The following is a 96,061-nucleotide window of genomic DNA, read 5'->3' as shown; positions in this document are numbered from 1 at the left end:
GGGTCATCGATCTTGGGTGGGTCATTGACCGGGTTGATGCCGATGTCGATGGTGGCCGTTGCGGTGCCACCTTTGCCATCAGACACCGTCACGGTGAAGGTGTCGCTGCCGTTGTAGTCCTTGGCAGGTGTGTAGGTCCAGCTGCCGTCCGCATTGACCGTCACGGTGCCGTGCGCCGGGTCCGAGCCCTTGGCGTAGGTCAGCGCATCACCATCCGGATCAGTCGCCTTGACCTGCCCAGAGACAGGCTTGTCCTCGTCCGTCGTCAGGCTGTAGTGGCCGGTCTCGGGCTTGTAGTTGGGGTTGTCGCTCGGCTCGTCAACGAATGGCGCGCGGTTGCCCACCTCCGTTGCGTTGACCACATTGGCCACGGTGGCGAAGGGCGTGCCCGCATCGCGATCGGGCGTGCTGTAGGCAAACTCTTGCGGGGACACGGTCTCGATCACGCGGTCAACACGCAGCCCCAGCGACATCGAGCCACCGCCGCCGCCAGTCAGGCCCGCAGCGGTTGCCGCATCTTCATCACCACGGTCAACGGCGTTGATCGCCTCGTCCACGGCCTTGTTGTCGTCCACATGGCCCGGCTTGTCGTGGGCCTGCTTCTTCGTCCCAGCAGCCTTGCCATGGGCATCCGCGAGCGCCAGTTGCATGTCTCGCGGCATCCAGGCCTGGCCATCCGCATCGGTGATCTGCAGCTGTGCATTGGCCTCAGCCAGGATCACATCGCCGGGCTGGATGGCATCACCTTCCTGCAGCGGGCGGGCATCGGCCTGGCCTGCTGGAATGACGTTCGCACGCCCTTGAAGACTGGTGACAACCCCGCCGGGAACTTGCGCGGATTTGGACATGGCAAAACCTCTCGAAACGTAACAAACGCCTTTGCAGCGAGGATAGCGACGAGGCCTTCCTCAGGGGTGATCGGGTGGATCGCGGGGCGTGAACAATTCCGGCATTGCGCCGAATAAATCGACGCTTTAGCGCAGCCGCATTCAGGGTCAAGCCCAGATGGGGTCTGTTTGCCACCAAGTGAAACGGGCCAGAACTGTCCAACAATGTCTTGTCGGCAGGTCTGGCCCGCTGTGAAGGACATGCGTCACGAAAGGACGCCTGTATGCCGCTTTTAAGGCATCTTGGGGTCAGCGTTCGCGCAGGGCGTAAGCGTGTGCCTTGAGTACCGGCTTGAGCAGGTAAGACAGCACGGTCTTCTTGCCTGTCAGCACATCCACTTCAGCCGTCATGCCCGGGATGATGGGCATCTTGTCGTTGAAGTTGGGCTGCTTGGTGCGCACCCGCACCACGTAGAAAGTGTTGGTGCCTTTTTCGTCGGTCACGGTGTCGGGGCTGATGTTCTCGACCACGGCATCGAGCCCGCCATAGATGGAGAAGTCATAGGCTGTGAACTTCACGGTGGCCGCTTGCCCGGGGTGGATGAAGGCGATGTCGCGCGGCTGGACCTTGGCCTCCAGCACCAGTGCATCGTCCAGTGGCACGATCTCCAGGATGTCCTTGCCCGGGGTGACCACACCGCCCACCGTGTTGGCCAGCAGGCGCTGGACACGGCCCCGAACGGGTGATTTCACTTGCGACTTGTCGACCTTGTCGGCCAGGGCCACTGCGCCCTCATTGAGCGCATTCAAGCGGCCCAGCACCTCGGACAGGTCCTTGCGGATCTCGTTGCGGAAGGACAGGTCGGTTTCCTGGATCTTGCGTGTGGCTTCCGCAATGGCCGCCTTGGCACGTGATGCCTGGGCGCTGGCCTGCTCCTTGTCGCCACGCGCGCGGGTGACATCGCGCTCCAGTCGCAGCACATCCACTTCAGAGACGGCGCCCGTTGCCAGCAGGGGTTTGGTCTTGCTCAGCTCTTGTTGAGACAGCTCCAGGCTGCGCTTGGCCGAGTCGCGTTTGGCCTCGGCCTCGCTCAGCTCCTGCTGACGCTGCGCCAGTTGCTGCTCGCTGATGGACACCAGTGCCGACAGCTCGGAGCGCTTGGCATCGTAGAGCTGACGCTCTTCGTCCACGATGCGCTGCTCTTCCGCATTGCCATCTTGCGCCTCGGGCGGTTTGAAGCTGTGGCCTTCTGCCAGGGCCTTCAGGCGTGCCAGCTTGGCCTTCAAGGCGAACACCTGGGCCGCACTTTCACGCACACCCGATGTGGCTCGGGTCTCGTCGATCTTGAGCAGCATCTGGCCGGCCTCGACCACCTGGCCTTCCTTGACCAGGATCTCGGAGACCACGCCGCCGTCCAGCGACTGGATCACCTGCAACTGCCTGGAGGGGATCACCTTGGCTTCGCCCTTGGTGACCTCGTCGATCTTGGCCAGCGAGGCCCAGACCAGCAGCACGCCCACCAGCAGCAGGGCGCTGCGCACCAGGGTCTGGGCGCGGTAGGTCTGCTCGGTGCTCATCACGGCCTGGGCATCCAGCTCGAAGCCGCGCATGCCTGCGCTCGATGCGGTCTCGGGCGTCACGCGTGGGCCGGCTACTTTGTCGAGCACCCGGTCCGTGAGGGGCGCCAGCCGCCGCCGAATGGCTTCGAGCACCTTGACCAGTTTTTGTCCAGCGTTCAGCAAGGCGTTCATGTGCTTCTCCTTGCTCACGAGGCACGCGAGATGCGGCCTGCAGACAGCGCCTGCATGATGCGTTCGCGCGGGCCATCGGCCACGATCTTGCCCTGGTCGACCACGATCACGCGGTCCACAAACGAGAGCATCGAGGTACGGTGCGTGACCAGCACCACCGTCTTGCCCTCCGAGAAGGCCTGCATGCGCTGCGTCACCAGGGCCTCGGTCGAGAAGTCCATGGCGCTGGTGGGTTCGTCCAGCAAGAGGATGGGCGCGTTGTGCAGCACCGCACGCGCAATGCCCACGCTCTGGCGCTGGCCGCCCGAGAGCAGCTCGCCACGCTCGCCCACCTGCATGTCATAGCCTTGCGGGTGGCGTTGCACGAACTCGCTCAGGCCGGCGGTGTCGCTGGCCGCCACGATGGCGTCGTCCTGCGCGTGCGGCATCCCGAAGGTGATGTTGTCGCGCAGCGAGCCGTAGAACAGCGTCACGTCCTGCGAGACATGGGCCAGGTTGCGGCGCACATCGGCCGGGTCCAGCTGGCGCATGTCGATGCCATCGAGCAGCACGGCGCCTTGCGTGGGCTGGTACAGGCCCAGGATCAGCTTTTGCAGCGTGGTCTTGCCCGAACCCACCTTGCCGATCAGGGCCACCTTCTCGCCAGGGTTGACCTTGAAGCTGATGTCGTCGAGCGCCGAGTCCTGGCGGCCCGGGTAGGCGAAAGACACGTGGCGGAATTCGATCTCACCCTTGAGGTCCTTGCGGTGGATGAAGTTGGTGCCGGCAGGGCGCTCCACCGGTTGGTCCATGATCTTGTTGAGCGACTCCATGGCCGTGCGGGCGCCCTGGTACTGCATCAGCAGGCCCACGATCTGCCCAGCGGGGGCCAGCGCGCGGCCGGCCAGCATGGTCGAGGCGATCAGGCCGCCCATGGTCAACTGCTTGTCGGTGATCAGGTAGACGCCGATCAGGATGATGCTGACCGACACCAATTGCTGCAGCGTGGCCGTGGTGTACATGGCCGAGGACGACAGCCCGCGCATGCGCACATTCAGCGTCGACAGGAACTGGTTGGCCCGCTCCCAGCGTGCCTGGATCAGGTTCTCGGCACCTTGCGACTTGATCGTCTCGATGCCGGTCAGGCTCTCCACCAGCGTGGCGTTGCGCTGCGCCGAGGCCTGGTAGGTGCTTTGCGACAGCTCGTGCAGGCGGTGCTGCAGCACATAGCCCGACACCACGATGGCCGTGAACACGGTCAGCACCGGCAGGATCAACCAGGGCGAGATCCAGGCCATCACGATCACGAACAGCAGGGCAAAGGGCAGGTCGATCAGCGCCGTGACCGTGCTGGAGGCGATGAAGTCCCGCACCTGCTCGAAGCCGCGCAGATTGGCCGCAAACGAGCCCACCGACTGAGGTCGGTTCTCCAGGCGCATGCCCAGCACCCGCTCCATCAGGGAGGCCGAGATCTGCACGTCGATGCGCGCGCTGGCCTCGTCCACGAAATGGCTGCGCAACAGGCGCATGAACAGGTCGCCCGCGAACACCAGCGTCACGCCGATGGCCAGCACCCACATGGTCTCGGTGGCGTGGTTGGGCACGACGCGGTCGTACACATTCATCGAGAAGATGGGGAAGGCCAGGGCGAACAGGTTGATCAGCAAGGCCGCCCACAGCACGTCACGGTAAACGAAGCGTTGCGCCAGCACCGGGCCCCAGAACCAGTGGCCGGACTTGGTGGCGCGCATCTCGGGCGTGCGCTCGTCGAACTTGAAATGCGGCCTGGCAAACAGGACGATGCCGGTGTAGCGGGCCTGCAGTTCGTCCGTGCTCAGGGTGATGGCGCCCTGGCCGCTGTCGGGCAGCAGGATGCGCCATTTGGCCGTTGAGGCTGATGCGCCCGATGAACCCGGCTCGCGCCCCAGCAGCACACAGGCCTGTTCCCCCTTGAGGATCAGGATGGCGGGCAGTGTCAGCGCGTCAATGCGATCCAGCGACAGCCTTTGCACCTTGGTGGCCAGGCCGGCTCGGCCCGCGGCACGCTCGGCCAGACTCAGTGGCAGGGCGCCTTTGTCCAGAGGCAGCCCGGCGGACAGCGAGGCGCGTGAGGCGGGCAAGCCATGCAGGCGGCAGACCTCCACCAGGCAGTCCAGCAAAGGATCGGGCGTCAGGAGGTCTTCGCGAAGGCGAGGCTGCGCCGAAGCATCGGGTGCGGTGGTGTCCAGCGTGGCAGTCATGCGTGAAGTCGTGAGGTCCTATCCCGCACGAGACAGCAGTGTCAGCGCGGCTTGATCAGCGGATATCGGCACAATGCACCGCAAATTGACCCTCGGTGCGATCGGCGAAGAAGCGCTCGAGGGTCATGCGGACGGTGCGAAAAGCCAGGTCGTCCCAGGGGATTTCGTGCTGGTGGAACAGCTGCGCTTCCATGGTTTCGGGGCCCGGCGCGAAATCGGTGTCCAGCAGGCGGGCGCGGTAGAAGAGGTGAACCTGGCCGGCCGTGACCACATTGATGATGCAGTACAGGCCTTGCATTTCGATGCGGGCGCCGGCTTCTTCGTCGGTTTCGCGGGCGGCGCCTTCTTCGGTTGTTTCACCCAGCTCCATGAAGCCGGCGGGCAGCGTCCAGTAGCCCTTGCGGGGCTCGATATTGCGTTTGCACAGCAGCACCTGCTCGCCCCAGACGGGCAAGGTCCCCACCACGTTCAGCGGGTTGACGTAGTGGATGTGGCCACAGGATGGGCAGACGGCGCGCTCACGGTTGTCGTCCTCGGGCACCTTGTGCTCGACGGGTGTTCCGCATACCTGGCAGTGCTCGATTCGGCGTGAAAACAGCATGCCCGCAGTTTAGGGCATCAAGATGGCGAAACCGCGTCCTGTGGCCGGCAATTCACAGGCAATGGCCCGCATTCGCGGTCAATGCGGTGTGTTCTGCGCCGCCGTTCGTTTTCAGCGGCGCTTGGGGCCGGCGGGCAGGGTGGTGACCCAGGGCGCGAAGCTTTCCAGCACCTGCAGGGGGTGGCCCCGGTGCCAGAAAACGGAGCGGCGCGTCCAGATGGGCGCCGGATCTTTGGGCGTGGGCGCCAGATGGGCCCATTGCCGCGCCAGGCGCCGCCGCTGCGGTGACTGTGTCGATAGGGCCTGGGCGATCAGCGGGTCGCGCCGCACCTGGCTGTGCTCGAACAGCAATTCGGCCAGGGGGCGGGTACCCAGCCCCTTGATGGCGCGCCAGGGGCCTTTGACGGCACCCAGCGGGGTGCTGCTGCGTGCCCAGACGGCCGCGCGGCCATTGACGCGCAGCACAACCTCGCGGACATGCCCCTCGCGACAGCGCAGCGCCTCACGCTCCTGCGGCCACAGGGTGCGGCGCCCCTGGCTGAGCACCTGCACACTGACCTGCCCGTGCAGGCGCAGGCGCGCCGTCAGCGAGCCCGGTGCGCTCAGCCAGCGACGCAGGTTGGGCGGCACGGCACCGCGCCGGCCGCCGCGCGAGCGGGCGAGGGCAGAGGCAGATCGGGGTACGGCAGGCAGGCGAGGTAGCATCGGGGCGGGATCATAGCGGGCCAGGCGGGCAGTGACCTGGCCGGGCCGCATTTGCACATCATCGCGCATGACATCACACACCTTGCCGCCAGGCTGGCTGGACATCGACTTGGGCACAGCCTTGCAAGGCCGCGTTGGCGCGCTGATGAGCGCCCGGGCAGGCGGTATCAGCGTGGGGCCGTATGCGCAGTGCAATCTGGGCGACCACGTCCAGGACGACCCCCAAGCCGTGGCGCACAACCGCGGCGTGTTTGCGCAAGCCCTGCAGGCGCAACCCGTGTGGTTGACACAGGTGCACGGCAACCGCGTCGTCAGGCTGACACACGACGCTGACTTTTTCGGCCCACAAGGCCAGATCGCCCAGCCCGAGGCTGACGGCGCCCTGACCACCGAGCCCGGCCTGGCTTGCACGGTGATGGTGGCCGATTGCCTGCCCGTGCTGCTGGCGGCGCCCGAGGGGCGTGGCGTGGCCGCGCTGCATGCCGGCTGGCGGGGGCTGGCTGGTGCCGGGGGCATGAACGGGCAAGGCATCGTGCACACGGGCGTGCGGGCGCTGTGCGAAGCCGCATCCTGTGAGCCGGCCGATCTGCGGGCCTGGCTGGGCCCATGCATTGGCCCCGCTCATTTTGAAGTCGGCGCCGACGTCCTGGCAGGCTTTGGCCTGGATCCGCAGGCCGCGCAGGGGCACCCTCGTTTCACGCCGCGCGCCCCTGTCAACCCTGCCGCGCTGCCTGCACCCAAATGGCTGGCTGATCTGCCGGGGCTCGCGCGCGACACGCTGAAGCAACTGAAAGTGAGCCAGGTCAGCGGCGGCAGCTGGTGCACCGTGTCCGACGCCTCAAGGTTCTTTTCTTTCAGGCGGACGCGCGTCACCGGCAGGCAGGCTGCCAGCATCTGGCTGCGTTGAGCCACCCGTGTCGCCAGCGCCCGGCTGTTGCTGCGCTTGCTCGGCCATGTACCGCGCATGGGCCTGCGCCTCGGCCGCGCGCAGGGCTTTACGACGAGCTGGCGTGCCTATCAGGTAGAGCACCAGGGCCAGCGGCGCCAGGCCGTAAAAGACAAAGGTGATCACGGCGCCCAGCACTGTGCCTTGCGGGTTCGTGGCCTCGGCCAGCGACATCATCAAGGTCACATACAACCAGGCAATGGCAACAATCCACATCCAACGTCATCCGGTTAGTGAAAGCCCCGCAGACACAGCAGGCCGTTGAACTCAACATGGTTGATGAGGATCATTCCCGGCCTGGGGCAGGCGTCTATTCTGGAACAGGTCTTGCTCAAAGCCCCTCGAACAAGACGGGTTGATGACCGTTGGGCCGATGTTGAAAAGAAACTAAAAGTCATTGGCCCGATATGTCAATGGAAAAAAACCGAGGTCAGAATACGGCAACATGACGGAGGCATCATTTTTTCGGATGCCCCCTCGATTCCAAGTAGGAGACATATGGCTGTTCCTCAACGGTCACGCTCGCAGCGCCATGCGGCTGCGCAAGACGTGACGCAGCGTGATGCTGCCGTGCAAGCCAAGCCGGCGGTCAAAACCAAGCGCCCAGCAGCCAAGAAGGCCGCTGCCCCGACCAGGAAGACAGCGACGCGCAAAGCCGCATCGCCAGCCAGCGCGGCTCACAGTGCGACGCAAAGCGGGGCTCAAGCCCATGCCGCGAGCCAGCCGTCAGGCAAGCCGCAGGCCGATGCGGCCAACGGTTCCGCCAAGGCCGCCAACGGCTCTCCCTTCACGACGCCGTTCGGTGCACCATTTGCCGGGCAGTTCGCCGAGCATTTCAAGGCGCCGTTCGACCAGGCTGCCGCCGCCATGGCCGCGCTCAAGATCCCGGGCATGGAGCAGCTTGATCTCAAGCGCATGCCCGACATGGCCGCTGATGCCATGAAGCAGTGGATGAGCGGCGCAGCCGTGGGCGGCGCGGCACCTGTCATGCCTGAGGGCCTGACGGTGCTCAAGCCCATGCAGCAGGCTGCGGAGGCGATGGGCCAGAGCCTGGGTGCCAGCCTGTCGACCATGGCCGGGCTGACAGTCCCCGCCGAAGCGCTCAAGGACATCCAGCATGAATACATGCAGCAGGCCACGGCCTTGTGGAACCTGGCGCTGGAAAAACCGGATCAGATCAAGGCCTCCGACCGCCGTTTCGATGCACCGGAGTGGGGCAGCAGCCCTGCCAACGCCTTCATGGCATCGATGTACCTGCTCAACGCCCGCACGCTGCAGCGCCTGGCAGACCAACTGCAAGGCGACACCAAAGCGCGCCAGCGTGTGCGTTTTGCCGTGCAGCAATGGGCCGATGCCGCCGCACCCAGCAACTTCCTGGCGTTCAACCCGGAAGCCTTGAAGAAGGCGGTCGAGACCAAGGGCGAGAGCCTGCAGCAAGGCCTGCAGCACCTGCTCAACGACCTGCGTCAAGGCCACATGTCCCAGACGGACGAGCGCGTGTTCGAGGTGGGCAAGAATGTGGCCACCACGGCCGGCACCGTCGTGTTCGAGAACGCGTTCTTCCAGCTCATCGAGTACGCGCCATTGACGCCCAAGGTCCACGAGGTGCCTTTCCTCTTCGTGCCCCCTTGCATCAACAAGTACTACATCCTGGACCTGCAGCCGGACAACTCCGTGGTGCGCTACCTGTTGTCGCAGGGCCACCGCGTGTTCATGATCAGCTGGGTCAACCCCGACGACAGCCTGGCCAAGGCCACCTGGGACGACTACGTCGAACAGGGTGTGATGAAGGCCATCGACGTCACCCGGGAGATCTCGGGCGCAGAGAAGGCCAATATGCTGGGCTTCTGCGTGGGCGGCACGATGCTGGCCTGCGCACTGGCCACGCTGGCCGCGCAGGGCAAGAAGCCCGCAGCCAGCCTGACCTTGCTCACGTCCTTCCTGGATTTCTCCGACACCGGCATCATGGACGTCTTCGTGGACGAGGCCATGGTGCGCATGCGCGAGATGACCATGGGGCCGCAAAGCCCGCAAGGCGGCGGGATGATGAAGGGCACCGACCTGGCCGCGACCTTCTCCTTCCTGCGTCCCAACGACCTGGTCTGGAACTACGTGGTGGGCAACTACCTCAAGGGTGAAATGCCGCCGGCATTTGACCTGCTCTACTGGAACAGCGACAGTACCAATCTGCCTGGGCCGTTCTACACCTGGTACCTGCGCAACACCTATCTGGAAAACAAGTTGCGCCAGCCGGGTGCGGTGGAAGTCTGTGGCGTGCCGCTGGACCTGCGCCGTCTGGACATGCCCACTTTCATCTACGGTTCTCGCGAAGACCATATCGTGCCCTGGGGCGGCGCGTATGCGTCTACCCAGATCGTGCAAGGCCCCAAGACCTTCGTGCTGGGCGCGTCCGGTCACATCGCTGGTGTGATCAACCCGCCCGAGAAAAAGAAGCGCAGCCACTGGACCTCAGGTTCGCTGGCACGCGGCTTGCCAGCAACGGCCAAGGAGTGGATGGACACCGCACAGGAAAACCCCGGCAGTTGGTGGCCTGTGTGGGCCGAGTGGTTGGGCAAACAGGCTGGCGACATGGTGCCGGCGCCCAAGCAGGCGGGCAGCAAGCGCCATCCACCCATCGAGGCCGCGCCAGGCCGTTACGTCCTGCGCAAAGCTTGATTTTGGCGCCCGCCGTCTTGTGCGGGTTTGGATCCTGAGCTCTCAAGGAGATAAGCATGTCTGACATCGTCATCGTCGCAGCAGCCAGAACCGCCGTCGGCAAGTTCGGCGGTAGCTTGGCCAAGACCCCGGCATCGGAACTCGGCGCCGTGGTCATTCAGGATCTGCTCAAACGCACAGGCCTGGCGGGCGACCAGATCAGCGAAGTCATCCTGGGGCAGGTGCTGCAGGCGGGCTGCGGCCAGAACCCGGCGCGCCAGGCCGTGATCAAGTCGGGCCTGCCCAACGTCATCCCGGCCATGACCATCAACAAGGTCTGCGGCTCCGGCCTCAAGGCCGTGATGCTGGCCGCGCAGGCCATCCGCGACGGCGACGCCGAGATCGTGATTGCCGGTGGCCAGGAAAACATGAGCATGTCGCCGCACGTGGTGCCCAATTCGCGCGAAGGCATGCGCATGGGCAACTGGCAGATGATCGACACCATGATCAACGATGGCCTGTGGGACGTCTACAACCAGTACCACATGGGCATCACCGCCGAGAACGTGGCCAAGCAATACGGCATCTCGCGCGAGGCTCAGGATGCGCTGGCCCTGGCTTCGCAGCAAAAGGCCTCGGCCGCGTCCGACTCCGGCCGCTTCAAGGACGAGATCGTGCCGGTGCTGATCCCCCAGAAGAAGGGCGACCCGCTGGTGTTCGACACCGACGAGTTCATCAACCGCAAGAGCAACGCGGAAGCGCTGGCTGGCCTGCGCCCCGCTTTTGACAAGGCCGGCTCGGTCACGGCTGGCAATGCCTCCGGTATCAATGATGGCGCTGCCGCCGTCATGGTCATGAGCGCCAAGAAGGCCGACCAACTGGGGCTGAAGGTGTTGGGGCGCATCGCGTCTTACGCCAGCGCTGGCCTGGATCCGGCCTACATGGGCATGGGCCCGGTGCCTGCTTCTCGCCGTGCGCTGGAGCGTGCAGGCTGGAAGCCTGCCGATCTGGACCTGCTGGAAATCAACGAGGCCTTTGCGGCCCAGGCCTGCGCCGTCCACAAGGAAATGGGCTGGGACACCAGCAAGGTCAATGTGAACGGTGGGGCCATCGCCATTGGCCACCCCATTGGTGCTTCAGGTTGCCGCGTGCTGGTGACCCTGCTGCACGAAATGCAAAAGCGTGAAGCCCGCAAGGGCATCGCATCCCTGTGTATCGGTGGCGGTATGGGCGTGGCCCTGACCATCGAGCGCTGATCCCCGACTGACTGAGTCTTTATTCATCCCAAAGAGGAGAACTTCATGAGCCAAAAAGTAGCGTACGTGACCGGTGGCATGGGTGGTATTGGTACCTCCATTTGCCAACGCCTGCACAAGGACGGGTACAAGGTGATCGCCGGTTGCGGTCCCAGCCGTGATCACGTCAAGTGGCTCGATGAGCAAAAGGCGCTGGGCTACACCTTCTACGCGTCGGTGGGCAACGTGGCCGATTGGGACTCGACCGTTGAAGCCTTCAAGAAGACCAAGGCCGAGCATGGCCCGATCGACATCCTGGTGAACAACGCCGGCATCACGCGTGACGGCATGTTCCGCAAGATGACCAAGGCCGATTGGGACGCGGTGATGGACACCAACCTCAACAGCCTGTTCAACGTGACCAAGCAGGTCATCGACGACATGGTTGAGCGTGGCTGGGGCCGCATCGTCAACATCAGCTCGGTGAACGGTGAGAAGGGCCAGTTCGGCCAGACCAACTACTCGGCTGCCAAGGCTGGCATGCACGGTTTCACCATGGCCCTGGCCCAGGAAGTGGCCAACAAGGGCGTGACCGTGAACACCGTGTCGCCAGGCTACATCGGCACAGACATGGTGCGCTCGATCCGCCAGGACGTGCTGGACAAGATCGTGGCCACCATCCCTGTCAAGCGCCTGGGCACGCCCGAGGAAATCGCCTCGATGGTGTCGTGGGTGTCCAGTGATGAAGCCGGTTTCGCCACGGGCGCCGACTTCTCGGTCAACGGTGGCCTGCACATGGGCTGATGCACCTGCTCGGCCCTGGTTTGGCCAGGGTTGAGTTTGGGCGTGCGATCCATGAAAAAACCCCGCTGAGCAGCAATGCCAGCGGGGTTTTTTTGTGGCTCAGGCCGCGGCTTCTTGCTCCAGCACCAGGCGATCCAGGGCGGCGCAGACTTCCGCGAAGCGGCCGGCAATCACGGTACGGCGCGCATCGGCCGGGTCCGTGCAGATGCGCACGCGCCGTTCAGCCAATGCAGACGGTGCCGATGCCCGCAGCGGGATGACCATGGCCGAGGTGCCGTTGCCGGGTTGGCGCGAAGGCGTGCCCCATGGCGTGATGGGCCTGGCCTTGACGGGGCGGGCGGCCGGCGCGCTGGCCGGACGGGTGCCGTCCGATGGCGGATTGGTGCCTGCCGAGCCAGGGGTGGCGTTGCGGATGAAGAATGCACGGGCCAGGTGATGAATCATGATGAACTCCGGTTGACAGCAGATGAAGTTCGGCAGGATTCGACAAAGGTCCACCAGACGGGATCGCACCACCGGCCAGGTGATGCCAATGCCCGCCACCCGTCTGGTGGGGTGAAAGCTAGTTGAGCAACTGGTTGCGGATCAGGCCAACGGCCAGACCTTCCAGCTCGAAGTCTTCCTGATCGGGCGAGACGACGATGGGTTGGAAGTCCGGGTTCTCAGGCAAAAGCTGGATGCCTTGCGCCGTGCGCTGGAAACGCTTGACGGTGACCTCGTCACCTAGTCTGGCCACGACGATCTGGCCATTGCGGGCGTCGCGCGTGCGGGCCACGGCCAGCAGATCACCGTCGAGGATGCCGGCGTCTTTCATGCTCATGCCTTTGACGCGTAGCAGGTAATCAGGACGACGGGCAAACAGGCCGGGCTCGACCGAGTAGGTTTGCTCGACGTGCTCTTGTGCCAGGATGGGGTTGCCCGCGGCCACGCGGCCAACCAGCGGCAACACCAGTTGCTCCAGGCCGGGCAGGGGGAGGTTGAAAGGCAAAACATGGCTGGCAGCGCCGGACGACTCGCCGCCACGCTTGCGGGTTTCGTTGACGGTGCGCAGGGTGCCTGCCTTGAGGCGGATGCCGCGCGACGTGCCGCCAACCAGTTCGATCACGCCTTTGCGTGCCAGCGCCTGCAGATGCTCTTCGGCAGCGTTGGCCGAGCGGAAGCCCAGCTCACTGGCGATTTCAGCCCGGGTGGGGGGCGCCCCCGTGCGGGCGATCGCGCGCTGGATCAACTCGAAGATTTCTTGCTGGCGCGGCGTGAGTTTGGGTTTATCGTTCGACATCGCAGTGGCTGACGCTGTTTGAATCGTTGGCTGTCATTTTATACAGGACTGTTGGTTTGTCCAGTACTTTTGTGCAAGCACTTGGGGTGGCATGCAGGACCTTGTGAAAAGCGTTGTGATTCTGGGAACGGGCGGGACCATCGCCGGCACCGGCCATGACCCGGATCGGAGCTGGCAATACCGCGCAGCACAGTTGTCGGTGTCGCAACTGGTCGACGCGGTGCCCGAACTGAAGGGGGTGCCGCTGGAAGCGCTGCAGGTGGCGCAGATCGACAGCAAGGACATGAGTTGGGCTGTCTGGCGGGCGCTTGGTCAGGCGCTCCAGACCCAACTGGCCCGCGAGGATGTGGCCGGCGTGGTGATCACGCACGGTACCGATACGCTGGAAGAAACCGCCTACCTGCTGCATTGCCTGGTGGATGGCCGCAAACCGGTGGTGCTGACCGCCGCGATGCGCCCTGCCACGGCACCGGATGCCGACGGACCCGCCAATCTGCGGGACGCCGTTCGTGTGGTCCAGGAGGCCGCGCGCCGTGGGCTGGGTGGTGTGGTGGCGGTGCTGCATGGCCGCATCTGGGCGGGCTCGCAAGTGCGCAAGGCGCACTCCAGTGCTCTGGATGCCTTTGATGGGGGTGGCCGCCCGCCGCTGGCGCTGCTGGATGAGACGGGCGCATGGCGCGAGGCCATCACACCCTGGCCGCTCAGTGGCAAGGCCGGTTGGCAAGCCTTGCGCGCAGAGCCCCCTCGTGTGGAGATCATTCACAGCCATGCCGATGCCGACGGCTGGATGGTGCAAGCGGTGCTGGCGCACGCCAGGCAGCATGGCCCCTTGAAGGGTCTTGTGCTGGCCGGTACCGGCCACGGCACTTTGCATCAAGGGCTGGAGGCCGCCGTGACACAGGCTGTCGCGCAGGGGGTGACCGTCTGGCGCAGTTCGCGCGTGGCCCGCGGGGGCGTCAGCAGTCGTGAGGGGGATGTGTTGGCGGCATGCGGTGAGTTGACACCGTCTCAGGCCCGGGTGGCCCTCATGCTCTATTTATTGGGTGTATGAGCGAGCACAAGGGCGGCAAATAAGTTGGGAATGCAAGCACGAGCCTTGGCTGTGGTGACCAGCAAGCCAGGTCTAGCTTCCTCCCGCCGGGTTCAGGTGTGCCCTGCGCCCGGTTCGAGGTGAATTGTGCTGGCCTAATGTGAAAGCGCTGTGACAGCTCAGGGCTTGATCCGGATCACCACCGCTTCGGTGCCGGTCTTGAACGCTTGCTCGACGCCGGGTGTGGCCTCGCCCATGGCCGGCGTCCAGACGCGGACGCGGTGCTCGCCAGGCGGGAGGTCGATACTGACGCTGCCATTGGCATCGCTCACGCCGAAGTAGGGCGTGTCCACCACGTGGATATAGCCCAGCATCCGGTCATGGATGTTGCAGCCCAGTGTGGCTGTGCCGGGTTTGTCGAAGACCACCGGTGCAGCCGGGGTGCCGGCGTACAGCTTGATCTCGAAGGTCTTGGTGGGCGAGAACGAATAAACGTGGTGTCGCACCGTGTCGAAATTCGGGAAGTTCACCAAGCTGCCTGTCTGGATGACGCGCAACTTGGGCACGAAGGCCTTGTCCTTCTGGGCCATGTCGGCCACCGTGCCGGGCGCTGCCTGGGCGCGCGTCCCTTTGACAAACACCGATACCGCGGCGCCCACCACGGCTTGGCCGCTGTCAGTCTGGAGCTGGATCTGTTGTGGGACTGCCCACGCACCCAGGGATGCCAGGGTGGCAAGCGGGCCAAGGCATGCCTGCTTGAAGCTCAGACCAACCGGTTGACGGCAGACGTGCATGGCGAACTCCCGGTTCAATACTTGACGATGTCCCGGCGGGTGGGGGCCAGCCTGCGCAGCAGTTCATTCTTGGCACCCTCAGAGGCGCCGGCGCGGTCCAGCTCTTCGCGCATGACCGCCACCATGATGTCGAACTCGGCGCCCGAGATATTGGATTTGGCATGCGAGTTGGCCATGGTCTCACCTTCGTACACGCAAGGGCCATCCGCCACCTTGCAGACATAGGCGGCCACGCTCTTTTTGAGATAAGGCATCTTGATGCCGTCGAACGAGCGCTTGGTGCGTGGGTCGGTGGACACCCGCTCCAGCGTGCGATCGGTCACGGCTTCGATCTTGGCGACGCCGCCGAGTTGCTGGTACAGCGGTGCCTGGGCGCCCGTGGTGCTGCAGGCCATCAAGGCGGCCAGGGCCCAGCTCAAGGTGATGCCACCTGCGGCCATCTGGATGTGTCGACGTTGCTCGGCGCTCAGGTCGCGCCAGCTTGCAAACGGACTCTTCAGGGGCATGACAGATCCAGTACTGATTGAGGTATTGCTGAAAAATCCCGCATACAGGGAGCTTGCGCTCATATCTTGACGCATCCGGACGATATCCATCTCCGTATTTGGCCGAGTAGTCGCGGTTAAAAAAACACCTCTGAAAGCCCTTCATGAAGTCCAATTCCCCCCTTTCCCCGATGTCGCGCGTGCAAGCCAGGCGCCTGTCAGACAAAGGGCTGTGGTGGCGGCTGGGCTGGCTGGGGCTGGCTGCAGCCGCTGCTTTCATGGCGCCCAAGGCCCATGCCGGCGACAGGCTGCTGGGCACCTGGGGTGTCAGCGAGGTGGACGGCGCAGGTGGCGGCGGTTTGACGCCCTGGGCCACCATCACCGGCACGGGCAGCAGCAACCAGGTGGGCGGCTCGGCATTCGCCACCCACTTGAAGACCCAGGGCGGCTATGACCTGAAGATTGGCGGCGCGGCCGTGGGCATCAAGGACAGCGTCGAGTTGTCCATGGCCCGTTGGTCCTTCAAGCTGGGTGACGTGGTGCCGGGCAAGTCCGTCGAGATGGACGTGCTGGGCGCCAAGTTCAAGGTGACCGGGGACGCGGTGTACGACCAGGACAAGGCCATGCCGCAGATTGCTGTGGGCGCGCAGTTCAAGCAGGTGGACGATGGCGCCCTGGTCAAGTCCCTGGGCGCGACCAGCACCAGCGACATCGACGTGTACGCCACGGCCACCAAGTTGTGGCTGGGCGGCCTGGCTGGGCGCAATGTGCTGGCATCGGGCACGGCCCGCCTGACGCGGGCCAACCAGTTCGGGCTGCTCGGCTTCGGTGGCCCAGGTCACGACAAGCACAAGCTGCAACTGGAAGGCAGTCTCGGGGTGATGCTGCGTGATGACCTGGTGCTGGGCGCTGAGTACCGCATGAAGCCCAACAACCTGGAGGCCGGTGGCGCCGCCTTGCGCGAGGACGACGCCTGGGACCTGTTCCTGGCCTGGTTTCCCTGCCGTGGCGGCAGCCTGACCCTGGCCTGGGTCAACCTGGGCAACATCGTGAGCAAGGATAACCAGCAGGGCCTCTACCTGTCGGCTCAGGCCTCGTTCTGATGCCACTGGCCAAGGGGGCTTGTTCAGCGGCCGCCGGTCACATCCAGGATGGCGCCCGCTGTGTAGCTGGCCTGGTCTGACAGCAGCCAGACAATGGCCTCGGCCACCTCATCAGGTCGCGCCGCGCGCCCCATGGGCAGGCTGGGCCCCAGGCGGGTTGCACGGTCCGGCTCACCGCCGGTGGCGTGGATGCCCGTGTCGGTGATGCCCGGGCGCACAGCCACTACCCGCACCCCCTCGGGTGCGAGCTCTTTGGACAGCCCATTGGTCAGCACATCGATGGCGCCCTTGCTGGTGGCGTAGTCCACGTACAGGTTCGGTGAGCCGGTGCGCACGGCACTGCTCGACACATTCACGATGACGCCGCCCTGGCCGCCCAGACGGGTCGACATGCGTTTGACCGCTTCGCGCGCGCACAACATGGGCCCCAGCACATTGACGTTCAACATGCGTTGCATGCGGGCCGCGGACATGTCTGCCAAAGAGGCGGTTTTGTCCACGATACCGGCGTTGTTGACCAGGCCCGTCAAGGGCGGCAGAGATTTGTCTGCAATGGCAAACAGATTCAGTACCTGGGCCTCATCGGCGACGTCGGCTTGGGCGATGATGGCAAGTGGTGCGCCCAGTTGCAAGCATTCATCTGCCACGGCTTGGGCCGCGTCGGCCTGGTGGGCGTAATGGATCAGCAGGGCGTGGCCCTGGCGCGCCAGCAGCCGTGCAGTGGCCGCGCCGATGCCCTGGCTGGCGCCTGTGATGAGGGTGACCGGTTTCATGTCATGACTTTACATTCCTTTAACCGCGCGGAAGTCCGTCCTACACACACCGCAAGGACACTGGTGAAATGAACACGATGAACAAGAAGAAGTGGTTGTCCGGCTGGCGGCTGGCAAGCGGTGTGGTGATCCTGGCCGCGGCTGGCTGGGGCATCAAGCATTACTTTTTCACGCCACCTGCTGCCCCGCCGGTGATCACGGCCAAGGTCGGCTATGATGACATCGAGGACACGGTGCTGGCCAGCGGCACCATCCAGGCGCAAAAGGAAGTGAGCGTGGGGGCGCAGGTCTCCGGTCAGATCAAGCGCCTGTACGTGGACCTGGGTGACAAGGTCAAGAAGGGGCAGCTTGTGGCCGAGATCGACTCGACCACGCAGACCAACACCCTGCGCAATGCCGAGGCCCAGGTGGCCTTGCTGACGGCCCAGCGCCGCGCCAAGGTGGCCTTGCAGAAGCAGGCCGAGTTGACCTTCAAGCGCAAGCAGGAGCTGGTCAGGCTGGATGCGGGCTCCAAGGCTGATCTGGAAGATGCGGAAGCCGCTCTGGCCACCACCACGGCCGATATCGGCGCGCTGGACGCGCAGATCAAGCAGGCCAATATCTCGGTGGACACGGCCAAGGTCAACCTGGGCTACACACGCATCCTCGCGCCGATTGATGGCGTGGTGATCGCCGTGATCGCCGAAGAAGGGCGCACCGTGAACGCGATCCAGTCGGCGCCATCCATCATCAAACTGGCCAAGCTGGACCAGGTGCAGATCAAGGCGCAGATCTCCGAAGCCGATGTGGTGCGCGTCAAGCCCGGCATGCCAGCCTACTTCACGATCCTGGGCGAGCCGCTGCATCGTTATGAGGCCAAGTTGCATGGCGTGGAGCCGGTGCCGGAGTCGGACCAGACCGATGCCAAGGTGACGGCGTCCACCTCGACCACGACGGCCATCTACTACAACGGCCTGTTCGATGTGCCCAATGTGGACGGCAAGCTGCGTGTGCTGATGACGGCGCAGGTGTTCATCGTGCTGAGCAAGGCGGACCATGCCCTGGTGATCCCGGCTTCGGCCCTGGGCAAGCGTGATCGCAAGACCAAGACCTATGCGGTGAGCGTGCTGGAGGGGCCGGAAGGTGCCCAGAAGGTGAGCACCCGCCAGGTGAAGATCGGCCTGAACAACCGTGTGCAGGCGCAGGTGCTGGAGGGCCTCAAGGAGGGCGATCTGGTGGTGGTGGGCGAAGCCACTGGCGGCGGCTCGACCACGGGCATGCGTCGTGCACCGGGCATGTTCTGATCACCATGACGGATCCCAACAAGTCATCCGCAACGCCCGCGCCCACCGGGCCGGCGCTGCTGGAAGTGGAGAACCTGTGGCGCGAGTACCCCTCGGGCGATGGCTCGGTGGCGGTGCTCAAGGGCATCAGCCTGCGCATCAAGGCGGGCGAGATGGTGGCCATCATCGGGGCATCGGGCTCGGGCAAGTCCACCTTGATGAACATCCTGGGTTGCCTGGACCGGCCCACGCGCGGCAGCTACAAGGTGGCGGGCCAGCCCACGGCCGAGCTGGCGCCCGATGAGTTGGCGCGGCTGCGGCGTGAACACTTCGGCTTCATCTTCCAGCGCTATCACCTCATGGGTGACCTGACGGCGGCGGGCAATGTCGAGATCCCGGCCATTTACGCGGGCCATGGCCCGGCCGAGCGGCATGCGCGTGCGGCGGCCTTGCTGGGGCGCCTGGGCCTGGCCGAACGTGTGCGCAATCGCCCGGGGCAGTTGTCGGGTGGGCAGCAGCAGCGGGTCAGCATCGCGCGTGCGCTGATGAACGGCGGTGACGTCATCCTGGCCGACGAACCCACAGGCGCTCTGGACAGCGTCAGTGGTGAAGAGGTCATGCGCATCCTGCAGGAGCTGCATGCCGACGGGCACACCGTCATCATCGTGACCCACGACCCCAAGGTGGCGCAGCACGCGCAGCGCATCATCGAGGTGGCCGACGGTGAAATCGTGTCGGACAAGCAGCAGGACGGCGACCGCCCCGTGCAGTCGGCCAAGCGCGAGGAAGGGGCCCCGCCTCCGCACCCCTGGCGTGCGAACTGGGATCGCTTCACCGAGGCCTTCACCATGGCCTTGCGTGCGATGGCCGGGCACCGCTTGCGGACCTTGCTGACCATGCTGGGCATCATCATCGGCATTGCCTCGGTGGTGTCGATGGTGGCCCTGGGCGAGGGCTCCAGGCAACGTGTGCTCAAGGACATTTCGGCCATGGGCACGAACACGATCGACATCTTCCCGGGCAAGAACTTCGGGGACAGGCAGGCAGGCCGCATCCGCACCCTGGTGCCGGCCGATGCCGATGCCTTGTCGCAGCTGAACTACGTGGACAGCGTGACACCCACTGTCAGCACCAGTGTGACTTTGCGGCGCGGCAACATCGAGTCCACGGCCAACATCACGGGGGTGGGGGAGGACTTCTTTCGCGTCAAGGGCTACACCATGGCGCAAGGCCAGGCCTTCGATGCAGACAGCGTGCGCCGCCAGACTCAAGAGGCGGTGATCGACCCGAATACGCAGAAGGCGCTGTTCCCCAATGGCGAGAACCCCGTGGGGCAGGTGATCTTCCTGGGTTCGGTGCCGGTACGCATCGTGGGGGTGACCTCGCCCCAGGAAAGCGGCTTCATGATCTCGGACAACCTCAACGTCTGGGTGCCCTACACCACGGCGATGCGGCGCCTGCTGGGTGTGCGCTGGTTGCGCAACATCACGGTGCGCATCAGCGACGAGGTGCCGTCCGCTGCGGCCGAGCAGGGCATCACCAAGCTGATCACGCAGCGGCATGGCTCGCAGGACTTCTTCGTGCGCAACAGCGACAGCATCCGCCAGACCATCGAGAGCACCACACAGACCATGACGCTGTTGATCTCGTCGATCGCGGTGATCTCGCTGATCGTGGGGGGCATCGGGGTGATGAACATCATGCTGGTGTCGGTGACCGAGCGTACGCAAGAGATCGGTGTGCGCATGGCGGTGGGCGCCAGGCAGAGCGACATCCTGCGCCAGTTCCTGATCGAGGCGGTGCTGGTCTGCCTGCTGGGTGGCATCTTGGGGATCGCGCTGGCGCTGGGCATTGGCCTGGTCTTTGACAAGGTCGGTGGTGGCAGCTTCAGCATGGTCTATTCGATGACCTCGATCGTGGCGGCCTTCGGGGTGTCGTCCCTGATTGGTGTGGTGTTCGGCTTCCTGCCCGCGCGCAACGCGGCCCGGCTGGACCCGGTGGACGCCTTGTCGCGTCAGTGAGTGAGCGGGCGATGAACACCTTGAGAAAGCACAGTGTGAGCAAATTGAACAAATCGCGTGGGTGGCCACATGGATGGCGGCATGGCTGGCAGAGGGGGGCTGTTACCCTGGCCGTCGCCATGCTGAGTGCCTGCGCCTCGACCAGTGATTACCAGCGGCCGCAGGTGAAGGTGCCCGATGGGTGGCAGCAGGGTACGGTCACCCCACAGTCCACCCTGACGCCTTGGTGGCAGGGCCTGAATGACCCGACGCTGACGCAGCTGATTCAGGATGCGCTGGCCCGCAACAACAACCTGGCACAGGCGGCCATCAAGGTGCGCCGCGCGCAACTGGTGGCAGGGCAGGCGGCCAGCGACCAGTTGCCCTCGGTCAAGGTGAGCGGCAGCAGCACGGCCTCACGCCAGCTTGACGGCGGCCCGACCACGCGCTTGAGTGCTGTCACCGCGGCGGCGAGCTGGGAGGTCGACCTGTGGGGGCGCCTGGCTGCCTTGCGCAATGCGGCCGACTGGGAGGCCGAAGCCACCGAGCAGGATCGGCAAGCTGCAGCCATGTCGCTGGTGGGGACGGTGGCCAATCTGTACTGGCAGGTGGCCTACCTGAACCAGCGCGTGGAGGCCAGCCAGCAGAGCATCGACTATGCGCGCCAGACGCTCCAGCTGGTCGATGCACAGTACAAGGCCGGCGCGACGTCTGGCCTGGAGGTGGCGCAGGCCACGCAGGCCCTGGCTGCGCAGGAGGCCAGCCACACCCAATGGCTGCTGCAGCGCGTGCAGGCCCGCAATGCCTTGGCCATCTTGTTTGACGGCCCGCCCGAGGTGGCCTTGAAGGAGTCGCTGCGCTTGCCTGACGGGGCATTGCCTCAGGTACAGGCTGGCGCGCCCGCTTCACTGCTGACACGCCGGCCGGATCTGCGGGCGGCCGAGTTGCGCCTGCGCAAGTCGCTGGCCACGGTGGACGCCACACGCAGCAGCTTCTATCCCACTTTGAGCCTGACGGGCAGTGTGGGCGGCAGCAGCGAGGCCTTGTCCCGTGTGTTGAGTGACCCGGTTGGCACGCTGGGTGCCGGGCTGGTGTTGCCATTCGTCCAGTGGCGGGACATGCAGCGTAGCGTGGCCATCTCGCAGGCCGATTACGAGGTGGCGGTGCTGGGCTATCGTCAGAGCTGGTACCAGGCCCTGGCCGATGTCGAGAACGCCTTGTCGGCCCGTGTGCAGTATGAGGACCAGGGCAGCAGCCTGGCCATGGCCGTCAAGGCCGCGCAGGATGGCGAGCGCTTGAGCGAGGCCCGCTACCGTGCCGGCTCGGTGCCACTGAAAACCTGGCTGGATGCGCAGGAAACCCGTCGTCAGGCCGAGAACAACCTGGCCGCCAACCGGCTCAACCGCCTGGGGGCGCTGGTGACGCTGTATCAGTCTGCCGGTGGTGCGATCGAGGCAACGAAGCCTTGAGGCATCGCTTCAAAGCTCGATGGGCCGGTTCGTGCGGGCTTCGATGACCCGCACGGCATCGGCTCCGGGCTGCATCTGCATGTTCAGCTGAGCGGCAAAACGCGTGGGCTTGTGCAGCTCTGCCAGTTCAAAGCCCGCGTTGCGCAACTGGGTCTCGGCCTGAACCTCGTTGTCGAAGTGCAGGAAGACGCGGCCTTTCACAAAGGTCGACAGCAAGGCCTTGAAGGCCTGAACACCGGCGCCCTTGTTGGCGTTGTGCAGGTGGATGTCTGACAGGTACAGCCCTTCAGGGAAGCGCGCGAGCACGAGGCCAAAGCGGGACCACATGGCCGCCACGGTGGGGGTGTCGAAGTAATTGACCAGGCCCTCGGTGATGATGGCGGTGCCTTTGGTCTTGTCCAGGGTATCGGCCAGTGCCGACAGGGACTGCGGCCCCGCGTCGGCCAGGGCATCCAGGGCCTGCACCTCATGGCCCGCGCTCAAGAGGCCGGCGCTTTGCAGCAAGTCGCGTTTGCGCGCGGCCATGTCAGGCAGGTCGGCTTCGATATAGCGCAGCTTGCCGCCGTGCTGTTGCTTGAAGCGCCAGCCGCGTGGCGACAGGCCCGCCGCCACTTCGATGACCTGGCTGACGCGGCCCTGTGCGATGGCCTGGTTGAGCAGGTGGTCGATCAGGCGGTGGCGGGCCAGCAGGAAGGCCTGCAAGGTCGGGGCGCCGGTCAGCGTGGCCAGGCCATGCAGGGGGCGCAAGGCCGAGTACATCGCCCTGCCTTGTGGTGTGACCAGCGCCGGGTGCGACAGGCCGTGCGCAAACCAGGTGTAGCCCGTGTAGTGGGCGGTGGGGCTGATGCTGGCAGAGTCTCGGGCCATGGTGCTGCGCTGGGTGGGGTTCAGGGTTATGCGGCCCGCTGGTCGGTGTCGACCGCGCTGCGCTCAGGCAGGGTGTAGGGCCAGATGAAGCCGTTGCGCTTGCAACCTTCAATGGTCAGCAGGCGCATCAGGCGGCGCGACAGGCGCTTGATGTGGAACATCGGCCGGGCAGTGGGGCCCACCAGCACGATGTCTTCGCCGCGTTGCACCGCCTGCACGATGCGGGTGCCCACGATGGCAGGGTGCGCGCCTTCGCTGCGGTAGTAGCCCTCCAGCTTGTCCAGTTGTTCGCTGGGGATCACGGGGGATACGGCCTTGCGGTTGCGGATGATGGGCGTGTTGATGACACCCGGGCATACCGCGGTCACGCCGATGCCTGTGCCGTCCAGCTCGATGGACAAGTTGTCATTGAGCCCCATCACCGCGTGCTTGGTGGCGGAGTAGGCGCTCAGGTTCGGGCTGGGGGTGATGCCGGCCGCCGAGGCCACGTTCACCACATGGCGTGCGCCGCCGGCCTTTTTCATGGCAGGCAGGAAGTAGTAGCAGCCGTGCACCACGCCCATCAGGTTGACGTCCAGCAGGCGGCGCCAGGCTTGCATCGGGGTGTGGAGGAAGGGGCCCATATAGCCCGTGCCCGCATTGTTGACCAGCACGTGCGGCGCGCCGACTTTGTCCTGCACCTCCTGGGCCAGTGCACGCATGGCTGCTTCGTTGGCCACGTCGACAATGGCCAGGTGGTGGCGCACACCCAGCCCGATCAGCGCTTTGCTCAAGTCATCCAGGCCGGCCTGGTTGAGGTCCGTGGCGTAGATGTTGGCGCCCCGACGGGCAAAGGCCAGGGCGGTTTCGTAGCCGATGCCGGACGCGGCACCGGTGACAACAACCCATTTGTCGCGCAGATTGGGAATGGCCATGTCGCATCATCCTGTCGTGGCGGTGGATCAGGAGTGTGACCGGAAATGTTGTCAGATCAGACTGCGCGCTTTCCCTGAGCACCTGAGGGTAAAGGGCGGCCGTTGTATGCTCGCCGCCATGATCACCGTCCACCACCTTGAAACATCCCGTTCGCAGCGCGTGCTGTGGTTGCTTGAAGAACTGGGCGTGCCCTATGAGCTCAAAATCTACAAGCGCAACCCGGTCACGCGCCTGGCGCCACCCGAGCTGAAGAAGATCCACCCGCTGGGCAAGTCCCCCGTGATCACCGATGGTGATTTGGTGGTGGCCGAGTCCGCGGCGATCCTGGAGTACCTGGTCGAGCGTTATGGTGCGCAGGCGCAGGGCGAGGCGGCCCACTTGACCACACAGCCCGGCACGCCCGAGCACCTGCAGCTGCGCTTCTGGATGCACTTTGCCGAAGGCTCGTTGATGAACTGGCTGGTGATGAAGCTGGTGTTCATGACCATCCCGACGCAGCCCATGCCCTTCTTTGTGCGCCCGATTGCGCGCGAGATCTGCAAGAAGGTGCAAAGGCAACTGATCGACCCGAACCTGCAGACCTCCACGGCCTTCATTGAAGACCATCTGGGCAAGCACCCGTGGTTCGCCGGCGATCGCATCACGCTGGCTGATTTCCAGATGAGCTTTGCCGTGTCGGCCTTGATGTCGCGCGCGGACGATGCCAAGCGTTGCCCGAATCTGCAGGCTTACCTCAAGCGCATGGAAGCGCGCCCGGCCTACCAGCGTGCGCTGGCCAAGGGCGGGCCGGTGGTGATGGGCTGATCAGCCTGCCTGGCGGCCCGAACTGGCCAGTTGCAGCACTTGCAGGTAGCTGGGTGGCTCGGGCACATCGGTGCGTTCACGCAGCCAGGCATGCATCTGCGGCAGGCGGTGGTAGGGCACGGAAGCCATCAGGTGGTGCTCCATGTGGAAGTTCACGTTGACCGGTGCCACGGTCATGCGGGCCAGCCAGCCTGCACGGGTGGTGCGCGTGTTGCGGAACATGTCGGGTGAACGGTCCAGGCAGCCATGCTCGGCAATCGAGCGGATGCGGATGAACAGCGGCAGGCAGATCAGGAAGGCCAGCACCCAGGCCCAGTACAGCCAGGCATGGCCCGTGGCCGCCAGGATGCCCCACAGCACGCCGTTGGTGATCAGCATGGGCCCCATGTTGCGCAGGGTGGTGGTGATGCGCTCGGGCAAGGTCCGGCCTTGCTGCGGCAGGCGCTCCACCTGGTTGGCCACGGTCCACTTGAACACGCCCATGTCCATCATGATCAGGCCGAAGACCAGCTTGACGCCGGTCAGGCCCGTGATGTCGCGCAGCATCTTGCGCATCAGCGATTGGCGCGTGACGGGGTAGTCCTCGTGCAGCGAGATGTCCGGGTCCTGGTGGGTGCCGGTCTTGGTGTGGTGGCCCAGGTGGTGCACTTTGTACTTGGGCAGGTTCTGCCAGATGGGGCGGGCGCACAGCCAGTCGGTCAGCACGTCATTGGCCCAGCGGCTTTTGAACAGCGTACCGTGTGAGCCCTCATGCTGGAGGATGGCCAGTGCCAGCTGGCGTCCACCCAGCACGGCCATCACGAAAACAAAGGTCAAGGCATTGGGCCAGTGCGCCAGGGCGGCAAAGGCCAGGGCGATCACGCCCCAGGTCGAGCCCACGGCCCAGGCGCCCCACAGGTCGGAGCGGGCGGTCAGCACGTTCATCTGCTCACGCGTGAACAGGTCTTTCAGCCGGCGCTTGGTGACGGCGGGCAGGTCGGTGGGGGTGGCCGTGAACTCGGGCTGGCTGGCGGGCGAACTGGGCATGGTCTGCTGGCGGCTCAATGTGGCGAATCGAGGTGTGGATCGAGGTGTGAATCAATGGGCGGTGGGCCGGCGGCCCTTCATGGCGCTGTCTGCAGTGGCCTTGCCGGTGCCAGCCTGAGGCGGCTCGCGACTGGCCAGCGCGGCAGGCAGGCGCTCGCGCCAGATGCGGTGGCCAGCCTGATCAAACGCCAGCACGGTGGCGGTGAAAGCGCGGCGCTCGGCGGCATCTACCAGGGGCTCGGGCAAGAGCGGGTCGAACACGAGTTGCCGGATGGCCTCGTTGCCCAGCAGATAGCATTCGCGCGCGGCCACTTCAGGCTCCAGCTCGTCGGCATGGGCCATCCAGTCTTGCAGCTTCTGGCGGGTCTGGCGGTAAGCGCTGTTGAGGGCTTCGCCTTGCCACAGGGTGCGGGCGCGCGCGTCCAGCTCGGGCGGCAGGTCGGTGGCGGCAAACACGGGCGCATCCGGCTCCAGGCCCAGTTTGCGCAGCCGTTCGCGCACGACCGGGGCGTGGCCGATGAGGTTGTCAGGCCGCACGTGCAGGGTGTCGTTCAGCTCCTTGAAGCCCAGCAATGCCAGGGCGCGTTGCCGGGTGCGCAGGGCGGTGCGGTCACTGCGGCCCAGGTGGCCTGTGCTGACCATGATCCAGGCGCCATGCCAGTCGCAGACCCGTGATTCGCTGCTGCGCCAGCTGGACAATTCTTCGGCCAGGTGGGCGGCCTGCGGCCCCAGGCGGTAGGCGCCGCGCCCGGCCGAGGCGATCAGGCCTGCGGCCCCCAGGCGAACCAGGGCCACCCGCACGCTGTTTTCGCGGATGCCAAAGAGTGCGCACGAACCCACGGCATCAGCCGCAGTCAGGGGCGTGCCATCGTTGGCCAGCAGCAGGTTGAGGATCAGGTTCTTGGGGTTGGGGGGCATGATTCATTACAATTTCTTGTAAAAAATCATATCCGTTGAAATGTTTCTCTGTCAACCGTAGATTGCCTGATCTTGTAACTATGGGATGGCGCCAATGGCCCGGGCCTGTGCGAGCGCGCCAGACCGGTTCTTGCTACCCAGCTTGCCGTAGATGTTGTGCAGGTGCCATTTCAGCGTGCCTTCGCTGATGAAGATGGCCTCGGCGATTTCCTTGTTGCTCAAGCCTGAAGCCAGCCTTTGCAGGATGGCCAGCTCCCGCCGTGTCAGCCCATGAGAGGCCATGCCATCGGGTTGATCGGGGTTGTCAGCACAGGCTGGCCTCATCAGCTTTTGCCACAAGGCCTGGGTTTGCGGTGCGTGCCCATCGGGCTTCCAGGCGTTCAACAGGGGGCGCAGGGCGGTTTCATCGTCTTTGAAGACGCGCACATGCTCGTGGGCGGCGGCGAGTTCCAGTGCCTGGCTCAGCGCTTGCCGTGCTTCGGTTTTGTGGTGGTCCGCTTGTGCGGCCATGGCCTGGATGATCAGCAACTCGATTTGCTGGTGGATCAGGCCGCGTTGTGCACAGCGGGCAATCGGCTTGACCAGATCCTGCATGACCTGGGCCGGTTTGACTGGCAGCAGCAAGCGCGCGGCCACCCTTTGGGCGCGGTCTGCCTGGATGCCACCCAGGAGGTCCTGATAGGGGTTGTCAGCTTGTTCGCTCACTTCATGCGGAAAGCTGTCCAGCCCTTGTGAGCGGGCCAGGGTGCGGGCTTCCGTGTGCCGGCCCGCGCGGGTCAGCTGCACGCAGGTCTCGGCCACGAGCGACAGGAGCACGCGGGGCAGGCCGCGGCGCAAGGCCAGGGTGCGCCCTTCATGCAGCACGTTCAGGCCACCTTCCACATCGTGTTGCGCAAAGCGCAGCCGTGCGCGTGTGAGCCAGCCCACGATCAGGATGTCTGCACCGCCGTATTGCGCAAGGCTGTCGAGCGAGTGGTCCATGTGGCGCTGGGCGCTGCCCAGGTCATCGGCTTCGTAATCGAGTGCGGCCAGCAGCACGTGGTGCACGCTGGCATGGGTGCGGTGGCCACCCAGGTGCTGGTCGATGACTTGCAGGCCCCGCAGGCAGGCGCTTCTGGCCTGCAGGTAGTGGCCGCGCTTGAGCTGCAGCACGGCCTCCAGCGAGGCGTTCCAGGCCAGGCCATACCAGGCGTGATCCTGCTCCAGCCAGTGGCGGGCCACCTGCGCCATCTGCAGGCCTTCATCCAGCTCGCCGGTGGTCTTGTAGCCAAAGCACAGCACGTTGCCGACGATGCCGCGTTGCAAGGCCGGGGCATGGGGCCAGCGGGCGAGCCACTCCTTGGCGGCATGACGGGCGGGGTGGCCTTGATCGGTCAGGCCCAGTGAGAGCACGCGCTGAAAGGCCATGGCGCAGTCGATCTGGTCGATGGTGCGCAGGTCGGGCTGTGGGCTTTGTGCCAGCCGTTGGCGGATGGCCTGAAGGGCGCGCAACTGCGTGGCCACTTCGGGCTTTTGCGGGAAGAAGGACAGGGCGAAGGCGTAGTCGATGCGGATCTGCGGGAAGCGGTCCAGCCACTCGGCGGGGATGCTGTTCATCCACTGCAGGGCCAGTTGCAACTCGCCCCGCTTTTGCGCGATGTCCTGCATGCAGCTGGCCAGCCAGGGGGTGGCCAGCTCCCAGGCCTGGGCCTCCAGCGCGTAACTCATGGCCTCTTCGGTGGCGCCTGTGCGCCAGCTCCACTGCGCGGCTTTGATCAGAACCTCGCGGGCGTCTTGCGGGGCCTGGGCCAGGAAATGGGCTTTGAAGCAGGCGCGGGGCAGTTCGTGGAGCCGGCAGCTGAGGCCACTGCCATCGGTGGGGATGAGGAAGGCGCGGATGCCTTGCAGGTGCGTCAGCAGATGGCCGCTGTCATGCTGGGCTGATACCTCGCGCGCCAGTTCGGTGTCGAAGCGCGTGAGCATGGACAGGCTCATGACCAGCTTGCGCCAGGTGGGCGCCTGATGCTGGAGCAGGTGCTCGCACAGATAGGGGATGGCCTGCTGGTCGCTGTTGATGAATTGTTCGATCAGCCTGGAAACTTGATTCGCATCAGAAACGTGGCCCTTCAAGACCACGCAGGCCAACTCCAGCGCCGTGGGGTTGCCGTCCGTGCGATGCAGCAGCAGGTGGAGGTCTTCCTCACTCAGGTGCACGTGCTGGTCGCACAGGCTTCGGGCCTCTTGTTCCGTGAACTGCAGTTGCCGGTGGTCCACTTCGTGCAGCAGGCCACGCACGCGCAGTGAGCCCAGCCGCCAGGGTAGTTCGTCGCGCGAGCCCAGCGTGATCTGGATGTGGCTGGGTGCGTAGTGCAGCAGCCAGTCCACGATGTCCAGCACGGTTTCTTCATGCAGGACGTGGACGTCGTCGAGCATCAACATCAAACGTTGTGGCGAGCTGGCCAGATCGACGGAGAGGGATTCGGTCACGCTGCGAAATTGCGAAGCGAGCGTGTCCGACAGGTGGGCCAGTGTGGCGTCACCCGCGTGGATGCCGCTGCGTTGCAGTGCCGCAATGAGATGGCGCAGGAAGCGGGCAGGGTCGTTGTCGCTGTCGTCCAGCGTGAGCCAGGCGCAGGCGCAAGCCTTCTGGCGCAACTCCGTCATCCATTGCGCCATGAGTGTGGTCTTGCCATGACCAGCCGGCGCCACCACGCTGACCACGGTGCATGGGCCTTGCCGGACGGATTCAGGCAAAGCCAGACGAGGGCGCGCCATGGGCGTGCTGGCACCCAGCAGCGGTCGCAGCCGGCCATCGGGAATGGCGTGCGTACTGGTGGGATGCGGCGGCGACAAGGTGTCGTTCATCTCGTTCAAAACCTAACTTTTGCTAGGGGCCAAACCAGGGCGGCTCTTGCCAGACTCGATACCAGACAAAAGACCTGGGCTATTTAGGAGACAGCATGAACAAGAACGCGCGCAGACACCTTGATCCAATCGGCATTTGAAGGAGTCAGTCGTGATTTACCGCAGCTTTGCAATGGGTTCTTTGGTGTCCGCCCTGACCATCTCGGCCGCATGGGGCACCTGGACGGCGTTCAAACCCACGGGTGCCGCCGATGACGTGATCAAGGCCAATGGCCGCATCGAGGTGGCGCGCATCGAGATCGCCACCAAGTTCCCGGGCCGCGTGCTGGAAGTGCCGGTGCAGGAAGGCGACATGGTCAAGTCGGGCGACGTGATCGCCAAGATGGACACCAGCGATCTGGAGGCCCAACTGGTGGGGGTGCAGGCCATGCGCCAGCGCGCCGTGCAGGCCATGGCGCGTGCACAGGGTGAAACGCAGGTGCACCGCATCCAGGCCAATGTGGCCCAGATGGAGTTCAGCAACGCCATGGACCTGCGCAAGCAGGTGCTGGTGTCGGACTCGGAAGTCAAGCGTCGGCAGGCTCAGCGTGATGGTGAGCAGACTGGCGTGAACATTGCCACTGCGGCTGTCGGCGAAGCGTCGGCGGCGCGGGACGAGGCGGATGCAGGTATCAAGCGCCTGAAGATCGCCATCGCAGACCACACCTTGCGCGCACCGGTCGCCGGTCGCATCGAGTACCGTGTGGTTGAGCCCAGCTCGGTCATACCTGCCGGGGGCCGCGTGGCAACTCTTTTGGACACGGCCCATGTGCACATGACCATCTTCCTGCCCACCAAGGTGGCCGGGCAGTTGCGCGTGGGTGACGAGGCCCGCATCGTGCTGGATGCCGCGCCCCAGATGCCGCTGCCCGCCAAGGTCTCCTTCGTGGCGGCCGAGGCCCAGTTCACACCCAAGCATGTGGAGACCCCCAGCGAGCGCGAGAAGCTGACCTACCGCGTCAAGCTCAGCCTGGCTGAAGACGTGGCCGTGGCCAATGCAGGCCTGCTCAAGGCAGGGCTCACGGGCAATGGCTTTGTGCGCGTACGCAGCCCTGAGAACAGCTGGCCGCAACAACCCTCATCACCTGGATTGCCTGGCTCCTTCCCCAACTGATCGGGGAAGCACATGGAACACGCCGTCGTCATCGAAGGCCTGTCGCATCGCTATGGCGCGCAACAGGCACTGGACAACATCGACCTGACCTTGCCCGCCGGGCGCACCATTGGCCTGGTGGGGCCGGACGGGGTGGGCAAGTCCACCTTGCTCAGCCTGATCTCGGGCATCAAGAAAACCCAGACCGGGCGCATGCAGGTGCTGGGTGGCGACATCAAGGACCGCGCCTTCCGGCAAGCGCTGGCGCCGCGGGTGGCCTTCATGCCCCAAGGGCTGGGGCGCAATCTGTACCGCTCGCTGTCCGTCTACGACAACATCGACTTTTCGGCGCGCCTGTTCGGTGTGCCTGCAGCCGAGCGCGACGCCCGCATCCGCTCGCTGATGCAGGCCACGGGCCTGGGCCCTTTCCCTGATCGTCCCGCGGGCAAGCTGTCTGGCGGCATGAAGCAGAAGGTCTCGCTGTGCTGCGCCCTGGTTCACAACCCGGACCTGTTGGTGCTGGACGAGCCCACCACCGGCGTGGACCCCCTGTCGCGCCGCCAGTTCTGGGCGCTGGTGGAAAGCCTGCGCACCCTGCGCCCGCAGATGAGCGTGCTGGTGGCCACCGCCTACATGGAAGAGGCCGAGCGCTTTGAACACCTGGTGGCCATGGACGAGGGCAGGGTGCTGGTGTGCGCGCCCACCGTCGAGGTACTGGAAGAGACCCGGTCGGCCTCGCTGGAAGAGGCCTATGTGAAGCTCTCCCGCAAGGGGGATGCCACGCCCCTGGTGATCCCGCCCCTGCCGCATCACGACGGGCCGCCAGCGATGGAGGCCGAGGGCCTGACCCGCCGCTTTGGCGACTTCGTGGCTGCACGCGATGTGAGCTTTTGCATCCCGCGTGGCGAAATCTTTGGCTTCCTGGGCTCCAACGGTTGCGGCAAGACCACGACCATGAAGATGCTCACCGGCTTGCTGGACATCACCGAGGGCTCGGCCAAGATGCTGGGCGAACCGGTGGACGCCAGCGACCTGAGCACACGCCTGCACATCGGCTACATGTCGCAGTTGTTCTCGCTGTACGAAGAGCTGTCGGTGCGCCAGAACCTGGAGCTGCATGCGCGGCTCTACCGCATGGACCCGGCCGTGGCCAAGGAAGCCATCGAGCATTCGCTGGACACCTTCGAGTTGCGCGAGCACGCGTCGACCTTGCCGTCGAGCCTGTCCCTGGGCATACGCCAGCGCCTGCAACTGGCCGCGGCCTGCCTGCACAAGCCCGAGGTGCTGATCCTGGACGAGCCCACCTCAGGCGTGGACCCGGCTGCACGCGACATGTTCTGGCGCCACATGGTGCGCATGTCGCGCGAGGAGGGCGTCACGCTCTTCGTGTCCACCCACTTCATGAACGAGGCCCAGCGCTGTGACCGCATCTCGCTGATGCACCATGGCCGCGTGCTGGCCGTGGGCTCACCCACCGAGCTGTGCGAGCGCCAGGGTTGCGAGACCCTGGAGCAAGCCTTCATCGACTACCTGGAAGCCGACAGCGAGGCCGAGCACATGGACCCGATCCGTGCGCAAGAGGAGCCCAGTGCCGACGCCCCGCCTCCGATCGTGGTGGACCACACCCACGCCGTGAACTGGCGGACATGGTTGTCGCGCATGTGGGCCTATGCGCGCCGCGAAGCCATGGAGTTGCGCCACGACACCATCCGCCTGTCGTTTGCCTTGCTGGGCCCGCTGATCGTGCTGTGCGCCGGCACCTGGGGCATGAGCTTCGACGTGGACCGCATCCGCTTTTCGGTGCTGGACCGCGATCAGACCACGGACAGCCGCCGCCTGGTCGAGCACTTTGCGGGCTCATCCTTCTTTGCGCCGCAATCGGAGTTGAGCGAGCCCAGCCAGATCGACTCGGAGATGCGCTCGTCCCGATGCTGGATGGTGATCGACATTCCGCCCGGCTTTGGCCGTGACTTGATTGGCGGTCGCCAACCCGAGGTGGCCTTCTTCGTGGACGGTGCGACGCTGGTGCGGGCCGCCAACATCGCCAACGGTGCCCGGGCTGTGGCCATGGAGCATGCACTGGCCTTCGCCCGCTCGGTACCAGGGGTGGAGCTGGGCGAGTTGCCGGTGCGCATCGAGCCGCGCATGTCCTACAACCAAGGCTTCCTGAGCAAGTACGCCTTTGCGCCCAGCATGCTGATGCTGGCCCTGACGCTGATCCCGTCCATGTTGACCGCGCTGGGTGTGGTCCGCGAAAAGGAGATGGGCACCATCGTCAACCTGTATGCCTCGCCCGGTGCGATCGGCGAGTTCCTGGTTGGCAAGCAGTTGCCCTATGTGGCGCTGACCATGTTGAGCTACACCGTGCTGCTGCCGGTGCTGGTCTGGATCCTGGGCATCCCCATCACCGGCAACGTGCTGGCCTTGAGTCTGGGCGCCTTGACCTATGCCTTTGCCGTGACCGGTCTGGGCTTGCTGATCTCGGCTTTCGTGCAGACCCAGGTGGCCGCGCAGTTCCTCACCGCCATCCTGTGCGTGGTGCTGACCACCAACTTCGCCGGCCTGCTGACCCCCATCTCGACCCTGGTCGGGGGCAACTACCTGATCGCCGTGGGCTTCCCCGCATCGTGGTTCCAGCGGGTCAGCCTGGGTGTGATGACCAAGGGCTGGGGCCTGCAATGGGCCCAGCTGGGGCCGGCATGCATGGCCATGATGGGTTTTGCCGTGGTCTACCTGATGCTGGCCAGGTTGTTCGTCAGCAAGCAGGAGGCCTGAATCATGATCTGGTTGATCAATGTGCTGCACCTGAGCATCAAGGAGTTGCGTTGCGCCCTGCGTGACCGGACCATGATGGGCGCCATCCTGGTGTCCTTCACGGTGGCGGTCTATGTGGTGGCCACCGGCGCCAAGAGCGACGTGAGCAACGTCGACATCGGCATCGTGGACGCAGACCGCACCGGCTTGTCCATGCGCTTGCGCGATGCCTTGCGCCCACCCATGTTCAAACCCCCGGTCGAGATGAGCGCCGAAGAGGCCCAGGTGGCGATGGACGAAGGCCGGCTGATGTTCGTGCTCTACATCCCCGAGCACTTCGAGGCTGACGTGCAGGGCATGCGCTCGCCCAGCGTGCAGGTGGCTGTGGACGCCACGGCCATGGCGCAAGGGGGCCTGGGCATGGCCTATGTGAGCGAGATCATCCTGCGTGAAACGCTGGACTACCTGCGCGTCAAGAACTTCGACTCCATGCTGCCCACACGCTCGGTGGTGCACGTGATGTTCAACCCCAACAGCACCACGAGCTGGTTCACCTCGATCATGCAGGTCATCAACAACGTGACGGTGCTGTCGGTGGTGTTGGTGGGTGCGGCCGTGATCCGCGAACGTGAGCGCGGCACCATCGAGCATTTGCTCGTCATGCCGGTGCGGCCCAGCGAAATCGCCGTGGCCAAGATCGTGGCCAATGGCTTCCTGATCCTGTTGGCGGTGGGCATGTCCATGCTGCTGATCGTGCAGGGCATCCTGAAAGTGCCGGTCAGTGGTTCGCTGACCTTGTTCCTGACAGGCACCGGGCTCTACCTGTTCTCCTTGACCGCGCTGGGCATCCTGCTGGCCACGGTGGCCTCGTCCATGCCGCAGTTCGGCCTGTTGTCGGTGCCCGTGTTCGTGATCATGTACCTGCTCTCGGGCTCGGGCACGCCCAGCGAGAGCATGCCCGTCTGGCTGCAGAACGTGATGCTGCTGTCGCCATCGACCCATTACGTGCGCCTGGCCCAGGGCATCCTGTACCGCGCAGCCGGCGTGGACATCGTCTGGCCGCAGATGCTGGCGGTGGCCGGTATCGGCGGGGCTTTTCTGGTGCTGGCCTTGCTGCGCTTTCGGGCCATGCTGGCCCGCCAGGGCTGAGCGGTCACCTGTGTTGGACTCATGGAGTTTGTTGTGAGTACGCCTTCCAAGTCTTCCTCTGTTCTCCCTCTGCGCCTGCTGGTGGCGGCCATGTCCGTGGCCCTGCTGCCTGCCTGCACAACCGTCCGGGTTGACATGCCCGAGTTGCAGACCACCTTGCCTGGCCAGATGGACGCCGCGGCGCCACGCGCCCCTGGCACCCCCATGGCCGACCTGGCCAACTGGTGGCAAACACTGGACGACCCGGTGCTGACCGGCTTCATCGACGAGGGGTTGAAGAACAACACGGACGTGCGTGTGGCCCTGGCCCGGGTCAAGGAGGCACGCGCCTACCTGGGCGTGGCCGAGTCCACCTACTACCCGACCGTGGAAGCCTCGGCGGGGGCAGGGCGCAGTCGCCAGAACACGCCGGTGCCCATCCAGAACCAGATCACCATGCCCGCGAACCTGCCCATCCCCATGCCGCAGGTGGACACGCAGCCCTCCATGTCACTGGGCAACACGCATGGCTTCGGGCTCAACGCCGTGTGGGAGGTGGACATCTTCGGTGCCAGGCACAGCGATGCCGAGATGGTGCGCCAGCTGATGTTCGGGGCGCAGGAGCAACAGCATGGTGCCCAGTTGCTCGTGGCCTCCGACATCGCCAGCCGCTATTTCGAGGCGCGAGGTGCCGAGCGTCGCCTGATCCTGCTGCAGCAGGGGGTGACCGTCGCGCGCCGCTTGCACCAGTATGCCGAGGGACGATTCAAGGCCGGGCAGACAACGGCCTCCGAAGTAGACCGCGCCGCCTTGCAGGTGGACTACACCGAGTCACAGATCGAGCCGCTCAAGGCCTTGCTGCAAAGCCACATCAGGCGCATTGCCGTGCTGATGGGCCGTGCCCCCCAGACCTTGACGGCCCTGCCGCCGCAACCGGCAAGCTTCCATTTGCCGACCGCACTGCCGGAGGTGATGCCCAGCGATGTGCTGGAGCGCCGCCCCGATGTGCGTGGCGCGGCCCGCAAGGTGCGCTCGCAGGCTGCCAAGCTGGGGTCGGCCAAGGCTGAGTTGTTTCCCAAGTTCTACATTGGCTTTGGTGGCCTGGCCGGGCGCATGCACCCGGACTCGATGGAGGGCAACAACTTCAGCGTGCAGTCGCTGGGCATCGGCATGCGCCTGCCCTTGCTGGAGGGGGGGCGCATCCGCGCCAACATCGCGGCCAACCAGGCGCAACTGGAGGGCGTGGCCGCGCAGTATGAACAAGCCGTGCTCACCGCGCTGGAAGATGTGGAAAACGCCTTCACCGCCAAGAGGGCGTTTGACGCGCGTTACGACAAGCTGAGCAATTCCGCGCGGTTGGCCCGCAAGGTGGCCGAGCACAAGCAGGCGCTGTTCGTATCGGGCACAGAACTGCTGCAACCCGCTCTGGAGGCCGAAGCCACGGCCTTGCAACGGGAGGATGAAACCATCCAGGGCGACATCTCGCGTGCGCTGTACACCGTGCTGCTCTACAAGGCGCTGGGGGGCGGGTGGTCCACACAGCGTGACAACTGGCCTTTGCCTGCCGTCACCAGCCCGAAGGTGGCCACCGCCTCGCCGCCACTCCCCGCAGGCCTGGATGGCCTGTAAGGCTCGGCCCTTGATCAGGGCTTGGGATGCGCCGTGTGCCCGCTGTCCAGGAACTTGTCAAAGAAGATCTGGCTGGCGGGCATGCCGCCTTGCGTGAAGACCTCCACGCAAGCGTCGATCATCGGGGGCGGGCCGCACATATAGGCCTGGTAGTCCGGCAGGCGCTCGCCCAGCAAGGTCTTGAGGTGGTCGGTGATCAGGCCTTTGCGACCTGTCCACGTACTGCTCGCCGCCTCGTTGGACAAGATGGGCTCGAACACAAAACGGCCTGTCCACTCACGGCGGATCTGGTCGATGGCGTCCAGCCCATACAGATCCTGCTCGGTGCGGGCGCCAAACAGCAAGACAAGGGGGCGGGTGCCCTGTTTGTCCTTGATGGCTTGCTCCAGCAAAGCCTTGACGGGCGCCAGGCCGCTGCCACCGGCAATGCAGACCAGGGGGCTGGCACCCGGACGCAGGCAGAAGTCGCCATAAGGGCCACGCAGTTGAAGCAGTTGCCCATGCTCGGCCTTGGCGAACAGCCACTCGGTGAAAGCACCATGGGCGACTTTGCGGATGAAGAAGTCCACCGCATGGGGGCGCGCCGGGTCATGGGCCGTGGCAAACGAGTAGCTGCGGCCCTGCCCAGCGGCCGATTCGGCTGCGTCGGGAATGACGATCTCGGCATATTGCCCGGCCGTGTAGCTCAAGGGCTGCTCGGCCTCCATCTGCACATGCAGGATGTCGTGCGTCAGGGGCTTGAGGGCCGTGATGCGCGCCGAGGTTTCCACGATCGGGTGGTTGACCTGCCCCTGCCGCAGGGCCACTTCAATGACCACGTCCGACCTGGGCAGGCTCTGGCAGGCCAGGATGTAGTTCTGCTTGAGCTCTTGGGCAGACAGCAGGTAGCTTTTGTCCGTCAGCTCCTTGACCTTGCCTGATACCAGGCGGCACTTGCATTCGCCGCAACCGCCCACCCGGCAGTTGTAGGGCAAGGCGATGCCCTGGTTCAAGGCAGCCAGCAACAGGCTCTCCTTGGCCTGCGCGGTCACGGTCAGCTCGGGGGAGTTGATCTGCAGCTTGAATTCGGAGGGGCTGCTGCCAAACAGGCGGCTAAACAGGCTGGGAGGCACGATGAGGGTCCTGTCAAGACAATGACCGCAAGCCCCAAGGGCCTGCGGTCGGGGTGTGCGCCGAATGAATCCGGCGCACGTTTACTTCACTGGGCGTGTCCGCTCATCAAGCCAGCTTGGCGTTGATGATCTTCAGGCCTGCCATGCCGCTCTCACGGCTGGCTTGCTGTGCCAGCTTGCGTTCGGCGGGGGTGGCCTGTTTTTCATCCCATTCATTCAGAGCGGGGGTCATCAGGCTTTTGAACAGGGGCGGCACCAGCGCGATCAACAGCATGCCCAGGTAACCTGCAGGCAGCATGGGCGCGTTGGGGTAGGCGTGCAGCGTCCAGTAGGGGGCTTCACCTTCGGCATGGTGGTGCGAGTGGCGCGCCAGGCTGTAGAGCACATTGGTGCTGCCCCAGTGGTTGGAGTTCCACGAGTGGCGGGGCTTCACGGGCTCACCGGGCACGCGCACCAGGCCATAGTGCTCGAAGTAGTTGGTGATCTCCAGGTACTGCTTGCCGACAAACGCCAGCACCGCCCAGAAAGCCAGGCCAGGCAGGCCCGCGATGTAATACGCCGCCACGAACAAGGCGATGTTCTCGATGTTGCCGCGCAGGAAGGGGCTGGCAAACGGGTTCCAGACCGATTTGCCCAGCTTGGCCAGGCGCGCCTTTTCAAGCTGGTAGGCATGCACATAGCTCTGGATGGTCGAGCGCACGGTGAACTTGTAGAAGCTCTCACCGCGGCGTGCCGTGGCGGGGTCGGCCGGCGTGGCCACACGCACGTGGTGACCGTAAACGTGCTCGATGGCGAACGTGGTGTCGCACGTGAAGGCGAGCATCCAGCGGCCCATGAAGAGATCGAACTTGCCGGAGCGGTGGGTCAGCTCATGGCCGGTCACGGTGCCGCCCACGGCGTTCATCAGGCCCACCCCCAGGATGCAGCCGGCCCACATGCCCCAGTGGTCGGTCCTGGCCCGCGCGGCAAACAGGTCCATGCCCAGGTTTTGCTGCACCCAGGCACCCAAGCCGAGCATGTCACCGGAGCCGAACATCCACAGCACCATGAAGTTCAGCACGGCCAGCAGCGGCAGGATCGTATAGAGCGGCAGGTTCAGCAAAAACGCGTTCTGGTACTTGGGGGGCTCGGACAGGTCATGCGGCATGAACATGTCGGCCGACAAGAACACCGTCAGCACAAAGGCCCATGGCGCCCACATCCACCAGCCGCCATGCGCCACCATCCACATCATCAACACCGACAACGCCGGCATCAGCCAGCCCTTCACATATTTGGACATCGCAGGTCTCCTGGAAAACATTTGTCTGACAACGCCACAAGCCTGAACTGCGGGGCCTTTGGCTGCTGTGACTGGTCTCGTCCTGAATGCACACCGGGTGAGCCAGCCATGGACGCGACTGTAGGGAGATCAAGAAAACAGACCCTGATCTGAGTAGGGTGAGGTTCAGATGCGGTGAATCGCGATGGTGATGTGGCGGATCTCGAATACGATCCAGATCAAAAGAAATCCAGGGCGACACCTTTGTCGTGCGCCCAACCTCGATTGGCTTCAGACCATGCAACCGTCCTCGACTCCCAGGCTTGCCGTGGCCATCCCGGCTCACAACGAAGCGAAGTTCATCCAGCGCTGTCTCGACAGCATCCAGGCGTCTGCCGCCCTGGCATCGGTGCCGGTGGAGGTGGTCGTGGCGCTCAACCGCTGCACGGACCGGACCCAGGCGATGGCCGAAGCCATGGGGGCGCGCTGCGTGGTCAATGACACCCGGTGCATCGCCGCGGTGCGCAATGCGGCCGTGCGGGGCACGACGGCGCCCGCCGTGGTCACGCTCGATGCCGATAGCTGGATGGCCCCCGGTACGGTGTCGGCCATCCTGCGGCACGTGCACGACCCTCGCTATATCGGGGGTGGTACCTATATGTGGCCCGAACGCATGTCGCTGGGGATCTTCTTCAGCATGCTGGTGGTGGTGCCCTACGTGCTCAAGCGGGGGGTGTCGGCGGGGATGTTCTGGTTTCGTCGCGAAGACTTCGAGGCCGTTGGTGGCTTCGACGAAGCACTGATCAGCGTGGAGGACATCGACTTTGCCCTGCGTCTGCAGGCCCACGGGAGGCTTCAGGGAAAACGCTATGGCACGATCCGCCGCCACGGCATCACCACGTCCTGTCGCAAATTCGATACTTTTGGCGACTGGTACCTGTGGCACAACCCGCAATTGGTCAAGGAAATCTTCGAAGGCACCAACCGCCGGGCGGCAGATCACTTCTATTACGACGTGCGCCGTTGACCAAGGTCAATGGATTGTGGTGCGCAGACATCGTTAAGCTACGTATGGTTAGGGATGGACGCAAGATTTTGATTTGTAAAAATGCCTGACACACAGACGTGGCACGGCTGACCTGGTTCGAATGGGTTGGTTGGGGTTGCCCTCAACGTCACTCGGACCAACAAAATCATTCACTCTGGGAATAGTCATGAAGCCATTTGCTCCAGCACTCAGCCGCACATCGCGTCTGTATGCTTCCATCGGTCTGGTATCCATCGTGGGGCTGGGTCTGTCGGTGCAGTCGTCCGCCCAGGCCGCTGTCGTTTACCTTCCGTCCTGTTTCTCCTGCACACTGGATAGCACCCCTCCTGCGGGGGATGAGTGGGTGATCCAGGGGGCTTTTGTGCGTGTGGGCCTGGATGGCCTCAGCAGCCAGGGCGTGTTGACCAACAATGCAAGCTACTTCAGCAATGCCTACACCTTCGAGTCCTACGCGCGCCTGACGAACAACAAGTCGTTCACCAACACCGGGTCGCTTCACATCGTGGGTGTGAGCGCCGCGGTGTCGCTGGACAACGTGGGCAGCCTGACCAACAACGGCAAGATCAGGGCCGATGCGGTTGTGAACAACATGGCCGGAGCCAGGCTGACCAACAATGGGTCGTTCGAAGGGTATTCGGCACCCTTCAACAACAGCGGTAGCCTGATCAACAATGGCAGCTTCCGGCTGGTCTCCTCCACCTTGAACAACAACGTGGGGGCCACCCTTGACAACCGGGCTGATTTCCAGACCCTGGCCAACGCGACCATCAACAACAAGGGCACCTTGCGAAACCGCAGTGGCGCCACGCTCGGCACCTCTGGCGTCTTCAACACAGGCACCATCATCAATGAGTCCGGGGCGTCGATCAAGGCGGGCTACGGTTTCAACAATGCCGCTGGCAGCACGCTGATCAACCGCGGCACCATCACGGCCGTTGACAGCGTGTTCACCTTGGCGCAGGGCAGCAGCTACGACTTCACGGGCGGCACCTTCGTCAACAGCAGCGCGCAAGGGCGTCTGGTACTGAACCGGGACTTCGCTTTCGGCGAAGCCAAGGCCGGTGTGGTCAAGCTGGAGTACGGCAGCACCTTGCGCAACTACGCGCAACTGAAGGTGATCGCCGGCTACACCCAGGCTAACGACGGGTTCATCAGCAACTACGCTGGCGGTGTCCTGGATGTCAAGGGCACGCTCAACAGCGTGGGCTTGCAGAACATGGGCACGGTGACCAACTCCGGCGTGCTGGATGTTCGCGAATTCCTCTCCAACAGCGTGACCTTGACCAATACGGGCGTCTTGCGTGCTTCCACGGGCCAGGTGATCAACCTCAATGGCGCCACCTTGACCAACAAGGGTACGGTCGACGTGACCGCCAGCGGCATGCTGCAAAACGAAGGCACCGTGCTCAACCAGGGCAAGATCACCGTGGCGGGTACCTTCGTCAACAACGGCCTGGTGCAGGGCACCGGCAGCTTGCATCAAAGTGCTGGCCAGGTGGTCACCAATGGCAGCATGACAGTGGGCACCGCCTCCATCCAGGGGGGGCAACTGGCTGTGCAGACGGGCGGCTCGCTCAACGCGGCCCGCGTGACCATCGGTGCCAGTGGCGACCTGCTGGCGCAGGCCGGTACGGTGGCCATCAGCAGCAAGCTGACGGTGCAAGGGCACTACGGCAGTGAAGGCGCGAGCAACACCTTCAAGGACTTCGTGGTGGGCAGCACAGGCTGGGTCACGGCAGGTGCCGACACCTTCAACGTGTCGGGTAACTTTCTCAACGGCAGCTTGCAAGCGAACGCCTGGCACACCGATGAAGCCACCCTCCGCCTGGAAGGCAGCGGCACGCAGCAACTGGCACTGGCCGGTGCAGATCTGGGCGCAAGCCGCAGCGCCTACCAGAACAACTTTGCGTGGTCTGAACTGGTGCTGGGTTCCGCCAGCCAGTATGTGCTGACCGATGGCAATGGCGTCAGCGGTGGCGCCCTGTACGTGGGCCATATCCAGCTGGAAGGCGGCCTGTCTCAGCTGGCCTCGATCAACAGCCCCTTCAATGTCTACTATGACCCGACCGTGGCAGGCAACGCCTACCTTGGCGGCCAGACCTATGCCTTCGGCACGGGTGGTGGGCATCTGATTGCCGTTTCGGCACCTGTGCTGCCGCAGGCCACGGCCATGAGCATCGCCGGCGGCCCGACCGCCGTGCCCGAGCCCTCGGCCGTGCTGCTGACGGTCAGCGGTGCGATGGTGCTGCTGTGGCGCCGCAAGGTGAAATCCACCAAGGCTTGATGGCTTGTTGCCCTGAATGGGGTACGGTCGCACCAAGGGGCTTTCGAGCCCCTTTTCTTTTGCCTGGGCCCATCGTCCAGGGTGAGGCGGCCTCAGCTTGCCGTGCGGCGTGCCACCATCGCCGCGCTGATGCCGCCAATCTGGGTGGCGGTCAGGCGTGCCGCAAAAGGGTAGACCAGGTCTTCCTCGCGCTGGGCATGGGCCTGGTAGCGGTGGGCAAAGGCCTCGACGGTATCGGGTGCCGGGTGGGGCTGGCCCTCTGCCGTGGCCCTGAGCCAGGCCTGCAGGCTCTGCCAGAGGACGGCCAACTCGGTGTGCTCAGCTTCCAGTTGCGCCACGTGCTGATCCAGCTCACCGATGGCCAGTTGCCGCAATGCGGGAAACAGGTCCACCTCTTCGTCATCGTGGTGCAGCGGTGCGGCGATGTTGAAGTAACGCAGGATGGACTGCGCAGCCTCCTGGGCCTGCTTGTCCGGGCCCTTGGCGGCCAGGTGATCGCGCAGCCTGAGCGCCAGGCCGGCGAAGCGCCGCACCTTGTCGTGGCAGGCCATCAGCAACTCGATGGGGTCATCGATGCTGGGGGCAACGGGTTGAAGTGTCGGGCGCATGCCGTATTGTGATCACGACTGCAGCCTTGTGGTGATATCGCCAGGGACTAATCCTTCAGGTCGATAGGCAACCAGCGCCCGCCTGACTACAGTGCAGGCAAATTGCCCGTTTTCCCGTGGCAATGAGGCTGTGCAACATGAGCTCCCGCCTGATTGATTCCTTCCAGCGCCGCATTGATTACCTGCGCGTGTCCGTGACAGACCGCTGTGACCTGCGCTGTACCTACTGCATGCCCAAGGGCTTCAAAGGCTTCGAGGAGCCCGAGCACTGGCTGCGGCATGACGAAATGACCCGTCTGGTGGGCCTGTTCGTGGCCCAGGGCGTCAGCAAAGTGCGCCTGACGGGCGGCGAGCCTTTGCTGCGCCGCGGTGTGGCAGACCTGGCACGTGGCCTGACGGCGCTGCCGGGGCTCAAAGACCTGTCCGTGTCCAGCAATGGCACGCAACTGGCTCGCCATGCGCGCCCGCTGCTGGAGGCTGGCGTGCAGCGCCTGAACATCAGCCTCGACTCGCTGGATCGCGACTGCTTTGCGCGCATCACCGGGCGCGATTGCCTGGCGGACGTGCTGGATGGCCTGCGCGCCGCCCGCGCCGCCGGTTTCGATCCGATCAAGCTCAATATGGTCGTGCAGGCCGATGTGAACCTGGACGAAGTCCGGCGCATGGTGGCGTTTGCCATCGAGCAGGGCTTCGTGCTGCGCCTGATCGAGCCCATGCCCGTGGGCGAAACCGGGCAGGCGAGCAAGGGCGTGGACCTGTCCAGCCTGGGTGAGGACCTGGCCCGTGAGCACGGCCTGTTGCCACAGGTGCTGGGGCAGGGCGCAGGGCCTGCACGCTACTGGTGCACCAGCGATGGTGGCATGAGCCTGGGGGTGATCACGCCCATGTCCCGGCATTTTTGCGCGTCGTGCAACCGCGTTCGCCTGGGCGTGGACGGTACGCTGTACCTGTGCCTGGGGCAAAACGACCGGGTGCCACTGGGGCAGATGCTGCGTGCCGGCGCCAGCGACACCGAGCTGACCCAGGCCATCCTGGCTGGCATTGCCGCCAAACCCGAGCGGCACGAGTTCAACGAGCGCCCTCAGCAAATCGTGCGTTTCATGTCCCAGACGGGCGGATAGGCCCATGTGGCGGCCTGGCTTGATCAGGTTTTGCCCGGCGAGGGACAATGGGGTCCTTGAATCCGGGCATGGGCCTTGATGGAGCACAGGTGGCAGCCTCTTCGGACGACATTCAGCAACAGACAGACGGCGCAGACGCAGCAAGCAGTGACGCCCTGGATGCGCTTGGCAGCATGGGCGCGCGCATGGTCAGAAAGGGCTTGGCATCCAAGCTGCTGGCCATTGGCGGCGTCTTTCTGGTGCTGGCCCTGGCCTCCATCGGCCTGACGCTGTGGGTGACCTGGCAACTGGAGGGGGGCGCCGCGGCGGTGAACGAAGCCGGCCGCATGCGCATGCGCAGCTACCAGCTTGCCTTGAGCCTGCAGCACCCCACGGTCGAGCGTGCCGAGTTCCTGCACGACGTCCAGAAACGGCTCCAGGATTTCGAGGACAGCCTGACCCTGTTGCGCACCGGTGACCCGGGGCGCCCTTTGACCGTGCCTTGGGATGACGACACCCTGGCCGGCTTCAAAGGGGTGAACGAGGACTGGGCGGTGCTGCGGGCTCAGGCCCTGGAGATTGGGCGCGGTGCGCCGATTTCAGCCTCGCTGCGGGGCAATGTGGATGACTTCGTGGGGCGCATCGATGCCTTCGTGTCGGCCATCGAGCGGCACATTGCGCGCTGGACAGCCCTGTTGCACACCTTCCAGCTGGCCATGATGGCGCTGGCCGTGCTGAGCGCGCTGGCCATGCTGTATGCCGGCCATGTCGTGATCCTGGAGCCCATCGCGCGCCTGCAGCAGGGTTTGCGTCGCATCGAGCAAGGTGACTTTGCGACGCGTGTCACGGTTGAAACCGAGGACGAGCTGGGCGCTTTGGCGTCGGGCTTCAACAGCATGGCCGAGAACCTGCAGTCCCTCTATGACAACCTGGAGTTCAAGGTCAAGGAAAAGACGGCTGGCCTGGAGATCAAGCAGGCGCGGCTCAGCGCACTGTACGAAGTGGCCGCCTTCGTGGCCAAGGCCGACAAGCTGGAAATCCTGGCCCAGGGCTTCGCGCAGCAGATGCGCCGCATTGCCCATGCCGATGCGGTCGCCATCCGCTGGTCGGACGAGGCCAACGAGCGCTACGTGTTGCTGGCCAGCGACTGCCTGCCCAAGATCATGGCCGAGGATGAGCAATGCGTGCTCTCGGGCGATTGCCTGTGTGGCGCCCGGGTCGAGGCCGGCGGCTTGCCCGGCATCCGCGTGATCCCGATCCAGGACGCTGCGCGTGCGCTGACCAAGGCCTCGGCTGCCCAAACGGTCAAGGACCACTGTGAAAAGGCGGGCTACACCACGCTGGTCACCGTGCCTCTGGGGCTGCATCAGCGTGTGCTGGGCGAAGTCGAGCTCTTCTTCCGGGGCGACCCGCATTTCAGCGAAGAGGAGCGGGGCCTGTTCGAGGCCCTGGCCAGCCACCTGGCCGGTGCCATGGAAAGCCTGCGCGCAGCGGCGCTGGACCGCGAATCTGCCGTGGCGGCAGAGCGTCAGATGCTGGCCCAGGAGCTGCACGATTCCATTGCCCAGTCCCTGGCCTTCCTCAAGATCCAGATGCAGTTGCTGCGTGACGCCATGATGCGTGGCGATGACAAGGGCATCGAGGCCAGCATGAACGAGCTGGATGCCGGCGTGCGCGAGAGCTACAGCGATGTGCGTGAGTTGTTGTTGCACTTCCGCGTGCGCACGCATGCCGAAGACATCGAGCCCGCCCTGCGCGAGACCTTGTCCAAGTTCGAGCTCCAGTCCGGCTTGCGCGGCCACCTGACCTTGCACAGCCAGGGCCTGCCTTTGCCGCCCGATGTGCAGATCCAGGTGCTGCACATCGTGCAGGAGTGCTTGTCCAATGTGCGCAAGCACGCCCAGGCCACCCAGGTCTGGGTCGATGTGCAGACCCAGCCTGCGTGGTGCGTGTCCGTGTCCGACAATGGCTGTGGCTTCGATGTCGAGTCCGGCCCGCCTGACGATACTCACGTGGGCCTGCGCATCATGCGTGAACGCGCGCAACGCATTGGCGCCACTTTGACCTTCCAGTCGGCCCCGGACGGGACCCGCGTCGAGTTGCGCCTGCCCAAACTGTCAGCCAGCCCGAGCCACAGCCCCGCCAGCGCCGACACCTCCATGGACCTTGCTTCCACATGAATGACAACGTGACTGTTCGCCTGCTGGTGGTCGATGACCACAATCTTTTCCGCCGTGGCCTGATTGCCTTGCTGTCCCGTGACAGCCGCGTCAGCGTGATAGCCGAAGCGCGCGATGCGGGCGAGGCGCTGAAGATGGCGCAACTGCACCGCCCCGACGTCATCTTGCTGGACAACCACCTGCCCGGGGTGCACGGCGTGGATGCCTTGCCGCAGTTGTACGCGGCCGTGCCGCAGGTGCGGATCGTGATGCTGACCGTCAGCGAGGATGCTGATGACCTGGCGCAGGCCTTGTCTCGGGGTGCAGCAGGCTACCTGCTCAAGACCATCGAGGGCGACGCCCTGGTCGACGCGATCCTGCGTGTGCGGGCAGGGGAGTCCGTGGTGTCACCCGAGATGACCACCAAGCTGATTGCAGCCTACAGGCAGGCGCTCAGCTCGCCTGCGGATGGCGCTGTGCCGTCCGGCTCGACGGCCAACAACGACGTGACCGAGGCAGAGCCCACGGCAACGCGTGCGGATGCCCGTGGTGAAGAGCTGGCGGCCGGCATGTCCCGCCTGTCCCCGCGCGAGCGTGACATCCTGCGCGAAATTGCCCGCGGCGCCAGCAACAAGGAAATCGCCCGCACGCTGGACATCGCCGAGACCACGGTCAAGATCCACGTGCAGCACATCCTGCGCAAGCTCAACCTGACTTCGCGCGTGCAGGCGGCGGTGTTCGCCACCAGCCAGTCCAGGGACTGAGTCGGCAGGAAGACTGATCCAGATCAAGCTCCGGAGTGGGTACTACTCCCAACGGATGATGTCCATGTCCTAGAGAAGGATGTTCAGACAGGGCTGATTTTTTGACACTGCGAGGCATTGGAAAGGAGTTTCCCATGTCTACGCGAGGCAAAGCCTTATCTGTTCTGGGCGTCAGCACACTGGCCTTCACGGTGTGCTTCATGGTCTGGATGATGTTCGGGGTCATCGGTATCCCGATCAAGAAGTCGCTCGGTTTGAGCGCCACCCAATTCGGTCTGCTGACCGCGACGCCGGTGCTGACCGGCTCGCTGGTGCGCGTGCCCCTGGGGGTGTGGACCGACCGCTTCGGTGGCCGCATCGTGTTGTTCGTCACGATGTTGCTGTGTGTGCTGCCCATCTACCTGATGAGCTACGCCACGCAGTACTGGCACTTCCTGGTGCTGGGCCTGTTCGTGGGCTTGGCCGGTGGCTCCTTCTCGGTGGGCACCCCGTATGTGGCCCGCTGGTTCCCCAAGAATCAGCAAGGTTTCGCCATGGGGGTGTTCGGCGCGGGTAACTCCGGCGCGGCGGTCAACAAGTTCGTGGCGCCCGCCCTGGTGGTGGCCTTCGGCTGGACCATGGTGCCTCAGGTGTACGCCGCCGTGATGCTGGGCACCGCCCTGATCTTCTGGTTCGGCAGCCACTCTGACCCGGCTCACCTGGTGCAGTCCAAGGCCAGCTTCACCGAGCAGTTCAAGCAACTCAAGGACCCCCGCGTGCTCAAGTACTGCCAGTACTACAGCATCGTGTTCGGTGGCTATGTGGGCCTGAGCCTGTGGATGGTGCAGTACTACGTGGGCGAGTACGGCCTGGACATCCGCGTGGCCGCCTTGCTGGCAGCCTGCTTCTCGCTGCCTGGCGGCGTGTTGCGCGCGATCGGTGGTTACCTGTCTGACAAGCACGGCGCACACAAGGTCACCTGGTGGGTGCTGTGGGCCAGCTGGATCTGCCTGTTCATCCTGAGCTACCCGCAGACCGACTTCTCCATCAACACCGTCAACGGCGTGAAGACCTTCCACCTCGGTTTGAACGTCTATGCCTTCACGGCCCTGATGTTCGCCCTGGGCATCGCGTTCGCCTTCGGCAAGGCCAGCGTCTTCAAGTACATCAGCGATGACTACCCCACCAACATCGGTGCCATCTCCGGCATCGTGGGGCTGGCCGGCGGCATGGGCGGCTTCATCCTGCCCATCATCTTCGGCTTCCTGCTGGACCTGACCGGTGTCCGCTCCAGCGCCTTCATGTTCCTCTACGGCGTGGTCTGGGTCTCCTTGATCTGGATGTACCGCACCGAAGTCCGCTCTCGTGACGTGCTGGGTGGTGAACCCCAGGGCGCCCTCGTTGGCAGCCGCGCCTGAATCACCGCATCACCTTGAACAAGGACAACATCATGGCAAGCACAACTGTGTCGTCAGGGCCGGCCAAGCCGGGTAGCACCCTGACCATCTGGACCCCGGAGGACAAGTCCTTCTGGGAGGCCGAGGGGCAGGCGATCGCCAAGCTCAATCTGTGGATCTCGGTGCCCGCACTGTTCCTGGCCTTTGCGGTCTGGCAACTGTGGAGCGTGGCGGCCGTCAACCTGCCGCTGCTGGGCTTCAAGTACACGACCAACCAGCTGTTCTGGCTCGCATCGGCGCCCGCGCTGTCGGGCGCGACGCTGCGCATCTTCTACTCCTTCATGGTGCCGGTCTTCGGTGGCCGTCGCTGGACGGCCATCTCGACCGCTTCCTTGCTGATCCCGGCCATCGGTATCGGCATGGCCATTCAGGATCCGAGCACGCCGTATCCCACCATGCTGATCCTGGCGCTGCTGTGCGGCCTGGGTGGCGGCAACTTCAGCTCCTCGATGTCCAACATCAGCTTCTTCTTCCCGAAGGAGCGCAAGGGCTCGGCCTTGGGCGTGAACGCTGGCCTGGGCAACCTTGGCGTGTCGGTGGTGCAGTTCCTCAGCCCCATCATCATCTCCGTGGGTGTGTTTGGTGTGTTCGGTGGCGAATCGCAGCAGATCATCAACAAGGCCGGCGCCCACGTTGAAATCTGGGCGCAGAACGCCGCCTTCGTGTGGGTGCCCTGGATCGTCATCGCTACCTTGGCAGCCTGGTTCTTCATGAACGACATCGCGGACGCCAAGGCCTCGTTTGCCACGCAAGCTGCCATCTTCCGCAACAAGCACAACTGGCTGATGTGCATCCTGTACCTGGGTACCTTCGGCTCCTTCATCGGTTATGCCGCTGGTTTCCCGCTGCTGATCAAGTCTCAGTTCAAGGACGTGAACCCCCTGGCCTACGCCTGGATCGGCCCCCTGGTTGGTGCGCTGATTCGCCCTGTGGGTGGCTGGCTGGCTGACAAGCTGGGTGGTGCCCGCGTGACCTACTGGAACTTCATCGTCATGGCCTGCGCCGTGGTGGGTGTGTTGTTCTTCCTGCCCAAGGGCAGCCACAGCGCCTTCGCCCTGCCTTGGGGCCCCGAGGCAGGCAACTTCACCGGCTTCTTCCTGATGTTCCTGGTGTTGTTCCTGACCACCGGCATCGGCAACGGTTCGACCTTCCGCATGATCCCCGTGATCTTCATGAACCTCAAGACCAAGGGTGTGGCCCGCAATGACGAAGCCGGCATGAACGCCGCCATCAAGGAAGCCAACACCGAAGCCGCCGCCGTGCTGGGCTTCACCGGCGCCTTTGCTGCCTACGGTGGCTTCTTCATCCCCAAGAGCTATGGCACCTCGATCGCCGCCACCGGTGGCCCCGAAGCCGCCCTGTTGACCTTCATCGTCTTCTATCTGCTGTGCATCGTGACCACCTGGTGGTTCTACGCCCGTGAGCACGCCGAACAACCTTGCTGATGTCTTGTTGCCTGATCGGCATCTGGAGTAAGAAAAAATGAGTCACTTTCTGGACAAACTGACCTTCTTCGCACAGCCCAAGGAGGGCTTTGCAGACGGTCACGGTGTCACCACGGGCGAAGACCGTACGTGGGAAGACGCTTACCGCAACCGCTGGCAGCACGACAAGATCGTGCGCTCCACCCACGGTGTGAACTGCACGGGCTCCTGCTCGTGGAAGGTTTACGTCAAGGGCGGTATCGTGACCTGGGAAACCCAGCAAACCGATTACCCGCGGACCCGCGACGACCTGCCCAACCACGAGCCCCGCGGTTGCGCACGTGGCGCCAGTTACTCCTGGTACCTGTACAGCGCCAACCGCGTCAAGCACCCCATGGTGCGCGGTGAGCTGCTCAAGCACTGGCGCTCGGCCCGCACCGTGGCCAAGTCGCCTGTGGATGCCTGGGCTGCGCTGATGAGCAACCCTGACACCCGTCGCAGCTGGCAGAAGGAGCGTGGCCTGGGTGGCTTTGTTCGCTCCACCTGGGACGAGGTCAACGAGATCGTGGCAGCCTCCAACGTCTACACGATCAAGCAATACGGCCCTGACCGCATCATCGGTTTCTCGCCGATCCCGGCCATGTCCATGATCAGCTATGCAGCGGGCAGCCGCTACCTGAGCCTGATCGGCGGTGTGTGCATGTCCTTCTACGACTGGTACTGCGATTTGCCGCCTGCCAGCCCGCAGATCTGGGGCGAGCAGACCGACGTGCCTGAATCGGCCGACTGGTACAACTCCACCTTCATCATGGCCTGGGGCTCGAACGTGCCTCAGACCCGTACCCCGGACGCCCACTTCTTCACCGAGGTACGCTACAAGGGCGCCAAGACGGTCGCCGTCACGCCCGACTACTCGGAAGTGGCCAAGCTGGCCGACATCTGGATGCACCCCAAGCAGGGCACCGATGCCGCCGTGGCCATGGCCATGGGCCACGTGATCCTCAAGGAGTTCTACTTCGGCGAAGGCGAGAAGCGCCGCAGCGCCTACTTCGACGACTACGCACGCCGCTACACCGACCTGCCCATGCTGGTCATGCTCGAAGAGCAGGACACCCCGGCAGGCAAGGCCCTGGTACCGGGCCGCTATCTGCGCGCCAGCGACATGACCGGCGACCTGGCCACCGGCACCAATCCAGAATGGAAGACGCTGGCCTACGACGCACAAGGCGCCATCGTGCAGCCCAATGGCTCGATCGGCTTCCGTTGGGGTGCCGATGGCCGCGCCGACCAAGGCAAGTGGAACCTGGAAAACAAGGAAGCCGTGGGCGACCGTCAGGTCGACCTGAAGCTGTCGGTGCTGGAAGACGCGACCAAGGCGGAAGTGCTGCCTGCCGACGTCAACAAGGTGGCCTTCCCGTACTTCGGTGGCATCGAAACCCCGAACTTCCAGCACAACAAGCAAAGCGACATCCTGTTGCGCAACGTGCCCATGAAGCGCGTGACGATTCAGGACAAGGGCCAGGCACGTGAAGTGTGGGTGGCCACCGTGTTCGACCTGCAAGTGGCCAGCTATGGCGTCCACCGCGGCCTGAAGGACGCGCAGGGCACGCTGGTGGACGACGGCGCCAAGTCGTACGACGACAACGTGCCTTACACCCCCGCCTGGCAAGAGCAGATCACCGGGTCGCCTCGCGAGCAGGTGCTCACTGTGGCCCGCCAGTTCGCCGACAACGCCGACAAGACCAAGGGCAAGTCCATGGTCATCATCGGCGCGGCCATGAACCACTGGTACCACTGCGACATGAACTACCGCGGCATCATCAACATGCTGATGATGTGCGGCTGTATCGGCCAATCGGGTGGCGGCTGGGCGCACTATGTGGGCCAGGAAAAGCTGCGCCCGCAAACCGGCTGGACGGCGCTGGCCTTCGCGCTGGACTGGTCGCGCCCCCCGCGTCAACAGAACTCCACCAGCTTCTTCTATGCGCACACCGACCAGTGGCGCTATGAAAAGCTGGGCGTGGGCGAAGTGCTCTCGCCCCTGGCCGACAAGGCCAAGTACGGCGGCAGCATGATCGACTACAACGTGCGCGCCGAGCGCATGGGCTGGTTGCCTTCTGCGCCGCAGCTTGAAACCAACCCGCTCAAGGTGGTCCAGGATGCGCAAGCCAAGGGCATGGATGCCAAGGACTACGTCGTCAGCGCGCTGAAGGATGGCTCGCTCAAGCTGTCGTGCAACGACCCGGACAATCCTGTCAACTGGCCACGCAATATGTTCGTGTGGCGCTCCAACATCCTGGGCTCATCGGGCAAGGGGCATGAGTATTTCCTCAAGCACCTGCTGGGCACCACCAATGGTGTGCAAGGCAAGGACCTTGGTAGCCAAGACGCGAAGCCTCAAGAGGTCAAGTGGCACGATCAGGCGCCGGAAGGCAAGCTGGACCTGCTGGTCACGCTGGACTTCCGCATGAGCACCACCTGTCTGTACTCGGACATCGTGCTGCCCACGGCCACCTGGTACGAGAAGAACGACCTCAACACCTCCGACATGCACCCCTTCATCCATCCGCTGTCCGCAGCGGTGGACCCGGCCTGGGAAGCGCGTTCCGACTGGGAGATCTACAAGGGCTTTGCCCAGAAGTTTTCCGAAGTCTGCGTGGGCCATCTCGGCACGGAGAAGGAAGTCGTCATGAACCCGATCATGCACGACACGGCCGCCGAAATGGCGCAGCCCTTCGGTGTGCAGGATTGGCAGCGTGGCGAGATCGACCTGATCCCCGGCAAGACGGCGCCTCAGATCTTCGTGGTCGAGCGGGACTACCCCAACACCTACAAGCGCTTCACCTCCCTGGGCCCGCTGATGAACAAGCTGGGCAATGGCGGCAAGGGCATCGGTTGGGATACCAAGGACGAAGTCAAGGCCCTGGGCGAGCTCAATGGCCTGGTGCGGGAAGAGGGCGTCAGCCAAGGCATGCCCAAGATCGTGTCGGACATCGACGCCACCGAAGTGGTGCTGATGCTGGCCCCCGAGACCAACGGCCATGTGGCGGTCAAGGCCTGGGAGGCCCTGTCCAAGCAAACTGGCCGTGAGCATGCTCACCTGGCCTTGCACCGCGAAGACGAGAAGATCCGCTATCGCGACATCCAGGCGCAGCCGCGCAAGATCATCTCTTCGCCGACCTGGTCTGGCCTGGAAAGCGAGAAGGTCTCGTACAACGCCGGCTACACCAACGTGCATGAGCTGATTCCATGGCGCACCCTGACCGGTCGTCAGCAGTTCTACATGGATCACCCATGGATGATTGCGTTCGGCGAAGGCTTCGTGTCCTATCGCCCCCCCGTGGACTTGAAGACCCTGGACGACGTCCACAACCTCAAGCCCAACGGCAACAAGGAAATCGCACTGAACTTCATCACGCCGCACCAGAAGTGGGGCATTCACTCGACCTACACGGACAACCTGTTGATGCTCACGCTCAACCGCGGTGGCCCCGTGATCTGGCTGAGCGAGGATGACGCGAAGAAGGCCGGCATCGTCGACAACGACTGGGTCGAGCTGTTCAACACCAACGGGGCGATCGCTGCCCGTGCGGTGGTGAGCCAGCGCGTCAACCCCGGCATGGTCCTGATGTACCACGCTCAGGAAAAGATCATCAACACGCCGGGTTCGGAGATCACTGGCACACGCGGTGGCATCCACAACTCGGTGACCCGTGTGGTGCTCAAGCCCACACACATGATCGGTGGGTACGCGCAGTTCAGCTACGGCTTCAACTACTACGGCACGATCGGCACCAACCGCGATGAATTCGTGGTGGTGCGCAAGATGAACAAGGTCGACTGGCTGGACGGTGAAGAGACCGCCGGCAACAGCTCGCAAGGAGTGCATGCATGACCCCCCAAGCTCACATTCGTTCGCTCCCCCCCGTGGGGGCTGTTGCCTCCTTTGAGGCGGCTCTGCAGGAGGCAGCATGAAAATCCGTGCACAAATCGGCATGGTCCTGAACCTGGACAAGTGCATTGGTTGCCACACCTGCTCGGTAACCTGCAAGAACGTCTGGACCAGCCGCCCCGGCGTCGAGTACGCCTGGTTCAACAACGTCGAAACCAAGCCTGGTATTGGTTATCCCAAGGAATGGGAGAACCAGGACAAGTGGAATGGTGGGTGGGTCCGCAAGGGCAATGGCAAGATCGAGCCGCGCCAAGGCGGCAAGCTCAGTCTGCTGATGAAGATCTTCGCCAACCCGAACCTGCCGCAGATCGACGACTACTACGAACCCTTCACCTTCGACTACGATCACCTGCAATCGGCGCCGAAGTCCAAGGCACCGCCCACGGCCCGCCCGCGCAGCCTGATCACCGGCAAGCGCATGGAGAAGATCGAGTGGGGCCCCAACTGGGAGGAAATCCTGGGTGGCGAGTTCAGCAAGCGCAGCAAGGACAAGAACTTCGACGATATCCAGAAGGATATCTACGGCCAGTTCGAGAACACCTTCATGATGTACTTGCCTCGCCTGTGCGAGCACTGCCTGAACCCCGCTTGCGTAGCCTCTTGCCCATCGGGCTCGATCTACAAGCGTGAAGAAGACGGCATCGTGCTGATCGACCAGGACAAGTGCCGCGGCTGGCGCATGTGCGTGTCGGGCTGCCCCTACAAGAAGATCTACTACAACTGGCAGTCCGGCAAGGCCGAGAAGTGCATCTTCTGCTACCCGCGCCTTGAAGCGGGCCAGCCGACGGTGTGCTCCGAGACCTGTGTGGGCCGCATCCGTTATCTGGGCGTGCTGCTGTATGACGCTGATCAGATCCAGGCTGCCGCCAGCGTGGAGCATGACCGCGATCTGTACCAGGCTCAACTGGATCTGTTCCTGGATCCCAACGACCCCAAGGTGATCGAGCAGGCCCGCAAGGACGGCATCCCTGAAGCCTGGCTGGTTGCCGCCCGCAACAGCCCGGTCTACAAGATGGCTGTGGACTGGAAGGTCGCGCTGCCATTGCACCCCGAGTACCGCACGCTGCCCATGGTCTGGTACGTGCCGCCGCTGTCGCCCATTCAAGCTGCCGCCAATACCGGCAACCTGGGCATCAATGGCGAGATCCCGGACGTCAACCAGTTGCGCATCCCGGTCAAGTACCTGGCCAACCTGCTGACTGCCGGCGACACCATGCCCGTGACCCGCGCGCTGGAGCGCATGCTGGCCATGCGCGGCTATATGCGTGGCAAGCATGTGGACGGCGTCGAGAACAAGCGCGTGCTGGATCAGGTTGGCCTGGACAAGCACACGGTGGAAGACATGTACCACGTGATGGCGATTGCCAACTACGAAGACCGCTTCGTGATCCCGTCGGCACACCGCGAGTACGCGGAAAACACCTTTGACATGAAGGGCGGCTGCGGCTTCACCTTCGGCAACGGGTGTTCGGATGGCGCCACCGATGGCAGCCTGTTTGGCGCGAAGAAGAAGCGCACCATTCCCATCAAGTCGGAGATCTGAGCATGAGCGCCATCACCAAATGGAAGGCTGGCGTCACGCCGGTCTACAGCCTGCGGGCCCTGGCCCGTCTGCTGAGCTATCCGGATGCCGCGTTGCGTGACTCGGTGCCGGATCTGCAGCAAGTGCTTGTCGGCGAGGCAGCGGTCAATGATGGCCGTTTGCGCGGCTTGAGCATGCTGCTGGGGTCCCTGGTTGATCAGGACGTCATGGAAGTGGAAGAAGCCTATGTCGAGCTGTTCGACCGTGGTCGTGCCACTTCGCTGCACTTGTTCGAGCATGTGCACGGCGATTCCCGTGATCGCGGCCCAGCCATGATCGATCTGGTCAAGACTTACGAGCAGGCCGGCATGCTGCTGGACCCCGACAAGGTCGGCGGCGAGTTGCCCGACTATCTGCCCGTGGTGCTGGAGTTCATCTCCACCTTGCCGGCTGCGCAGATGCGCGACTTCATCGGCGAAATCGCCCACATCCTCAATGCTGTTCACACGGCGCTGATCAAGCGCAGGAGCTTGTATGCGCATGTGCTGGCAGCGGTGCTGGAGATCGGTCAGCAAGCGGTCGAGACCGTGGCCTTGCCCGAGGAAGAAGACATGGACGCCAGCTGGGCCGAGCCCGAGGCCTTTGCAGGTTGCAGCTCCAAAGGCCAGCAAAGCCCGGACCAGCCCCAACCCATCCAGATCGTGCGCCGTAGCGCATCGACCACCCAACGAGGAGCATCAGCATGAGCCTCTCTCATCAATTCATTTTTGGCATCTATCCTTATATTTGTGGCGCGCTCTTCCTGCTCGGTAGCCTGATCAGATTTGACCGCGACCAGTACACCTGGCGCAGCGAGTCCAGCCAGATGCTGGCCACCGGTACCCTGAGGGCCGGCTCCAACCTGTTCCACCTGGGTATCATCGGCCTGTTCTTTGGCCACTTCTTCGGCATGCTGACGCCGCCCGAGATCATCCATGCCCTGGGCGTGACGGCCTCGCAAAAGCAGATGCTGGCCGTGGTGGCCGGTGGCACGCTGGGCAGCATCGGCTTGATCGGCTTGTTGCTGCTGATCCACCGCCGCCTGAGCAACGAGCGCGTGCGCGCCACCTCGCGTGGCCGTGACTTCCTCGTGCTGTTCTGGATCCTGGCAACCTTGATGCTCGGCCTGTCTACCGTGCCCCTGTCTCTTGAGCACAGTGATGGCGGCACCATGCTCAAGCTGATGGCCTGGGCTCAGCATCTGGTGACCTTCCGCGGTGATGCGCCGAGCTTCATCACCGATGTGTCCATGGTCTTCAAGGTGCACATGTTCATGGGCATGAGCCTGTTTGCCATCTTCCCCTTCACCCGCCTGGTGCATGTGTGGAGTGGTTTTGCCTCGGTGGGCTACCTGGTCCGCCCATGGCAGGTGGTGCGCAGCCGCAAGATCGGCCTGTAAGGAGACACGCATGCAAGTTGCTGAACTCACCATGCCCGCGGCCTTGCGCGTGGGCGACGTGGTCCTGGCGGATGCGTCCGAGTTGCTGACCGACACCGATCGCCGCCAGCGCGCCAGCCTGGAGCTGCTGCGTCAGGCCGCGATCGAAGCGGGTTTGCTGGCCGAGGACGACCCGGCTCCAGAAGCGGGCGTCATCAGCGAAGCCGCTGCCGAAGCCATCGACCAGTACCTGCTGCAACAGCTGCGCGTGCCTGAGCCTGATGAGGCGGCCTGCCGCCGTCACCACGCTGCGCACGCCGCGCAGTACGCCATCGGCGAGCGCGTGCAGGCCCGCCACATTCTGTTCGCCGTGACACCCGGTGTGGATGTGCAGGCCTTGCGCCTGCGCGCCGAGCAGGCCTTGCTGGAAGTGCGCGCCGATCCCAACCGCTTTGGCGAGACGGCCCGCCAGTTGTCCAACTGCCCCAGCAGCGCACAAGGTGGCGATCTGGGTTGGCTCAACGCGCAGGACTGCGCGCCGGAGTTCGCCAAGGAGCTCTTCGGCCAGACCGAGGGCACGGCCAATGTGGGCGTCCTGCCTCGCCTGGTGCACAGCCGCTTTGGCCTGCATGTGGTGGAAGTGCTGGCGCGAGACCCAGGTCAGGCCCAAGCCTATGAGGCCGTGAGCGAAGCCGTGGCGCAATCCCTTCGTCAACAAGCCTGGATCACGGCCTTGCGCCAGACCATGCGCGTGCTGGCCTCGCGCTGGGAAGTGCAGGGTGTCGACCTGGACGCAGCGGACTCCCCACTGGTACAGTAAACGTCCATGGATGACCACTTATTGGAGCGCCTGCGGCGCTTCCATAACGACTACTTCCCGGACTACAAGGACCAGTTCCAGCACCTGGTGGAACAAGGCCAGCACCCGACGATCCTGTTTGTCGGCTGCTCCGACTCCCGACTCGTGCCCTATATGTTGACGGGCACCGGGCCCGGCGAGTTGTTCATCGTGCGCAATGTGGGGGCCCTGGTGCCGCCCTACAACGGCCTGCATGGCCTGCACGGCACGGCCGCCGCCATCGAGTACGCGGTGCTCAATCTGCACGTGAGCCACATCATCGTGTGCGGCCATTCCCATTGCGGTGCCGTGAAGGCGCTGTATGAAGAGATCTCGCCCGAGGCCAAGAACCTGCAGGCCTGGCTGGACCTGGCCCGTGAGGCGGCCTTGCCGGTACAGGTGTCTGAAGAGGCTTTGCGCCGCACCGAGCAGCGCTCCGTCGTGCTGCAACTGGAGCGTCTGATGGACTACCCCATGGTGCGCCAGCGCGTCGAGCAACGCCAGATCTCGCTGCACGGTTGGCACTATGTGATCGAAGAGGGCGAGGTCTACGTTTTCGACGTCAAGTCTGGCCGCTTTGTGCCGGCCTCGCATGCGGAGCACAGTGGAACGGGGCCGTACCACGACGTCGATCCAGACAATGGGTCCATCTTCAATGAGGTCGATGCCTCCTGGTATCCAGGAGGTCGCACCTGACAAATGGTTTTGTCAGGTCGCCTCATCCAGCCCCGCAGCGATGCCGTCGACGCGGGGCTTTTTTGTTGCCCGAACGCACCGCATCGTCCGAAAGAACGATGCCAATTACCCCAGTAGATCTGTTGGGCATATTTGCGCCTCATCAAATCCATGCTTGGCGCGGGTGCTCAGAATGAACTCAGGTTCATGCGATCAAGAGGAGCAACATGATGGGTTCGCGCAGACTGAATGTGGTGTCCTACCTGGGCAGTCAGCCCTTGTTCAAGGACATGTCCGCGCCAGAGTTGGCGCGCATTGCCGCGGCTTCGACCGTCAGGCGTTTGTCGCGGGGGGAGGCGTTGTTTCATGCCGGGCAGTCCTGCGAGGGGCTGTATCTGGTCATCGACGGCTTGATCAAGCTGTTTGCCAAGGTACCCAGTGGCCACGAAAAGGTGATGGAGGTCATCGGGGCGGGGGGCTGTGTGTCGGAGTCGCTGATGTTCAGCGATGGTGCCCACAGCGTAAATGCCAGCGTGCTGTTCGATGCTCAGTTGCTGGTGGTGCCCAAGGACGTGCTGGTGCACGAGATCGAGCACAACGCGGGTCTGGCCATGCGCATGCTCACGGGCTTGTCGCGTCGCATGAATGGCCTGGTCAAGGACATCGAGGCGGTGACCTTGCATTCCGGGGTCAAGCGGGTTGTGGACTACCTGCTGCATTCGCCCGTGGTGGGCGAGGCGCACAACACCGAGCAGGATGTGACCGTTTCGCTACCGGCCAGCAAGGGCACGATTGCGTCCTTGTTGTCGGTCACGCCGGAGCACTTCTCGCGCATCCTGCACGACCTGCAGGCCAACGGCCTGATCTCGGTCGAGCGTCGGCACATCCACATCCTGGATGCGCAGCGCCTGGCCAGCTACGCCTGAGGCATCGGTCTGAAGAACGATGCGGGGTATCTGGCTGTGGTCAAAGCCCCGTTTCTTGAACCGCTTCAAGGAAAACAAGCTTTGGCGGCCCTAGGCTCAAGCGGTCCCTTGACAAGAAGGAGAATGGTATGACCCAGGGCAAGCAGGGCGGCTTCACCAAGCAAGCCGCCCGCAATATCTTCTACGGTGGCACCGTATTTTTTGTGCTGCTGTTTGCGGCCATTGTGTTCGACTCGGAGCGCAAGATACCGCAGCGATCCAACGCGCAGAACATCAGCGAATCGGTCGTGCGTGGCAAACACATCTGGGAAACGCGCAACTGCATCGGTTGCCACACCTTGCTTGGCGAGGGGGCGTACTTCGCACCTGAGTTGGGCAATGTCTACAAGCGCCGTGGCCCTGAATTCATCAAGGCCTGGATCAAGGGGCAGCCTACCGGTGCGCCCGGCCGCCGGCAGATGCCGCAGTTCAACCTCAATGACCAACAACTCGATGACATGGTTGAGTTCCTCAAGTGGACCAGCGAAGTCAATACCGAGAAGTGGCCCCCCAACATCGAAGGTTGACCGACGCGGAGCAACATCATGATCAAGACACTCAAGTACCAATCGCAGTCGGTCGCGACCTATTACTTCGCGGCCGCCTTGCTGCTGTTCGTGGGGCAGATCGTTTTCGGTCTGGCCATGGGCCTGCAATACATCATCGGGGACTTCCTGTTCCCGGCCATTCCCTTCAACGTGGCCCGCATGGTCCACACCAACCTGCTGATCGTGTGGCTGCTGTTCGGCTTCATGGGCTCGGCCTATTACCTGGTGCCGGAAGAAGCTGAAACCGAGCTCTACAGCCCCAAGCTGGCGCTGATCCTGTTCTGGGTCTTCCTGGTGGCCGGGGCGCTGACCGTCCTGGGTTACCTGATGGTGCCTTACGCCAAGCTGGCGGAAATGACGGGCAATGACCTGCTCAACACCATGGGGCGAGAGTTCCTGGAGCAGCCCTTGCCGACCAAGGTGGGCATCGTGGTGGTGGCCCTGGGCTTCCTGTTCAACATCACCATGACCCTGCTCAAGGGGCGCAAGACCAGCATCTCGCTGGTGCTGCACCTGGGGCTGTGGGGCCTGGCCATCATGTTCCTGTTCAGCTTCGTCAATCCGCACAACCTGGTGCGCGACAAGATGTACTGGTGGTTCGTGGTGCACCTGTGGGTGGAGGGCGTGTGGGAGCTGATCCTGGGCGCGTTGCTGGCCTTCGTGCTGATCAAGACCACCGGTGTGGACCGCGAAGTGATCGACAAGTGGCTGTATGTGATCATCGCCTTCGCGCTGATGACCGGCATCCTGGGTACAGGCCACCACTTCTACTTCATCGGCCTGCCTGGCTACTGGCAGTGGATTGGTTCGGTCTTCTCGGCCATGGAGCCCATTCCCTTCTTCATGATGACGGTGTTTGCCTTCAACATGGTGCAGCGCCGCAGGCGTGAGCACCCCAACCAGGCCGCTGTGCTCTGGGCGGTGGGCACCTCGGTGATGGGCTTTCTGGGGGCGGGGCTGTGGGGCTTCATCCACACGCTGTCGGCCGTGAACTTCTATACCCATGGCACGCAGATCACGGCAGCCCACGGCCACCTGGCCTTCTACGGCGCTTATGTGCTGGTGGTCATCACCATGATCAGCTACACCATGCCGACATTGCGTGGCCGCGTGGCCAACAGCGCCCGTGCCCAGAGCGTCGAGATGTGGTCCTTTTGGATCATGACCATCAGCATGGGTGTCATGGTGCTGGCGCTGACCGGTGCCGGCATCCTGCAGGTCTGGCTGCAGCGCATGGCCGCCAACCCGACCCCCTTCATGGCCACCCAGGAACAATTGAATTTCTTCTACTGGGTTCGTCTGGGTGGTGGTGTGGGCTTCCTGCTCGGCCTGATCACTTACCTGTCGAGCTTCTTCATCGGTGGTGAAGAGCCAGTGGTGGCGTCCGGTGGCGGCGATGCCCGCGCCGTGCCGGCTCAACGTGCCTGAAAAGGCCAACCCGTCTGCTTCCAGAGATCAGCATGGACATGCTCAGTGCCAGGCAACTGGCGGGCGCACCCGGTGGTGTGCCCCACTACATCCCTCAGGCGCAGGAATGCGCGCTGTTCGAGCACGCCTGGCGCTGCCAGCTGCCTTTGCTGATCAAGGGGCCGACGGGTTGTGGCAAAACCCGTTTTGTTGAACACATGGCTGCCCGTCTGGGGCGGCCACTCATTACCGTGTCCTGCCATGATGACCTGAGTGCGGCCGATCTCGTCGGCCGGCACCTGATCGGGCAGGGCAATACCGTCTGGCAGGATGGCCCTTTGGCGCGTGCTGTGCGCGAAGGCGCGATCTGCTATCTGGACGAAGTGGTCGAGGCCCGCAAGGACACGACCGTGGTCATGCACCCGCTGGCCGATGACCGGCGCGTGCTGCCCATCGAGCGGACAGGCGAGTTGCTGATCGCCCCGCCTGAATTCATGCTGGTGGTGTCCTACAACCCCGGCTACCAGAACCTGCTCAAGGCGCTCAAGCCCAGCACGCGTCAGCGCTTCGTGGCCTTGTCGTTCGGCTACCCGCAAAGCGCGGTCGAGCAGGACATCGTGCGCAGCGAATCAGGCGTCAATGCCGATGTGGCCGCGGGCCTGGTCAGGCTGGCGCAAGCCCTGCGGCGTGTGACGGACCATGATCTGGAAGAAACCGCGAGCACGCGTCTGCTGGTCATGGCCGCTCGCCTGATCTCCGCAGGCATGGACGTCGACATGGCCTGCCGCGCAGCCGTGGTTGACGCACTGACCGATGACACCGATACCGCGGCAGCCCTGATGGAGATTGTCCGTGGCGTCTTTGACAGCCCCTGAGCTGCAAAGCCGGCGGCTGCGCTGGCAGGTGGGCTTCTTTGTCTTTTTTCTGCTGGCCCCGGTGCTCAACCTGTTCCGGTTTGACCTGACACAGACCCAGTTGTGGGTGCTGGGCTTCAAGTGGTCACTGGGCATTGACGCACTGATGAGGGGTGAGATCTCGGCCACGCAAGCGGGGCTCAGCCTGTTGTGGCGCGGCCTCTTGCCCATTGCGCTGGTCGTGGGGGTGTTTTTCACCGTGGCGTGGCGCTACGGGCGCCTGTATTGCGGCTGGTTGTGCCCGCACTTTTCTGCGGTGGAGCTGCTCAACAAGGCGCTGCACCGCGCGATCGGCAAGTTCAGCCTGTGGGACAAGCATGTGACCCGACGGCGCAACAGCGTGGGCGCGTTCATCCAGCCCCGCAAGGCCTGGTGGCCTGTGTTTCTCGCCCTCAGCCTGGCGCTGGGCTTCACCTGGGCGATCACCTTGCTGAGCTACCTCTTGCCGCCGCTGCGGATCTGGTCGCATCTGCTGCATGGTGGGTTGACACCGGGCGAGGCCCGCTTTCTGTGGATCGGTACCGTGGTCTTCACGGCCGAGTTCGTGTTGGCCCGGCACTTGTTCTGCCGGTTCGGCTGCGCGGTGGGCCTGTTCCAGAGCCTGGTCTGGATGGCCAACCCCAAAGGCATGGTGGTGTCCTTCCGGCGCGAACGGGCGCGCGAGTGCCGAAGCTGCGACGCGCCGCTGGGCTCGGCCTGCGACAACGCCTGTCCCATGCGCCTGCACCCGCGTGACATCAAGCGCATGATGTTTTCGTGCGTGCAGTGCGGCCAATGCCTGAGCCAGTGTGATCGCTCCCAAGGTGCTCAGGATCGCAGCCCGGTGCTGAATTGGGCCGTGGGGGTGGATGCGGTGCGCGAAACCTTGAGGCAGAGGAAGGCCGAACAGGCCGAACAGGCTGCACAGGTCAAACAGGCCAGCAAGGAGGTGTGCTGATGGAAGAGTGGGTTGGTCAATGGTGGCACTGCATCGTCACGCGGCTGGCAGACCGCCAGTATCCGCAGGCCGCCGTGCGCCTGGAGGACATGAGCGGGCAACTGGCTGTGGTCTTTCGGGCCATGGGCGGCTTGCCGCAATGGCGCCTGGCTTCGGCCTCTGAGCGACGGCACGCTGGGCCGCGTGGCCTGATGCAGAAGATCGCCGGCAATGGCGAGCGTTTTGCAACGCCCACGCTGGATGCCGAGACCCTGGCCCTGCCGCCGGTTCTGGCCATCTTCGAGCAGACTGAGCTCAATCGGGCGCTGTACCTGTGGCTGGCAGGGCAAGGCGCCATGCGTTTGCAGCTGGCGGCGTGTGAAGCGCCCTGTGAAGAGCCAGTCAGCACAAGTTGGATCCAGGGCAATCTGCAGGCCACCTCCGCGCTGTTGGCCCAGTATCCTGGCTGGCGGGCGCGCTATCACCGCCTGGTCGAGCAGCACCTGGCACAACGCCCCAACCCTGATGGCCTGAAGGGGCGCCAGGCCGTTTGCGAGCGTGCTGTGCAATCGGCGCTCAGGCAGTCTATCGGGCAGACGCTTGTCAGTGAGGGCACCAGCAACGCCCCTGTGGACGCCGCCCCCGCCGTGCGCTCAGAGGAAGTCGCACCCGTCTGCCTGTGGGTGGATGTGTCGCTGGCGCAGGCGGCCATGCAGGCGCGCGCTCGCGAGGAGCAGGCCAGAGACGGCCAGGGCGAGCAAGCGCCCAAGCCCACCGATGGGACCCGGCGGCGCGCCAAGCAGACGACCGAGTCTCATGAACGTCATGCCTTGATGATGTTCTTTCGCGCGGAGTCCTTGCTGTCGTGGACGGAGTTCGTGCGCGTCAACCGCCAGACCGATGACGACCCTGTTGAAGACGCCAAACAAATTGCCAATGACATGGACACCTTGTCCGTGGCGCCTGGCGGGCAGACGCTGGCCTCGCGTGTGCGTTTCGATCTGGACTTGCCCAGCGCTGCGGCGGATGACCAGGTGATCGCCCAAGGCATCCTGTTGCCTGAGTGGGACCACCGCAAGGCCAGCCTTCTGCCGGACCATTGCGCCGTGCAATTGCTCATGCCCACGGTGGTAGAGCCCTGGCAAGTGCCTGCGAGCCTGCGCACCACAGCTTCACGTATGCGCCGGCGGCTGGAGAGCCTGCGTGCCATGCCACGTTGGCAGGGCGGGCACACCAGCGGCGAGCGGCTGGACATGGATGCCTGGGTGCGCTGGCAGGCCGAGTCTCGTTCAGATGGGGGCGACTTGGCCACCTTGAGCGAGCCTCGCGTGTTCGCCCGCCCACAGCGCAGCGAGCGCAGCCTGGCCACCTTGTTGCTGGCCGACCTGTCCTTGTCCACCGATGCGTGGGCGTCGCAGGATGCACGCGTCATCGACGTGATCCGTGATGCGCTCTATGTGTTCGGGCAGGCCATGGAAGGGCTGGGCGACCCGTTCGAGATGCTGGGCTTCAGTTCGGTCAAGCGCCACAACGTGCGGGTGCATGCGCTCAAGCGTTTCAACGAGCCCTGGGGGCAGGCCACGCGTGACAGGGTGGGGGCCATCAAGCCTGGTTACTACACCCGCATGGGCGCGGCGGTTCGCTTCGCCACCAGGCAACTGTCCCTGAGGACCGAAAAGCAAAGGCTGTTGCTGCTGCTCACGGACGGCAAGCCCAACGACCTGGACCACTACGAAGGCCGCTTTGGCCTGGAGGACACCCGCCATGCCGTGCAGGCGGCGCGGGCGGCAGGGCTGCATCCGTTCTGCATCACCATTGATGAGCAGGCGGCCGACTACTTGCCCTATCTCTTTGGTCAGCAGGGCTATGCGTTGGTCCACAAGCCTCAGGAGCTGATCGCGCGACTCACGCAGATCGTGGGTCAGTTGTCCAGGTAGGCTGTGCAATCACCTACAACGCCGCCCACCACGCGGTCTTGCCGGCTGCGTGGCAGGAGGTACTCGCGCAATTTGCGGTCCGATCGACGGATGTGCAGGGACAGCCAGTCCCGCAGCAGCGATGAGAGTTGGGCCGCCGTGGCGATGCTGCCCATCTCGTAGCGGCTTTGCAATGCCGCCAGATCGGCCATGAACTGGCGGTGAAGCTGCTGGTGGCCGGCCAGATGCGGGAAGTGAACAGAGGCCATGACCTGCTCCTCCCGCTGGAAGTGCTCCTGGGTGTAGGCCGTCAGGGCCTGGAGCAGGCGGCCAACGACCTCCTGCCCGCAGCCTTGGCTGGTGGCCGTGTGCAAGGTGTTGACCAGCTCGATCAGATGCCGGTGATCCTGGTCGATCAGACCTTGGTCGATCACGAGGTCATCGGCCCATTCGAAATACGCCATCTTGGCTCCTCATGCTGCTTGAAGCAGTCGGGCATCTTCCAGTTTGAAGACGTTCACGGACTCAACCAGTGACCTGGCCTGATGTTCCAGGGACTGGGCTGCTGCTGCAGCCTGCTCGACCAAGGCGGCATTGCCTTGCGTGACCTGGTCCATCTGCCCCATGGCCTGGCTGATCTGGCTGATGCCGGCGGACTGATCCTGCGCGGCCTCGGTGAGGTCACCCATGATGTCGGCCACGCGGCGCACGCTGACCACGATCTCGTCCATGGTGCTGCCGGCCTGCTCGACCAGGCGGCAACCTTGCTGCACATTGCCCACCGATGTCTCGATCAGGGACTTGATCTCCTTGGCGGCCTCTGCCGAGCGGCCCGCCAGGCTGCGGACCTCGGATGCCACCACGGCGAATCCGCGCCCTTGTTCGCCGGCCCTTGCGGCCTCGACCGCGGCATTGAGCGCCAGGATGTTGGTCTGGAAGGCAATGCCATCGATCAGGCCAATGATGTCGGCAATCTTGCTGGACGAGTCGTTGATGGCCTCCATGGTGTGCACGACCTGTGACACGACCCCACCGCCCTTGAGCGCCACATCGGCCGCCGACGAGGCAATCTGGTTGGCGTAGCGCCCGCTTTCCATATTTTGCTGCACGGTGGCGGTGAGTTGCTCCAGCGAGGCGGCAATCTCCTGCAGCGAGCTGGCTTGCTCTTCAGTGCGTTGGGACAGGTCCAGGTTGCCGCTGGCGATCTCGCTGGTGGCCGTGGAGATGGTGTCGGAGCCCTGGCGCACGTGGCTGACGATCTGGGTGAGGCTGCCGTTCATGTCCTGCAAGGCGCGCAGCAAGTGGGCCAGCTCATCGTGCCCTTGCACGTCGACATGTGAGCTCAGGTCGCCGGCCGCCACGCGCTGTGCGAGGTCAACGGCCTGGTTCAAAGGCCGCGTGATGGAGCGCGAGATCACCTTGGCCGCGACCACGCCTGCCAATACGCCCAACACGGCCAGCGTGTACATCAGGGTCTGCGCCTGTTGAATACGGGCCTGGGCCTCGGCATTGCCATCGGTGACGATCTTTTTTTGCAATTCGCTCAGCGCGGCGATGGGGGCCTGCAAATCATCAATGGCCGCCAGCGTTTCAGTGTTCATCACCGCGGTAGCCTGATCGCGCTGGCCATCGGCCACCAGCTTGCGTACCTTCGTGAACGAAGCCACGAAGTGCTGGCGCTTGCCTTTGATGTCCGCCAGCAGGGCGCGGCCTTCGGACAGGTAGACCAGGTGGTCCAGGGTGGCCATGGCCTCATCGATCAGGCGCTTGTTCTGGTCAATCGACCGGTTGATCTTGCTGATCTGAGCTGCATCGTCCGTGATGAGCAAGGCCATGGTCAGCCTCGCGTTGGTACGCGTGGTGGCATTGATCAAGTTGGCTGCTTCCGCCTTGCGCCAGTCCTGCTCGATGATGCGTTCGTTGATGCGGCTGATGCCGTTGAACTGATGTGCGGCAATCAGGGTTGCCAGGGCCAGCATGGCCAGCAGAAGGCCAAAACCAAGGGCAAGTCGCTGCCCGATGCTCAAAGAAACGCGTTTCACTTGTGTGCCTCGTTGGATCATGTTCTGCGGGGCGAGCCCCTGATGCGCGCCGTGTTGGTGCGCCATGGCAGGCATGATCGGTGCGATGGCTGACCCCAATGAGGGTAGGGGCAGGGCGTACGTCACACTTGAGGCGAGGCCTGGCCTTGAACTTGATCTGCCTCAACTTGCCGTTCGCCCGCGCAACGGCATGAGCCGCTGCCGCCGCAGCCACCACCCGTTGGCGCGTCGTTCGCTTGTGCATGCAATTCGTTCATCGATTGGGCCTGTGCTTTCACCTGCTGGAGCAGGGCCTCGGCCTGCGCCTTGTCGAAGTCGGCGTGGTAGGCTTTGTTCACCCCTTGCTGACCCAGCTGCAGGTGCACCGTGGCCTTGACCTGGTGCTGTGCCAGCGAGGCCTTCACGCAACTCAGCGCACAGCCGTCAATCGCCAGGATCGGCCTGCCCTGCTGCACGGCGTCTTGCAGCTTGCGCACCAGGCTGGGCACACGGCCACCGATACCGGCAATGCAGGACATCTCGGCATCGCCCTCTCTGTCCAGCCTGACCGCCAGATGGTTGGCCAACTGGGCCGCGCTGGAGCAGCCGGAGCAGGCGTAGACCAGGGTGAGGTGCGCGGTGTCTCGGGGCATGGAGAACTCCTTCAGGGGTGGCGTTGGCGCCAGGACCACGCGGCGCTGACCACGGTCAAGGCAAAGACCGCGATGGCCACGGCATTGAGCGTGCTGCCCATGGCCAGCCAGGTTGCATTGTTGTGGCCGGCCAGAAGACGCCAAAGGACAGAGACATGCAGCAGCGCCAGAGGCAGGTAAAAGCGTGCATCGAAGTGCAGCTTGACGCGTGCCACGGCAGGCAGGATGACCGGCGCGTGCCCCATCACCATGCTGACGATGAAGCCCAGGCCGAGCGCATGCAGGGCCGCGTCGCGTGTGGCCAGCCCCATGCTCATGCCCACCCAGCACAGGCCGGATACGCCCAGCCAGATGTAGCCCGGCAGCAGGCAGGCGGCCATGTAGCGGCTCAGCCCCTCCGTCTTGATCGTGTGGCGGGCGATGTCAAAGCTGATCAGCCAGCCTGACAAGGCCACCAGCCCCATGCCCCACAACAACAGGGCGACATGGTCTTGCCATTCGGCCAGGATGATGCCGGCCAGCAGCAATGCCAGGCACACGCCCAGCAAAGGGCGTGACCAGGCACGCACCCGCATCAGGCGGGTCATCTCCAGCCGTTCGGCGGCGATGGTCAGCACCAGAAAGCCCAGCCACGCCAGCAGCGTGTCGTTGGCCAGGCCATGGTGGGCGAAGCGCACATTGCCCAGCAGCCAGATCAGGGCCGACACCAGCAGCAGCCAGGTGTGGAGCGCACCCTGCCTGCCTACGATGAACACATTGACCAGCACGAACACCACGCCGGCCAGCATCATCAGCAGCACGCCCAGTGAAGCCTGCCCTGACATCAGGCAGATACCGCCCAGTGCCGAAGCCAGTGGCGCCAGGAAGGCCCACGGCGCATGCAGCGCCACAGCGCGTTCAATGCCGATGACTGTGCCCAGAAAGCCACAGACCATCAAGGCAGCGTGCAGGCTGGCCGCGGGCAGCACCCAGTTCGCTGGCAGCCACCCGATGACGGGCACGCCGGCCCGCATCAAACCCCCAGCGATGCCGGTGAGCAGGCTGAAAGCCACCAGCGCGATCATGGCGGGGCGAGCCCAGGTCAACATGGAACTGCTGCGCATCCGGCCCTCACCAGTGCATGATGCGTCGTGCGTTGGCGCTCATGCGCTCGGGCGTCCAGGGGGGCTCCCACACCAGTTCAACCTCGATGGCTGTCTCCATGGGCAGGATCTGCTCCAGCTCGGCTTGCACCTCGTCGATCAGCATGTCGGTCACGGGGCAGGCGGCCGAGGTCATGGTCATGCGCACATGCACCTTTGCCTGTGTCACGTCCACGCCATAGATCAGCCCGACATCCACGATGGACAGGGACACCTCGGGGTCAACCACGTGGCGCAAGGCCTTGGTGATGGACTCGCGCCAGATGTCCTCGCCGGTGAATGGGATGTTGCTGCTGTCAGTCATGAAGAAACCCGTTGTGCGCGCCAGGCAGTCATGTTAAAAAATAAAAAAAGCCTTTTGGTCGAGTTAGTCAGGGCGGTTGCGGTGTGTCAAGTGGTTTTTCCTTGGCGTCATTCGATGGGCCTACTCCTTTCGAACTAGGGCGCCACAAGCCCGTATCGGTCGACTGGTGGACTTTGCGCTAGCGCAAATCCACGGAGGCTGCGTGTTTCCAGAATTCCCGCCAATCGTTGATCAAGCAGGAGTCCATTACATGCATCCCACGAGTCTGGACATCCCCAGTTATCTGTCTGTCTTGCCTTTGTTCCATGAGATGCGCCCTGCGGAGTTGGGGCGCATTGCCGAGTCGGCCGTGCTCAGGCGTTGCGAGCGCGGCGACGAGATCTTCCGCGTCGGTGAGGTCTGCGACGGTTTTCACGTGGTGATGGGCGGGCAGGTCAAGCTGTATGCCTTGTCACCCAGTGGTCATGAAAAAGTCATCGAGATCATCAGCCCGGGCAACTCGTTTGCCGAGGCGCTGATGTTCACGGGCAAGCCCTACATCGTGAACGCCCAGTCCTTGTGTGACAGCCTGATCCTGACGGTCAAGAAGCAGGCGGTGATGGACGAGATCGCGCACGATACGCGGTTTGCCTTGCGCATGCTGGCCGGTATCTCCAGGCGTCTGCATGGCCTGGTGCAGGATGTCGAGTCGGCCGCTTTGCACTCTGGCATCCAGCGGGTGATCGGCTACCTGCTGCGCGACCAATGCCTGGAAGACGTGCTGCCCGGGCAGACCACGACCGTGTCCTTGCCCGTGAGCAAGGCGACAATCGCTTCGCTGCTGTCATTGACCCCCGAGTATTTCTCGCGCGTGTTGCGCGAGTTGGAAGACGGTGGCTACATCACCATTGACCGCCGTGACATCCGCATCCTGGATGTGCAGGGCTTGTCGCGCTATCACCTTCAGTAAATACCTCCCGTAACTCACCTGCAGTCAACAAAGGCAGCACATGAACACCCCAAGACGGCCGGACCTGGTTTGCCCGGCCGGCTCCCTGCGTGCATTGCAAATGGCGGTGGACGCCGGCGCCGATGCGGTCTACATGGGCCTGAAAGATGCGACCAATGCCCGCAACTTCGCGGGCTTGAACTTCGACCTGAGCCAGGCCAGGCAAGGCGTGCGTTATGCACGCGACCGAGGCCGGCAGGTGCTGATGGCGCTGAACACCTACGCGCAGGCCGACAATCCCCAACGCTGGTTCGACGCGGTGGACATGGCCGCCGACATGGGCGTGCATGCCGTGATCCTGGCGGACCCGGCGGTGATGGCCTACAGCCAGCGGCGCCACCCCGCCTTGCGCCTGCACCTGTCTGTGCAAGCCTCGGCCACCAACTATGAGGCCATCGGCTTTTACCGCGAACGCTATGGCATCCAGCGGGCTGTGTTACCGCGTGTGCTGACCATGTCGCAAGTGGCCCATGTCATCCGCCACACCGATGTCGAGATCGAGGTCTTCGGCTTTGGCAGCCTGTGCGTGATGGTGGAGGGGCGTTGTGCGCTGTCGTCTTACGCCACGGGGCAGGCACCCAATACCGCCGGTGTGTGCTCGCCGCCATCGGCCGTGAGGTGGGATGCGGAAGGTGACAAGGTCAATGCCCGCTTGGGCGGCATCCTGATCGACCAGTTCGCAGCCGATGAGCCGCGTGGCTACCCCACGCTCTGCAAGGGCCGCTTTGATGTCGATGGCGATGTGGACTATGCGCTGGAGGAGCCCACTAGCCTCAACACGCTGGCCATCCTGCCCGAGCTGGCGAAGGCGGGCGTGTCGGCCATCAAGATCGAAGGGCGCCAGCGCAGTGCGGCTTATGTCGAGCAGGTGACCCGCACCTGGCGGCAGGCCATTGACGCCTGCATGGCCCAGCCTGATCGTTTCAGCGTGCAACCCGCCTGGACCAGCGCCCTGGGGCGCCTGGCCGAAGGGCAGCAACACACCTTGGGCGCCTATTCACGCCCCTGGCAATAAGGGGCTTGCCCCGATAAGGACAGCGATGTTCGATTTGAGCGTGGGGCCGGTGCAGTACTACTGGCCCAGGCAGACCCTGACCGACTTCTATGCGGATGTGGCGGACTCACCCGCCCGCACGGTGTGCCTGGGTGAGGTGGTGTGTTCGCGCCGCCATGAGTTGAAGCCCGAAGACTGGCTGGACCTGGCGCGAGACCTCAAGCAGGCTGGCAAAGAGGTCGTCATCGGCACACAAGCCTTGCTGGAAACCGAGGCCGAGTTGCGCAGCCTGCGCCGCTGGGTGGAGCAGGCCGACTTCATGCTGGAGGCCAATGATGCGGCCGCCGTGCGCATGCTGGCCGGCCACACGCCCTGGGTCATCGGGCTGCACGTGAACATCTACAGCGCGCCCGCCCTGGCCGAGTACCTTTCCCTGGGCGCAACGCGCTGGGTGCCCCCGGTGGAGCTGTCGCTGCCCGCCGTGGGTCAGGTCAACGCGGGTGGGGCCTCGGTGCAGACGGAGGTGTTTGCGTTCGGGCGCATGCCGCTGGCCTTGTCGGCACGCTGCTTCACGGCCCGGCACCACCATTTGCAAAAGGACGCCTGCGCCTTCCGTTGCCTGGAGGACCCGGATGGCCTGACGCTGCGCACCCGCGAGGGGCAGCCCTTCCTGGCGCTCAACGGCATCCAGACGCAGTCGGGCTCGGTGCATTGCCTCTTGGGGCACAAGCAGGCCTTGCTGGACGCCGGTGTCGGGCGTTTGCGCCTGTCGCCCACATCGCAGGATTTTGGCGAGGTCTTGCGGCAGTTCGATGCCGTGATGAACCACGATGCATCGGCCGACGAGGCCATTGCCAGCTTGCAAGCCTTGCGCCTGCCTGGGCCCTTGTCGAATGGTTTTGCCCAGCCTCGGCGCGCGGGCATGGATTGGGTCACCTCATGAAGCACACGCCTTTGCCCGTTCCCACCTGGCTGCGCAGCATGGTGAGCCAGTTGCCCGTGTGGCCCCCGTCCATGGTGGCGGCGCAGGCCCTCAACCGCTTGTGGTGGCCCATGGTCGATGGCGAAACCCGTCAGGCCCTGTCCGGCCGTGTGGTGGTTCTGCAGGTGGATGACCTGGGCTTGAGCTTTCGCCTGATGGCTCAGCCGCAGGGGCTGGCGCCCGCGCCAGGTGGCCAGCCTGCGACCTTGACGTTGCGGGCGAGTGCGCCGGTCTACTGGCGTTTGCTTCAAGGGCAGGACGACCCTGACACCTTGTTCTTTGACCGGCTTATGGTCATGGAGGGGGACACCGAGTTCGGCTTGCTGCTGAAGAACACGCTGGATGCGGTGGGGCCGCCCCGCTGGCCGTTCGGGCGTACCACGACGGCTCAAGCCGGGGCAGCCCATGCCCGACGCTAAGCCGGCCTGGCACTTCTCGACCTTGCTGGCCGCACCGCATCGCCTGAGCTTTTTCACGGCGGCCTGCGTGATGGCGGCTGCGGCCTTGTGGTGGTGGGCAGAGATCATGGCCCGCGCGGGTGCGTGGCCATCTCCGGCCACGGCGTTGCCTCCCACCTTCGTGCATGCCGTGGTGATGAGCCTGGGCTTCCTGCCCTTGTTCTTCTCGGGCTTTTTGTTCACGGCTGGCCCGAAGTGGCTGCAGATGCCCGATGTGCCGGCCCGGGCCATCTTGCCTGCGGTGGCGACCACAGGTGCGGGCTGGGTGCTGGTGCTGTGTGGGGCGCATTTGCACCATTTGCTGTCGGCCTTGGGGGGCTTGCTGGCCACCTGTGGCTGGGCCATGCTGGCCGGGCGCTTCATCGGGCTGCTGCGGCGCAGTCGGGCGCGGGACAAGCTGCATGCCAGCCTGATTGCGGTGGCCAGTGCCTTGGGCGTGCTGGCCATGTTGTCCGCGGCTGCCGGCCTGGCTTTGAACGATTACCGCGTCATCCACCTGGCCGCGCAGTTGGGCCTGTGGCTGTTCATCGTGCCGGTGTACGTGAGCGTGGCCCACCGCATGATCCCGTTTTTCACGGCCTCGGCCTTGCCCATCCTGGATGCCTGGCGTCCCAACTGGCTGTTGTGGACCTTGTTGAGCTTCGTGGGGCTGCAAGGGCTGTGGGTGGTGACCGATGCCTTGGGTTGGCAGGGCGTGATCCTGTCGAGCTTGCGGGCCTTCAGCTCTGTTGCCGGCGGCTTGCTGGTGCTGGGCCTGGCGGTGCGCTGGGGCCTGGTGCAAAGCCTGCGCATCCGCTTGCTGGCCATGTTGCACATCGGCTTCGTCTGGCTGGGCCTGACCCTGTGCCTGGACGCGGTCGCGCAGCTCATGGGTGACGGGCTGTGGAACCTCTTGCCCCTGCACGCCTTGACCATGGGTTTCCTGGGCAGCATCTTGCTGGCCATGGCCACGCGGGTCAGTTGTGGCCACAGCGGCCGCACGCTCACGGCAGACAACCTGGCCTGGGGCCTCTTCTGGGGCTTGCAGGTGGCCGTGGTCTTGCGCCTGTCGGCCATCGTGTGGCCCGCGCAATCCGGCTGGTTGCTGCTGGGGGGCGCCACGGCCTGGCTGGTCGTGATGGGCGGCTGGGCTTTGCGCTATGGGCGTTGGTATGGCCTGCCCAGGGTGGATGGCAGGCCAGGCTGATCCGAGTTGGAATCAGTTCAGGTTGACCGCATCGCCATCGCGGTTGAAGGGGATGAAACTGCCCAGCTGGCCAGCCTTGATGGCCTCGACCATGCCTTGCAGATGGGGCTCGACGTCCTTGCTGCTGGGGGCCTTGGGGCCGATGCCTGCCGCGCCAGCGACAAACACGATCACCCATTGCGGGCTGAACTGGGCCGCTTCCTGAACCAGCGCGGCAAAGCTGCCGATCTCTTCAGGCGTCTTGTCGACGCAGGTGGTAGGGGCCAGCTCGCCGCCGTGGCCAGCCGCAAAGGCCGCGCGTTGCTCGGGCGAGGCGTTGTCCGGCAGGGTGGCCTCGGCAAACACCAGCAGCAAGCGCTGGGCGTCGGGTTGCTGGCGGGCGGCCTGGAGCAAGTCGTCAAAGGTGGAGATCTGCATGGTGTGAAAGCCAGGTAAGAGGCGGCCAGTCTATCGAAGTTCGAGCGTCAATCCGGCGTCGCGCAGGCGTTGCATCAGCTGTGCGCTGGGTGGTGCCCATGTGGCGGTCAGATCGGCGTGCTGGGTGTGGGCGGGGCGGAATTGCTGGATCACCCAATGCTGGATGCCCAGGTGCACGAGCGAGTCTGCCAATGCCACGAGCTGGTCGTCACTGTGCAGATCGGGGTGGTAGGTGGTGCGGATTTCCAGGCCCAGGTTCTGGCGCTTGACGGCCTGCAGCACCGATTGCAGGCTGCGCCACGCGGGCAGGCCGCTGCGCGGCATGTCGGTAACGGCCTCGTAGTCGGCGAAGTTGGCCTTGATGTCAAAGCCGACCCAGTCCAGCAGGGGCAGGACTTTTTCCAGCTTGTCCGGGTAGATGCCGGCCGTGTGCAGCCCGGCTTTGAAGCCCATGCTGCGCACGGTGTCGATGGCGTCCACCAGTTCGGGGTCCAGCGTGGGCTCGCCACCGCTGAACACCACCCCGTCAAGCAGGCCTTTGCGGCGCGCCAGTGTGCCAATCACGTGCTGCCAGCCCGCAGGCATGCCGCCTTCGCGGCCTTGCAGATCGACGTTGTGGCAATAGTGGCAGCGCCAGGGGCAGCCCTGCACGAACACCACGGCGGCCAGGTTGCCTGGCCAGTCCGAGGTGCTCAGGGGGGTGAAGCCACCAACTTTCAACATGGCTTGCAAGTCTCCTTGAAGTAGATCCGTTCGGCGAACTCGCCCTTCTTGCCGGTGTTGAAGGACGATACCGGGCGGTGGTAGCCCATCACACGGGTCCAGATCTCGCAGCGTTGGCGTTCGCTGTCAGTGAGAACGGGGTGGCCGCTTTGGGGTTGGCGAATGGTCATCATGGCGGTTTGCTCCTGGTCGAGTGGGGAAAGTGGTCCGTAACGTGCATCAGTGATGCGGGCAGCAGGCGTCTGCTGGCTGCGGCTCGGGGCGCTTGCGGGCGAGGGCCTCTTCGTCGCACTTGGGGCAGAACTCGTGTTCGCCAGACAGGTAGCCGTGCACAGGGCAGATCGAGAAGGTCGGGGTGATCGTGATGTAGGGCAGCCTGAAGCGTGTCAGGGCACGTTTGACCAGTTCCTTGCAGGCGTGAGCCGATGACACGCGCTCACCCAGGTACAGATGCAAAACAGTACCACCCGTGTACTTGGCCTGCAAGGGCTCCTGGCGCTCCAGTGCTTCAAATGGGTCGTCGCAGAAGCCCACCGGCAGTTGCGAGGAGTTGGTGTAGTAGGGCATGTCCTTGGGGCCGGCCTGCAAGATGTCGCCAAAGCGCTTGAGGTCTTCCTTGGCGAAGCGGTAGGTGGTGCCCTCCGCCGGGGTGGCTTCCAGGTTGTAGAGGTGGCCGGTCTCTTCCTGGATGTCCGTGATGCGGGCGCGGATGTGGTCCAGGAAGCGCAGGGCAAAGGCCTCGCCCCAGGGGGTGGTGATGTCTTCCAGGTCCCCCGTGAAGTTGCGGATCATCTCGTTGATGCCGTTCACACCCAGCGTGGAGAAGTGGTTGCGCAGCGTGCCCAGGTAGCGCTTGGTGTAGGGGAACAGGCCGTTGTCCATGTGCTGCTGGATGACCTTGCGCTTGATCTCCAGGCTGTTCTTGCCCAGCTCGATCAATTCGTCGGTGCGGGCCAGCAAGGCGGCTTCGTCGTCCCTGTACAGGTAGCCCAGGCGCGCGCAGTTGATGGTCACCACGCCCAGCGAGCCGGTTTGCTCGGCCGAGCCAAACAGGCCGTTGCCGCGCTTGAGCAGCTCGCGCAGGTCCAGCTGCAGCCGGCAGCACATGGATCGGATCATGTTGGGCTGCAGGTCCGAGTTCAGGAAGTTCTGGAAGTAGGGCAGGCCGTACTTGGCCGTCATCTCGAACAGGCGCTCGGTGTTGGGGTGATCCCAGTCGAAGTCCTTGGTGATGTTGTAGGTGGGGATGGGGAAGGTGAAGGCGCGGCCTTTGGCGTCGCCGCGCATCATCACGTCGATGTAGGCCTGGTTGATCAGGTCCATCTCCACTTGCAGGTCACCGTAGGCGAAGGGCATTTCCTGGCCGGCGACGACGGGCACTTGTTCTTTGAGATCCTCAGGGCAGGTCCAGTCGAAGGTCAGGTTGGTGAAGGGCGTTTGCGTGCCCCAGCGCGAGGGCACGTTGAGGTTGTAGACCAGCTCCTGGATGCACTGGCGCACCTGCTCGTAGCTGAGGCTGTCCTTGCGCACATAAGGCGCCAGGTAGGTGTCGAACGAGCTGAAGGCCTGGGCGCCGGCCCATTCGTTCTGCAAGGTGCCCAGGAAGTTGACGATCTGGCCAACCGCGCTGGACAGGTGCTTGGCTGGGCCGGCTTCGACCTTGCCGGGCACACCGTTGAGCCCTTCATGCAGCAGGGTGCGCAGCGACCAGCCAGCGCAGTAGCCCGAGAGCATGTCCAGATCATGGATGTGGATGTCGGCCTCGCGGTGCGCATGGCCGATCTCGGCGGGGTAGACGTGGGCCAGCCAGTAGTTGGCGATCACCTTGCCCGAGACATTGAGGATGAGGCCACCCAATGAGTAGCCCTGGTTGGCATTGGCGTTGACGCGCCAGTCTTGCTGCGAGAGGTATTCGTTGACCGAGCGCTCTACATCCACGGCGCAGGCCTTGTCGCGGCGCAGGGTGCTGCGTTGTTCGCGGTAGACGATGTAGGCGCGGGCGGTGTGGAAGTGGCCCGCCTCGATCAGGGTGCGTTCGACCTGGTCCTGGATCTGCTCGACGGTGGGCACGCGGCGCTGCAGGGCCTGGCGGACCATGCGGGCCAACTCGACCGCGCGCGTGGCGTCGAATTCGCCGGTGGCCTGGCCGGCGCTTTCAATGGCTCGGGCGATCTTGTCGAGGTGGAAGCTGGCCGTGGCGCCATTGCGTTTGATCACGGCGACCGCGCAGGTCTCCGTCGAAGAGATAGGGGTGTCTGACATGCGGGCTCCTACTAGATGTAGTGTTTGATTGGTCTTCAAAACGCTACGGGTAGTGTTCCGATCTTGAATGACCTTACGGTTGACCCTGGTCAATCCGCCCTCAGGATTTCGCGCGTCTTAAACATTCATTTAGAATGAATGTTATTGAAATTGAACCACCTCAAGGATTTGCATGTTGACCCAGACCCATCGCGAACTTGTCAAAGGCACGGCGGCCCTGCTCAAGGAGCAAGGCGTGGCATTGACGCGTCATTTCTATGCCCGCATGTTCGAGCACAACCCCGAGCTCAAGGCCATCTTCAACCAAGGCCACCAGCGTGAGGGCAGCCAGCAGCAGGCCCTGGCCATGGCCGTGGCCGCCTACGCACAGCACATTGACAACCCCGGCGTGCTGATGCCCGTGCTGGAGTTGATCGCCAACAAGCATGTGAGCCTGGGCATCCGTGCGGAGCATTACGGCATCGTGGGGCGCCACTTGCTGGCGTCCATCCGCGAGGTGTTGGGCGCGCTGGCGACGGACGAGTTGATCGACGCCTGGGGCGCGGCTTATGGGCAGTTGGCCGATGTGCTGATCGGCATCGAAGCCAAGTTGTATGCGCAGGCCGCTCAGGTGCAAGGCGGTTGGAGCGGCTGGCGCAACTTCCGTGTCGAGCGCAAACAGGTCGAGAGCGAGGAGATCACGTCCTTCTACCTGGTGCCTGCCGATGGCGGCGAGGTGCCGGGCTATCGGCCTGGTCAGTATGTGTCGGTGAAGCTGTTCGTGCCTGCGCTGGGCTACAGCCAGCCGCGCCAGTACAGCTTGTCTGCGGCGCCGGGCGGGCAGGCCTTGCGCATCTCGGTCAAACGCGAAAGCGGGGACGAGGCCGCGGCTCGCCCGCAAGGCATGGTGTCCAACCTATTGCATGCCAGCGTGAAGGAGGGCGACGTGATCGAGGTGGCGCCGCCCATGGGTGACTTCGTGCTGCATCAGGACCGCGAGAGCCCGGTCGTGCTGATCAGTGCCGGCGTGGGCCTCACGCCCATGGTGTCGATGCTGGAAGAGTTGGTCAAAAGCGCACCCAAGCGCGAAGTGCGTTTCATCCATGCGTGCCGACATGGTGGTGTGCACGCCTTCCGCGAGCATGTGGCCAAGGTGGCGGCGTCCAACCCGCGGGTCAAGACCAGGGTGCATTACGAGTTCCCGCGTGAAGAGGACCAGGCCCATCCACACGAGGTGGGCCGCATCGAGCTGTCACGCCTGCAGGACGTGTTGCCCAGCGGCGAGGCGGACTTTTACGTGTGCGGCCCCAAGCCCTTCATGCAGGCGCAAATGGCTGCCTTGAAGGCCCTGAAGGTGCCCGCTGAGCGCATCCACGCCGAGGTGTTTGGCACGGGCGGCGTTTGATGTGATCGAGATGTGATGGAGAAGGGCACCTCAGTGCGAGGTGCCTTCCGAGCGCGTGATCTTGTTGAACACGTTGTACTTGCCCACGGGCTTGCTCATGGGCAGGCGCTTGACTTCTTTCAAGGTCGCGGCGTCGTACACGATCAGCGCGCCGTTCATTTCCCACAGGCTGGCCAAGGCATAGCGGCCATCGCGGGTGAACTCGATGTGCGCCAGGGTCTGGCCTTCGGGTGCCTTGACCTGGGCCACGGGCTCCAGCGTGGTCTTGTCGATCACGGTGAGGATGTGTTTGGCCGATGGTGACATCATCGAGTCCGTCCACAGGTAGCGGGACTGCTCGTGGCTGCGCATGAAGAAGCCCGGGCCTGGTGTGGGGATCTGCTTGATGACCTGCCAGGTCTTCATGTCGATGACGCTGATGAGGCCTTGTTGCAGATTGGGTGTGGCCAGCACGGTTTGGCCCTTGTACTGGAAGCTGATGCCCGATCCCAGGTGCGGCATGCCGGGCAGGGGCAGGGTGGCCACGCGCTGGCGGGCATCCAGGTTGATGACCTGGGCGCTGGGTGGCTCGTCTGCGGGGCTGGAGGCGGCTGACGCGGCTGAGGCTGGGCCCGAAGCGCTGCTGGCTGCCGCGACGGGCTTGATCGCAGCCGGGCGGCCCGCGCCGATCACGTGCTTGTAGGGCGGGTCGAAAAAGAAGTCGTCCAGCGGCTGGCTCAAGGGCGTGCGGCGCACACCCAGGTAGCCGTTCTTGGCGATGGCCTCGCCCATGCGGAAGTCGTGCACATAACCATCGTGGATGGGCTCGGCCTTGGGGTTGTACGAGATCTCCCACAACTCGGGCAGGTCCTTGAGCGCGACGATGAAGCTCTGGCGGGGTGCGGCGTCGTACACGGCGGACACACGCGACGTCTGCTTGCCGTCCAGGCTGGTGGCGGGGTAGATGCGCACGAGCTGGAGGTCGGCATCGAACAGCACGACGTTGCCGGGCAGGTAGTTGCCGGCCAGCACCCAGCGGCCGTCGCCAGAGACCGCCACATTGCGCATGTTCAGCCCGGCACGCACCTCTGCCACCACCTGCAGGGTGTAGAGGTCGTACTTGGTGATCCAGCCATCACGCGAGCCAAAGTACACGAAGCGGCCATCGGGTGAGAACTTGGGCCCGCCGTGCAAGGCATAGCGACTGGCAAAGCGGTGGATGACTTCGAGCTTGTCGCCATCCACGATGGAGACGTGGTGGTCGCCACCTTCCACCACCACGAAGAGGTTGAGCGGGTCGGCTTGCCAGATTGGTTTGGCTTGGGGTTTGGCCTGGGCTTGTGGCGCGGGTGTGGTCTCGGTGCGCGAGGCGCGGATGTCTTCATCGCGCCAGACGGGTGCAGGCAGAACCGGGGTGTAGATCCAGCTGGCCAGCTGGGTGATCTGCTCTTCGCTCAAGGTGCTGCCAAAAGCCGGCATCTGGGTGGCAGGGCGACCCTGGCCGATGACATTGATCGCCTCGGCCTTGCGCAGGCGCTCCAGGCTTTCGGGCAGCAGGGCGGGGCCCATGCCACCGGTGCGTTGCTCGCCATGGCAGCTGGCGCAATGCTGCTTGAACAGGTGGGGGGCGGGAGCTAGTGCAGGAACGGAGGCAGGTGTGGGCTCGGCGGCCCGGCTCATGTCCCAGCCCATCAGGAGCATGGCGGCGGCGAGCAGTACGCGCCAGATGACGTCGGTGTTCATGCGCGAGCGGCTTTCAGGTTTCGGACGTGATGGGGATGGGCACGCGGCGGCCCTTGGGATCTCTTGTGCCTTTAGGGCTGCTGAACGGCGTCACGGCCACGCGGGCGGTAGCCGCGTTGGCTTGCAGGCCGATCTCGCTGTCATCGAGGTAGCAGCCCGGGTCTTCAGCCCAGGGGTTGCCGGTGACCTGCTCGGCGCGCACGCGGGTGTTGCCACCGCACAGGTCCAGGTGGACGCAGCTGGCGCAGCGGCCTTGAACTGGGCGGGGCTGGGTCTTGAGGCCAGCCATCAAGGGCTCGCTGGTATCGGACCAGATTTGTGAGAAGGGGCGCTGGCGCACATTGCCCAGGCTGTGGTGCCACCACATGGTGTCGGGGTGCACGTCGCCCAGGTTGTCGATGTTGGCAATGTGCAGGCCCGAGGCATTGCCACCCCAGGCGCGCAGGCGCTCGCGCAGGGCCGGTGCCCACTGGGGCATGTGCTGGCGCAGCCAGGCCAGCATATAGGGAGCATCGGCATCGTTGTTGCCGGTCACGTATTCCTCGTCGCGGCCCTCCAGGGCGGCCTTCCAGGCGGTGGCGAACAGCAGGTCCAGCGCATCGCGGGTGGCGCTGAAGTGGGCGTCTTTGGCGCGGTGGATGTTGCCGCGCCCGGCGTAGTTCAGGTGCGAGAAATAGAACTTGGCAATGCCTTCGTCGCGCATGAGTTGCAGCAGCGCGGGCAGGTCATGCGCGTTCATGGCCGTCATCGTGAAGCGCAGGCCGAGCTTGACGTCGCGGGCCTTGAGCAGGCGCAAGGCGTTCAGCGAGGCGTCAAAGGCGCCCTCCAGCCGGCGGAACTTGTCGTGCGTCTCACGCAGGCCGTCCAGGCTGATGCCCACGTACTCGAAGCCGGCCTGGGCAATGCGCTCGGCCATGGGCTCGTCGATCAGCGTGCCGTTGGTGGACAGGGCAACATAAAAGCCCTTGTCGCGTGCGCGCGCGGCGATCTCGAACAGGTCCGGCCTGAGCAAGGGCTCCCCACCGGACAGGATCAGCACGGGCACGCGGTAGCCCCGCAGGTCGTCCATGACCGAGAAAACCTCGTCAGTGCTCAACTCACCGGGGTAGTCGTGGTCGGCAGACAGTGCGTAGCAGTGCTTGCAGGTGAGGTTGCAGCGGCGGGTCAGGTTCCAGATGACGACGGGCCCCGGGGGCGTGTGGCCGTGGCGCGCCAACGGGTAACTGCCTTGTTGTTCAGCCTGAACCACTTCACGCAGGTATTGGGAGATGCGAAACATGAGGGGCTCCTGGTAGGGGCTCAGGCGGCTTGCAGACGCAGGCCGGTCTTTTTCAGAATGGCCGTGCTGTAGAGGATGTCGAAACCCTTGCAGGCATCGGCCAGCAGGCAATGGATGCGGCCCGCTTCGCGCTCGACTTCCGCGCGGCTGTGGCCATGCACCATGGCAAACAGGTTGTAGGGCCACTCGGGCAGGGCGCGGGGGCGGCGGTAGCAGTGCGACACGGTGGGCAGGGCGCCGATCTTGGCGCCGAGCTCGTCCACCAGGGCATCGTCCACATCCCACACGGTCATGCCGTTGGCGGTGTAGCCCAGCTTGTAGTGGTTGGGCACGGCCCCGATGCGGCGAATCAGGCCTTCATCGAGCATGCCGGCCAGGCGCTCCCGCACGATGGCTTCGGGCACGCCCAATTGCGCCGCGACCTGGGCGTAGGGGCGGGGCACGAGCGGCAGGCCGCCTTGCGTGGCCGTGATGAGGCGGCGGTCAAAATCAGTGAGTGACATGGGGCACCCCTTGGCTGGTCTGGCCCGCGCGTTCGCGCTTGGCCAAGGCGGCCTGGGCGCTCAGGCGCAGTTCCACGAAGAACTCGCGCTCTTTGGGGAAGGCGAACACACGCAGGCCGGTTTGGGCTTCGATCTGTTGGCAGGTCTGCTTGACCTGATCGGGTGTCTCGCCGGCGATCACGAACCACATATTGAGCTGGTGCGTGCGCCGGTAGTTGTGGGCCACGGCGGGCAGGGCGTTGACCTGCTCGGCCACGCGGTCGAAGTCGGCCTCAGGCACGGCCATGGCGGCCAGCAGGAACTGGCCACCCGCGCGTTCGATCTGGAACAGCGGCCCAAAGCGGGTGAGCAAGCCGGTGTCGAGCAGGCGCTGCAGTCGCTGCAGCACGTCGTCCTCCGTCAGGCCCAGGTCGGAGGCAACGTCGGCATACGGGCGCTCGGTCAGAGGCAGGCCGCCATGCAGCCGGTCGATCAGCTGGGCATCGACATGGTCCAGCCATGCGCTGGGCAGGCCGTCGAGTCGGGATGGGTCAAGCGGCTTGTTCATGGGCGGCCTCGCTGGGTGCCGTGTTGGCAAGGGCTCGGAAGTAGCGGCCACCGGTCTGCTTGAAACGGGTGCCGCTGAACAAAGTCTGGCAGGGGTAGTCGCCCAACCCCGCCTGGCTGATGGCGTGTGCGATGAGCGCATTCACGGCGGCGCGGTCTTGCCCGTGCACCATGAAGTAGAGGTTGTAGGACCAGTCACGGTGGCGTTCGCGCCGGTAGCACAGGGTCACGCCGGGCTGTGCGGCCAAGCGGGCACCAGCGGCATCAACCAGCTCGTTGGGCACGTCCAGCACGGTCATGGCATTGGCGCTGATGCCCAGATCGTGGTGGCGCACGACCACGCCAAAGCGGCGCAGCGTGCCTTGCGCCAGCCAGCGGGTCAGGGTCTGGCGGATGCGTTCGGTGGACCAGCCCAGGGCTTCGGCCCAGGCATCGTAGGGACGCGACATGATGGGCAGGCCTTCTTCCACCAGCGCAGCCAGGCGCTCGTCTGCCACGGCCACGGGGGTGCCGCGCTGGCGCTGTGCAGGATGGGCTTCGCCGGGGTGGGGCACGGTTTGGGTCTGGCGCAGGTCGAAGCCCAGGTCGATGCGGTAGGGCCGCACCATGGGCAGGCGCAGTGCCTTGAGCCCGGTGGCGTCTTCCAGGTGGTTGACCTGGGCGTGCACGGTGTCGCGGTCGCGGCCGGTGATGACGAACCACAGGTTGTAGTCGTGCTCGCGTTCGTAGTTGTGGTTGACGCCCTCAATGGCGTTGACCCGCTCGGCCACGCGGGCGAGCTGGGCCTCGGGCACCGAGAGGGCGCACAACATGGCCGCGCCACCGACACCGGCCCCCCAGATGCCGCCAATGCGGCTGACGCTGCCTTCCTTGAGCAGGCGGCGGTAGGTGGCCAGGACCGTGGTTTCGTCGCTGCCGCAGCGCAGGGCCACGCCGGCAAACGGGGTCTCGGACAGGGGGAAGTCGCGCTGCCAGTCGTTGAGCAGCAACTGATCCAGAGCGGGACGGTCGGACAGGTTCATGTCAAAACCCCATGCGTGCTGCGCGGCTGGTGAAGAAGATGCCGCTGGGTGAAGGCAGGCTCAGCGTGGTGAGCGTCTGCAAGGTCTGTGTGTCGATGACGGACACCAGGTTGGCGTCTCGCGAGGAGATCCACACGGCCTCGCCGCGCGGCGTGAACTCCATGTGCAGCACGGCCTTGCCAGGCTCCAGTGTCTGTACGATCTGGCGCGATTGCGTGTCGATGACCTGAACGCGGTGGTAATCGGGTACGGCAAAGTTGACCCAGACCTGGCGGCCATCGGGGCGGGCCATCACGAACACGGGCTGGCCCGCCACAGGGATGCGGCCCACCTCTTGCCAGGTGTCCGTGTCCACGATCAGGACTTCATGGCGGCCGATGGCGGGCAACCAGGCTTGCCGCCCGGCCACAGCCCAGCCACGCAGGTGGGGCATCTTGTAGACGGGCAAGGGCTGCTGGCCACGGCCATAACCTTGCAGGATGCGGCGCGCCTGGGGCTGGGGTGCCCACAGGTCGATGAGGGCGAGGCCATCTTCACCAAACAGGCCGGCGATGTAGTAGCGGCCGTCTGGCGTCACCAGCGCGTCATAGGGTTGATGGCCGATCTGCGTGAATTTCTGCAGGGCCGGCTTTTGCGGTGTGCTGAGGTCGGCGATCCAGATCTGATCGGCATCGAACAGCGAGAAGATGAAGCGGTGTCCGGGCAGGTCGGCCAGGCCCACCACGCGGGACAGCTTGCCGGCTTCGTATTCGGCGGGGATATCGGCCACCAGGGCCAGGGTCTGGGCGTCGAACACCTTGACGCCACCGGGCTCGTAGTTCTGTGCGGCCACCAGGCGGCCGTCTTGCGAGATCGCCCCGCCGATGCTGTTGCCGGCCTGTTGGGTGCGGGCTTCGATCTGGCGGGTGAGGATGTTGAGCTTGGTGAGTGCGCCGTCGCGGCCAAATACATAGGCATGGGCGCCATCGCGCGAGAACACGACCGAGGCGTGGGACAGATCACCCAGGCCCGGGATGTCTCCCAACACGGTTTGTGAGCTGGTGTTGACCACGGCCACCGTGCCGTTGGCCCGCTCGATCACGACACCAAGATCACCCGTGCCGACGGGGGCTGGCGTGCTGGCGCAAGCCGCCAGGATGAGTGACAGGCTCAAGGCGAAGAGCAGGCTCAGGGGCAGGCGCAGGGTGGAGGTCAAGGCTGTTTCACCTCAGGAAAGCCGCGCAGGAGTTGCTGGGCAATCCAGCGGGCATCTTGTTCATCGAGCATGCCCTGCCAGCCGGGCATCGGCGTGCCGGTGCGGCCTTGCAGGATCGTCGCGACCAGCGCGGGTACAGGGCGTTCTGCCAGGGCTTCGGGCGTCAGTGCAGGGCCGAGGCCGCCTTTGAGGCGCATGCCATGGCAAGAGCCACAGTCCTGTCTGACGATGTGAACAAGGGCCTGTTGCCTTGCTGGCGGTGGTGCGAGGTCCGTCGCTTGAGACCACGCGCCACCAGCCAGCAGGCACAGCGCCCCCACGGTGGCTTGTCGGCATGCGGCCACCCATCCAGGTCTGAATGAGGCATGGCTGGTGGGCCGCATGGTGTTTGCCGCTGATGATCCGCTTATTGCGTCTTCAGGATCTGATCCACGGCGCCTTTGAGGTCGGCGTCGTTGATCTTCTCTGCGGGGTTGGGCGGCATGGGGATGGGACCCCACACGCCTGAGCCACCCTTGCGTACCTTCTCGGTCAGCTTGGTGGACGCTTCCTTGTCGCCTTTGTACTTGGCGGCGATGTCCTTGAAGGCGGGGCCGACCACCTTCTTGTCCTTGGCGTGGCAGGCCATGCAGCCTGCCTTGTTCATGGCTTCATCCACAGTGGCCATGCTGCTGCCAGCAGCCAGCGCCAGGGCGCTCAGAATCAGGATGTGTTTGATCATGATGTGCTTCCTTCTGCTGTGATCAATAGATGTCGTGCTGGGTGTTGAACACGTTGAAGTGGCCGGTCGGGGTGATCAGACGTGGGTCCTTGATGACGGCCTTGAGCTTGAGGGTCTTGTCGTCGACCACGACGATGGCCGATTGCTTGTCCTTGGCCGACCACACGGCAAACCAGACCTCGTCGCCAGCCTTGTTGTACTCAGGCTGGACCACGCGCATGGCGCCACCGTCCTTGATGCCGGTCCATTCGGCGATCGGCAGGACCGTGAAGCCCTTGGTCAGGTTCTTGATGTCGTACACGGCCACGCTTCGCGAGATGGCGGGATCAGGGTTCAGCGGGTTGTCCACATACAAGTGCGTGGACTTCGGGTGGCTCTTGATGAAGAGCGAACCGCCGCCCTGGCTCTTGATGGTCTCAACGACCTTCCAGGCCTGAGCCTTGTGGTGAACCGGGTCGGTGCCGATCAACGAGATGCTGTCGTCACCCAGATGGCCGGTAGACCACACCGGGCCAAACTTCGAGTGGATGAAGTTGGCGCCACGACCCGGGTGAGGGATCTTGCCCACGTCGATCAACGCGGCCAGCTTGCCTTCCTTGAGGTCCACCGCGGCAATCTTGTTGCTCTGGTTGGCCGCCACCATGAAGTAGCGCTGTGTTGAGTCCAGGCCGCCGTCATGCAGGAAGCGGGCGGTGCCGATTTCGGTGGTCTTCAGGGCGTTGATGTCGGAGTAGTCCACCAGCAGGGTCTTGCCGGTTTCCTTCACGTTGACCACGAACTCGGGCTTGAAGTGCGAGGCCACGATCGAGGCCACGCGGGGCTCGGGGTGGTACTCCTGTTTGTCAACCGTCATGCCGCGGGTGGACACGATCTTGAGTGGCTCCAGGGTGTCGCCCTTCATGATGGTGTACTGGGGTGGCCAGTAGCTGCCGGCGATCGCCAGCTTGTCTTCATAGCCCTTGTACTTGGAGGTGTCGACCGAGCGGGCTTCCAGGCCCACGCGGATTTCGGCCACGTTGTCGGGCTTTTCCATCCACAGGTCGATCATGTTGATCTTGGCGTCACGGCCGATCACGAACAGGTAGCGCCCCGAGGCCGACAGGCGCGAGATGTGCACCGCATAGCCGGTCTTGACGATGTTGATGATCTGCTTGGTGTCACCGTCGATCAGCGCGACCTCGCCGCTGTCACGCAGCGTGGTCGAGAAGATGTTGGCAATGTTGTAGTTGTTCAGCTTCTTGGTGGGGCGCTTTTCGGGCGGAACGATGACCTTCCAGGTCGACTTCATCTGCTCCATGCCGAACTCGGGCGGTGTCGGAGGGTCTTGCTGGATGTAGCGGGCCATCAGGTCGACATCGGCTTCGCTCATTTCGCCCGAAGTCATCCAGTTGGGCATGCCGGCCGGCGAGCCGTAAGCAATGAAGACCTTGAGGTAGTCAGTGCCCTTGCTGAGGGTGATGTCCGGCGTCAGGGGCTTGCCGGTGGCGCCCTTGCGCAACACGCCGTGGCAACCTGCACAGCGTTCGAAGTAGATCTTGCGCGCCTTGTCGAACTCCGCCTGCGTCATGGGCGGGGCCTTGGGGTTGCTGCTCTGGTACATCGGCTCGGTGGCCAGAGGCGATGTGCCTGCCTGGTAGTTGATTTCAGGCTGCGAGGGCTTTTTGACATCTTCAGCCTGGGCCCCGAATGCCAGTGCCACCGTCAAGGCGGCAGCCAGTCTGGCCATGCGCGGAGTGTTCATCTTGGTTTCTCCAGTATCGATGGGGCCGGCGGACAACCTGGCCCGGTGCTGTGCCGTTGGGGGTGCCAGTGGGGCGGCACGTGCTCGGGGTGGCGACATACCCTCAGAAAGAGCAAGGGCATGTTCGATCCGGAAAACAGGGCTGTCCTTGAAGCAGTTCAAGAAATTCGGGCCCCAGGCCGAGCTGACGCAAAGGGGCGACGGCCGACTTGGGGCGGTTTGCGTTGGCGCAAATGCGGGTGGGGGGCAGCTCGCTGCCAGGGCGGTCGCTGGAGTCCGGGCATGATGCTGGCCTGTGTGAATCAGTTTGAGTTGACGGTATGAATGAAATGCGCGGTGGGCGGGACCATCGGTGGGGTGGATGGCCTGTCCTGCTGGTGACCATGGCGGCCCTCGCTTGTGGCATGGCCCACGCCGAAGCCCCGGCACATGACAAGCTGACGGGCGATATAGACGGGCAGTACAGCTACAACAAGTCCGAGTACACCAGCCGCCGGCTGACACTGGCGGCCGATCTGGCCTACCCGATGCCGCAGCGTGAACTTGATGGCGAATTGCGCTTCGATCGGGAGTACATCAAGGAGGAAGGCGCGCCCCAGGCCATCAACCGCGACCGGTATGACGCCAGCTTGAAGTTCAAGCAGTTCTTCGATGACGAGCCGTATTACGTGTATGTGTCGCCGCGCGTGCGTCACAACCGCTTTGGCTACTACCAGTCTGCGCAGGCCTTGCGTGTTGGTGCGGGCCGCAAGTTTGGTGGCGACGAGAACTGGAGTGTGAGCCTGGAGCTGGGCTCGGGCTACCGCGTGGCCCATGCCGAAGACGGCGACAACGTCAGCGAGGTGCTCTACACCACCAGCCTGAAAGCGTCCTGGGACATCTCGGACCAGCTGTCCCTCAAGTTCAATGGCGTGCAGGAGCAAAGCCGCCGCGAGACTTTCCGCACCATGGGGCTGGCCTTGCGCAACAAGCTGACCAACCACATCGGCCTGAAATACGAGCTGCTGTACCGCCGGTCCTTTCCTTTTGATTCTCAAGAGAAGGACGGCGAGTTGTCAGCCGAGTTTGGCGTGAGCTACAGCTTCTGAACCGCATGAAGCGCGCTCAACCCGAGTTCGGGTTGGTGATGTGGTGACAAATGTCACGCGTGAGCGTGCAAATGCCATGAAGGTTGGCTGACTCGCTTTGTCGCACAGGGTCACAATTTGTGGATGCGAGTCCCCGAGCGGATCTGGTCCGCCCTGCTTTTCCTGTTGTCCTCTTCCACGCTGGACGCACGCAGCCGCGTCTCCACCCCGGACATCGAGGCGGAGATCCTGCTCGCGCAGGAGCGGGCTTCGCATGAGTTGTTGCCGGTTGCCAGTGTCGGCACGATCATCGCGGCCGTGGCGGTGTATGCCGTCCTGCGCCAGCGGGTTCCGGTGGATGCCCTGTTGTTTTGGCTGACCCTGCGGTGCGCGGTCAGCGTGGTGCGCCTGGTTCACTCCACGCTGTGGCTGCAGGGTGTCATCAAGCCCAGCAAATCAGGCATGCCCCTCTTTGCGTTCATGGCCATGCTCGATGGCCTGGTATGGAGTGCACTGGGCTGGTATTTCACGCCGCTGTCCAGCCTCGAAGTGGCGGTGATCTCGATCGGCATGCTGATTGGTGTGGCGAGCATCGGCGCGATGATGCTGCAGGTCAACTTGCCTGCTGCGGTGCTTTTCGTGCTGACGGTGCTGGTGCCCAATGCCCTGTATTCGCTTGGCCGCGGTGATGACCTGGGCACGTTCTGCTTTGGCTGCGTGATGGGGCTGGCGCTGTTGCTCATGGTGGAGGCGCGTCGCTCCAATCGCCGCATCGTCGAGATGTTGCGCCTGCGATTCGAAAGCGAGCAGGTCAGCCAGGCCAAGACGCAGGCGCTGCAACAGGCCAAGCTCCTGTCTGAAACCAAGAGCCGCTTTGTGGCCACCATGAGCCACGAAATGCGCACGCCCTTGCACGGCATCATCGGGCTGTTGCGCCAGATGCGGCGTGATGCCAGCGAGCCACTGGCCATCAAGCGCCTGAACCTGCTGGAGGGCTCGGGCGAGCACCTGCTCAACGTCATCAACGATGTCCTGGACTTTTCCAGGATCGAGGCCGGCGGGCTGCCCATCCATGCGCAAGCGTTCGGCCTGCATGCCTTGCTGTCGGAACTTGCCGAGACCTCTCGGGTGAGTTGCGAAGAAAAGGGCTTGAGCCTGAACGTGCAACTGGACGTCGCCGAAGCGGAATGCGTGAACGGAGACCCCACCCGGGTGCGCCAGATCCTGCACAACCTGCTGGGCAACGCCATCAAGTTCACGCAGCAAGGTGAGGTGCGCCTGCACGTGTGGCGGGACATGCGCACGCACCGCATGGTGTTCGAGGTGGCTGACACCGGCATTGGCATTGCGGCGCAGGAGCTGTCCCGTGTGTTCGATGCCTTCCATCAGGCAGAGGGCACCTACAAGCGCCGCTTTGGTGGCACGGGCCTGGGCCTGACCATCTCCAAAGACTTGTGCATGGCCATGGGGGGCAACCTGACTTGCCGCAGCGAGCCGGGCCGTGGTTCGGTCTTCACCTTTGACTTGCCTCTGCCGGGCCTGGCCGGGCGGGCGGCGTCTGTCGAGGCGGGCGATGCACAAGCGATCCCGTTGCCATCGGACCAGTCAGCAGACGGGCACCCATGGCAAGGCGGCTCGACCACACCACATGTGCTGCTGGTGGAAGACAACCCCGTCAATGCCTTGGTGGCCGAAGCGGAGTTGCTCCGTCTGGGCGTGCAGGTGACGGTGGTGGACACCGGGCATCAGGCGCTGGACTGGCTGGAACAACAGCAACCGGATCTGGTGCTGATGGACTGCGAGATGCCCGTGATGGACGGCATCGAAACCACACGCCGCATCCGGGAGCGTGAACGCCAGAAGGGCCAATCAGGCCTGCGCATCGTCGCCTTGACGGCCAACGGCCCGGAGACCTTCGCGGAGCGTTGCAAGCCGGTGGGCATGAATGACCACCTGAGCAAGCCCTTCCGGCCTGAAGACCTGGCCCGCATCCTGGCCAGGCATCTGCGACGCCCTGTGGTGGCCGTTTGCGCCTGAGGGCTTTCAGTGTGAGGTTTTCAAGGCGTAGTCCGCCGGCTTGCCTTTCAGCCCCTTGGCGACCAGGTAGCTGAAGTAGCGGCTGCCCGCGCGGACCTCCATGGCGCGCCAACCCGGTATGCGGTAGCGCACGGCGGTAGCGCGGTGCAGGCCCGTGACCACGCTCAGCACCAGCGCCCACACGGGGTGATGAGGAATGTGCAACTGGTCGGCCAAGGTGCGGCCCAGCAGGCGACGTGATACCGCCTCCAGGGCGCCTTGTGGCAGGAAGAAGGGCGATTGCAAGGCCAGGCCCTGGTGCACGGCCGCGACCAGGGTGCGGCTGTTGTCGTCTGGCTTGATCAGGTCTTGTTGGAAGTAGCGGTACAGCAGTCCTTCCGCGTCCAGGCTGTCTGGCAGCAGGCTCAGGTCCACGCCTTGCAGGTGGTTGCCCCAGCGCCAGAGCAACTGGTAGCTGCGTGCTTCTTCCTCGCTGATGACCACGCCCAGGCTGCGCATGCTGTTGACCAGCAGGCTGCTGAAGCCCAGGGCGGTGAGGCCCAGTTGCAGCTGGTTGATGGGGCTGCCGAGCTCGGCGCTGGGCCATTGCGCGCGGGCCAGCACATGGTGGCGGACCATGGCGTGCAGCAGGCGAACACGGACGATGGCCTGGTGCCCTGGCGCGCCCACCTTCAGGCCGCCAGGCTGCATCACCGCATGGACCATGGTCGAGGTTTCAAACAGGCGACGGACCACATCCTGGCGCAGCCGTCCGGTGTGCAGCAACACCTTGGCCGAGCCTGGTGGTGTGTAGGTGACCAGCAGGCTGCCCAGCACAAAGGACGCGATGGACAGGGGCGCGCAGCGCAGGAACAGTTCCTGGCCTGCCTGCATGGCGTCCACATCGGCCCAGGATGGTACGTGGTTGACGCTGTCCATGAACTGCCGGTAGATGCCGCCTTCCTGTTCCGCCAGACGGTTCACTTGGCTGAGCAGGTCGCCATCGCGGCGCCCACCTGTCATCAAGGCGTTGATCACGGCGTCGGCCAGCGCGTCGCCACGTTGGGATAACTGCTGGTATGCCTCGGGTGTGGGAAGCGGCACGATGTCACCTTTGTTGTCCATTGCGATGGGCTGAGCTTAGTGAGCGGCCCGCCGGCTTGTCTTGACCGGGCTGACAGGGCGTTTTGACATCGCAAAGCAATGTGTGGGGAGATGGGTATCACCGTGCTGACTGCCGCAGGCTTTTATCTGCGTTACCTGCTTGACGCGCTGGCTGGCTTGGGGGTGGGTGTGTCTGCCGAGCTGGCGGCGCTGGGTGTGGACCAGGCCGCGCTGGCCAACCCATCCTGCCGCGTGTCGCTGGATGTGGTCGACCAGATCCTGACCAGGGCGGCGCAAGCCGATGCGGCCCGTCTGGCGGATGGGGCTGCGCAGGCGTTGTCAGGGCTGGGCCCCGGGCTACCGCTGGGCTTGAGGCTGGGTGCGGCCGTGACGCCCGTGGCGCTGGATGTGTTGGCTTATGCCAGCATGAGCAGTGGCACCTTGGGCGATGCGATCGCGCTCTTGTGCCAGTTCGAGCCCTACCGGCTGGGCTTTGCGCAATGCGGGCTCAAGCAGGAAGGCGGGGAAGGTGGGGTGGCCGTGGTGGAGTTGCAGCTTTCGGGCGCCTGGGCGAGCTTGCCTTTGCAGGTCGAAACAGCCTTTGCCGGTTGGGTGGAGTTTGGCCGCTGGATCACCGGCAATGTGTCGCACCCGGTGTGCATCGAGTTCGCGCACCCGGCTCGCGCGCCGGTGGCGGTGTACGAGGCCTTTTTCCATTGCCCCGTGTTCTTCGAGCGGCCGCGCCATGCGGTGCATGTTCACGCGGCGCTGTTGAGCAGGCCGCTGGCCGCGTCCAACCCCCACGTGAGCCACCTGATGCGCGAAGAGTTGCAGCGCCGTGTGGACCGCTATGCCAAAGGCGAGCAGTTCATGGTGCGGCTGGTGCAGGCCATTGAAGCCTGCCTGGCCGATGGCACGCCCTCGCTCGATCAGGTGGCGCAGGCCATGTCCTTGGCGCCGCGCCAGTTGCGTGCGCAAGCCGCAGAGGCCGGCACCACCCTGGTCAACGAAGTGGATGCCGTGCGCCAGCGCCTGGCGCGCCAGTACCTCATGGCCAGCATGCCGCTGGCCGAGATCAGCCAGCGGCTGGGCTATTCGGAGCAAAGCGCCTTCAGCCGCGCATGCGTGCGCTGGTTTGGTGTCAGCCCGGGCAAGTGGCGCCCGGATCAGGCCGCCAGCACCATCACGTTCTGCCCGGCAGACACGGCACCGCCCTCGCGGCACCGCACTTGAAGCACCTTGCCGCTGGAAGGCGCGAGCACCGGGAACTCCATCTTCATGGACTCCACAATGGCCAGGGTCTGGCCTTCGCTGACCTGCTCGCCCTCGGTGACCAGCACCTTCCACACGCTGCCCGGCACCGGGCTGCCCACGGCATGGGCGCCTTCGGGCACGGCATCGGCATCCGCGGCCGGTGCTTGATCAGGCTCGCTGAGGCTGCCATCCTGGCCTGAGGCCTTCCAGCGTTCGCGCTCGGCGTCAAAGGCGGCCTGCTGCGTCTGCTTGAAGTCCAGGATGCTGTCAGCCTGTTGCGCCAGGAAGCCCTGGTACTGCTTGAGGCTGAACTGGCCTTCTTCGATCTTGAGCTTGAGCCGGCCTGCGGGGAAGTCGCGCCGCATCTGGGCCAGCTCGGTTTCGCTGACAGGGTAGAAGCGGATCTGATCGAAGAAGCGCAGCAGCCAGGGCTTGCCCTGCTCGAAGTCCACCGCGCCACTGCCGGCGTCACGCCAGCGGTTCCACATCTGCACGGTGCGGCCCACGAACTGGTAGCCGCCTGGGCCCTCCATGCCATAGACGCACATGTAGGCACCACCAATGCCCACGGCGTTCTCGGGCGTCCAGGTGCGCGCCGGGTTGTACTTGGTGGTCACCAGGCGGTGGCGTGGGTCCAGCGGGGTGGCCACGGGTGCGCCCAGGTAGACATCGCCCAGGCCCATCACGAGGTAGCTGGCATCAAAGACGATGCGCTTGACGTCTTCGATGCTGTCCAGGCCGTTGATGCGGCGGATGAACTCGATGTTGCTGGGGCACCAGGGCGCATCCGGGCGCACCGACTGCATGTACTTCCCGATGGCCAGCCGCGTGGCGCTGTCGTCCCAGGACAGGGGCAGCCAGACGGTACGGGTGGGCACGACCAGATCATCAGTACCGGCCAGGCTGGCCTCGGCTTCATTGATGGCAGCCATCAGCCGGGCGCGGGGCAAGAGACAGGGCTCGAAATGGATCTGCAGCGAGCGGATGCCCGGCGTCATGTCCACAATGCCCTGAAGTTGCCCTTGGTCGCGCAGGGCTTGCAAGGCCGTCATCACGGCATGCACGCGAAAGCGCAGCGTGAGGTCCAGGTGCAGCGGGCCGTATTCGACCAGGATGTAGCGGTCGCCGGCCTGGCGGATGACGCGGGCGGGGCGGGCTTCGGGCTCGTGGACGTCTGCGGGCCGTTCTTCGACGATGGGTGACAGGCGCGTGGCCACCTCGCTGGCGGGTACACCTTGGGGCAAGGTGGGGCTGGCCGACAGGGCTGGACGTGTCTTGGTGCCAGAGGCCGGGCCCACCGCCTGCACCAGCGCATCTTGCGCGGCTTGCATGGCCAAGGCCTGCTCCAGCGTCAGGGCGTGAAAGCGCACGGTGTCGCCGGCCTTGAGCTGACCCAGCTTCCAGCGTTCGGCCCCCACGACCACCGCCGGGCACACGAAGCCGCCCAGGCTCGGGCCATCGGGCCCCAGGATCACGGGCATGTCGCCGGTGAAGTCGATGGCGCCGATGGCGTAAGCGTTGTCATGGATGTTCGAGGGATGCAGGCCGGCCTCGCCGCCGTCGGTGCGGGCCCATTGCGGCTTGGGTCCGATCAGGCGCACGCCGGTGCGGCTGCTGTTGTAGTGCACCTGGTAGTCGGTTGAAAAGAAGATGTCGATGTCGGGCGGCGTGAAGAAGTCGGGCGCGCCATGCGGGCCGTACATCACGCCGATGTCCCAGTGGCGGGTCAGGGTGGGCGCCAGATCCTGGGGCAGGGCGTGATCGGGATGAGGTGTGGGTGAGCACACTGCGGCAAACGAGGGTGCGCCTTCGGGCGCGGCGTCGGCATGCAGCATGTCGCCCGTGCGCAAGGTGCGGCCCGCATGGCCGCCAAACTGCCCCAAGGTGAAGGTGCTGCGGCTGCCCAGATAGAGCGGCACATCCAGCCCCCCTTGTACGGCCAGGTAGGTGCGTGCACCACCCTCGGCCAGCGGGGCCGTGCCCAGTTTCAGCGTGCTGCCCGCTTTGACCGCCAGGGCGCGGTTGTAGGCCTGGTCACTGGCCAGGCGTACCCCATCGAGCGTGATGGGCATGGGCGCACCGGCCAGCGCGATCACCATGTCGGCATGAAAGCGCAGGGCAGGGCCACCCACCGTGCATTCCAGTGCAGCTGTACCCTCACCATTGCCGATCAGCTTGTTGGCCAGGCGCAGGTGCAGGTCGTCCATGGGGCCGCAAGGCGGCACGCCCACGTTCCAGTAGCCGATGCGGCCGGGCCAGTCCTGCACGGTGGTCTGCACGCCGCCGTCCAGCACCTCGATGGCGCGGGGGCGCCAGTGGAACTCACCCAGCGTGCGGGTGACCACCTCGCCTTGCGCGAACACGGGTGAGGCCGTCACGGCGCGCAGGTAGCGCAGGTTGGTTTCGATGCCCGCCAGGCGGGTTGCGGCCAAAGCGTCTTGCAGCTTGCGCACGGCCTGCTCGCGCGTGTCGGCGGTGACGATGAGCTTGGCGAGCATGGGGTCGTAGAAGGGCGGCACATCGGTGCCACGCTCCACCCAGCCGTCCACGCGTGCATCGTCAGGGAAGTGCACTTCTGTCAGCACGCCCGCGCTGGGCTGGAAGTGGCGAGCCGGGTCTTCGGCGTACAGGCGCACCTGGATGGAGGCGCCTTTGGGCTCAGGCACTTGCAAGGCCCACTGGTCGCCGCGTGCCAGCTTCACCATCCACTCGACCAGGTCGATGCCGGTGACCTGTTCGGTCACGCCATGCTCGACCTGCAGGCGGGTGTTGACCTCCAGGAAATAGAAGGCGCCCGTGTCGGCGTCCAGCACGTACTCGACCGTGCCGGCCGAGCGGTAGGACACCGCCTGGCCCAGGTGCACGGCCGCCTCCAGCAAGGCCTCGCGCGTGCTGGCTGACAGGCCAGGCGCCGGGGTTTCTTCGATCACCTTCTGGTTGCGGCGTTGTGCCGAGCAGTCGCGCTCGCCCAGGGCCACGACCTGGCCGCGGCCATCGCCAAACAACTGCACTTCGATGTGGCGCGCGCGTTCAACGAACTTCTCCAGGAACAGCCCGGCGTCCTTGAAGTTGGCACTGGCCAGCCGCGCCACTGCTTCATAAGCCGCGGCCAGCTCGGCCTCATTGCGCACCAGGCGCATGCCGATGCCACCACCACCCGCCGTGCTCTTGAGCATCACCGGGTAGCCGATGCGGCTGGCTTGCTGGCGCGCGTCAGCCGCGTCTTGCAAGAGGTCGCTGCCAGGGAGCAGGGGCACCTGATGCTGCTGGGCCAGTTCGCGAGCCGTGTGCTTGAGGCCGAAGGCGCGCATCTGATCAGGCGTCGGGCCGATGAATGCGATGCCGGCGTCTTCGCAGGCCTGCGCAAAGCCCGGGTTCTCTGACAGGAAGCCATAACCGGGGTGAATGGCCCCTGCACCCGTAGCCTTGGCCGCAGCCAGGATACGTTCCACGTCCAGATAGCTTTGTGCAGCTGGGGCCTGCCCGATGCACACGCTGGCATCGGCCATGGCCACGTGGCGTGCGTCGGCATCGGCTTCGGAGTAGACGGCGACCGAGCGCAAGCCCATCTTGCGCAGGGTGCGAATGACGCGGCATGCGATGGCGCCGCGGTTGGCGATGAGGACGGTGTCGAAGCCTTGGTGGGAAGAGGTGGTATCAGTCATGCGTGTTCAGTCCCAGACCAGGAATTGCGCGGGGGTGGGGTTGTAGGCGTTGCACGGGTTGTTGAGCTGCGGGCAGTTGGACACCAGCATCAGGATGTCCATCTCGGCGCGCAGCTCCACGTACTTGCCCGGGCCCGATACCCCATCGGCAAAGGTGAGTTGACCGTCCTCAGTGACCGGCACGTTCATGAAGAAATTGACGTTGGGCACCAGGTCGCGTTTGCCCAGGCCGATGTCGGCGTGCTGCAGCGCGATCAGGTAGTTGTCGCGGCAGCTGTGCATGAACTTCTTTTGCAAGGCATAGCGCACGGTGTTGCTCTCGGCTGCGCAGGCCCCGCCCAGGGTGTCATGACGCCCACAGGTGTCGGCCACGATGGTCAGCATGGGCTTGCCCTCGCTGGACATCAGCACCGAGCCCGTGGTGAGGTAGATGCCGCCTTGCGCCAGCATGGTGTCGGTGGCACTGTAGTGCTCGGCGGCGTCGTTGGCG

At 64.4% G+C, this 96,061-nt stretch carries 82 protein-coding genes (1 of these 82 cut by a window edge); 42 read left to right on the top strand and 40 right to left on the bottom strand.

The annotated features are described in order from the left end of the window. From HY019_RS17505 to HY019_RS17485, 5 genes are all read right to left on the bottom strand, one after another. On the bottom strand, window positions 1-848 hold an 848-nt coding region (locus tag HY019_RS17505; protein WP_290694671.1), incomplete at its 3' end, for a retention module-containing protein. 288 nt (window positions 849-1,136) lie between these two features. Beyond that, entirely contained in the window at window positions 1,137-2,579 is a 1,443-nt protein-coding gene (locus tag HY019_RS17500; RefSeq protein WP_290694670.1) for an HlyD family type I secretion periplasmic adaptor subunit, read from the bottom strand. 14 nt (window positions 2,580-2,593) lie between these two features. Next, entirely contained in the window at window positions 2,594-4,798 is a 2,205-nt protein-coding gene (locus HY019_RS17495) for a type I secretion system permease/ATPase (RefSeq protein WP_290694669.1), read from the bottom strand. Between the two features lie 55 nt (window positions 4,799-4,853). Beyond that, window positions 4,854-5,399, bottom strand: a complete 546-nt coding sequence (locus HY019_RS17490) for an NUDIX hydrolase (RefSeq protein ID WP_290694668.1) — start codon at window positions 5,397-5,399, stop codon at window positions 4,854-4,856. A gap of 111 nt (window positions 5,400-5,510) precedes the next feature. Beyond that, complete coding sequence (locus tag HY019_RS17485; protein WP_290694667.1) at window positions 5,511-6,173, bottom strand: chorismate lyase; 663 nt, start codon at window positions 6,171-6,173, stop codon at window positions 5,511-5,513. Here HY019_RS17485 and pgeF point away from each other — a divergent pair. Further along, the gene (gene pgeF, locus HY019_RS17480) at window positions 6,172-7,011 is read left to right on the top strand and encodes a peptidoglycan editing factor PgeF (protein ID WP_290694666.1); all 840 of its coding nucleotides are present in this window, start codon (window positions 6,172-6,174) and stop codon (window positions 7,009-7,011) included. The genes HY019_RS17485 and pgeF overlap by 2 nt on opposite strands. On the opposite strand, the gene HY019_RS17475 is transcribed toward pgeF, so the two are convergent. Further along, a complete protein-coding gene (locus HY019_RS17475) occupies window positions 6,943-7,266 on the bottom strand; it encodes a hypothetical protein (protein WP_290694665.1) in 324 nt (107 codons plus the stop codon). The two genes, pgeF and HY019_RS17475, sit on opposite strands and share 69 nt — an antisense overlap. An 855-nt stretch (window positions 7,267-8,121) precedes the next feature. Between HY019_RS17475 and phaC the strand changes: the two genes are divergently transcribed. The 3 genes from phaC to HY019_RS17460 are packed head-to-tail and all read left to right on the top strand — an operon-like array spanning window position 8,122 to window position 11,744. Continuing rightward, window positions 8,122-9,726 carry a class I poly(R)-hydroxyalkanoic acid synthase gene (phaC, locus tag HY019_RS17470; RefSeq protein ID WP_290694679.1) on the top strand — a complete coding sequence of 535 codons (1,605 nt, stop codon included), beginning with the start codon at window positions 8,122-8,124 and terminating at the stop codon, window positions 9,724-9,726. Window positions 9,727-9,782: 56 nt separating this feature from the next. Further along, window positions 9,783-10,961 carry an acetyl-CoA C-acetyltransferase gene (locus tag HY019_RS17465; RefSeq protein WP_290694663.1) on the top strand — a complete coding sequence of 393 codons (1,179 nt, stop codon included), beginning with the start codon at window positions 9,783-9,785 and terminating at the stop codon, window positions 10,959-10,961. Between the two features lie 45 nt (window positions 10,962-11,006). Next, complete coding sequence (locus HY019_RS17460; RefSeq protein WP_290694661.1) at window positions 11,007-11,744, top strand: 3-ketoacyl-ACP reductase; 738 nt, start codon at window positions 11,007-11,009, stop codon at window positions 11,742-11,744. A 99-nt stretch (window positions 11,745-11,843) separates the two neighbouring features. Here the strand turns inward: HY019_RS17460 and HY019_RS17455 are convergent, their stop codons facing one another. Together HY019_RS17455 and lexA are read right to left on the bottom strand one after the other, a co-directional pair. Beyond that, window positions 11,844-12,188 (bottom strand): hypothetical protein, encoded by a 345-nt coding sequence (locus tag HY019_RS17455; protein ID WP_290694659.1) that lies wholly within the window; start codon window positions 12,186-12,188, stop codon window positions 11,844-11,846. Window positions 12,189-12,306: 118 nt separating this feature from the next. Next, complete coding sequence (gene lexA / locus HY019_RS17450) at window positions 12,307-13,023, bottom strand: transcriptional repressor LexA (protein WP_290694657.1); 717 nt, start codon at window positions 13,021-13,023, stop codon at window positions 12,307-12,309. A 103-nt stretch (window positions 13,024-13,126) separates the two neighbouring features. Here lexA and HY019_RS17445 point away from each other — a divergent pair, with 103 nt between their 5' ends. Further along, window positions 13,127-14,074: an asparaginase gene (locus HY019_RS17445; protein ID WP_290694655.1), complete on the top strand. Its 948-nt coding sequence runs from the start codon at window positions 13,127-13,129 to the stop codon at window positions 14,072-14,074. A gap of 158 nt (window positions 14,075-14,232) precedes the next feature. Here HY019_RS17445 and HY019_RS17440 read toward each other — a convergent pair whose 3' ends face one another. Next, window positions 14,233-14,847 carry a methylamine utilization protein gene (locus HY019_RS17440; protein ID WP_290694653.1) on the bottom strand — a complete coding sequence of 205 codons (615 nt, stop codon included), beginning with the start codon at window positions 14,845-14,847 and terminating at the stop codon, window positions 14,233-14,235. A gap of 14 nt (window positions 14,848-14,861) precedes the next feature. Beyond that, window positions 14,862-15,353, bottom strand: coding sequence for a group 1 truncated hemoglobin (locus HY019_RS17435; RefSeq protein WP_290694651.1), 492 nt, complete (start codon window positions 15,351-15,353; stop codon window positions 14,862-14,864). Window positions 15,354-15,496: 143 nt separating this feature from the next. On the opposite strand from HY019_RS17435, the gene HY019_RS17430 reads away from it, so the two are divergent. Beyond that, window positions 15,497-16,435, top strand: coding sequence for a DUF3034 family protein (locus HY019_RS17430; RefSeq protein WP_290694649.1), 939 nt, complete (start codon window positions 15,497-15,499; stop codon window positions 16,433-16,435). A 23-nt stretch (window positions 16,436-16,458) separates the two neighbouring features. Here the strand turns inward: HY019_RS17430 and HY019_RS17425 are convergent, their stop codons facing one another. After that, window positions 16,459-17,208, bottom strand: coding sequence for an SDR family oxidoreductase (locus HY019_RS17425; RefSeq protein WP_290694647.1), 750 nt, complete (start codon window positions 17,206-17,208; stop codon window positions 16,459-16,461). A gap of 68 nt (window positions 17,209-17,276) precedes the next feature. Between HY019_RS17425 and HY019_RS17420 the strand changes: the two genes are divergently transcribed. From HY019_RS17420 to HY019_RS17410, 3 genes are all read left to right on the top strand, one after another. Then, window positions 17,277-18,491, top strand: a complete 1,215-nt coding sequence (locus HY019_RS17420; RefSeq protein WP_290694645.1) for an efflux RND transporter periplasmic adaptor subunit — start codon at window positions 17,277-17,279, stop codon at window positions 18,489-18,491. A 5-nt stretch (window positions 18,492-18,496) separates the two neighbouring features. After that, on the top strand, window positions 18,497-20,491 hold the full coding sequence (locus tag HY019_RS17415; protein ID WP_290694643.1) for a MacB family efflux pump subunit: 1,995 nt from the start codon (window positions 18,497-18,499) through the stop codon (window positions 20,489-20,491). 119 nt (window positions 20,492-20,610) lie between these two features. Continuing rightward, complete coding sequence (locus HY019_RS17410) at window positions 20,611-21,939, top strand: efflux transporter outer membrane subunit (RefSeq protein WP_290694642.1); 1,329 nt, start codon at window positions 20,611-20,613, stop codon at window positions 21,937-21,939. A 9-nt stretch (window positions 21,940-21,948) separates the two neighbouring features. Here HY019_RS17410 and HY019_RS17405 read toward each other — a convergent pair whose 3' ends face one another. Both HY019_RS17405 and HY019_RS17400 read right to left on the bottom strand, forming a co-directional pair. Beyond that, a complete protein-coding gene (locus HY019_RS17405; protein ID WP_290694640.1) occupies window positions 21,949-22,806 on the bottom strand; it encodes a class I SAM-dependent methyltransferase in 858 nt (285 codons plus the stop codon). Window positions 22,807-22,832: 26 nt separating this feature from the next. Further along, window positions 22,833-23,720 (bottom strand): SDR family NAD(P)-dependent oxidoreductase, encoded by an 888-nt coding sequence (locus tag HY019_RS17400; RefSeq protein WP_290694638.1) that lies wholly within the window; start codon window positions 23,718-23,720, stop codon window positions 22,833-22,835. 118 nt (window positions 23,721-23,838) lie between these two features. On the opposite strand from HY019_RS17400, the gene HY019_RS17395 reads away from it, so the two are divergent. Beyond that, window positions 23,839-24,525 carry a glutathione S-transferase gene (locus tag HY019_RS17395; protein ID WP_290694678.1) on the top strand — a complete coding sequence of 229 codons (687 nt, stop codon included), beginning with the start codon at window positions 23,839-23,841 and terminating at the stop codon, window positions 24,523-24,525. On the opposite strand, the gene HY019_RS17390 is transcribed toward HY019_RS17395, so the two are convergent. The 3 genes from HY019_RS17390 to HY019_RS17380 form a co-directional block, all read right to left on the bottom strand. Next, window positions 24,526-25,449, bottom strand: coding sequence for a fatty acid desaturase family protein (locus HY019_RS17390; RefSeq protein WP_363302786.1), 924 nt, complete (start codon window positions 25,447-25,449; stop codon window positions 24,526-24,528). It abuts the gene before it with no gap. A 153-nt stretch (window positions 25,450-25,602) separates the two neighbouring features. Next, window positions 25,603-26,469 carry a PaaX family transcriptional regulator C-terminal domain-containing protein gene (locus tag HY019_RS17385; RefSeq protein ID WP_290694634.1) on the bottom strand — a complete coding sequence of 289 codons (867 nt, stop codon included), beginning with the start codon at window positions 26,467-26,469 and terminating at the stop codon, window positions 25,603-25,605. A 78-nt stretch (window positions 26,470-26,547) separates the two neighbouring features. Next, the gene (locus HY019_RS17380; RefSeq protein ID WP_290694632.1) at window positions 26,548-29,313 is read right to left on the bottom strand and encodes a LuxR C-terminal-related transcriptional regulator; all 2,766 of its coding nucleotides are present in this window, start codon (window positions 29,311-29,313) and stop codon (window positions 26,548-26,550) included. A gap of 151 nt (window positions 29,314-29,464) precedes the next feature. On the opposite strand from HY019_RS17380, the gene HY019_RS17375 reads away from it, so the two are divergent. The 4 genes from HY019_RS17375 to HY019_RS17360 are packed head-to-tail and all read left to right on the top strand — an operon-like array spanning window position 29,465 to window position 35,956. Continuing rightward, entirely contained in the window at window positions 29,465-30,466 is a 1,002-nt protein-coding gene (locus HY019_RS17375; protein WP_290694630.1) for an HlyD family efflux transporter periplasmic adaptor subunit, read from the top strand. A gap of 12 nt (window positions 30,467-30,478) precedes the next feature. Continuing rightward, window positions 30,479-33,220 (top strand): ribosome-associated ATPase/putative transporter RbbA, encoded by a 2,742-nt coding sequence (gene rbbA, locus HY019_RS17370; RefSeq protein WP_290694628.1) that lies wholly within the window; start codon window positions 30,479-30,481, stop codon window positions 33,218-33,220. A gap of 3 nt (window positions 33,221-33,223) precedes the next feature. Continuing rightward, window positions 33,224-34,348, top strand: a complete 1,125-nt coding sequence (locus tag HY019_RS17365; protein WP_290694626.1) for an ABC transporter permease — start codon at window positions 33,224-33,226, stop codon at window positions 34,346-34,348. Window positions 34,349-34,381: 33 nt separating this feature from the next. Next, a complete protein-coding gene (locus tag HY019_RS17360) occupies window positions 34,382-35,956 on the top strand; it encodes a TolC family protein (protein ID WP_290694624.1) in 1,575 nt (524 codons plus the stop codon). Window positions 35,957-35,970: 14 nt separating this feature from the next. Here the strand turns inward: HY019_RS17360 and HY019_RS17355 are convergent, their stop codons facing one another. Both HY019_RS17355 and HY019_RS17350 read right to left on the bottom strand, forming a co-directional pair. Further along, entirely contained in the window at window positions 35,971-37,068 is a 1,098-nt protein-coding gene (locus HY019_RS17355; RefSeq protein WP_290694623.1) for a 2Fe-2S iron-sulfur cluster binding domain-containing protein, read from the bottom strand. A gap of 106 nt (window positions 37,069-37,174) precedes the next feature. Next, on the bottom strand, window positions 37,175-38,350 hold the full coding sequence (locus tag HY019_RS17350) for an alkane 1-monooxygenase (protein WP_290694622.1): 1,176 nt from the start codon (window positions 38,348-38,350) through the stop codon (window positions 37,175-37,177). Window positions 38,351-38,627: 277 nt separating this feature from the next. Between HY019_RS17350 and HY019_RS17345 the strand changes: the two genes are divergently transcribed. Then, complete coding sequence (locus tag HY019_RS17345; protein ID WP_290694621.1) at window positions 38,628-39,356, top strand: glycosyltransferase; 729 nt, start codon at window positions 38,628-38,630, stop codon at window positions 39,354-39,356. Between the two features lie 187 nt (window positions 39,357-39,543). Continuing rightward, the gene (locus tag HY019_RS17340; RefSeq protein ID WP_290694620.1) at window positions 39,544-41,661 is read left to right on the top strand and encodes a PEP-CTERM sorting domain-containing protein; all 2,118 of its coding nucleotides are present in this window, start codon (window positions 39,544-39,546) and stop codon (window positions 41,659-41,661) included. Between the two features lie 92 nt (window positions 41,662-41,753). Here the strand turns inward: HY019_RS17340 and HY019_RS17335 are convergent, their stop codons facing one another. Further along, a complete protein-coding gene (locus HY019_RS17335) occupies window positions 41,754-42,269 on the bottom strand; it encodes a hemerythrin domain-containing protein (RefSeq protein ID WP_290694619.1) in 516 nt (171 codons plus the stop codon). A 137-nt stretch (window positions 42,270-42,406) separates the two neighbouring features. On the opposite strand from HY019_RS17335, the gene moaA reads away from it, so the two are divergent. From moaA to HY019_RS17250, 17 genes are all read left to right on the top strand, one after another. Beyond that, window positions 42,407-43,390: a GTP 3',8-cyclase MoaA gene (moaA, locus tag HY019_RS17330; protein ID WP_290694617.1), complete on the top strand. Its 984-nt coding sequence runs from the start codon at window positions 42,407-42,409 to the stop codon at window positions 43,388-43,390. A gap of 89 nt (window positions 43,391-43,479) precedes the next feature. Beyond that, window positions 43,480-45,549, top strand: a complete 2,070-nt coding sequence (locus HY019_RS17325; RefSeq protein ID WP_290694615.1) for a type IV pili methyl-accepting chemotaxis transducer N-terminal domain-containing protein — start codon at window positions 43,480-43,482, stop codon at window positions 45,547-45,549. Continuing rightward, window positions 45,546-46,292 carry a response regulator gene (locus tag HY019_RS17320; RefSeq protein WP_290694613.1) on the top strand — a complete coding sequence of 249 codons (747 nt, stop codon included), beginning with the start codon at window positions 45,546-45,548 and terminating at the stop codon, window positions 46,290-46,292. The genes HY019_RS17325 and HY019_RS17320 overlap by 4 nt, the downstream gene beginning before the upstream one ends. A 134-nt stretch (window positions 46,293-46,426) precedes the next feature. After that, a complete protein-coding gene (locus tag HY019_RS17315; protein WP_290694611.1) occupies window positions 46,427-47,689 on the top strand; it encodes a nitrate/nitrite transporter in 1,263 nt (420 codons plus the stop codon). 32 nt (window positions 47,690-47,721) lie between these two features. Then, complete coding sequence (locus tag HY019_RS17310; RefSeq protein WP_290694609.1) at window positions 47,722-49,173, top strand: NarK family nitrate/nitrite MFS transporter; 1,452 nt, start codon at window positions 47,722-47,724, stop codon at window positions 49,171-49,173. Between the two features lie 37 nt (window positions 49,174-49,210). Beyond that, a complete protein-coding gene (locus tag HY019_RS17305) occupies window positions 49,211-53,047 on the top strand; it encodes a nitrate reductase subunit alpha (protein ID WP_290694608.1) in 3,837 nt (1,278 codons plus the stop codon). A 76-nt stretch (window positions 53,048-53,123) separates the two neighbouring features. After that, window positions 53,124-54,647 carry a nitrate reductase subunit beta gene (narH, locus tag HY019_RS17300; RefSeq protein ID WP_290694606.1) on the top strand — a complete coding sequence of 508 codons (1,524 nt, stop codon included), beginning with the start codon at window positions 53,124-53,126 and terminating at the stop codon, window positions 54,645-54,647. Between the two features lie 2 nt (window positions 54,648-54,649). Beyond that, entirely contained in the window at window positions 54,650-55,372 is a 723-nt protein-coding gene (narJ, locus tag HY019_RS17295; protein WP_290694604.1) for a nitrate reductase molybdenum cofactor assembly chaperone, read from the top strand. Continuing rightward, complete coding sequence (gene narI / locus HY019_RS17290; protein ID WP_290694602.1) at window positions 55,369-56,064, top strand: respiratory nitrate reductase subunit gamma; 696 nt, start codon at window positions 55,369-55,371, stop codon at window positions 56,062-56,064. The genes narJ and narI overlap by 4 nt, the downstream gene beginning before the upstream one ends. A gap of 10 nt (window positions 56,065-56,074) precedes the next feature. Beyond that, window positions 56,075-56,863 (top strand): peptidylprolyl isomerase, encoded by a 789-nt coding sequence (locus tag HY019_RS17285; protein WP_290694601.1) that lies wholly within the window; start codon window positions 56,075-56,077, stop codon window positions 56,861-56,863. A gap of 6 nt (window positions 56,864-56,869) precedes the next feature. Beyond that, window positions 56,870-57,577 carry a carbonic anhydrase gene (locus HY019_RS17280; protein ID WP_290694600.1) on the top strand — a complete coding sequence of 236 codons (708 nt, stop codon included), beginning with the start codon at window positions 56,870-56,872 and terminating at the stop codon, window positions 57,575-57,577. Between the two features lie 209 nt (window positions 57,578-57,786). Then, window positions 57,787-58,482: a Crp/Fnr family transcriptional regulator gene (locus tag HY019_RS17275; protein ID WP_290694599.1), complete on the top strand. Its 696-nt coding sequence runs from the start codon at window positions 57,787-57,789 to the stop codon at window positions 58,480-58,482. Window positions 58,483-58,610: 128 nt separating this feature from the next. Further along, window positions 58,611-59,048: a cytochrome c gene (locus tag HY019_RS17270; RefSeq protein ID WP_290694598.1), complete on the top strand. Its 438-nt coding sequence runs from the start codon at window positions 58,611-58,613 to the stop codon at window positions 59,046-59,048. Window positions 59,049-59,066: 18 nt separating this feature from the next. Next, entirely contained in the window at window positions 59,067-60,497 is a 1,431-nt protein-coding gene (locus HY019_RS17265; protein WP_290694596.1) for a cbb3-type cytochrome c oxidase subunit I, read from the top strand. Window positions 60,498-60,529: 32 nt separating this feature from the next. Next, on the top strand, window positions 60,530-61,351 hold the full coding sequence (locus HY019_RS17260) for a CbbQ/NirQ/NorQ/GpvN family protein (RefSeq protein WP_290694594.1): 822 nt from the start codon (window positions 60,530-60,532) through the stop codon (window positions 61,349-61,351). Further along, window positions 61,329-62,327 carry a 4Fe-4S binding protein gene (locus tag HY019_RS17255; protein ID WP_290694592.1) on the top strand — a complete coding sequence of 333 codons (999 nt, stop codon included), beginning with the start codon at window positions 61,329-61,331 and terminating at the stop codon, window positions 62,325-62,327. The genes HY019_RS17260 and HY019_RS17255 overlap by 23 nt, the downstream gene beginning before the upstream one ends. After that, window positions 62,327-64,243, top strand: coding sequence for a VWA domain-containing protein (locus HY019_RS17250; RefSeq protein WP_290694591.1), 1,917 nt, complete (start codon window positions 62,327-62,329; stop codon window positions 64,241-64,243). The genes HY019_RS17255 and HY019_RS17250 overlap by 1 nt, the downstream gene beginning before the upstream one ends. On the opposite strand, the gene HY019_RS17245 is transcribed toward HY019_RS17250, so the two are convergent. From HY019_RS17245 to HY019_RS17225, 5 genes are all read right to left on the bottom strand, one after another. Then, the gene (locus HY019_RS17245; RefSeq protein ID WP_290694589.1) at window positions 64,228-64,686 is read right to left on the bottom strand and encodes a bacteriohemerythrin; all 459 of its coding nucleotides are present in this window, start codon (window positions 64,684-64,686) and stop codon (window positions 64,228-64,230) included. The two genes, HY019_RS17250 and HY019_RS17245, sit on opposite strands and share 16 nt — an antisense overlap. A gap of 9 nt (window positions 64,687-64,695) precedes the next feature. Continuing rightward, complete coding sequence (locus HY019_RS17240) at window positions 64,696-66,264, bottom strand: methyl-accepting chemotaxis protein (protein ID WP_290694587.1); 1,569 nt, start codon at window positions 66,262-66,264, stop codon at window positions 64,696-64,698. A 122-nt stretch (window positions 66,265-66,386) separates the two neighbouring features. After that, on the bottom strand, window positions 66,387-66,896 hold the full coding sequence (locus tag HY019_RS17235) for a putative zinc-binding protein (RefSeq protein WP_290694585.1): 510 nt from the start codon (window positions 66,894-66,896) through the stop codon (window positions 66,387-66,389). Between the two features lie 11 nt (window positions 66,897-66,907). After that, window positions 66,908-67,984, bottom strand: coding sequence for a hypothetical protein (locus tag HY019_RS17230; RefSeq protein ID WP_290694584.1), 1,077 nt, complete (start codon window positions 67,982-67,984; stop codon window positions 66,908-66,910). Window positions 67,985-68,006: 22 nt separating this feature from the next. Then, a complete protein-coding gene (locus tag HY019_RS17225) occupies window positions 68,007-68,342 on the bottom strand; it encodes a metal-sulfur cluster assembly factor (protein ID WP_290694583.1) in 336 nt (111 codons plus the stop codon). Between the two features lie 250 nt (window positions 68,343-68,592). On the opposite strand from HY019_RS17225, the gene HY019_RS17220 reads away from it, so the two are divergent. Genes HY019_RS17220 through HY019_RS17200 form a run of 5 tightly spaced genes read left to right on the top strand, consistent with a single transcriptional unit; the run spans window position 68,593 to window position 72,950 of the window. Beyond that, window positions 68,593-69,291 carry a Crp/Fnr family transcriptional regulator gene (locus HY019_RS17220; protein ID WP_290694582.1) on the top strand — a complete coding sequence of 233 codons (699 nt, stop codon included), beginning with the start codon at window positions 68,593-68,595 and terminating at the stop codon, window positions 69,289-69,291. Window positions 69,292-69,331: 40 nt separating this feature from the next. Next, complete coding sequence (locus HY019_RS17215; protein WP_290694581.1) at window positions 69,332-70,345, top strand: peptidase U32 family protein; 1,014 nt, start codon at window positions 69,332-69,334, stop codon at window positions 70,343-70,345. Window positions 70,346-70,370: 25 nt separating this feature from the next. Continuing rightward, entirely contained in the window at window positions 70,371-71,267 is an 897-nt protein-coding gene (locus HY019_RS17210; RefSeq protein ID WP_290694579.1) for a U32 family peptidase, read from the top strand. Then, the gene (locus tag HY019_RS17205) at window positions 71,264-71,725 is read left to right on the top strand and encodes an SCP2 sterol-binding domain-containing protein (protein WP_290694577.1); all 462 of its coding nucleotides are present in this window, start codon (window positions 71,264-71,266) and stop codon (window positions 71,723-71,725) included. Before HY019_RS17210 ends, HY019_RS17205 begins: the two co-directional genes overlap by 4 nt. Continuing rightward, window positions 71,712-72,950: an NnrS family protein gene (locus HY019_RS17200; RefSeq protein ID WP_290694575.1), complete on the top strand. Its 1,239-nt coding sequence runs from the start codon at window positions 71,712-71,714 to the stop codon at window positions 72,948-72,950. The genes HY019_RS17205 and HY019_RS17200 overlap by 14 nt, the downstream gene beginning before the upstream one ends. A 12-nt stretch (window positions 72,951-72,962) precedes the next feature. Here the strand turns inward: HY019_RS17200 and HY019_RS17195 are convergent, their stop codons facing one another. The 4 genes from HY019_RS17195 to HY019_RS17180 are packed head-to-tail and all read right to left on the bottom strand — an operon-like array spanning window position 72,963 to window position 76,352. Further along, on the bottom strand, window positions 72,963-73,367 hold the full coding sequence (locus HY019_RS17195) for a ribonucleotide reductase subunit alpha (RefSeq protein WP_290672114.1): 405 nt from the start codon (window positions 73,365-73,367) through the stop codon (window positions 72,963-72,965). Window positions 73,368-73,397: 30 nt separating this feature from the next. Next, entirely contained in the window at window positions 73,398-74,090 is a 693-nt protein-coding gene (locus HY019_RS17190; RefSeq protein WP_290694573.1) for an anaerobic ribonucleoside-triphosphate reductase activating protein, read from the bottom strand. Continuing rightward, window positions 74,084-74,260, bottom strand: a complete 177-nt coding sequence (gene nrdD / locus HY019_RS17185) for an anaerobic ribonucleoside-triphosphate reductase (RefSeq protein WP_290694677.1) — start codon at window positions 74,258-74,260, stop codon at window positions 74,084-74,086. Before nrdD ends, HY019_RS17190 begins: the two co-directional genes overlap by 7 nt. A 49-nt stretch (window positions 74,261-74,309) precedes the next feature. Next, entirely contained in the window at window positions 74,310-76,352 is a 2,043-nt protein-coding gene (locus HY019_RS17180) for a ribonucleoside triphosphate reductase (RefSeq protein ID WP_290694571.1), read from the bottom strand. Between the two features lie 172 nt (window positions 76,353-76,524). On the opposite strand from HY019_RS17180, the gene hmpA reads away from it, so the two are divergent. Further along, a complete protein-coding gene (gene hmpA / locus HY019_RS17175; protein WP_290694569.1) occupies window positions 76,525-77,736 on the top strand; it encodes an NO-inducible flavohemoprotein in 1,212 nt (403 codons plus the stop codon). Between the two features lie 30 nt (window positions 77,737-77,766). On the opposite strand, the gene HY019_RS17170 is transcribed toward hmpA, so the two are convergent. The 9 genes from HY019_RS17170 to HY019_RS17130 all read right to left on the bottom strand — a co-directional run bounded on the left by HY019_RS17170 (window position 77,767) and on the right by HY019_RS17130 (window position 86,465). Further along, window positions 77,767-79,395, bottom strand: a complete 1,629-nt coding sequence (locus HY019_RS17170) for a nitrite reductase (RefSeq protein ID WP_290694676.1) — start codon at window positions 79,393-79,395, stop codon at window positions 77,767-77,769. A gap of 76 nt (window positions 79,396-79,471) precedes the next feature. Continuing rightward, window positions 79,472-80,737, bottom strand: a complete 1,266-nt coding sequence (gene nirJ, locus HY019_RS17165; protein ID WP_290694567.1) for a heme d1 biosynthesis radical SAM protein NirJ — start codon at window positions 80,735-80,737, stop codon at window positions 79,472-79,474. 20 nt (window positions 80,738-80,757) lie between these two features. After that, window positions 80,758-81,240, bottom strand: a complete 483-nt coding sequence (locus HY019_RS17160; RefSeq protein WP_290672126.1) for an Lrp/AsnC family transcriptional regulator — start codon at window positions 81,238-81,240, stop codon at window positions 80,758-80,760. Further along, window positions 81,227-81,787, bottom strand: coding sequence for an AsnC family transcriptional regulator (locus HY019_RS17155; RefSeq protein WP_290694565.1), 561 nt, complete (start codon window positions 81,785-81,787; stop codon window positions 81,227-81,229). Before HY019_RS17155 ends, HY019_RS17160 begins: the two co-directional genes overlap by 14 nt. After that, window positions 81,771-82,808, bottom strand: coding sequence for an Lrp/AsnC family transcriptional regulator (locus HY019_RS17150; protein WP_290694563.1), 1,038 nt, complete (start codon window positions 82,806-82,808; stop codon window positions 81,771-81,773). The genes HY019_RS17155 and HY019_RS17150 overlap by 17 nt, the downstream gene beginning before the upstream one ends. A gap of 1 nt (window position 82,809) precedes the next feature. Beyond that, entirely contained in the window at window positions 82,810-83,961 is a 1,152-nt protein-coding gene (locus tag HY019_RS17145) for a cytochrome D1 domain-containing protein (RefSeq protein ID WP_290694675.1), read from the bottom strand. Between the two features lie 38 nt (window positions 83,962-83,999). Beyond that, the gene (locus tag HY019_RS17140) at window positions 84,000-84,386 is read right to left on the bottom strand and encodes a cytochrome c (protein WP_290694561.1); all 387 of its coding nucleotides are present in this window, start codon (window positions 84,384-84,386) and stop codon (window positions 84,000-84,002) included. Window positions 84,387-84,409: 23 nt separating this feature from the next. Further along, window positions 84,410-84,721, bottom strand: coding sequence for a c-type cytochrome (locus HY019_RS17135; RefSeq protein ID WP_290694674.1), 312 nt, complete (start codon window positions 84,719-84,721; stop codon window positions 84,410-84,412). 25 nt (window positions 84,722-84,746) lie between these two features. Continuing rightward, on the bottom strand, window positions 84,747-86,465 hold the full coding sequence (locus HY019_RS17130; protein WP_290694559.1) for a nitrite reductase: 1,719 nt from the start codon (window positions 86,463-86,465) through the stop codon (window positions 84,747-84,749). A gap of 320 nt (window positions 86,466-86,785) precedes the next feature. On the opposite strand from HY019_RS17130, the gene HY019_RS17125 reads away from it, so the two are divergent. Next, window positions 86,786-87,553, top strand: a complete 768-nt coding sequence (locus HY019_RS17125; protein ID WP_290694557.1) for a DUF481 domain-containing protein — start codon at window positions 86,786-86,788, stop codon at window positions 87,551-87,553. Between the two features lie 123 nt (window positions 87,554-87,676). Next, window positions 87,677-89,569, top strand: coding sequence for an ATP-binding protein (locus HY019_RS17120; protein WP_290694555.1), 1,893 nt, complete (start codon window positions 87,677-87,679; stop codon window positions 89,567-89,569). Window positions 89,570-89,575: 6 nt separating this feature from the next. On the opposite strand, the gene HY019_RS17115 is transcribed toward HY019_RS17120, so the two are convergent. Beyond that, window positions 89,576-90,673: an oxygenase MpaB family protein gene (locus HY019_RS17115; protein WP_290694553.1), complete on the bottom strand. Its 1,098-nt coding sequence runs from the start codon at window positions 90,671-90,673 to the stop codon at window positions 89,576-89,578. 90 nt (window positions 90,674-90,763) lie between these two features. Between HY019_RS17115 and HY019_RS17110 the strand changes: the two genes are divergently transcribed. Beyond that, entirely contained in the window at window positions 90,764-91,885 is a 1,122-nt protein-coding gene (locus tag HY019_RS17110; protein ID WP_290694552.1) for an AraC family transcriptional regulator, read from the top strand. Here HY019_RS17110 and uca read toward each other — a convergent pair. Both uca and HY019_RS17100 read right to left on the bottom strand, forming a co-directional pair. Then, window positions 91,819-95,571, bottom strand: a complete 3,753-nt coding sequence (gene uca, locus HY019_RS17105) for an urea carboxylase (protein ID WP_290694550.1) — start codon at window positions 95,569-95,571, stop codon at window positions 91,819-91,821. The genes HY019_RS17110 and uca overlap by 67 nt on opposite strands. A gap of 6 nt (window positions 95,572-95,577) precedes the next feature. After that, on the bottom strand, window positions 95,578-96,061 hold the 3' portion of the coding sequence (locus HY019_RS17100; protein WP_290694673.1) for an urea amidolyase associated protein UAAP2. The gene runs 155 nt beyond the window's last position; the window shows 484 of its 639 coding nt (coding positions 156-639); its start codon lies off the right edge, out of view; the stop codon is at window positions 95,578-95,580.

The organism is Aquabacterium sp. (genome assembly GCF_016195855.1).
Taxonomy (GTDB): domain Bacteria; phylum Pseudomonadota; class Gammaproteobacteria; order Burkholderiales; family Burkholderiaceae_C; genus Aquabacterium.
The sequence above is the reverse complement of the archived record's forward strand: the minus strand, read 5'-3'. Positions and strand labels throughout refer to the sequence as shown.

What these genes read in the sequence shown, in the direction of transcription:
- HY019_RS17500 (WP_290694670.1), bottom strand. Translation starts at nt 2,579, where the DNA reads ATGAACGCCTTGCTGAACGCTGGACAAAAACTGGTCAAGGTGCTCGAA.
- HY019_RS17495 (WP_290694669.1), bottom strand. Translation starts at nt 4,798, where the DNA reads ATGACTGCCACGCTGGACACCACCGCACCCGATGCTTCGGCGCAGCCT.
- HY019_RS17490 (WP_290694668.1), bottom strand. Translation starts at nt 5,399, where the DNA reads ATGCTGTTTTCACGCCGAATCGAGCACTGCCAGGTATGCGGAACACCC.
- pgeF (WP_290694666.1), top strand. Translation starts at nt 6,172, where the DNA reads ATGACATCACACACCTTGCCGCCAGGCTGGCTGGACATCGACTTGGGC.
- HY019_RS17485 (WP_290694667.1), bottom strand. Translation starts at nt 6,173, where the DNA reads ATGCGCGATGATGTGCAAATGCGGCCCGGCCAGGTCACTGCCCGCCTG.
- HY019_RS17475 (WP_290694665.1), bottom strand. Translation starts at nt 7,266, where the DNA reads ATGTGGATTGTTGCCATTGCCTGGTTGTATGTGACCTTGATGATGTCG.
- phaC (WP_290694679.1), top strand. Translation starts at nt 8,122, where the DNA reads ATGGCCGGGCTGACAGTCCCCGCCGAAGCGCTCAAGGACATCCAGCAT.
- HY019_RS17465 (WP_290694663.1), top strand. Translation starts at nt 9,783, where the DNA reads ATGTCTGACATCGTCATCGTCGCAGCAGCCAGAACCGCCGTCGGCAAG.
- HY019_RS17460 (WP_290694661.1), top strand. Translation starts at nt 11,007, where the DNA reads ATGAGCCAAAAAGTAGCGTACGTGACCGGTGGCATGGGTGGTATTGGT.
- HY019_RS17455 (WP_290694659.1), bottom strand. Translation starts at nt 12,188, where the DNA reads ATGATTCATCACCTGGCCCGTGCATTCTTCATCCGCAACGCCACCCCT.
- lexA (WP_290694657.1), bottom strand. Translation starts at nt 13,023, where the DNA reads ATGTCGAACGATAAACCCAAACTCACGCCGCGCCAGCAAGAAATCTTC.
- HY019_RS17440 (WP_290694653.1), bottom strand. Translation starts at nt 14,847, where the DNA reads ATGCACGTCTGCCGTCAACCGGTTGGTCTGAGCTTCAAGCAGGCATGC.
- HY019_RS17435 (WP_290694651.1), bottom strand. Translation starts at nt 15,353, where the DNA reads ATGCCCCTGAAGAGTCCGTTTGCAAGCTGGCGCGACCTGAGCGCCGAG.
- HY019_RS17430 (WP_290694649.1), top strand. Translation starts at nt 15,497, where the DNA reads ATGAAGTCCAATTCCCCCCTTTCCCCGATGTCGCGCGTGCAAGCCAGG.
- HY019_RS17425 (WP_290694647.1), bottom strand. Translation starts at nt 17,208, where the DNA reads ATGAAACCGGTCACCCTCATCACAGGCGCCAGCCAGGGCATCGGCGCG.
- HY019_RS17420 (WP_290694645.1), top strand. Translation starts at nt 17,277, where the DNA reads ATGAACACGATGAACAAGAAGAAGTGGTTGTCCGGCTGGCGGCTGGCA.
- HY019_RS17415 (WP_290694643.1), top strand. Translation starts at nt 18,497, where the DNA reads ATGACGGATCCCAACAAGTCATCCGCAACGCCCGCGCCCACCGGGCCG.
- HY019_RS17410 (WP_290694642.1), top strand. Translation starts at nt 20,611, where the DNA reads ATGCTGAGTGCCTGCGCCTCGACCAGTGATTACCAGCGGCCGCAGGTG.
- HY019_RS17405 (WP_290694640.1), bottom strand. Translation starts at nt 22,806, where the DNA reads ATGGCCCGAGACTCTGCCAGCATCAGCCCCACCGCCCACTACACGGGC.
- HY019_RS17400 (WP_290694638.1), bottom strand. Translation starts at nt 23,720, where the DNA reads ATGGCCATTCCCAATCTGCGCGACAAATGGGTTGTTGTCACCGGTGCC.
- HY019_RS17395 (WP_290694678.1), top strand. Translation starts at nt 23,839, where the DNA reads ATGATCACCGTCCACCACCTTGAAACATCCCGTTCGCAGCGCGTGCTG.
- HY019_RS17390 (WP_363302786.1), bottom strand. Translation starts at nt 25,449, where the DNA reads ATGAACGTGCTGACCGCCCGCTCCGACCTGTGGGGCGCCTGGGCCGTG.
- HY019_RS17385 (WP_290694634.1), bottom strand. Translation starts at nt 26,469, where the DNA reads ATGCCCCCCAACCCCAAGAACCTGATCCTCAACCTGCTGCTGGCCAAC.
- HY019_RS17380 (WP_290694632.1), bottom strand. Translation starts at nt 29,313, where the DNA reads ATGAACGACACCTTGTCGCCGCCGCATCCCACCAGTACGCACGCCATT.
- rbbA (WP_290694628.1), top strand. Translation starts at nt 30,479, where the DNA reads ATGGAACACGCCGTCGTCATCGAAGGCCTGTCGCATCGCTATGGCGCG.
- HY019_RS17365 (WP_290694626.1), top strand. Translation starts at nt 33,224, where the DNA reads ATGATCTGGTTGATCAATGTGCTGCACCTGAGCATCAAGGAGTTGCGT.
- HY019_RS17350 (WP_290694622.1), bottom strand. Translation starts at nt 38,350, where the DNA reads ATGTCCAAATATGTGAAGGGCTGGCTGATGCCGGCGTTGTCGGTGTTG.
- HY019_RS17345 (WP_290694621.1), top strand. Translation starts at nt 38,628, where the DNA reads ATGCAACCGTCCTCGACTCCCAGGCTTGCCGTGGCCATCCCGGCTCAC.
- HY019_RS17340 (WP_290694620.1), top strand. Translation starts at nt 39,544, where the DNA reads ATGAAGCCATTTGCTCCAGCACTCAGCCGCACATCGCGTCTGTATGCT.
- HY019_RS17335 (WP_290694619.1), bottom strand. Translation starts at nt 42,269, where the DNA reads ATGCGCCCGACACTTCAACCCGTTGCCCCCAGCATCGATGACCCCATC.
- moaA (WP_290694617.1), top strand. Translation starts at nt 42,407, where the DNA reads ATGAGCTCCCGCCTGATTGATTCCTTCCAGCGCCGCATTGATTACCTG.
- HY019_RS17320 (WP_290694613.1), top strand. Translation starts at nt 45,546, where the DNA reads ATGAATGACAACGTGACTGTTCGCCTGCTGGTGGTCGATGACCACAAT.
- HY019_RS17315 (WP_290694611.1), top strand. Translation starts at nt 46,427, where the DNA reads ATGTCTACGCGAGGCAAAGCCTTATCTGTTCTGGGCGTCAGCACACTG.
- HY019_RS17310 (WP_290694609.1), top strand. Translation starts at nt 47,722, where the DNA reads ATGGCAAGCACAACTGTGTCGTCAGGGCCGGCCAAGCCGGGTAGCACC.
- HY019_RS17305 (WP_290694608.1), top strand. Translation starts at nt 49,211, where the DNA reads ATGAGTCACTTTCTGGACAAACTGACCTTCTTCGCACAGCCCAAGGAG.
- narH (WP_290694606.1), top strand. Translation starts at nt 53,124, where the DNA reads ATGAAAATCCGTGCACAAATCGGCATGGTCCTGAACCTGGACAAGTGC.
- narJ (WP_290694604.1), top strand. Translation starts at nt 54,650, where the DNA reads ATGAGCGCCATCACCAAATGGAAGGCTGGCGTCACGCCGGTCTACAGC.
- narI (WP_290694602.1), top strand. Translation starts at nt 55,369, where the DNA reads ATGAGCCTCTCTCATCAATTCATTTTTGGCATCTATCCTTATATTTGT.
- HY019_RS17285 (WP_290694601.1), top strand. Translation starts at nt 56,075, where the DNA reads ATGCAAGTTGCTGAACTCACCATGCCCGCGGCCTTGCGCGTGGGCGAC.
- HY019_RS17280 (WP_290694600.1), top strand. Translation starts at nt 56,870, where the DNA reads ATGGATGACCACTTATTGGAGCGCCTGCGGCGCTTCCATAACGACTAC.
- HY019_RS17275 (WP_290694599.1), top strand. Translation starts at nt 57,787, where the DNA reads ATGGGTTCGCGCAGACTGAATGTGGTGTCCTACCTGGGCAGTCAGCCC.
- HY019_RS17270 (WP_290694598.1), top strand. Translation starts at nt 58,611, where the DNA reads ATGACCCAGGGCAAGCAGGGCGGCTTCACCAAGCAAGCCGCCCGCAAT.
- HY019_RS17265 (WP_290694596.1), top strand. Translation starts at nt 59,067, where the DNA reads ATGATCAAGACACTCAAGTACCAATCGCAGTCGGTCGCGACCTATTAC.
- HY019_RS17260 (WP_290694594.1), top strand. Translation starts at nt 60,530, where the DNA reads ATGGACATGCTCAGTGCCAGGCAACTGGCGGGCGCACCCGGTGGTGTG.
- HY019_RS17250 (WP_290694591.1), top strand. Translation starts at nt 62,327, where the DNA reads ATGGAAGAGTGGGTTGGTCAATGGTGGCACTGCATCGTCACGCGGCTG.
- HY019_RS17245 (WP_290694589.1), bottom strand. Translation starts at nt 64,686, where the DNA reads ATGGCGTATTTCGAATGGGCCGATGACCTCGTGATCGACCAAGGTCTG.
- HY019_RS17235 (WP_290694585.1), bottom strand. Translation starts at nt 66,896, where the DNA reads ATGCCCCGAGACACCGCGCACCTCACCCTGGTCTACGCCTGCTCCGGC.
- HY019_RS17230 (WP_290694584.1), bottom strand. Translation starts at nt 67,984, where the DNA reads ATGTTGACCTGGGCTCGCCCCGCCATGATCGCGCTGGTGGCTTTCAGC.
- HY019_RS17225 (WP_290694583.1), bottom strand. Translation starts at nt 68,342, where the DNA reads ATGACTGACAGCAGCAACATCCCATTCACCGGCGAGGACATCTGGCGC.
- HY019_RS17220 (WP_290694582.1), top strand. Translation starts at nt 68,593, where the DNA reads ATGCATCCCACGAGTCTGGACATCCCCAGTTATCTGTCTGTCTTGCCT.
- HY019_RS17215 (WP_290694581.1), top strand. Translation starts at nt 69,332, where the DNA reads ATGAACACCCCAAGACGGCCGGACCTGGTTTGCCCGGCCGGCTCCCTG.
- HY019_RS17210 (WP_290694579.1), top strand. Translation starts at nt 70,371, where the DNA reads ATGTTCGATTTGAGCGTGGGGCCGGTGCAGTACTACTGGCCCAGGCAG.
- HY019_RS17205 (WP_290694577.1), top strand. Translation starts at nt 71,264, where the DNA reads ATGAAGCACACGCCTTTGCCCGTTCCCACCTGGCTGCGCAGCATGGTG.
- HY019_RS17200 (WP_290694575.1), top strand. Translation starts at nt 71,712, where the DNA reads ATGCCCGACGCTAAGCCGGCCTGGCACTTCTCGACCTTGCTGGCCGCA.
- HY019_RS17195 (WP_290672114.1), bottom strand. Translation starts at nt 73,367, where the DNA reads ATGCAGATCTCCACCTTTGACGACTTGCTCCAGGCCGCCCGCCAGCAA.
- HY019_RS17190 (WP_290694573.1), bottom strand. Translation starts at nt 74,090, where the DNA reads ATGTTGAAAGTTGGTGGCTTCACCCCCCTGAGCACCTCGGACTGGCCA.
- nrdD (WP_290694677.1), bottom strand. Translation starts at nt 74,260, where the DNA reads ATGACCATTCGCCAACCCCAAAGCGGCCACCCCGTTCTCACTGACAGC.
- HY019_RS17180 (WP_290694571.1), bottom strand. Translation starts at nt 76,352, where the DNA reads ATGTCAGACACCCCTATCTCTTCGACGGAGACCTGCGCGGTCGCCGTG.
- hmpA (WP_290694569.1), top strand. Translation starts at nt 76,525, where the DNA reads ATGTTGACCCAGACCCATCGCGAACTTGTCAAAGGCACGGCGGCCCTG.
- HY019_RS17170 (WP_290694676.1), bottom strand. Translation starts at nt 79,395, where the DNA reads ATGAGCCGGGCCGCCGAGCCCACACCTGCCTCCGTTCCTGCACTAGCT.
- nirJ (WP_290694567.1), bottom strand. Translation starts at nt 80,737, where the DNA reads ATGTTTCGCATCTCCCAATACCTGCGTGAAGTGGTTCAGGCTGAACAA.
- HY019_RS17160 (WP_290672126.1), bottom strand. Translation starts at nt 81,240, where the DNA reads ATGTCACTCACTGATTTTGACCGCCGCCTCATCACGGCCACGCAAGGC.
- HY019_RS17155 (WP_290694565.1), bottom strand. Translation starts at nt 81,787, where the DNA reads ATGAACAAGCCGCTTGACCCATCCCGACTCGACGGCCTGCCCAGCGCA.
- HY019_RS17150 (WP_290694563.1), bottom strand. Translation starts at nt 82,808, where the DNA reads ATGAACCTGTCCGACCGTCCCGCTCTGGATCAGTTGCTGCTCAACGAC.
- HY019_RS17140 (WP_290694561.1), bottom strand. Translation starts at nt 84,386, where the DNA reads ATGCGGCCCACCAGCCATGCCTCATTCAGACCTGGATGGGTGGCCGCA.
- HY019_RS17130 (WP_290694559.1), bottom strand. Translation starts at nt 86,465, where the DNA reads ATGAACACTCCGCGCATGGCCAGACTGGCTGCCGCCTTGACGGTGGCA.
- HY019_RS17125 (WP_290694557.1), top strand. Translation starts at nt 86,786, where the DNA reads ATGAATGAAATGCGCGGTGGGCGGGACCATCGGTGGGGTGGATGGCCT.
- HY019_RS17120 (WP_290694555.1), top strand. Translation starts at nt 87,677, where the DNA reads ATGCGAGTCCCCGAGCGGATCTGGTCCGCCCTGCTTTTCCTGTTGTCC.
- HY019_RS17115 (WP_290694553.1), bottom strand. Translation starts at nt 90,673, where the DNA reads ATGGACAACAAAGGTGACATCGTGCCGCTTCCCACACCCGAGGCATAC.
- HY019_RS17110 (WP_290694552.1), top strand. Translation starts at nt 90,764, where the DNA reads ATGGGTATCACCGTGCTGACTGCCGCAGGCTTTTATCTGCGTTACCTG.
- uca (WP_290694550.1), bottom strand. Translation starts at nt 95,571, where the DNA reads ATGACTGATACCACCTCTTCCCACCAAGGCTTCGACACCGTCCTCATC.